The sequence below is a fragment of the Pseudorhodoferax sp. LjRoot39 genome (assembly GCF_964253035.1).
GTDB lineage: Bacteria > Pseudomonadota > Gammaproteobacteria > Burkholderiales > Burkholderiaceae_C > Pseudorhodoferax.
On sequence record NZ_CAXUQL020000001.1, the window covers coordinates 5,059,471 to 5,169,809 of the forward strand.

Annotated in this window: 103 protein-coding genes and 1 riboswitch (2 of these 104 only partly in view); of the genes, 50 read left to right on the forward strand and 53 right to left on the reverse strand. The window is 71.4% G+C overall.

Annotated elements, in window-relative coordinates; all coding sequences use genetic code 11:
• Both ACSQ4M_RS23550 and gloA read left to right on the forward strand, forming a co-directional pair.
• Positions 1-74, forward strand: partial view of a PaaI family thioesterase gene (locus ACSQ4M_RS23550; RefSeq protein WP_436191831.1) — the 3' portion only. Its footprint begins 472 nt before the window's first position; only the last 74 of its 546 coding nucleotides appear in the window; the start codon falls outside the window, past its left edge; its stop codon occupies positions 72-74.
• 23 nt (positions 75-97) lie between these two features.
• On the forward strand, positions 98-508 hold the full coding sequence (gene gloA / locus ACSQ4M_RS23555; RefSeq protein ID WP_436191832.1) for a lactoylglutathione lyase: 411 nt from the start codon (positions 98-100) through the stop codon (positions 506-508).
• A gap of 24 nt (positions 509-532) precedes the next feature.
• Here gloA and ACSQ4M_RS23560 read toward each other — a convergent pair whose 3' ends face one another.
• The 5 genes from ACSQ4M_RS23560 to edd all read right to left on the reverse strand — a co-directional run bounded on the left by ACSQ4M_RS23560 (position 533) and on the right by edd (position 6,350).
• Positions 533-1,528: a tripartite tricarboxylate transporter substrate-binding protein gene (locus tag ACSQ4M_RS23560; protein ID WP_436191833.1), complete on the reverse strand. Its 996-nt coding sequence runs from the start codon at positions 1,526-1,528 to the stop codon at positions 533-535.
• 43 nt (positions 1,529-1,571) lie between these two features.
• Entirely contained in the window at positions 1,572-2,753 is a 1,182-nt protein-coding gene (locus ACSQ4M_RS23565) for a CaiB/BaiF CoA transferase family protein (protein WP_436191834.1), read from the reverse strand.
• 31 nt (positions 2,754-2,784) lie between these two features.
• Entirely contained in the window at positions 2,785-3,762 is a 978-nt protein-coding gene (locus ACSQ4M_RS23570; RefSeq protein ID WP_436191835.1) for a tripartite tricarboxylate transporter substrate binding protein, read from the reverse strand.
• A gap of 108 nt (positions 3,763-3,870) precedes the next feature.
• Positions 3,871-4,515, reverse strand: a complete 645-nt coding sequence (gene eda / locus ACSQ4M_RS23575) for a bifunctional 4-hydroxy-2-oxoglutarate aldolase/2-dehydro-3-deoxy-phosphogluconate aldolase (protein WP_436191836.1) — start codon at positions 4,513-4,515, stop codon at positions 3,871-3,873.
• On the reverse strand, positions 4,506-6,350 hold the full coding sequence (gene edd, locus ACSQ4M_RS23580) for a phosphogluconate dehydratase (protein ID WP_436191837.1): 1,845 nt from the start codon (positions 6,348-6,350) through the stop codon (positions 4,506-4,508). The genes eda and edd overlap by 10 nt, the downstream gene beginning before the upstream one ends.
• A gap of 148 nt (positions 6,351-6,498) precedes the next feature.
• On the opposite strand from edd, the gene ACSQ4M_RS23585 reads away from it, so the two are divergent.
• Positions 6,499-7,089 (forward strand): gamma-glutamylcyclotransferase, encoded by a 591-nt coding sequence (locus tag ACSQ4M_RS23585; protein ID WP_436191838.1) that lies wholly within the window; start codon positions 6,499-6,501, stop codon positions 7,087-7,089.
• On the opposite strand, the gene ACSQ4M_RS23590 is transcribed toward ACSQ4M_RS23585, so the two are convergent.
• From ACSQ4M_RS23590 to ACSQ4M_RS23610, 5 genes are all read right to left on the reverse strand, one after another.
• The gene (locus ACSQ4M_RS23590; protein ID WP_436191839.1) at positions 7,073-7,624 is read right to left on the reverse strand and encodes a nucleotidyltransferase family protein; all 552 of its coding nucleotides are present in this window, start codon (positions 7,622-7,624) and stop codon (positions 7,073-7,075) included. The genes ACSQ4M_RS23585 and ACSQ4M_RS23590 overlap by 17 nt on opposite strands.
• A gap of 5 nt (positions 7,625-7,629) precedes the next feature.
• The gene (locus ACSQ4M_RS23595; RefSeq protein WP_436194059.1) at positions 7,630-9,846 is read right to left on the reverse strand and encodes a molybdopterin cofactor-binding domain-containing protein; all 2,217 of its coding nucleotides are present in this window, start codon (positions 9,844-9,846) and stop codon (positions 7,630-7,632) included.
• 53 nt (positions 9,847-9,899) lie between these two features.
• The gene (locus tag ACSQ4M_RS23600) at positions 9,900-10,358 is read right to left on the reverse strand and encodes a (2Fe-2S)-binding protein (RefSeq protein ID WP_436191840.1); all 459 of its coding nucleotides are present in this window, start codon (positions 10,356-10,358) and stop codon (positions 9,900-9,902) included.
• A gap of 86 nt (positions 10,359-10,444) precedes the next feature.
• The gene (locus tag ACSQ4M_RS23605; RefSeq protein WP_436191841.1) at positions 10,445-11,017 is read right to left on the reverse strand and encodes a TetR/AcrR family transcriptional regulator; all 573 of its coding nucleotides are present in this window, start codon (positions 11,015-11,017) and stop codon (positions 10,445-10,447) included.
• A 48-nt stretch (positions 11,018-11,065) separates the two neighbouring features.
• On the reverse strand, positions 11,066-11,977 hold the full coding sequence (locus ACSQ4M_RS23610; protein ID WP_436191842.1) for a bestrophin family protein: 912 nt from the start codon (positions 11,975-11,977) through the stop codon (positions 11,066-11,068).
• Between the two features lie 64 nt (positions 11,978-12,041).
• Between ACSQ4M_RS23610 and pdxH the strand changes: the two genes are divergently transcribed.
• The 3 genes from pdxH to ACSQ4M_RS23625 all read left to right on the forward strand — a co-directional run bounded on the left by pdxH (position 12,042) and on the right by ACSQ4M_RS23625 (position 14,900).
• Positions 12,042-12,689 (forward strand): pyridoxamine 5'-phosphate oxidase, encoded by a 648-nt coding sequence (gene pdxH, locus ACSQ4M_RS23615; RefSeq protein ID WP_436191843.1) that lies wholly within the window; start codon positions 12,042-12,044, stop codon positions 12,687-12,689.
• A gap of 124 nt (positions 12,690-12,813) precedes the next feature.
• A complete protein-coding gene (locus ACSQ4M_RS23620) occupies positions 12,814-13,761 on the forward strand; it encodes a sugar ABC transporter substrate-binding protein (RefSeq protein ID WP_436191844.1) in 948 nt (315 codons plus the stop codon).
• A gap of 11 nt (positions 13,762-13,772) precedes the next feature.
• On the forward strand, positions 13,773-14,900 hold the full coding sequence (locus ACSQ4M_RS23625; RefSeq protein ID WP_436191845.1) for a nucleoside hydrolase: 1,128 nt from the start codon (positions 13,773-13,775) through the stop codon (positions 14,898-14,900).
• A gap of 33 nt (positions 14,901-14,933) precedes the next feature.
• Here the strand turns inward: ACSQ4M_RS23625 and rbsD are convergent, their stop codons facing one another.
• From rbsD to ACSQ4M_RS23655, 6 genes are read right to left on the reverse strand one after another with little or no spacing between them, the layout of a single operon-like run.
• The gene (gene rbsD / locus ACSQ4M_RS23630) at positions 14,934-15,326 is read right to left on the reverse strand and encodes a D-ribose pyranase (RefSeq protein ID WP_436191846.1); all 393 of its coding nucleotides are present in this window, start codon (positions 15,324-15,326) and stop codon (positions 14,934-14,936) included.
• Positions 15,323-16,264, reverse strand: a complete 942-nt coding sequence (gene rbsK, locus ACSQ4M_RS23635) for a ribokinase (protein ID WP_436191847.1) — start codon at positions 16,262-16,264, stop codon at positions 15,323-15,325. Before rbsK ends, rbsD begins: the two co-directional genes overlap by 4 nt.
• Positions 16,261-17,271: a LacI family DNA-binding transcriptional regulator gene (locus ACSQ4M_RS23640; protein WP_436191848.1), complete on the reverse strand. Its 1,011-nt coding sequence runs from the start codon at positions 17,269-17,271 to the stop codon at positions 16,261-16,263. The genes rbsK and ACSQ4M_RS23640 overlap by 4 nt, the downstream gene beginning before the upstream one ends.
• A 3-nt stretch (positions 17,272-17,274) precedes the next feature.
• On the reverse strand, positions 17,275-18,255 hold the full coding sequence (locus ACSQ4M_RS23645; protein WP_436191849.1) for an ABC transporter permease: 981 nt from the start codon (positions 18,253-18,255) through the stop codon (positions 17,275-17,277).
• A complete protein-coding gene (locus tag ACSQ4M_RS23650; protein WP_436191850.1) occupies positions 18,252-19,787 on the reverse strand; it encodes a sugar ABC transporter ATP-binding protein in 1,536 nt (511 codons plus the stop codon). The genes ACSQ4M_RS23645 and ACSQ4M_RS23650 overlap by 4 nt, the downstream gene beginning before the upstream one ends.
• A 2-nt stretch (positions 19,788-19,789) precedes the next feature.
• Positions 19,790-20,737, reverse strand: a complete 948-nt coding sequence (locus ACSQ4M_RS23655) for a sugar ABC transporter substrate-binding protein (protein WP_436191851.1) — start codon at positions 20,735-20,737, stop codon at positions 19,790-19,792.
• Positions 20,738-20,957: 220 nt separating this feature from the next.
• Here ACSQ4M_RS23655 and ACSQ4M_RS23660 point away from each other — a divergent pair, with 220 nt between their 5' ends.
• Positions 20,958-23,312 (forward strand): putative bifunctional diguanylate cyclase/phosphodiesterase, encoded by a 2,355-nt coding sequence (locus ACSQ4M_RS23660; protein WP_436191852.1) that lies wholly within the window; start codon positions 20,958-20,960, stop codon positions 23,310-23,312.
• Between the two features lie 26 nt (positions 23,313-23,338).
• Here the strand turns inward: ACSQ4M_RS23660 and fahA are convergent, their stop codons facing one another.
• Genes fahA through ACSQ4M_RS23690 form a run of 6 tightly spaced genes read right to left on the reverse strand, consistent with a single transcriptional unit; the run spans position 23,339 to position 29,739 of the window.
• Positions 23,339-24,607: a fumarylacetoacetase gene (gene fahA, locus ACSQ4M_RS23665; RefSeq protein ID WP_436191853.1), complete on the reverse strand. Its 1,269-nt coding sequence runs from the start codon at positions 24,605-24,607 to the stop codon at positions 23,339-23,341.
• On the reverse strand, positions 24,604-25,899 hold the full coding sequence (hmgA, locus tag ACSQ4M_RS23670; RefSeq protein ID WP_436191854.1) for a homogentisate 1,2-dioxygenase: 1,296 nt from the start codon (positions 25,897-25,899) through the stop codon (positions 24,604-24,606). Before hmgA ends, fahA begins: the two co-directional genes overlap by 4 nt.
• 10 nt (positions 25,900-25,909) lie before the next feature.
• The gene (locus ACSQ4M_RS23675) at positions 25,910-26,866 is read right to left on the reverse strand and encodes a Bug family tripartite tricarboxylate transporter substrate binding protein (protein ID WP_436191855.1); all 957 of its coding nucleotides are present in this window, start codon (positions 26,864-26,866) and stop codon (positions 25,910-25,912) included.
• A gap of 28 nt (positions 26,867-26,894) precedes the next feature.
• Positions 26,895-27,098, reverse strand: coding sequence for a DUF2783 domain-containing protein (locus ACSQ4M_RS23680; RefSeq protein WP_436191856.1), 204 nt, complete (start codon positions 27,096-27,098; stop codon positions 26,895-26,897).
• 11 nt (positions 27,099-27,109) lie between these two features.
• A complete protein-coding gene (locus ACSQ4M_RS23685; RefSeq protein WP_436191857.1) occupies positions 27,110-28,759 on the reverse strand; it encodes an FAD-dependent oxidoreductase in 1,650 nt (549 codons plus the stop codon).
• 20 nt (positions 28,760-28,779) lie between these two features.
• Complete coding sequence (locus tag ACSQ4M_RS23690) at positions 28,780-29,739, reverse strand: MBL fold metallo-hydrolase (protein ID WP_436191858.1); 960 nt, start codon at positions 29,737-29,739, stop codon at positions 28,780-28,782.
• Positions 29,740-29,844: 105 nt separating this feature from the next.
• Between ACSQ4M_RS23690 and ACSQ4M_RS23695 the strand changes: the two genes are divergently transcribed.
• The 5 genes from ACSQ4M_RS23695 (at position 29,845) to ACSQ4M_RS23715 (ending at position 33,928) form a co-directional block, all read left to right on the forward strand.
• Positions 29,845-30,633 (forward strand): IclR family transcriptional regulator, encoded by a 789-nt coding sequence (locus ACSQ4M_RS23695; RefSeq protein WP_436191859.1) that lies wholly within the window; start codon positions 29,845-29,847, stop codon positions 30,631-30,633.
• Positions 30,634-30,719: 86 nt separating this feature from the next.
• On the forward strand, positions 30,720-31,484 hold the full coding sequence (locus tag ACSQ4M_RS23700) for a helix-turn-helix domain-containing protein (RefSeq protein WP_436191860.1): 765 nt from the start codon (positions 30,720-30,722) through the stop codon (positions 31,482-31,484).
• A 97-nt stretch (positions 31,485-31,581) separates the two neighbouring features.
• Positions 31,582-32,559 (forward strand): Bug family tripartite tricarboxylate transporter substrate binding protein, encoded by a 978-nt coding sequence (locus tag ACSQ4M_RS23705; RefSeq protein ID WP_436191861.1) that lies wholly within the window; start codon positions 31,582-31,584, stop codon positions 32,557-32,559.
• Positions 32,556-33,449 (forward strand): PhzF family phenazine biosynthesis protein, encoded by an 894-nt coding sequence (locus ACSQ4M_RS23710; protein WP_436191862.1) that lies wholly within the window; start codon positions 32,556-32,558, stop codon positions 33,447-33,449. The genes ACSQ4M_RS23705 and ACSQ4M_RS23710 overlap by 4 nt, the downstream gene beginning before the upstream one ends.
• The gene (locus tag ACSQ4M_RS23715; protein ID WP_436191863.1) at positions 33,446-33,928 is read left to right on the forward strand and encodes a RidA family protein; all 483 of its coding nucleotides are present in this window, start codon (positions 33,446-33,448) and stop codon (positions 33,926-33,928) included. Before ACSQ4M_RS23710 ends, ACSQ4M_RS23715 begins: the two co-directional genes overlap by 4 nt.
• Before the next feature lie 7 nt (positions 33,929-33,935).
• Here the strand turns inward: ACSQ4M_RS23715 and ACSQ4M_RS23720 are convergent, their stop codons facing one another.
• Positions 33,936-34,556, reverse strand: a complete 621-nt coding sequence (locus ACSQ4M_RS23720) for a glutathione S-transferase family protein (RefSeq protein WP_436194060.1) — start codon at positions 34,554-34,556, stop codon at positions 33,936-33,938.
• A gap of 115 nt (positions 34,557-34,671) precedes the next feature.
• On the opposite strand from ACSQ4M_RS23720, the gene ACSQ4M_RS23725 reads away from it, so the two are divergent.
• The gene (locus ACSQ4M_RS23725; protein ID WP_436191864.1) at positions 34,672-35,574 is read left to right on the forward strand and encodes a LysR substrate-binding domain-containing protein; all 903 of its coding nucleotides are present in this window, start codon (positions 34,672-34,674) and stop codon (positions 35,572-35,574) included.
• 30 nt (positions 35,575-35,604) lie between these two features.
• Positions 35,605-35,958: a hydroxyisourate hydrolase gene (locus ACSQ4M_RS23730; protein WP_436191865.1), complete on the forward strand. Its 354-nt coding sequence runs from the start codon at positions 35,605-35,607 to the stop codon at positions 35,956-35,958.
• Between the two features lie 259 nt (positions 35,959-36,217).
• On the opposite strand, the gene ACSQ4M_RS23735 is transcribed toward ACSQ4M_RS23730, so the two are convergent.
• The 3 genes from ACSQ4M_RS23735 to msrA form a co-directional block, all read right to left on the reverse strand.
• Positions 36,218-38,296, reverse strand: coding sequence for a TonB-dependent receptor (locus tag ACSQ4M_RS23735; RefSeq protein ID WP_436191866.1), 2,079 nt, complete (start codon positions 38,294-38,296; stop codon positions 36,218-36,220).
• Positions 38,297-38,378: 82 nt separating this feature from the next.
• Positions 38,379-38,699, reverse strand: a complete 321-nt coding sequence (locus ACSQ4M_RS23740; protein WP_436191867.1) for a hypothetical protein — start codon at positions 38,697-38,699, stop codon at positions 38,379-38,381.
• 7 nt (positions 38,700-38,706) lie between these two features.
• A complete protein-coding gene (gene msrA / locus ACSQ4M_RS23745) occupies positions 38,707-39,237 on the reverse strand; it encodes a peptide-methionine (S)-S-oxide reductase MsrA (RefSeq protein ID WP_436191868.1) in 531 nt (176 codons plus the stop codon).
• A 97-nt stretch (positions 39,238-39,334) separates the two neighbouring features.
• Here msrA and ACSQ4M_RS23750 point away from each other — a divergent pair, with 97 nt between their 5' ends.
• The 6 genes from ACSQ4M_RS23750 to ACSQ4M_RS23775 all read left to right on the forward strand — a co-directional run bounded on the left by ACSQ4M_RS23750 (position 39,335) and on the right by ACSQ4M_RS23775 (position 44,596).
• Positions 39,335-40,114: a YdcF family protein gene (locus ACSQ4M_RS23750; RefSeq protein WP_436191869.1), complete on the forward strand. Its 780-nt coding sequence runs from the start codon at positions 39,335-39,337 to the stop codon at positions 40,112-40,114.
• Positions 40,115-40,190: 76 nt separating this feature from the next.
• Positions 40,191-40,892, forward strand: coding sequence for a TetR family transcriptional regulator (locus tag ACSQ4M_RS23755; protein ID WP_436191870.1), 702 nt, complete (start codon positions 40,191-40,193; stop codon positions 40,890-40,892).
• Between the two features lie 32 nt (positions 40,893-40,924).
• Positions 40,925-41,611 carry a protein-L-isoaspartate O-methyltransferase family protein gene (locus tag ACSQ4M_RS23760; RefSeq protein ID WP_436191871.1) on the forward strand — a complete coding sequence of 229 codons (687 nt, stop codon included), beginning with the start codon at positions 40,925-40,927 and terminating at the stop codon, positions 41,609-41,611.
• A gap of 4 nt (positions 41,612-41,615) precedes the next feature.
• Positions 41,616-41,942, forward strand: coding sequence for a rhodanese-like domain-containing protein (locus ACSQ4M_RS23765; RefSeq protein ID WP_436191872.1), 327 nt, complete (start codon positions 41,616-41,618; stop codon positions 41,940-41,942).
• Between the two features lie 14 nt (positions 41,943-41,956).
• Entirely contained in the window at positions 41,957-43,306 is a 1,350-nt protein-coding gene (locus ACSQ4M_RS23770) for a TolC family outer membrane protein (RefSeq protein WP_436191873.1), read from the forward strand.
• 72 nt (positions 43,307-43,378) lie between these two features.
• The gene (locus tag ACSQ4M_RS23775) at positions 43,379-44,596 is read left to right on the forward strand and encodes a Fic family protein (protein WP_436191874.1); all 1,218 of its coding nucleotides are present in this window, start codon (positions 43,379-43,381) and stop codon (positions 44,594-44,596) included.
• Here ACSQ4M_RS23775 and ACSQ4M_RS23780 read toward each other — a convergent pair.
• The 4 genes from ACSQ4M_RS23780 to ACSQ4M_RS23795 form a co-directional block, all read right to left on the reverse strand.
• Positions 44,570-45,841 carry a 3-deoxy-D-manno-octulosonic acid transferase gene (locus ACSQ4M_RS23780; RefSeq protein WP_436191875.1) on the reverse strand — a complete coding sequence of 424 codons (1,272 nt, stop codon included), beginning with the start codon at positions 45,839-45,841 and terminating at the stop codon, positions 44,570-44,572. The two genes, ACSQ4M_RS23775 and ACSQ4M_RS23780, sit on opposite strands and share 27 nt — an antisense overlap.
• Positions 45,841-46,824: a lipopolysaccharide heptosyltransferase I gene (waaC, locus tag ACSQ4M_RS23785; RefSeq protein ID WP_436191876.1), complete on the reverse strand. Its 984-nt coding sequence runs from the start codon at positions 46,822-46,824 to the stop codon at positions 45,841-45,843. The genes ACSQ4M_RS23780 and waaC overlap by 1 nt, the downstream gene beginning before the upstream one ends.
• A gap of 22 nt (positions 46,825-46,846) precedes the next feature.
• Complete coding sequence (locus ACSQ4M_RS23790) at positions 46,847-48,244, reverse strand: phosphomannomutase/phosphoglucomutase (RefSeq protein ID WP_436191877.1); 1,398 nt, start codon at positions 48,242-48,244, stop codon at positions 46,847-46,849.
• Between the two features lie 166 nt (positions 48,245-48,410).
• Positions 48,411-49,163 (reverse strand): SDR family oxidoreductase, encoded by a 753-nt coding sequence (locus tag ACSQ4M_RS23795; protein WP_436191878.1) that lies wholly within the window; start codon positions 49,161-49,163, stop codon positions 48,411-48,413.
• A gap of 121 nt (positions 49,164-49,284) precedes the next feature.
• On the opposite strand from ACSQ4M_RS23795, the gene ACSQ4M_RS23800 reads away from it, so the two are divergent.
• On the forward strand, positions 49,285-50,211 hold the full coding sequence (locus tag ACSQ4M_RS23800; RefSeq protein WP_436191879.1) for a LysR family transcriptional regulator: 927 nt from the start codon (positions 49,285-49,287) through the stop codon (positions 50,209-50,211).
• A 3-nt stretch (positions 50,212-50,214) separates the two neighbouring features.
• Here the strand turns inward: ACSQ4M_RS23800 and ACSQ4M_RS23805 are convergent, their stop codons facing one another.
• From ACSQ4M_RS23805 to glgC, 3 genes are read right to left on the reverse strand one after another with little or no spacing between them, the layout of a single operon-like run.
• Positions 50,215-51,396: an AAA family ATPase gene (locus ACSQ4M_RS23805; RefSeq protein ID WP_436191880.1), complete on the reverse strand. Its 1,182-nt coding sequence runs from the start codon at positions 51,394-51,396 to the stop codon at positions 50,215-50,217.
• The gene (glgA, locus tag ACSQ4M_RS23810; RefSeq protein WP_436191881.1) at positions 51,393-52,844 is read right to left on the reverse strand and encodes a glycogen synthase GlgA; all 1,452 of its coding nucleotides are present in this window, start codon (positions 52,842-52,844) and stop codon (positions 51,393-51,395) included. The genes ACSQ4M_RS23805 and glgA overlap by 4 nt, the downstream gene beginning before the upstream one ends.
• The gene (gene glgC, locus ACSQ4M_RS23815) at positions 52,841-54,109 is read right to left on the reverse strand and encodes a glucose-1-phosphate adenylyltransferase (RefSeq protein WP_436191882.1); all 1,269 of its coding nucleotides are present in this window, start codon (positions 54,107-54,109) and stop codon (positions 52,841-52,843) included. Before glgC ends, glgA begins: the two co-directional genes overlap by 4 nt.
• Before the next feature lie 181 nt (positions 54,110-54,290).
• On the opposite strand from glgC, the gene ACSQ4M_RS23820 reads away from it, so the two are divergent.
• The 3 genes from ACSQ4M_RS23820 to glgX are packed head-to-tail and all read left to right on the forward strand — an operon-like array spanning position 54,291 to position 60,741.
• Positions 54,291-56,726 (forward strand): glycogen/starch/alpha-glucan phosphorylase, encoded by a 2,436-nt coding sequence (locus ACSQ4M_RS23820; RefSeq protein ID WP_436191883.1) that lies wholly within the window; start codon positions 54,291-54,293, stop codon positions 56,724-56,726.
• On the forward strand, positions 56,723-58,642 hold the full coding sequence (gene glgB / locus ACSQ4M_RS23825) for a 1,4-alpha-glucan branching protein GlgB (RefSeq protein ID WP_436191884.1): 1,920 nt from the start codon (positions 56,723-56,725) through the stop codon (positions 58,640-58,642). Before ACSQ4M_RS23820 ends, glgB begins: the two co-directional genes overlap by 4 nt.
• The gene (gene glgX, locus ACSQ4M_RS23830; protein ID WP_436191885.1) at positions 58,639-60,741 is read left to right on the forward strand and encodes a glycogen debranching protein GlgX; all 2,103 of its coding nucleotides are present in this window, start codon (positions 58,639-58,641) and stop codon (positions 60,739-60,741) included. Before glgB ends, glgX begins: the two co-directional genes overlap by 4 nt.
• A 161-nt stretch (positions 60,742-60,902) precedes the next feature.
• Here glgX and ACSQ4M_RS23835 read toward each other — a convergent pair whose 3' ends face one another.
• The gene (locus ACSQ4M_RS23835) at positions 60,903-61,928 is read right to left on the reverse strand and encodes a hypothetical protein (RefSeq protein WP_436191886.1); all 1,026 of its coding nucleotides are present in this window, start codon (positions 61,926-61,928) and stop codon (positions 60,903-60,905) included.
• 190 nt (positions 61,929-62,118) lie between these two features.
• Here ACSQ4M_RS23835 and malQ point away from each other — a divergent pair, with 190 nt between their 5' ends.
• Positions 62,119-63,621: a 4-alpha-glucanotransferase gene (gene malQ, locus ACSQ4M_RS23840; RefSeq protein WP_436191887.1), complete on the forward strand. Its 1,503-nt coding sequence runs from the start codon at positions 62,119-62,121 to the stop codon at positions 63,619-63,621.
• A 98-nt stretch (positions 63,622-63,719) separates the two neighbouring features.
• Here the strand turns inward: malQ and ACSQ4M_RS23845 are convergent, their stop codons facing one another.
• A complete protein-coding gene (locus ACSQ4M_RS23845) occupies positions 63,720-64,802 on the reverse strand; it encodes a helix-turn-helix transcriptional regulator (protein ID WP_436191888.1) in 1,083 nt (360 codons plus the stop codon).
• A 238-nt stretch (positions 64,803-65,040) separates the two neighbouring features.
• Here ACSQ4M_RS23845 and ACSQ4M_RS23850 point away from each other — a divergent pair, with 238 nt between their 5' ends.
• From ACSQ4M_RS23850 to ACSQ4M_RS23860, 3 genes are all read left to right on the forward strand, one after another.
• A complete protein-coding gene (locus tag ACSQ4M_RS23850; protein WP_436191889.1) occupies positions 65,041-65,376 on the forward strand; it encodes a hypothetical protein in 336 nt (111 codons plus the stop codon).
• A gap of 108 nt (positions 65,377-65,484) precedes the next feature.
• On the forward strand, positions 65,485-65,643 hold the full coding sequence (locus tag ACSQ4M_RS23855) for a hypothetical protein (RefSeq protein WP_436191890.1): 159 nt from the start codon (positions 65,485-65,487) through the stop codon (positions 65,641-65,643).
• Positions 65,631-66,392 (forward strand): DNA/RNA non-specific endonuclease, encoded by a 762-nt coding sequence (locus tag ACSQ4M_RS23860; RefSeq protein WP_436191891.1) that lies wholly within the window; start codon positions 65,631-65,633, stop codon positions 66,390-66,392. Before ACSQ4M_RS23855 ends, ACSQ4M_RS23860 begins: the two co-directional genes overlap by 13 nt.
• A gap of 49 nt (positions 66,393-66,441) precedes the next feature.
• Here the strand turns inward: ACSQ4M_RS23860 and ACSQ4M_RS23865 are convergent, their stop codons facing one another.
• The 4 genes from ACSQ4M_RS23865 to ACSQ4M_RS23880 are packed head-to-tail and all read right to left on the reverse strand — an operon-like array spanning position 66,442 to position 69,538.
• Positions 66,442-67,185, reverse strand: a complete 744-nt coding sequence (locus ACSQ4M_RS23865; protein ID WP_436191892.1) for a 2OG-Fe dioxygenase family protein — start codon at positions 67,183-67,185, stop codon at positions 66,442-66,444.
• A 55-nt stretch (positions 67,186-67,240) separates the two neighbouring features.
• Entirely contained in the window at positions 67,241-67,555 is a 315-nt protein-coding gene (locus ACSQ4M_RS23870) for a DUF3325 domain-containing protein (protein WP_436191893.1), read from the reverse strand.
• Complete coding sequence (locus ACSQ4M_RS23875; RefSeq protein WP_436191894.1) at positions 67,548-69,227, reverse strand: PepSY-associated TM helix domain-containing protein; 1,680 nt, start codon at positions 69,225-69,227, stop codon at positions 67,548-67,550. The genes ACSQ4M_RS23870 and ACSQ4M_RS23875 overlap by 8 nt, the downstream gene beginning before the upstream one ends.
• A gap of 11 nt (positions 69,228-69,238) precedes the next feature.
• Positions 69,239-69,538 (reverse strand): iron uptake protein, encoded by a 300-nt coding sequence (locus tag ACSQ4M_RS23880; protein ID WP_436191895.1) that lies wholly within the window; start codon positions 69,536-69,538, stop codon positions 69,239-69,241.
• A 74-nt stretch (positions 69,539-69,612) separates the two neighbouring features.
• On the opposite strand from ACSQ4M_RS23880, the gene ACSQ4M_RS23885 reads away from it, so the two are divergent.
• Entirely contained in the window at positions 69,613-70,404 is a 792-nt protein-coding gene (locus tag ACSQ4M_RS23885; protein WP_436191896.1) for an SDR family NAD(P)-dependent oxidoreductase, read from the forward strand.
• A 7-nt stretch (positions 70,405-70,411) separates the two neighbouring features.
• Here the strand turns inward: ACSQ4M_RS23885 and ACSQ4M_RS23890 are convergent, their stop codons facing one another.
• The 6 genes from ACSQ4M_RS23890 to egtB all read right to left on the reverse strand — a co-directional run bounded on the left by ACSQ4M_RS23890 (position 70,412) and on the right by egtB (position 81,319).
• Positions 70,412-72,148 carry a prealbumin-like fold domain-containing protein gene (locus ACSQ4M_RS23890; protein ID WP_436191897.1) on the reverse strand — a complete coding sequence of 579 codons (1,737 nt, stop codon included), beginning with the start codon at positions 72,146-72,148 and terminating at the stop codon, positions 70,412-70,414.
• A gap of 86 nt (positions 72,149-72,234) precedes the next feature.
• The gene (locus ACSQ4M_RS23895) at positions 72,235-75,867 is read right to left on the reverse strand and encodes a hypothetical protein (RefSeq protein ID WP_436191898.1); all 3,633 of its coding nucleotides are present in this window, start codon (positions 75,865-75,867) and stop codon (positions 72,235-72,237) included.
• Positions 75,864-78,536, reverse strand: coding sequence for a hypothetical protein (locus ACSQ4M_RS23900; protein WP_436191899.1), 2,673 nt, complete (start codon positions 78,534-78,536; stop codon positions 75,864-75,866). The genes ACSQ4M_RS23895 and ACSQ4M_RS23900 overlap by 4 nt, the downstream gene beginning before the upstream one ends.
• 221 nt (positions 78,537-78,757) lie before the next feature.
• On the reverse strand, positions 78,758-79,039 hold the full coding sequence (locus tag ACSQ4M_RS23905; RefSeq protein WP_436191900.1) for a DUF427 domain-containing protein: 282 nt from the start codon (positions 79,037-79,039) through the stop codon (positions 78,758-78,760).
• A gap of 22 nt (positions 79,040-79,061) precedes the next feature.
• On the reverse strand, positions 79,062-79,964 hold the full coding sequence (egtD, locus tag ACSQ4M_RS23910; protein ID WP_436194061.1) for an L-histidine N(alpha)-methyltransferase: 903 nt from the start codon (positions 79,962-79,964) through the stop codon (positions 79,062-79,064).
• A 65-nt stretch (positions 79,965-80,029) separates the two neighbouring features.
• Entirely contained in the window at positions 80,030-81,319 is a 1,290-nt protein-coding gene (gene egtB / locus ACSQ4M_RS23915) for an ergothioneine biosynthesis protein EgtB (RefSeq protein WP_436191901.1), read from the reverse strand.
• Positions 81,320-81,549: 230 nt separating this feature from the next.
• Between egtB and ACSQ4M_RS23920 the strand changes: the two genes are divergently transcribed.
• The 6 genes from ACSQ4M_RS23920 to ACSQ4M_RS23945 all read left to right on the forward strand — a co-directional run bounded on the left by ACSQ4M_RS23920 (position 81,550) and on the right by ACSQ4M_RS23945 (position 91,880).
• A complete protein-coding gene (locus ACSQ4M_RS23920; protein ID WP_436191902.1) occupies positions 81,550-81,987 on the forward strand; it encodes a universal stress protein in 438 nt (145 codons plus the stop codon).
• A 178-nt stretch (positions 81,988-82,165) separates the two neighbouring features.
• Positions 82,166-83,401, forward strand: coding sequence for an efflux RND transporter periplasmic adaptor subunit (locus ACSQ4M_RS23925; protein WP_436191903.1), 1,236 nt, complete (start codon positions 82,166-82,168; stop codon positions 83,399-83,401).
• Between the two features lie 70 nt (positions 83,402-83,471).
• Positions 83,472-86,525 (forward strand): efflux RND transporter permease subunit, encoded by a 3,054-nt coding sequence (locus ACSQ4M_RS23930; protein WP_436194062.1) that lies wholly within the window; start codon positions 83,472-83,474, stop codon positions 86,523-86,525.
• Entirely contained in the window at positions 86,522-89,647 is a 3,126-nt protein-coding gene (locus ACSQ4M_RS23935) for an efflux RND transporter permease subunit (RefSeq protein WP_436191904.1), read from the forward strand. Before ACSQ4M_RS23930 ends, ACSQ4M_RS23935 begins: the two co-directional genes overlap by 4 nt.
• Positions 89,648-89,651: 4 nt before the next feature.
• Positions 89,652-91,049 carry an efflux transporter outer membrane subunit gene (locus tag ACSQ4M_RS23940; RefSeq protein ID WP_436191905.1) on the forward strand — a complete coding sequence of 466 codons (1,398 nt, stop codon included), beginning with the start codon at positions 89,652-89,654 and terminating at the stop codon, positions 91,047-91,049.
• A gap of 117 nt (positions 91,050-91,166) precedes the next feature.
• The gene (locus ACSQ4M_RS23945) at positions 91,167-91,880 is read left to right on the forward strand and encodes an aspartate/glutamate racemase family protein (RefSeq protein ID WP_436191906.1); all 714 of its coding nucleotides are present in this window, start codon (positions 91,167-91,169) and stop codon (positions 91,878-91,880) included.
• A 13-nt stretch (positions 91,881-91,893) separates the two neighbouring features.
• On the opposite strand, the gene ACSQ4M_RS23950 is transcribed toward ACSQ4M_RS23945, so the two are convergent.
• From ACSQ4M_RS23950 to ACSQ4M_RS23960, 3 genes are all read right to left on the reverse strand, one after another.
• Complete coding sequence (locus tag ACSQ4M_RS23950) at positions 91,894-92,178, reverse strand: hypothetical protein (RefSeq protein WP_436191907.1); 285 nt, start codon at positions 92,176-92,178, stop codon at positions 91,894-91,896.
• Between the two features lie 144 nt (positions 92,179-92,322).
• Positions 92,323-94,173 carry a PAS domain-containing protein gene (locus tag ACSQ4M_RS23955; protein ID WP_436191908.1) on the reverse strand — a complete coding sequence of 617 codons (1,851 nt, stop codon included), beginning with the start codon at positions 94,171-94,173 and terminating at the stop codon, positions 92,323-92,325.
• Between the two features lie 178 nt (positions 94,174-94,351).
• Positions 94,352-95,233 carry a hypothetical protein gene (locus ACSQ4M_RS23960; protein WP_436191909.1) on the reverse strand — a complete coding sequence of 294 codons (882 nt, stop codon included), beginning with the start codon at positions 95,231-95,233 and terminating at the stop codon, positions 94,352-94,354.
• An 89-nt stretch (positions 95,234-95,322) separates the two neighbouring features.
• Here ACSQ4M_RS23960 and ACSQ4M_RS23965 point away from each other — a divergent pair, with 89 nt between their 5' ends.
• A complete protein-coding gene (locus tag ACSQ4M_RS23965; RefSeq protein ID WP_436191910.1) occupies positions 95,323-95,565 on the forward strand; it encodes an EAL domain-containing protein in 243 nt (80 codons plus the stop codon).
• A 93-nt stretch (positions 95,566-95,658) separates the two neighbouring features.
• Complete coding sequence (locus tag ACSQ4M_RS23970; RefSeq protein ID WP_436191911.1) at positions 95,659-95,916, forward strand: DUF4339 domain-containing protein; 258 nt, start codon at positions 95,659-95,661, stop codon at positions 95,914-95,916.
• A gap of 7 nt (positions 95,917-95,923) precedes the next feature.
• Here ACSQ4M_RS23970 and ACSQ4M_RS23975 read toward each other — a convergent pair whose 3' ends face one another.
• Positions 95,924-97,462, reverse strand: coding sequence for an MFS transporter (locus ACSQ4M_RS23975; protein WP_436191912.1), 1,539 nt, complete (start codon positions 97,460-97,462; stop codon positions 95,924-95,926).
• Positions 97,463-97,569: 107 nt separating this feature from the next.
• Between ACSQ4M_RS23975 and ACSQ4M_RS23980 the strand changes: the two genes are divergently transcribed.
• The gene (locus ACSQ4M_RS23980) at positions 97,570-98,481 is read left to right on the forward strand and encodes a LysR substrate-binding domain-containing protein (protein ID WP_436191913.1); all 912 of its coding nucleotides are present in this window, start codon (positions 97,570-97,572) and stop codon (positions 98,479-98,481) included.
• A 30-nt stretch (positions 98,482-98,511) separates the two neighbouring features.
• On the opposite strand, the gene ACSQ4M_RS23985 is transcribed toward ACSQ4M_RS23980, so the two are convergent.
• Positions 98,512-99,840, reverse strand: coding sequence for a chloride channel protein (locus ACSQ4M_RS23985; RefSeq protein ID WP_436191914.1), 1,329 nt, complete (start codon positions 99,838-99,840; stop codon positions 98,512-98,514).
• Positions 99,841-100,106: 266 nt separating this feature from the next.
• Here ACSQ4M_RS23985 and ACSQ4M_RS23990 point away from each other — a divergent pair, with 266 nt between their 5' ends.
• The 5 genes from ACSQ4M_RS23990 (at position 100,107) to cobJ (ending at position 104,003) form a co-directional block, all read left to right on the forward strand.
• A complete protein-coding gene (locus ACSQ4M_RS23990; protein ID WP_436191915.1) occupies positions 100,107-100,349 on the forward strand; it encodes a hypothetical protein in 243 nt (80 codons plus the stop codon).
• 15 nt (positions 100,350-100,364) lie between these two features.
• Positions 100,365-100,603: riboswitch (cobalamin riboswitch) on the forward strand.
• Positions 100,604-100,719: 116 nt separating this feature from the next.
• Positions 100,720-101,922, forward strand: a complete 1,203-nt coding sequence (locus ACSQ4M_RS23995) for a precorrin-3B synthase (RefSeq protein ID WP_436191916.1) — start codon at positions 100,720-100,722, stop codon at positions 101,920-101,922.
• Positions 101,894-102,538: a precorrin-8X methylmutase gene (locus tag ACSQ4M_RS24000; protein ID WP_436191917.1), complete on the forward strand. Its 645-nt coding sequence runs from the start codon at positions 101,894-101,896 to the stop codon at positions 102,536-102,538. Before ACSQ4M_RS23995 ends, ACSQ4M_RS24000 begins: the two co-directional genes overlap by 29 nt.
• Positions 102,538-103,269: a precorrin-2 C(20)-methyltransferase gene (locus tag ACSQ4M_RS24005; RefSeq protein WP_436191918.1), complete on the forward strand. Its 732-nt coding sequence runs from the start codon at positions 102,538-102,540 to the stop codon at positions 103,267-103,269. The genes ACSQ4M_RS24000 and ACSQ4M_RS24005 overlap by 1 nt, the downstream gene beginning before the upstream one ends.
• Positions 103,266-104,003, forward strand: a complete 738-nt coding sequence (gene cobJ, locus ACSQ4M_RS24010; RefSeq protein ID WP_436191919.1) for a precorrin-3B C(17)-methyltransferase — start codon at positions 103,266-103,268, stop codon at positions 104,001-104,003. Before ACSQ4M_RS24005 ends, cobJ begins: the two co-directional genes overlap by 4 nt.
• On the opposite strand, the gene ACSQ4M_RS24015 is transcribed toward cobJ, so the two are convergent.
• On the reverse strand, positions 103,979-104,761 hold the full coding sequence (locus ACSQ4M_RS24015; RefSeq protein ID WP_436191920.1) for a cobalt-precorrin-6A reductase: 783 nt from the start codon (positions 104,759-104,761) through the stop codon (positions 103,979-103,981). The genes cobJ and ACSQ4M_RS24015 overlap by 25 nt on opposite strands.
• Between ACSQ4M_RS24015 and cbiE the strand changes: the two genes are divergently transcribed.
• The 7 genes from cbiE to ACSQ4M_RS24050 all read left to right on the forward strand — a co-directional run bounded on the left by cbiE (position 104,730) and on the right by ACSQ4M_RS24050 (position 109,468).
• Positions 104,730-105,908, forward strand: coding sequence for a precorrin-6y C5,15-methyltransferase (decarboxylating) subunit CbiE (gene cbiE / locus ACSQ4M_RS24020; RefSeq protein ID WP_436191921.1), 1,179 nt, complete (start codon positions 104,730-104,732; stop codon positions 105,906-105,908). The two genes, ACSQ4M_RS24015 and cbiE, sit on opposite strands and share 32 nt — an antisense overlap.
• Positions 105,905-106,303 (forward strand): cobalamin biosynthesis protein, encoded by a 399-nt coding sequence (locus ACSQ4M_RS24025; protein ID WP_436191922.1) that lies wholly within the window; start codon positions 105,905-105,907, stop codon positions 106,301-106,303. Before cbiE ends, ACSQ4M_RS24025 begins: the two co-directional genes overlap by 4 nt.
• Complete coding sequence (gene cobM / locus ACSQ4M_RS24030; RefSeq protein ID WP_436191923.1) at positions 106,300-107,088, forward strand: precorrin-4 C(11)-methyltransferase; 789 nt, start codon at positions 106,300-106,302, stop codon at positions 107,086-107,088. The genes ACSQ4M_RS24025 and cobM overlap by 4 nt, the downstream gene beginning before the upstream one ends.
• A gap of 236 nt (positions 107,089-107,324) precedes the next feature.
• A complete protein-coding gene (gene cobF / locus ACSQ4M_RS24035; RefSeq protein WP_436191924.1) occupies positions 107,325-108,086 on the forward strand; it encodes a precorrin-6A synthase (deacetylating) in 762 nt (253 codons plus the stop codon).
• Between the two features lie 139 nt (positions 108,087-108,225).
• Complete coding sequence (locus ACSQ4M_RS24040) at positions 108,226-108,480, forward strand: hypothetical protein (protein ID WP_436191925.1); 255 nt, start codon at positions 108,226-108,228, stop codon at positions 108,478-108,480.
• 147 nt (positions 108,481-108,627) lie between these two features.
• Positions 108,628-108,834 carry a hypothetical protein gene (locus ACSQ4M_RS24045; RefSeq protein WP_436191926.1) on the forward strand — a complete coding sequence of 69 codons (207 nt, stop codon included), beginning with the start codon at positions 108,628-108,630 and terminating at the stop codon, positions 108,832-108,834.
• Between the two features lie 157 nt (positions 108,835-108,991).
• Positions 108,992-109,468, forward strand: coding sequence for a hypothetical protein (locus ACSQ4M_RS24050; protein WP_436191927.1), 477 nt, complete (start codon positions 108,992-108,994; stop codon positions 109,466-109,468).
• 190 nt (positions 109,469-109,658) lie between these two features.
• Here the strand turns inward: ACSQ4M_RS24050 and ACSQ4M_RS24055 are convergent, their stop codons facing one another.
• Positions 109,659-109,883 (reverse strand): hypothetical protein, encoded by a 225-nt coding sequence (locus ACSQ4M_RS24055; RefSeq protein ID WP_436191928.1) that lies wholly within the window; start codon positions 109,881-109,883, stop codon positions 109,659-109,661.
• Positions 109,884-110,047: 164 nt separating this feature from the next.
• Positions 110,048-110,339, reverse strand: the end of a protein-coding gene (locus tag ACSQ4M_RS24060; protein ID WP_436191929.1) for a Ku protein. The gene runs 590 nt beyond the window's last position; only the last 292 of its 882 coding nucleotides appear in the window; its start codon lies off the right edge, out of view; the stop codon is at positions 110,048-110,050.

Consider the following 110,339-nt stretch of genomic DNA (forward strand, 5'->3'; position numbering starts at 1 on the left):
GCATCGTGGGACCGGACGACAAGCTCTACGCCCACGCCACCACCACCTGCCTGGTGTTCGAAGCACGCGGATGAAGGTGCCGCGGCACAATGGCCGCATGCGATTACTCCACACGATGCTGCGCGTTGGCAACCTCCAGCGCTCGATTGACTTCTACACCCAGGTGCTCGGCATGAAGCTGCTGCGCACCTCCGAGAACCCCGAGTACAAGTACTCGCTGGCCTTCGTCGGCTACGGCAACAACCCGGACCACGCCGAGCTGGAGCTGACCTACAACTGGGGCGTGGACAGCTATGAGATGGGCACGGCCTACGGCCACATCGCGCTGGGCGTGGCCGATGCCTACGCGGCCTGCGAACGGATCAAGGCGGCTGGCGGCCAGGTCACGCGCGAGGCCGGCCCCGTGAAGGGCGGCACCACCGTGATCGCCTTCGTCACCGACCCGGACGGCTACAAGGTTGAGTTGATCCAGCGCGCAGACGAGGCCGGCGGCGGCGGCCTGCGCTGACCGCCGGGCGGGCGGCCACTGCGCCTATTCGGCGCTGACGCCCGCCGCCTTGATCACCTTGCCCCACTTCTCGGTCTCGGCCACGAGGTGGCTGCGCAGCCCCTCGGGCGTGACCTTGTCCATGGGCACGATCTCCGAACTCAGGTCCGCCAGGCGCTGCTTGACCATGTCGTCCTGCAGCGCGCTGCGCAGGGCCTGGTTGATCTTGGCGAGCACCTCGGGCGGCGTGCCCTTGGGCGCGTACACGCCGTGCCAGACCTTCACGTCGAAGCCCTTGAGGCCCTGCTCGTCCAGCGTCTTCACGTCGGGCAGGCTGGCCAGGCGCCTGGGCGTGGTCACGCCGAACACCTTCACGCGCTGGCCGTCCTTGATGACGGGCACGGTCTGCGTGGTCTGGTCGCAGATCAGGTCGACCTGGCCGCTCATGATGTCGGCCAACGCGGGGCCGGCGCCCTTGTAGGGCACGGTGGTCAGGTCCACGCCGATCTGATGGGCCAGCAGCATGCCGCACAGCTGCGAAACCGCGCCGATGCCGGCATTGGCCAGCGTGACCTTGTCCTTGTGCTGCTTCACATAGGCCAGCAGCTCGGGGAAGGTGTTGGCCGGGAAGTCCTTGCGCGAGAGCAGTGTCATGGGCACGTCCATGACCTGGCCGATGTACTCGAAGTCCTTCAGGGGGTCGTAGGGCAGCTTCTTGTACAGCGCGGGCGCGGTCGCCATGCCCATGTGGTGGATCAGGATGGTGTAGCCGTTGGGCTGGGCCTTGGCCACGCGCGCCGGGCCGATGGTGCCGCCCGCGCCCACGGTGTTCTCGACGACCAGCGGTTGCCCCAGCGTCTTGGCCATGGGAATGGCCAGCATGCGCGCCACCACGTCCGTCGGCCCACCGGCCGAGTACGGCACGACCATCGTCACGGGCCGCTCGGGCCAGGCGGACTGGGCCCAGGCCGCGCCCTGCAGCAGCAAGGCGGCGGCGACGGCCACGGAGCGGCGGATACCGGTGGGGGAACACAAGCGCATGGAGTCTCCTGTCTTGGGGGAAAGGGGGGTGGCCGGCCGGGCTTCAGACCGCCCCGGCTGCACGCAGCGCGGCGATGGCGGCGTCGTCCAGGCCGACTTCGCGCAGCAGCGCGTCCGTATGCTCACCGACGGCCGGCACCGCGTCCATCCGGGCTTGCCAGCGGTTGCTGCGGCCCGGCGGCAGCAGCGCCGGCAGGTCGCCGGCCGGCGAACCGACCGTCTGCCAGCGCGCACGCGCCTTGAGCTGCGGGTGCGCCCACAGGCCGGCCATGTCGTTCATGCGGGCGTTGGCGATCTGCGCCTCGTCGAGCCTTGCCAGCACCTGGTCGGTCGACAGCGCCATGAAGGTCTCGTCGATGCGCGCGGCCAGTGCGGCGCGGTTGGCGTTGCGCTGGGCGTTGCTGGCAAAGCGCGGTTCGGTCGCCAGCGGCGTGTCGCGCAGCACGACATCGCAAAAGACCTTCCACTCGCGCTCGTTCTGCAGGCCCAGCATCACCGTCCCGCCATCGCCGGCCTGGAATGGGCCGTAGGGGTAGATGGTGGCGTGCGCGGCCGCGTTGCGCGGCGGCGGCGTGGCGCCGTCGAACGCGTAGTACATCGGAAAGCCCATCCACTCGGCCAGCGACTCCAGCATGGACACGTCGATGTGCGCGCCCTCGCCCGTGCTGGCGCGGCGCAGCAGCGCGGCCAGGATGTTGGTGTAGGCGTACATGCCTGCGGCGATGTCGGCGATGGAGTTGCCGGCCTTGCTCGGCTGTTCCGGCGTGCCCGTCACCGACAGGAAGCCGGCCTCGCTCTGGATCAGCAGGTCGTAGGCCTTCTTGTCGCGGTAGGGGCCATCCTCGCCGTAGCCGGAGATGTCGCAGACCACCAGGCGCGGGTTCACCTGGCTCAGCGTCGCGTAGTCCAGCCCCATGCGCGCGGCGGCGCCGGGCGCGAGGTTCTGCACCAGCACGTCGGCTCCCGCCAGCAGCTTTTTCAGCGCGGCCATGGCGTCGGGATGCTTCAGGTCCAGCGTGAGGCTTTCTTTGGAGCGGTTGGTCCAGACGAAGTGGGACGACAGGCCCCGGGCGCGCTGGTCGTAGGCGCGCGCGAAGTCGCCCACCTCGGGCCGTTCGACCTTGATCACGCGCGCACCCAGGTCGGCCAGCTGGCGGGTGCAGAACGGGGCGGCGATGGCGTGCTCGAGCGAGACGACGGTGATGCCTTGGAGCGGGAGGGTCATGGTGGGAGCAGACGAAATGAAGCGGAGGAAATCAGTCGACGGAAGCGCCGGAGGACTTGACGATGCGGGCCCACTTGGCCAGGTCGTCTTGCAGCAGGGCGGCGAACTGCGCAGGCGTGGTCGGCGGTGCGATCTCCACGCCCTGCTGCTCCAGCTTGTCGCGCAGGTCCTTGGCGGCCATGGTCTTGCGCATGCCCTCCTCCAGCTGAGCCTGCACGGGCGCCGGCAGCCCGGTGGGTGCGAACAGACCGATCCAGAGCTGGCCGTCGTAGCCGGGCACGGCCTCGGCGATGGCCGGCACGTTGGGCAGGGTCGGCGAGCGCTTGGCGCCGCTGACGGCGATGGCCCGCAGCTTGCCGGCCTGGATGTGCGAGAGCGCCGAGGGCAGGCTTGCGAAGAGCATGGGCAGCTGGCCGCCCAGCACGTCGTTCAAGGCTGGCGCCACGCCCTTGTACGGCACGTGCTGCAGCTTGAGGCCGGCCATGCTGTTGAGCATCTCGCCCAGCAGGTGGTTCAACGTGCCGTTGCCGGCCGACGCGTACTGCAAGGCGTCGCCGCTCTTGCGCGCCAGCGCCAGGAACTCGGTGAGGTTCTGGGTCGGAAACGCCGGGTTGACCAGCAGCACGTTGGGCACGGCGCCGACCAGGCCCAACGGCACGAAGTCGCGCGCGGGGTCGAAGCCCGGGTTCCTGTACAGCGAGGGGTTGATGGCCTGGCTGCTGCTGATGGTCATCAGCAGCGTATGGCCGTCCTTGGGGCCGCGCGCCACATACTGCGTGCCGATGTTGCCGCCTGCGCCGGGCCGGTTCTCCACCACCGCGCTGCCGCCCAGCACCTCGCCGAGCTTCTGGCCGACCAGGCGGCCCACGATGTCGTTGGTGCCCCCGGCGGCCTGGGGCACGACCAGCACGATGGGGCGCGACGGGAAGCCGGATTGGGCAGCAGCCGGCAGCGCGCAAGCGGCGGCCAGGGCCAGCAGCGCGCGGCGGCTCGCGGAAATGGAAGGCATGGGCGGCGTCTCCTGGTCAGAAGCCGCGGATCATCCCGCGCGCCGGCCGCCCCGGCAATCAGCGATTGCGAAAGCCGGTGTTCCGCTGTGCCGAAGGCGCAGCAGCGCTCAGCCGCGTGGCAGGGCGGCCGCCTCGCGGGCCAACTGCTCGATGCGGCCCCAGTCGCCCGCGGCGATCGCGTCGTTCGGCACGATCCACGAGCCGCCCACGCAGGCCACGTTGGACAGCGCCAGGAACTCGCCCGCATTCGCCGCGCTCACGCCGCCCGTGGGGCAGAACTTGACCTCGCCGAACGGCCCCTGCCAGGCCTTGAGCATGGGGATGCCGCCGGCTTGCAGGGCCGGGAAGAACTTGAGCTCGGTGAAGCCGTCTTCCTGCGCCATCATGATCTCGCTGCCCGTGGCCACGCCGGGCAAGAGCGGCAGGCCGGCGTCGCGGCAGGCCTGGCCGACCTTGGAGGTATAGCCCGGGCTCACGCCGAAGCGCGCACCGGCCTGCACCGAGGCCGCCACGTCGGCCGGCGTGCGGATGGTGCCGGCGCCGACCACGGCCTCGGGCACGTCCCGGGCGATGGCCTCCATGCAGGCCAGCGCCTGCGGCGTGCGCAGCGTGACCTCCAGCATGCGGATGCCGCCGGCCAGCAGGGCGCGCGCCATCGGCACGGCATGGGCCACGTCGTGCAGCACGATGACCGGGATGACCGGCGCGTCCAGCATCACGTCGCGGGCGGTGAGGGGTGTGTTCAAAGCCATGTCGGCGCTCCTTCTTCTGCGGTGGCGGCATTGCGGCGCATGCCGGCGAACAAATCACGGCCCAGGCCCAGGCCATTGGCGTGGCGCAGGGCTTCGGGCATGGTGGCGAGCGGGCGGGCCGCCCACTCGGCCTCGGGGACCAGCACCTCCAGCCGGCCGGCCGGCGCATCGAGCCGCACCACGTCGCCGTCGCGCAGCCTGGCCAGCGGCCCGCCGGCTGCAGCCTCGGGCGAGACGTGGATGGCGGCCGGCACCTTGCCCGAGGCACCGCTCATGCGGCCATCGGTGACCAGCGCCACCTTGAAGCCCTTGCCCTGCAGCACCGCCAGCGGCGGCGTGAGCTTGTGCAGCTCGGGCATGCCGTTGGCCTGCGGGCCCTGCCAGCGCACCACGCAGACCAGGTCGCGTTCGAGCTCGCCGGCCGCGAAGGCCTTCTGCAGCGCTTCCTGCGAATCGAAGATGCGGGCCGGCGCCTCGACCACATGGCGGTCGTCGGGCACCGAAGACACCTTGATCACGCTGCGGCCCAGCGGCCCCTGCAGCAGCTTGAGCCCGCCGGTGGCGCTGAACGGCGCGGTGGCGGGCCGCACGATGGTGTCGTCCTTGCTGGGGCCGGTGGCATGCCAGGTGAGCGCTGCATCGGCCAGGGCGGGCTCGTGGGTGTAGGCGCGGATGCCTTCGCTGCGCACCGTCAGCACATCGGCGTGCATGAGGCCGGCGTCCAGCAGTTCGCGGATCACGTAGCCCGTGCCGCCTGCCGCCTGGAACTGGTTCACGTCGGCACTGCCGTTGGGGTAGACGCGCGCCAGCAGCGGCACCACTTCGGACAGCGCGGCGAAGTCGTCCCAGTCGATGGTGATGCCGGCCGAGCGCGCCACGGCCACCCAGTGGATCAGGTGGTTGGTGGAGCCACCCGTGGCCAGCAGCGCCACCATGGCGTTGACGATGGCGCGCTCGTCGACCAGCTGGCCGATGGGCGGCACCACGCTGCGCACGCTGGCGGCCTGGCCGTTCAGCGCCGTGCCATAGCCCAGCACCGTGCGCGCCGCCTCGCGCGTGAGCGCATCGCGCAGCGCGCCGCCGGGTGCCACGAAGGCCGTGCTGGGCACGTGCAGGCCCATGGCTTCGAGCAGCATCTGGTTGCTGTTGGCCGTGCCGTAGAAGGTGCAGGTGCCGGCCGCGTGGTAGGCAGCGGACTCGGCCTCCAGCAGTTCCTTTCGGCCGACCAGGCCCTGCGCGGCCTGCTCGCGCACCTTGGCCTTGGCGTTGTTCGACAGGCCCGAGGGCATGGGCCCGGCCGGCACGAACACCGTGGGCAGATGGCCGAAGTGCAGCGCGCCGATCAAGAGGCCGGGCACGATCTTGTCGCACACGCCCAGCATCAGCGCGGCATCGAACATGTCGTGCGTGAGCGCCACCGCCGTGGCCATGGCGATCACGTCGCGGCTGAACAGCGACAGCTCCATGCCCGGCAGGCCCTGCGTCACGCCGTCGCACATGGCCGGCACGCCGCCAGCCACCTGGGCGGTCGCGCCGAGCCGGCGGGCCTCGTCCTTGACCAGATCGGGGTAGTGCTGCAGCGGCTGGTGCGCCGACAGCATGTCGTTGTAGGCGTTCACGATGCCGATGTTGGGTGCGCGCTCGGCCACCACCTTGAACTTGTCGTTGCTGGGCATGGCCGCAAAGGCGTGCGCCACGTTGGCGCAGCCCATGCGGTCGGAGCCGCGCGTGCGCGTGGCCATGGCGGCCAGCTGTTCGAGATAGGCGGTGCGGGCGGGCGCACTGCGCGAGCGGATGCGTTCGGTGACGGCGGCGACGGTGGTGTGGGTGTTCATCGTTCTGGGCCGCAGGCGACACGGCGGGCTGGAGAGGGGCGCGGTGATCCTACTCCCGATGCACACCGCAACAGCGCCCGGGGGTAACCAGTGGGTTACCAAACCGCAGGGCCGGCACGGCGCACCGCGGCTTGCTAGAGTGGCGGCCGTGACATCGCATCCCCACCCTGCTCCACTGCGCGACCCTCTGCCCATGCTGGAGCGCGCGCGGCGCGAATGGGGCGGCCAGCAGGACTACTGGGTGTTCGGCTACGGCTCGCTGATCTGGCGGCCCGAGTTCGAGCACGTGGAGCACCGGCTGGCGCGCGTGCACGGCTGGCACCGCGCGCTCAAGATGTGGAGCCGCATCAACCGCGGCACGCCCGAGTGCCCGGGCCTGGTGTTCGCGCTGCTGACCGGCGGCAGCTGCCAGGGCGTGGTGTTCCGCATCCCGCAGCGCGACGGCGATGCGGTGCTCGACCGCTTGTGGGCGCGCGAGATGCTGATGGGCGTGTACGACCCGCGCTGGCTGCACTGCATGACGCCCGAGGGGCCGGTCAAGGCGCTGGCCTTCACGTTGTCGCGCCAGAGCCCGAGCTTCACGCGCACTTTGAGCGACGAGGACTACCGGCGCGTGTTCTCGCAGTCCTGCGGGCGTTTCGGCACCACGCTGGACTATGCGCGCGAGACCTTCGAGAGCCTCAAGAAGCACCAGATCCGCGACAAGGCGCTGGAGAAGCTGCTCAGGCTGGCGGGCTGAGCAGCAGGCGCTCGGCCCGCGCGAGATCGTCCAGCGTGTCGATGTCGGTCACGCAGCCGGGGCCGTCGAGCACCTGGTCCAGCACCTGCCCAGCCCGCTTGCGCGCCTGCACGATGGCGGCCGCACCGGCCTCGCCCGACAGGGCGAGCAGTTCGGCACGGCATTCCGCCGCGAAGCCGACCGGATGGCCGCGCACGCCGCCATGCTGCGGCAGCACCACCGCGGCCCGGGCCAGCGCGGCGGCCACGCGCTGCAGCGCGGCCGGCTCGACCAGCGGCAGATCGCCCGGCAGCACGAGCCAGCCCCCTGCCCCCTGCGTGGCGCGCACGGCCGCGGCGATGGAGTCGCCCATGCCGGGATGGCCGGCGTCCTCCAGGTGCCAGGCCAGACCACTGGCGCGCACGGCGTCCAGCGTGTGCTGCAGCACGGGCTTGCCGGCCAGCAGCGCCTGCAGCTTGTGCACCTGCCCGCCCGAGGCGCGAAAGCGCTCGCCCCGCCCCGAGGCCAGCACCAGCACGACGGGCGTACCTTGCACCGCGCTCAGGCCAGCTTGAACGGCAGCTCGCGCAGCGGCTTGCCAGTCAGCCGCGCGATGGCATTGGCGAAGGCCGGCGCCAGCGGCGGGAGACCCGGCTCGCCCATGCCGGTCGGCGCGTCGGCGCTGGGCACGATGTGCACATTGACCACCGGCATGTCGGTGATGCGTGGCACCACGAAGTCGCCGAAGTTGCTCTGCTCGACCACGCCGTCCTTGAGCGTGATGGCCGCGCCGGGCAGGCACATGGACAGGCCCATGAGCGCCCCGCCCTGCACCTGCGCTTCCACACTCTTGGGGTTCACCGCCAGGTTGCAGTGCACGCCGGCCGTCGCCTGGTGCAGCTTGGGCGTGCCGTTCTCCACCGAGGCTTCGACCACGTAGGCCACGACCGAGTCGAAGGACTCGTGCACGGCCACGCCCCAGGCCCGGCCGGCCGGCAGCTGGCGCTTGCCGTAGCCCGAGCGGTCCACGGCCAGCTGCAGCGCGGCGCGGTGGCGCGCGCTCTTCTCGCCCATGAGGCCCAGGCGGTAGGCCACCGGGTCCTGGCCCGTGGTGCGCGCGATCTCGTCGATCAGCGTCTCCATCACATAGGCCGTGTGCGTGGAACCCACGCTGCGCCACCACAGCACGGGCACGTTGAGCTTGGGGTGGTGCACCGACAGGCGCATGGGCAGCGTGTAGGGCTCGCGCATGCCCTCGACCATGGTGGTGTCCACACCGTCCTTGACCATGGCCGACTCGAAGAAGGTGCCGGAAATGATGGACTGGCCCACGATCACATGGTCCCAGGCCAGCACCTTGCCCTTGGCGTCGAAGCCGATCTCGGCGCGGTGCACGTGCATGGGGCGGTAGTAACCGCCACGCATGTCGTCCTCGCGGCTCCACAGCGTGCGGATCGGTGCGGCGATGCCAGCGGCCTGCGCTGCCTTGGCAATGGTGCAGGCCTCGACCACGAAGTCGCTGGTGGGCAGGCCGCGCCGGCCGAAACCGCCGCCGGCCATCTGCACCTGCAGCGTCAGATTCTCCGGCTTGATGCCCAGCACACGCACGGCGGCCGCGGCGTCCAGGCCGGGCATCTGCGTGCCGGTCCAGACCGTGGCCTTGGCATCGGCACCGCTGCCATGGAGCTGCACCGTGCAGTTCAGCGGCTCCATGGCCGCGTGCGCCAGGTAGGGGAACTGGAACTCGGCGCTGATGCGGTGCGGCGCGCCGGCCAGCGGCGCCATGTCGGCCTGGTACTTCACGCTGCCGGGCTTGGCGGCCAGCGCGCGGTAGCTGGCGAGCTGGGCCGCGCTGTCGACCTTCTCGCGACCGGCATCGTTCCATTGCAGCTTGAGCGCGTCTCGGCCCTGCTTGGCGGCCCAATAACCCTCGGCCACCACGGCCACGCCTTCGCCGCCGTCGTGCAGCGGCACGCGCAGCACGGCCTTCACCCCGGGCACGGCACGCGCGGCGGCATCGTCGACCGATGCCAGCCTGGCGCCGAACACGGGCGGGCGCTGGCACACGGCCGTCAGCATGCCGGGCACGCGCACGTCGATGCCGAAGGACTGCTGGCCGCTGGACTTGGCCGGCGCGTCGAGCCGGCCGGTGGGCTGGCCGATCAGCCTGAAGTTCTTCGGGTCCTTGAGCGTGACCTGGGTCGGCACGGGCAGCTGCATCGCGGCCTCGGCCAGCGCGCCGTACTCCAGGCGCTTGCCCCCCGGGCCAATGACGATGCCGCGCTCGGTTGCCAGCGATGCCGCCGGCACGCCCCACTGCGTGGCCGCGGCCTGCACCAGCATGGCCCGCGTGCGGGCACCGAGTTCGCGGTACTGCACATAGGAGTTCTTGATGGCCGTGGAGCCGCCCGTCAGGTGCATGCCGTAGGCCGGGTCGGCGTAGGCCACGGCGGCATTGCCGTGCACGGCGCGCACGCGGCTCCAGTCGGCGTCGAGCTCCTCGGCCAGCACCATGGCCAGGCCGGTGTGCGTGCCCTGACCGAACTCCAGCCGGTTGACGGTCACGGTGACGGTGCCGTCGCGCGCGATGCTCACGAACGCGGCGGGCTGCTGGCCTGGCTTGAGCGCGGGCGCAGCTGCCCCTTGGGCTTCGGCCAGCATGGGAAACAGCCCCAGTGCGAAGCCGCCGGCGGAGACCAGCTTGAGGAAGCTGCGCCGCGGCAGGCCTTCGGCATGGGCCTCATCGCCGAGGCGGCGGGCCAGTTGGGGTGGCAGCATGGCGCGGATCTGGTCGGCCGGGATGTCTTGCAACAGCATGGTGGTCTCCGGGTTCAGGCCAGCGCGGTGGCGGCTTCGTGGATGGCGGCGCGCACGCGCGCATAGGTGCCACAGCGGCAGATGTTGCCGGCCATGGCGGCGTCGATGTCGGCGTCGGAAGGCTTGGGGTTGGCCTGCAGCAGCGCGGTGGCGCTCATGATCTGCCCGCTCTGGCAGTAGCCGCATTGCGCCACGTCGATCTTGACCCAGGCGGCCGACACGGCCTTGCCGACACGGTCCGCCGGGATGGCCTCGATGGTGGTGATCTTCTGGCCGGCGGCCGCCGCGATCGGCGTGACGCAGGAGCGGATCGCCGCGCCGTTCATGTGCACGGTGCAGGCGCCACACATGGCCATGCCGCAGCCGAACTTGGTGCCGGTCATGCCGAGCGTGTCGCGCAGGGCCCAGAGGATGGGGGTGGAGTCGTCGACGTCGACGCGGACGTCCTTGCCATTGATGTTCAGCGTGGCCATGGGGACCTTTCGTGGGTGGGGAAGTTAGACGAATGAATGTTCATTCTTTTATGTGTTGTTTTTCTCGGGGCTAAAAAAGACGGCACTCAGGCCTTGATGCCGTCCCAGAAGATCGCGAACGCCTGGGCCAGACCGGCCTCGGTGTCGGGCAGGTCACCGCTGCGCAGCAGGTTGGCGGTCTCGCGGACCGAGCCGAAGAAACTGGCGGCCAGCAGCATGGTGGGCACGTCCTTGACGATCTGCTGGGCCCGCGCCTCGTCGAAGAAGCCCAGGCACTCGCCCGTGAACCGGGCCGAGAACTGGCGCGAGGCCTCGCTGAACCAGGGCGAGTTGTAGTACTGCTCCATGAATACCGTCTCGGCGTAATGGGCCTGGCGGTGGCGCAGCAGCAGTAGCCAGTTGCGCAGGAAGCGCGCACGGAACGGCATGGCCACGCCCGCGTCCTCGGTGATCAGCCGCGCCAGCGCGCCCTTGACCTGCTCGTACAGCGCGTTGAGCAGTTCTTCCTTGGACTTGTAGTAGACGTACAGCGTGCCCGTGGCAATGCCGGCCTGGCGCGCAATGGCCGCCATGGTCAGGCCCGACAGGCCGACCTGCGCCACGAGCGCGAAGGTCGCGCCCGCGATGGCCTGCTGCTTGTCTTCGTCCTTGGGTTTCACGTCGGCGATCTTAGGCGAATAATTATTCGGCCGTCAATCCAGAACGCTTCAGGTCAGCTGGAAATTGCGCGGCTGCGGCTGCGCCGGCCCATCGCTGCGGCCCAGGCTTTCGAGCACGGCGGTCTCGATGGTCCAGCACAGGGTGTCCAGGGCCAGGTCATTGGCAGCCATGCCGAAAGGCTCCTCGATCTCCGAACCGAGCGCCTCCAGCGCGAAGAAGGTGTAGGCGATGAAGGCCACGATCACGGGCGTCATGGGACCGATCGCGTCGACCAGTCCGAACGGCAGCAGCAGCACGTAGCTGTAGATGGTGCGGTGGATGATCACGCTGTAGGTGAACGGGATCGGCGTGCCGGCGATGCGCTCGCAACCACCCAGCGCATTGCCCAACTGGGCCAGCGGCTGCTCCAGCACGGGCACCAGCGGCGCAGCCACCCTGCCCTGCGCACGCATGTCGCCCAGCCACTCGCCGGCCATCTGCAGCAGCATGGCGGCCGGAAAGCGCGCCGCCGCCACACGCGCGACCTCTTCGGGCGGCAGCAAACGCGCCAGGTCGGCCGTCGCGTCGCTGCGGCGCAGCTGGTGGCGCAGCGCATGGGCCAGCGCGATGAGCCGGCGTGCCAGCACCGGCACGTGTTCGGGGCCGTCGACCAGGGTCAGCGCGTGGCGCATGGCGGCGCGGCACTCGACCAGCAGCGTGCCCCACAGCACGCGCGCCTCCCACCAGCGGCTGTAGCTGGTGCCGTTGCGAAAGCCCAGGAAGATGGCCAGCGTGAGCCCGATCAGCGAGAACGGCACGAAGTTCAGCGGGATCTTCCACTGCAGCACCTGGCCGTGCAGCACGGTCACGCCGATGGCAAAGGCCAGCGCGCACAGCAACTGCGGCAGGATCAGGTGGAGGATGGAGCCATGCCGCACGAACAGCAGGTGCAGCCAATGGGGACGGGGGCGGACGATCATCGCAGGGCAAACGGAAGGCGCAGGGCCGGCATGGTACGCGCCGGGCGCTGCACAATCCGGGCCCATGAGCGAACTCCAGACCTCCATCGCCGCACTGCGCAAGAGCTACGAACGGGCCGAACTCGACGAATCGGCTTCGCATGCCGACCCGTTGCAGCAGTTCGACCAGTGGCTCAGCGAAGCCATCGCGGCCCAGGTGCCCGAACCCAACGCCATGACGCTGGCCACGGTGGGCAGCGACCTGCGCCCGTCCACGCGCATCGTGCTCATCAAGGGCTACGACGCACGCGGCCTGGTCTTCTACACCAACTACGAGAGCCGCAAGGGCCAGGAGCTGGCCGGCAACCCGTATGCGGCGCTGCAGTTCCACTGGGTCGAGCTCGAACGCGTGGTGCGCATCGAGGGCGTGGTCGAGAAGACCAGCGCGGCCGAGAGCGATGCCTATTACGACAGCCGCCCGCTGGACTCGCGCATCGGCGCCTGGGCCAGCCCACAGAGCCAGGTGATCTCCGGCCGCGGCGTGCTGGTGGCCAACGCCGCCAGGTACGGTGCGCAGTTCCTGCTCAAGCCGCCGCGCCCGCCGCACTGGGGCGGCTACCGCCTGGTGCCCACCGCATGGCAGTTCTGGCAGGGCCGCAAGAGCCGGCTGCACGACCGCCTGAACTACCGGCAGGACGGCGGCGGCTGGGTGCGCGAGCGGCTCGCCCCCTGAAGGCCACGCCCTAACCTCTTGTAACCATCTCGCGGGAAACCACCGATCGCAAACGTTTGCGCAAACGTTTTGGTGTTCCTATATTGGCGGCCTCCCTCAACGCATCACAACAGGAGTCCACCCCATGCGTTCGACCCGCCGCACCCTTTCCACCGCGCTGGCCCTGGCCGGCCTGCTGGTTGCCGCGCCCTCGTGGGCCCAGAGCCCGCCCAAGGTGGCCCTGGTCATGAAGTCGCTGGCCAACGAGTTCTTCCTGACCATGGAGGAAGGCGCCAAGGCCCACCAGAAGGCCAACGCCAAGCAGTACACGCTGTTGGCCAACGGCATCAAGGACGAGACCGACGCGGCCGCCCAGATCCGCATCGTCGAGCAGATGGTGGCCCAGAAGGTCGATGCCTTGGTCATCGCCCCGGCCGACTCCAAGGCCCTGGTGCCGGCCATCAAGGCGGCCGCCGACAAGGGCGTGCTGGTCGTCAACATCGACAACCGGCTGGACGAGGCGGCGCTCAAGGAGAAGGGCCTGCAAGTGCCCTTCGTGGGTCCGGATAACCGCGCAGGCGCCAAGCTGGTGGGCGATGCGCTGGCCAAGACGCTCAAGGCGGGCGACAAGGTGGGCATCATCGAAGGCGTGTCCACCACCTTCAATGCGCAGCAGCGCACGCTGGGCTACCAGGACGCGATGAAGGCCGCCGGCATCACGGTGGTGGGCGTGCAATCGGGCCAGTGGGAGATCGACAAGGGCAACCAGGTGGCCTCCAGCATGCTGCGCGAGCACCCGGACCTCAAAGCCCTGCTGGCGGGCAACGACTCGATGGCGCTGGGCGCCGTCGCCGCCGTAAAGGCCGCCGGCAAGACCGGCAAGGTGGCCGTGGTGGGCTACGACAACATCAGCGCCATCAAGCCCATGCTGAAAGACGGGCGCGTGCTGGCCACGGCCGACCAGTTCGCCGCCAAGCAGGCGGTGTTCGGCATCGAGACTGCTCTCAAGGCCCTGGCCGCCAAGACGCCGCAAGCGGGCATGCCGGCGGAGATCAAGACCGACGTGGTGCTCGTGACCAAGGATTCCAAATGAAGGGGCCGAACATGCAACGGCGTACCTTCGGGGCCCTGCTGGCCGGCATGGCGCTGGCGCTGCAAGGCTGTGGCGGTGGTGACGACGATGGCGACAAGCCGCGCAAGATCATCATCGACAGCGACTACAACACCATGAGCGACGATGGCCAGTTGGGCGTGATGGCCGCGCAGCTGCAGGCCCAGGGCAAGCTGCAGGTGCTGGGCATCAGCGTGGTGTCGGGCAACAAGTGGCTGGACCAGGGCGTGGTGGAAGCGCTGAAATCCATGGAGCGCCTGGGCATGGGCCAGCGCATCCCCGTCTACGCGGGCGAGAACTACGCGCTCTCGCACGACTGGGCCACCATCGAGCAGGAAATCGCGGCCGGCGCCGAGAACGACGGCTACTACGGCGCCTGGAGCGTGCAGAAGACGGCACCGACCGCAGCCGAACTGGTCGCGCCGTCGGATGGTTTCGCGACCAGCACGCAGCTGCAATCCAAGCACGCGGTGGACTTCCTGATCGACACCATCAAGGCCAACCCGCGCGAGGTCACCATACTGGCCATCGGCCCGCTGACCAACATCGCCAAGGCCATGCGCAAGGCGCCCGAGATCGTGCCGCTGATCCAGCAGATCATCTACATGGGCGGGGCCGTGCACGTGCCGGGCAACACCACCAAGACGGCCGAGTTCAACTGGTGGTTCGACCCCGAGGCCGCGCAGTACGTGGTGCGCCAGCCGGTGCCGCAGGTGGTGGTGCCACTGGACGTGACCGACACCGTGCAGCTGACCACGCCCATCTACAACCGCATCGCGCACGCCGCGCGGGAGACCGCCGTCACCAAGCAGTTCAAGGAAGTCATGGGCCCGGGCTTCAACGGCATCGGCTTCGAAGGCGACCCAAACTACGAGCTGGACGTCTGGGACACGCTGACCATCGCCTACCTGCTCGATCCCACCTACGCCACCGAGGTCAGCGAGGAGTACGTGGACGTGGTCAACGCCCCCGGCCAGGCCAACAATGGCCAGTCCATCGGCTATGCCACGCAACCGGCCGGCGCCACGCTGCAGAAGATGAAGGTGGTGAAGAAGTTCGACAACGCCCGCTTCTTCGAGTTGTATGTGGACCTGCTGACGCGGCCGGTGCCGATTCCCTGAAGCCGCAGGCGCCGCGCGCTGGCGCGGTGCCCCTCAAAACGCCACGCCCGCGTACAGCAGCACGTTGGCGTACGGCGTGCACTCGCCGGTGCGCACCATGGCCTTGGCGGCCCGGCACAGCTGCTTGAACTGCGCATGCGACACCTGTTCGGGCGCCAGCGGCAGCGCCGCGCTCCAGGCCGGGCGTTGCAGGCCATCCACACCGCAGGCCTCCCGCGCAATGACGGCCCGCTCGACCTGCAGTTCGCTGAGCACGGCGTCCAGCACCTCGGTGAAGCGCGGCACGCCGCGCGCGACCGCCAGGTCGATGCGCAGCGGCCCGGCCGGGATCGGCAGGCCGGCATCGCCGATCACGAGCAGGTCGCCATGGCCCATGCCAGCGATGACCTGCGAGAGTTCTGCGTGCAGCAAGGCGCTTCGTTTCATGGCAACTCCTTCGCCGCGGGCGGCATGGCCTGGGCATCGACCTCGCGCGCCATCGGGATCGCCACCTGCGCGCCCACGCGCGTCACGCAGACGGCGGCCGCGCGCACGCCGCGCGCCACAGCCTCGGCCAGGCCCTGGCCGCGGGCCAGCGCCACGGCCAGCGCGCCGGCAAAGGTGTCGCCCGCCGCCGTAGTGTCGACGGCCTGCACATGTGGCGCGGGCTGCCAGCGGCAGCCGACCTGCTCCACCGTGACGGCGCCCTGCGCTCCCAGCGTCACGACCACGCGCGCGACGCCGCGCGCACGCAGCAGCTGGCCGGCGGCGGCGGCCTCTTGGGGTGTCGTCACCGCGCAGCCGGCATAGGCTGCGGCCTCGAGCTCGTTGACCACCAGCGTGTCCAGCTGCGGCCACAGGCTGTCGGGCAGCGGCTGCATGGGCGAGGGATTGAGCAGCACCGGGCAGCCGGCGCGGTACGCCGCGGCCACGGCCGCCAGCACCACGGCCAGCGGCGATTCGAGCTGCGTGACGAAGAACTGCGCACCGCGCAGCTGCTGCGCCAGCACGGCCGCGTCCGCCTGCAGCGCGGCATTGGCGCCGGGCAGCACGACGATGCGGTTCTGCGCCGAATCCTCCAGCATCACGAGCGCGCGGCCGGTCGGCTCCTGCGGATCGACCTGCAGCGCGTCGAGCGCGATGCCGTCCTGCACCAGCGCGTCGCGCAGCGCCCGGCCGTCGGCATCGTCGCCGATGCGCGCCAGCAGCCGCACGCTGGCACCCTGCCGCGCACAGCTGACGGCCTGGTTGCCGCCCTTGCCACCGGGCAGCAGCACCAGCGAATGGCCGATCAGCGTCTCGCCGGCCTGCGGCGCGCGCGGCACGCGCAGCAGCAGGTCCATGTTGAGGCTGCCCAACACCAGGATCTGAGGTGCGCTCCTCATGCCACGGTTCCCCGGTACGGCGCGGTCGAGGCGCGCACGCGCAGCTCGGGCTGCAGCACGACCTTGCGCACGTCCTGCCGGCGCCCCTCGATGCGCTCGAGCAGCATGTCCACCGCCATCGCGGCGATGCGCTGCTTGGGCTGGGCCACGGTGGTCAATGGCGGGCAGGCGAAGCGGGCCAGCTCGATGTCGTCGAAGCCGACCAGCGAAAGCTCGTCGGGCACGGCCACGCCGCACTCGTGCGCGGCGCACAGCGCGCCGATGGCCATCAGGTCGTTGGCGACGAAGACGGCGCTGGGCCGCGGCGTGCGCCGCAGGATGGCGTGCATGGCGGCATAGCCGCCCTCGCTCGTGAAGTCGCCCGGCTGCAGCAGCCCGGCACTCGGCAGGCCCAGGCCGGCCAGCGCCAGGCGCCAGCCCTCGGCGCGCTGCTCGGCCGTGGCCACGCCGGCCGGCCCGCCGATGCAGGCGATGCGCCGGTGGCCCAGCGCCGTGAGGTGCTGCACCGCCAGCAGCGCGCCCTGCATGTGGGCCGTCTCCACCAGGTCGCAGGGCAAGGTATCGATCTCGCGGTCGACCATGACGGTGGGCATGCGCAGGCCGGCCAGCAGCGCGGGCAGGGCCGGGTCTTCGCCGGAGGACACCACGATGAGGCCGTCCACGCGCCGCTCGGCCAGCACCTGCAGCACCATGCCCTGGCGGCGCGGCTCGTCGTCGGTGTTGCACAGCACCAGGTTGTAGCCGGCGCCGAAGCAGCGGTCCTCGATGCCGCGCACGATCTCGGCGAAGTACGGGTTCGAGCTGTTCGGGATCAGCATGCCCAGCGTGTTGGTGGCGCTGCGCTGCAGGCTGCGCGCCACCGCGCTGGGCACGTAGCCCAGCTCGCGGATGGCCTGCTCCACGCGATTGCGGCCCTGCTCGCTGACGAAGCGGGTCTTGTTGACCACGTGCGAGACGGTGGTCACCGACACGTTGGCGTGGCGCGCCACGTCCTTGATGGTGGCCACGCCTCAGGCCCTCGCGGCGCGCCGCTGGCGCAGCGTGTCGACGATCACCGCCACCACGATCACGCAGCCCGTGATGATGCGTTTGCTGGGCTCGCTGGCGCCGACCTGGGCCAGGCCGGCCTCCAGCACCGCGATGATCAGCACGCCGATGAAGGTGGTCACCACCGAGCCGCGCCCGCCCATCAGGCTGGTGCCGCCGATGACCACGGCGGCGATCACGCGCAGCTCCATGCCCTGGCCGGCGTTCGGGTCGGCCGCCTCCATGCGCGCGGCCTGCATGAGGCCGGCCAGGCCAGCCAGCAGGCCGGTCAGCGTGAACACGGCGATGCGCACCGGCCGCGGGTCCACGCCGGCCAGGCGCATGGCCTCCTCGTTGGTGCCGATGCCCACCACGCTGCGGCCGAACACGGTGCGCGTGAGCACCAGCTGGCCGACGACCACCAACAGCACCGCGATCAGGAAGGCCACCGACACGCCGCCGAGCAGCGGCGCGGCCAGGCCGGCGATGCGATCGCCCACGTACTGCGTGCGCGAGCCGGTGACCAGGTAGGCCGAGCCGCGCACCACCTCCAGCATGCCCAGCGAGACGATGAAGGACGGCAGCCGCCAGGCCACCGACACCGAGCCCAGCACCAGGCCGCACAGCGCACCTGCGGCCAGGCCCAGCAGCGCCGCGGCCAGCGGCGTCCAGCCCCACTGCAGCACGGCCATCGCGCTGAGTGCCGCACTCAGTGCCAGCACGGAGCCGACCGACAGGTCGATGCCCGCGATGATCAGCACGAAGGTCATGCCGACCGCCATCACCGCCAGCGCCGGGATCTCGTTGACGATGGCGACGAAGGTGTCGGTGGTGAAGAAGTATTCGCTGAGGCTGCTGAACAGCGCCACCATGCCGACCAGAACGACGGCCAGCCCGAGGTAGGTGCCGAGCTGGGCGCTCAGGCCGCTGCGCGGTGCGGAGTTGGGGGAGATGGTGGCACTCATGCGCGGGCCTCTTCGGAGCGTTGTTCGCTGACACCGCTGAACGCGGCGGCCAGCAGGGATTGTTCGGTCCAGGCGCCGCGCTCGAACACCTGCACCAGGCGGCCGCCGCTCATCACGCCGATGCGGTCGCACATGGCCATCAGTTCGCGCAGGTCGCTGGAGACCATCAGCAGCGCACGGCCGTCGGCGGCCATGCGTTCGAGCTCGGCATACAGGTCGGCGCGCGCGCCGACGTCGACGCCGCGCGTGGGCTCGTCCAGCAGCAGCACCCCGCAGTCGCGGTGCAGCCAGCGCGCGAACACCACCTTCTGCTGGTTGCCGCCGGACAGCGCGGCCACCGGCTGCTCTTCGTCGCGGCAGCGCACGCGCAGCTTGCGCACCAACGCCTGCACGATGCCGCGCTCGCGGCCGCGCTGCAGCCAGCCGCCGCGCGCCACGGCGGCCAGGTCGCTCACCGTGGTGTTGACGCGGATCGGCTGCGGCAGCAGCAGGCCTTCGGACTTGCGGTCCTCGCTGACCAGGCCGATGCGCCGACGCACCGCCTGGACCGGGCTGGACCAGCGCGGCGCGGCATGGCCGTCGGCGTCCAGCAGCTCGACGCTGCCGCGCTCGGACTGGTCGGCGCCGTAGACCAGGCGCAGCAGTTCGGTACGGCCGGAACCGACCAGGCCGGCCAGGCCGAACACCTCGCCCGCGTGCAGGTCCAGGCTCACATCGCGCACGGCATGGCCACGGCCGAGGCCGCGCACGCGCAGCTTCACCGGGCCGGCCGGGCGGCGCGGGCGCTCGGCATCGTCGTCCAGTGCGCGGCCGATCATGCGTTGCACCAGATCGGCCTCGCTGACGCCGGCCATGGGCCGTTCGTCGACCAGCCGGCCGTCGCGCAGCACGGCCACGCGGTCGCAGATGCGGCGCAGCTCCTCCAGTCGGTGCGAGACGTAGACCAGCGCGACGCCCGCCGCCGCCAGCTGGGCGATCTGCGCGAACAGGCGCTCGGACTCGCGCGCGGTCAGCATCGCGGTGGGCTCGTCCAGGATCAGCACGCGCGTGTCGTCCTGCAGGTTGCGCGCGATCTCCACCATCTGCTGGTGGCCGATGCCCAGGCGCGCGACGGGCGTGTCGGGGTCGATGTCGGTCAGGCCGATGCGGGCCAGCTGGCGTTCGGCCAGCGCGCGCAGGCGCGCGCGCTGCACGAACCCAGCGCGCTGCGGCAGCCGGCCCAGCAGCAGGTTCTCGGCCACCGTCAAGGTGGACACCAGGCCCAGCTCCTGCATGACCATGCGCACGCCCGCTGCCTCGGCCTCGCGGCGCGAACGCGGCGCGAAGGGCTGGCCGCCCAGCTGCATGCTGCCGCGCGTGGGCGCGACCAGGCCGCAGACGATCTTGGACAGCGTGCTCTTGCCCGCGCCGTTCTCGCCCGTCAGCGCCAGCACCTGGCCGGCGCGCAGGTCCAGGCTCACGCCGTCCAGCACGGTGGCGGCGTAGTCCTTGCCGATGCCTTGCAGCGACAGGACGGGCGGCTCGCCGGCCATGCCTACTTGCTGTCCTTGGTCACGAGCACCACGTCGGTCTTGATCTCCGCCGGCATGCCCGCTTGCGGCGTCTTGGCGGCCAGGGCCTTGAGAGCAGTCTCGATGCCGAACACCGCCTGCTTGGCGGCGAACTGGTCGGCCGTGGCCAGCACGCGCCCGTCTTTCAGCATGGGCTTGATGGCGCTGATGTTGTCGTAGCCCACCACGGCCACCTTGCCGGTCTTGCCGGCGGCCTTTACGGCGGCGACGGCGCCCAGCGCCATCGAGTCGTTGCCCGCCAGCAGGGCTTTGAGGTCCGGGTGCTCGCGCAGCATGCTGGAGGCCACCTGGTTGCCCTTGTCGATCTCCCACTGGCCCGATTGCACGCCCACCACCGTGATGCCGGCGGCCTTCATCGCGTCCTGGTAGCCCAGCGTGCGCTGCTGCGCATTGAAGGTGGTGGACACGCCTTCGATGATGCCCACCTTGTCGCCCGCCTTGAGCGTCTTGGCCAGCGCATCGCCCACCAGCTTGGCGCCTGCGCGGTTATCCGGACCCACGAAGGGCACTTGCAGGCCCTTCTCCTTGAGCGCCGCCTCGTCCAGCCGGTTGTCGATGTTGACGACCAGCACGCCCTTGTCGGCGGCCGCCTTGATGGCCGGCACCAGGGCCTTGGAGTCGGCCGGGGCGATGACCAGGGCGTCGACCTTCTGGGCCACCATCTGCTCGACGATGCGGATCTGGGCGGCCGCGTCGGTCTCGTCCTTGATGCCGTTGGCCAACAGCGTGTACTGCTTGGCGTTGGCCTTCTGGTGGGCCTTGGCGCCTTCTTCCATGGTCAGGAAGAACTCGTTGGCCAGCGACTTCATGACCAGGGCCACCTTGGGCGGGCTCTGGGCCCACGAGGGCGCGGCGGCCAGCAGGCCGGCCAGGGCCAGCGCGGTGGAAAGGGTGCGGCGGGTCGAACGCATCGGTGTCTCCTGTTCTTGCTGCGTTGCAGAGCAGCCAATATAAAGACCGAAAAGCGCCTGCGCAAACGTTTGCGATCAGTGATTTCCCGCGCGAAAGTTACAAGAAGTTAAAGCACTGCAGCGCGCACCCTATGATGGCGCCGGCGGTATGCACCCGGTTTCTTGCCCGAAGATGGGAGTGGGATCCATGCGATGGTGGCCAGGTATGCAATGGAGGCGCATGCGCAGTTGCTGGTCGCTGCCCGACGCCACCGCGCATGTGCAGGCAGTCCTGCTGCATGGACAGTTGCGCAACCTGATGCGCGTGGTGCCCTGGTATGCCGCATCCAATGTCTACACCGCCGGCATGGTGTTCCATGCCCTGTGGCCCTTCGTGCAGGACCAGCCGTGGCGGGCCTGGCTGTTCGGCTTCCTGCTGGCCCACTTGGCCTGGGCCGGCCATGCCGTGCTGGCGTTGCGCCGCGCCGAGGCCGCGGGCGGACGCCTGCTGGACCTGCGCGACATGCACCTGTCCGCGCTGTGTTGCGCATCGAGTGCCGTCATGTGCGCCATGGGCATCTACTTCGGTGCCATGCGGGCCGAAGACGACGCCAGCCGCCTGCTGCTCAGCGCCTACACGCCGGGACTGATCGCCACCGGCGTGCTGGTGGGCATCACCACGCCGCTGCTGTCGTTCATCTGGCTGCTGGTGCTGACGGTGGTGGCCTGCCTCATGGTGGCGCAACTCGGCTACCTGGCCCAGGGCGTGACCATTGCCTTGCTGTGCTGCTATGCCTTCATCCTGTCGGTGGCGCTGCTGTTCGCGTCACGCCTGTTCGTCAAGCGCATCGAGGCCGAGCAGGCCGCCGAGCAGGAACGCCAGATCGTCGGACTGCTGCTGCGCGACTTCGAGGCCGATGCCCGCGACTGGCTGTGGGAGAGCGACCGCAGCGGCGCGCTGACGCGCGTGGGACTGCGGCTGTGCGAGGTGCTCGGGCGCGGCCAGAACGAGCTGCTCGGCCTGCCGCTGGACGGCCTGTTCACCCCCCAGCGCCTGCTGCAGGTGCGCAGCGACGCCGCCGTCGGGCCGGCTGCCCTGTGCCGATTGCTGGCGGCCGGCCAGCCGTTCAGCGGTGTGGTGCTGGAGGCGCCGGTGAACGGCGAAATGCGCAGCTGGACGCTGAGCGCCAAGCCGCTGTACGCCGCCGACGGCGCCTGGACCGGCTGGCGCGGCGTGGGCGTCGATGTATCCGACGCACGTGCCCGCGAGGCCGAGAGCAGCGTGCGCGAACAGCACCTGCATTACCTGGCGCACCACGATGCGCTCACCGGCCTGCCCAACCGGCGCGCGTTCATGGAGGAAGCAGAGCGCCAGCATGCGGACGGTGGCCGCTGGGCCGTGGCCTTGCTGGACCTGGACCATTTCAAGACCGTCAATGACAGCCTGGGCCATGCCGCTGGCGACGAGCTGCTGTGTTCGGTGGCGCGCCGGCTGCGCCAGGCCACCGGCCAAGGCGATGCGCTGGCACGCCTGGGCGGCGACGAGTTCGCGATGCTGCTGCGCGCCCTGCCCGCGCAAGGCTGCGAAAACGAGATCGAACGACGCCTGCAGGGCGTGCTGGACAGGCTGCGGGTGCAGGAGCGCATCGGCGCCTACCGCGTGGACGTGCGCGCCAGCATCGGCGCGTCCTGGACCGATGGCGCGCTGGCCGCCGGCGAGCTGCTGCGCCAGGCCGACACCGCGCTCTACGTGGCCAAGAGCCAGGGCCGCAACACCGTGCGCCTGCACGCACCGAGCATGGGCGAGCGTCTGCACGAACGCCTGGCCATGGTCAGCGATCTCTCCAGGGCCGTCGAGCGCGGCGAGTTCGACATCGAATACATGTCGCTGCGCGATGCCGGCACCTTGCGCGTGCAGGGCTACGAAGCCCTGGTGCGCTGGCGCCATCCACGCCATGGCCGCCTGTTGCCGGCCTGCTTCATCCCGGTGGCCGAGGAGTCCGGCATCGTGGTGCAGATCGGCATGTGGGTGCTGGAGCGGGCCTGCAAGGACGCCATGGCCTGGCCGTCGCACCTGCACGTCGCCGTCAACGTCTCGGCCGTACAACTGGCCTGCGCGGACTTCGTCGAAGGCGTCATGGCGGTGCTGCGCCGGCTGGGGCTGCCGCCGTCCCGGCTGGAACTGGAGGTCACCGAAACCGCGCTGACGCGCGATCCGGGCCGGGCCCGCGCGGCGCTGCAACGCCTGCGGGCCTTGGGTGTGCGCACCGCCATCGACGACTTCGGCATCGGCTATTCATCGATGGCCCAGCTGCGCGAACTGCCGTTCGACCGCATCAAGCTGGACCAGTCCTTCATCGCCGCCTTGTCACACGAACCGGCCGGCGGCATGACGCATTCCATCATTGCAGCGCTCGTGCTGCTGGCCAACACCATGCACCTGGACATCACGGCCGAAGGGGTGGAGCAGGAAGGGCAGCTCCAGCGGCTGCGTGCGCTCGGCTGCCCTTCGGTGCAAGGTTATCTGTTCGGACCGCCCGCGGGCGCCGCCAGCGTCGGCGACCGCCAGCAGGCGCTGGTCCGCACGCCGGTGTAGCGCCGGCCGCGCGCTACCGGGCCTACTCAGCCGATCACCGTGCCGCGCGCTTCGCCCAGCCCGATGCGCACCGCGCCGGCGCGCTCGCACCAGCCGCGCAGGACCAGCGTGTCGCCGTCCTCGAGGAAGCTGCGCGTCTCACCGTTGGGCAGGGTCACGGGCTGCTTGCCGCCCTGCGACAGCTCCAACAAGGAGCCCGCCTCGCCCGGTGTCGGGCCGGACAGCGTGCCCGAGCCCAGCAGGTCGCCCGGGTTCAGGTTGCAGCCGTTCACGGTGTGGTGCGCGACGAGTTGCGCGGCCGTCCAGTAGGCGGCCCGCGTGGTGTTGCCGCGCGTGAGGCGCACACCTTCCTCGCCGGCCGCACGCATCTTCGCGGTCTGCAGCCAGACTTCCAGCGTGATGTCGAGCGCACCCTCGGCGCGGTTGGCCGCGCTGTCCAGATAGGGCAAGGGCTGCGGGTCGTCCGCCGGCCGCGTGAACGGAGCGCGGAACGGCGCCAGCGCTTCCATGGTCACGATCCAGGGCGAGACCGTGGAGGCGAAGTTCTTCGACAGGAACGGGCCCAGCGGCTGGTACTCCCAGGCCTGCAGGTCGCGCGCCGACCAGTCGTTGAACAGGCCCACGCCGAACAGATGGTCCTCGGCCGCCTCGATGCCGACCGGCTCGCCCAGCGCATTGCCCTGCCCCACGAAGTAGGCCAGCTCCAGCTCGTAGTCCAGCCGCTTGCAGGGGCCGAAGCTGGGCACGGTGGCGTCCGCCGCCTTGGTCTGGCCCTGCGGTCGCTTGAAGGATGTGCCGCTGACCACGATGGAGCTGGCACGGCCGTGGTAGCCGATCGGCACCCACTTGTAGTTGGGCAGCAGCGGGTTGTCGGGGCGGAACTGCTTGCCCACCGTGGTGGCGTGGTGCACGCTGGTGTAGAAGTCCGTGTAGTCGCGCACCTCGCAGGGCACGGTGTACTCGGCCTGGGCCTGCGGCAGCAGCGCCGCGCTCCAGGCCGCCTGCTGCGCGCTGCCTTCGCGCAGGCCTTCGGACAGCTGGGCACGCAGGGCCTGGCGCGCGGCAGGCGTGGCTGCCATCAGCGCGTTCATGTCGGCGTGGTCGATGACGCCGACGGCCTTGAGGTCCAGCACCTGGTCGCCGATGGCCACGCCGATGCGGAAGGCCTGGTCGCTACCGGCACGGCGGAAGCGGCCGAACGGCAGGTTCTGGATCGGGAAGTCGCAGCCCGCCGCATTGGCGGATGCTACCCAGCTGCGCAGTGTCGGATCGTGGGTGGCGTTCAAGGAGGTCATGGTTGGAAGTGGTCTTTCAGGCCGGCCCAGCAGTCGGCGTAGGCGTGGTCCAGCGGCGCGGTGTTCAGCGCCCAGGCTGTCGGGATGAAGCGGTAGCGGCTCTCGAACATGAAGGCCAGCGTGTTGTCCAGCTTCTGCGGTTTCAGGTCCGCCGAGGAGGCCTTCTCGAAGGCTTCCTCGTCCGGCCCGTGCGGCACCATGGCATTGTGCAGGCTCGCGCCGCCGGGCTTGAAGCCGCCGGGCTTCGCGTCGTACTCGCCATAGACCAGGCCCATGAATTCGCTCATGAGGTTGCGGTGGTACCAGGGCGGGCGGAAGGTGTCCTCCATGACCAGCCAGCGCGGCGGGAAGATCACGAAGTCGCAGTTGGCCGTGCCCGGCGTGTCGCTGGGCGAGGTCAGCACCGTGAAGATCGACGGGTCCGGGTGGTCGAAGCTGATCGAGCCGATGGTCATAAAGTTCTTGGTGTCGTACTTCACGGGCGCCAGATTGCCGTGCCAGGCCACGACGTTGAACGGCGTGCCCTTGGCCGGCGCGCGCCAGAAGCGGCCGCCGAATTTCTTGATGAGCTCGTAGGGGCCGGCGGCGTCCTCGTAGGCCGCCACGGGCGCCAGGAAATCGCGCGCATTGGCCAAGCCGTTGGAGCCGATCGGACCCAGTTCGGGCAGGCGGAACTGCGCGCCGTAGTTCTCGCAGACGTAGCCGCGCGACAGACCGTCGGGCAAGGCCACCTTGAAGGCCAGGCCGCGCGGCAGCAGCGCGATCTCGCCGGGCGCGACTTCGAGCACGCCGAGTTCGGTCGTGATCCGCAGCCGCCCCTGCTGCGGCACGAGCAGCAGCTCGCCGTCGGCATTGACGAAGGAGCGCCGGCCCATGGACTTGCCGGCCACATAGACGAGCGAGCCCACGCCGGTCTGCGCATCGGCGTCGCCGTTGGCGGCCAGCGTGCGCATGCCGTCGACGAAGTCGAACTCGGCGCCGTCCAGCGGCGTCGGGTGCCAGCGCAGCGGCTCGGGTGCCAGCGCCGTGCCGGGGTCGCCGCCCGTGGTCCACAGCGGCTGCGCATAGGGCTGGTAGCGGCCGGCGACCACCGAGGGCTGGCGCCGGTACATCCAGCTGCGCCGCTGTTCATGCCGCGGCGCCGTGAACGCCGTGCCCGAGATCAGCTCGGGGTACAGGTCGCGCGGTGCGCGCTGCGGGCTGTTGCGCCCTTGCGGCAGGCTGCCGGACACGGCCTCGGTGGCGTACTCGTTGCCGAAGCCGCTCTGGTAGCGCAGCGGGTCCTGGGCCATGGTGTTCCTTTCAGTCGATCTTGATGTTGTTGGCGCGGATCACGCGGCCCCAGCGCTCGCGCTCCTGCCTGGCGTAGGCGGCCATCTGCTCGGGCGTGCCGGGCAGGCCTTCCACGCCCAGGGCCTCGAAGCGCGCCTTCACGGTCGGCGAGGCCAGCGCCTCCTGCAAGGCTTTGCTGTAGCGGGCCACGGTGGCATCGGTCGCGCCGGCGGGCACGGTCAGGCCCTGCCAGGCGTATGCCTCATACCCCGACAAGCCCTGCTCCGTCAGCGTGGGCACGTTGGGCAGGCTGGCGATGCGCTGCGCGCTGGCCACGCCGATGGCCTTGAGCTTGCCCGACAGCACGAACTGGTTGCCGCTGGCGGTGTCTACGAACATGAACGGCACCTGGCCGCCCAGCACGTCGGCGACCGCGGGCGCCGCGCCCTTGTAGGCCACGTGCGTGAGCTTCAGACCGCTCTGCTCACCGAGCAGCTCGGTGGCCAGATGGTGCGGGCTGCCGACACCGGCCGAGGCGTAGTTGACGGCGCCGTTCTGCGCCTTGGCCCAGGCCACGAATTCCTTCCAGTTGCTGGCCGGCACCTGCGGGCCGACCACCAGCACGAGCGGAAAGCGCGCCAGCAGGCCGACCGGCTTCAGATCCTTCTCGGCGCTGTAGGGCAGCTTGGGGAACAGGAAGGGGTTGACGGCCAGCGTGGCGAAGTCGGCCGTGAACAGCGTGTTCTCCAGGTCCTTGGCGCGCACCGCGTACTCGGCTGCGATGTTGGTGGCCGCGCCGGGCTTGTTGTTGACGATCACGGGCGCGCCGAGCGTCTTGGTCATGGCCTCCGCCGTGGCGCGCGCCACGGCGTCGGAGCCACCGCCGGCGGCGTAGCCGACCACCCATTCGATGGGTTTGCCCGATTGTGCGAACGCCGTGAACGAGAGGGTGGCGGCCACCAGGCCAGTGGTCAGAAAGCGCTTCATGGGTGTGTCTCCAGTGGTTGTGAAATCTTCAGGCTTCGCGTGCCGCGGCCAGGGCCTCGCGCAGCACCGGCAAGCGGCCGACCTGGTTGGCCAGCAGCAGCACCAGGCGCGCGTTGAGCGCATGGCTCTCGTCGGTCGACAGGCCCTGGTGGGCGTCGATCAGGGCTTCGTAGAAATCGTCGGGCGCGGCGAGCCGGGCGCTGGTGTCCAGGTGTTCCGTGTTGGCTTGCATGCTTGTCTCCTTCAGGCCTTGGCCAGGGCGCGGTCGTGGGCGGCGCGCAGCGCGGCGGCCGTGGGCTGGCGCCAGCGCGCGCAGACATGCTGGTCCGGGCGCAGCAGGTAGGTGGTGCCGTCCTGCGCGTCGTAGCGCGCGGCCGCCAGCGCGTGGGCTGCGTCCAGCGGCAGGCGCTCGACCTGCAGCGGCAGATCGGCCGCGGCCAACGCGCGCAGGCTGGCCTGGGCGCCCTCGCCTTCCCCGAACACCAGCGCGGCAAAGCGCGTGCTGCCGAGCCGGCGCAGCAGCCAGCCATCGCGCACGGGCGCATCGGCCGCCACGGCGCCGGGCACCATGCGGCCCGCGAAGCCTTCGGCGTCCTCGGTGTTGAGCGCCGAACCGTGCAGCGTGGCCGGCACCGAGAGCCGCCCGCTGTTGACCATGCGCCGCGCGAAGTCGTGCCGGCGCGCGAGCTGCAGCACGGCATCGCGGAACAGCCGGCTGATCTCGCTCTTGGGCGTGATGAAGTCGGTGGCGCGCGTGGAATTCAGGATGTTCTCGTCGGCCGCCATCTCGCGTTCGCGGGCATAGCTGTCAAGCAGCGCGTCGGGCGCCTGCTGGCGCAGCACGGCCGCCAGCTTCCAGGCCAGGTTCTCGGCGTCCTGCAGGCCGGAGTTGGCACCGCGCGCGCCGAAGGGCGACACGCCATGCGCGGAGTCGCCCGCGAACAGCACGCGGCCATGGCGGAAAGCGTCCATGCGCTGGCAGGCGAAGGTGTAGACACTGGCCCATTCGAGTTCCACCTCGGTGCCCTTGAAGGGCGAGGCATCCAGCAGCGCGCGCACGCGCGGCATGATGTTCTCGGGCCGCTTCTCGACCTCCGGGTCGGCGTCCCAGCCGAGCTGGAAGTCGATGCGCCAGACGCCGTCGGGCTGCATGTGCAGCAACACGCTCTGGTTGCGGTGGAAGTCCGGGTCGAACCAGAACCAGCGCTCGGCCGGGAAGTCGACCTTCATCTTCACGTCGGCGATCAGGAAGCGGTCGCGGAACACGCGGCCGTGGCTCTCCTGGCCCAGCAGTTGGCGCACGGCCGAGCGCGAGCCGTCGCAGGCGGCCACCCAGTCGGCCCGCAGCTGGTAGGGACCGTCCGGCGTCTCGATGGTCAGCAGCGCATGGTCGTCCTTCTGCGCGACGCCCGTGACCTTGTTCTGCCAGCGCACGTCGATCCCCGGCAGCGCGGCGGCGCGTTCGGCCAGGAAGCCCTCGACGTAGTACTGCTGCAGGTTCACGAAGGCCGGGCGGGCATGGCCGTCCTCGGGCAGCAGGTCGAAGCTGTAGACCTCCTCGCCGCGCAGGAACACGCGGCCGACCTTCCAGGACACGCCCTTGGCGGCCATGGCCTCGCCGCAGCCCAGGCGGTCGAAGATCTCCAGCGAGCGCTTGGAAAAGCAGATCGCGCGCGAGCCGGTGGAGAGCTTGTGGTCGTTGTCCAGCAGCACCACGGGCACCTGCTGTTGCGCCAGGTCGATGGCCAGGGCCAGGCCGACCGGGCCGGCGCCGACGATGACGACCGGATGCCGCGCGGGCGTGGCGGCGTCCTGGTCGGCGTGGCGGGCGTAGTCGAACACCAGCTTCTGAAAGTCGTGCGGGCGGTGGTCCGCCAGTTCTCGGATGTGCATGTCTCCTCTCCCTGGGCCGATCAGCCTTCGAGCGTCTTCCACATCTGCACGTCGCGCTCGGCCGTCCAGATGCGCGGGTCGGCGTATTGCGTGGCCTCGTCGAAGCAGCGCGTCACGTCAAAGGGCATGCAGTGGTCGAAGATGACCCAGTGGCCATATTTGGGCTTGAGCGCGGCGAAGGTGTCCTTGTAGACCGCGTTCAGGTCCTTGCCGGCGGCCACGCCCTTTTGCACGTTGGCGTAGACGTCGGCGATGAAGTCGCGCGTTTCCTGCAAGCCCTTGGCCACATCGGCGGGCGTCGTCAGCGCCGCGCCCCGGCCCGGCACCAGCGCCTTGGGCTGCAGCGCGGCGATGTTGTCCAGCGTCTGCGGCCAGTCCTTGAAGTAGGCATCGCCCGCGTACGGCGTGGCGCCGAACTCGACCAGGTCACCCGACAGCAGTGCCTTCTCGCCCGGCAGCCAGACCACGGTGTCGCCCTTGGTGTGGCCACGGCCCAGCTGCAGCAGCTGCACCTCGAGCTTGCCCAGCCAGACGGTCATCTTGCCGGTGAAGGTCATGGTCGGCCAGGTCATGCCGGCCGGCACCGTCTCCACGTTCTGGAACAGCCGCGGGAAACGGCCGATCTCGCTGGCCTTGTCCTGCTCGCCGCGCTCGACGATGAGGTCGTAGGTGTCCTGGCTGGCCAGGATCTGCTGGGGCTGGTAGGCGCTGGCACCCAGCACGCGCACTGCGTGGTAGTGCGTCAGCACCACGTACTTGATCGGCTTGTCAGTGACTTCGCGGATGCGGCGGATCACGTCGGCCGCCATGGCCGGCGTGGCCTGGGTGTCGGCTACCAGCACGGCGTCGTCGCCAATGATGATGCCGGTATTGGGGTCGCCCTCGGCCGTGTAAGCCCAGGCGTGCTCGGAAATCTGGCTGAAAGTGACCTTCTTCTCTTCCAGATCGGCCTGGGACGCGAACTTCTTTTCCGTGCTCATCGGGGTGTCTCCTACAGGTTGATATTTGTCATTGACAAACTGATTTGCATTATTGCCTGCGATTTGTATTTGTCAAACTCATTTGCATCCTGCAAACTCCAAGACATGGACAAGACACAGGACAAGGGCCAGCGCGCGGTGCAGTCGGCCGAGGTGGGAGCCCGCCTGCTGCTGGCCCTGGCGGCCCAACCCGGGCCCATGTCGCTCAAGGACCTGGCCGCCGCGGCCGACATGCCGCCTTCGCGGGCCCACCCCTACCTCGTGAGCTTCGCCCGGCTGGGCCTGATCGCGCAGGACGCCGGCACGGGCCACTATGCGCTGGGGCCCGCGGCGCTGCAATTGGGGCTGACGTACCTGCACCAGCTCGACCCAGTGAAGGCCGCCATGCCCGTGGCCGAGGATCTGGCGCAGCGCACGGGCTATGCCGTGGCGCTGGCGGTCTGGGGCAACTTCGGCGCCACCATCGTGCGCATGATCGATGCGCGCCAGCCGCTGCATGTGTCGATGCGCGCGGGCACCGTGATGTCGCTGCTGGGCACCGCCACGGGCCGGGCCTTCGCGGCCGTGCTGCCGGTCGAGCGCATCGAACGCACCCTGGCCGGCCCGCTGGGCGATCCGGACCAGGCCGGCCGGCCGCTTTCGCCCGCGCAGCGCGCCGAGCTGGAGACGGCCGTGGCCGAGCAGCGTGCCCACGGCGTGGCACGCGCCAACGGCCGGCCCATGCCAGGTGTCAACGCCTTCAGCGCCGCGGCGCTGGACCACGAGGGCCAGCCCGCCATCGTCATCACGGCGCTGGGCCACCAGGACCATTTCCCGGCGGACTGGGATTCGGCCGCGGCACAGGCGGTGCGCGCGGCCGCGGCCGCAATCTCGCGGCAGCTCGGCTGGCGCTGAGCGCAGTCCCCTGCCGTCCTGGAGCGCGCGGGCCATCGGCTCGATACTTGCGTGCCCGGCGGTCCATCCGTCGACCACCACGCACCGTGACTGCCACCGTCCACCTGTCGCCCAAGCTGGCGCTGACCGCGCCCAGCGGCTTCGCGCTGCACCGCAGCGGCCAGACGCACTACACGCGCGACTGGCATGCGCACGACTGCGTCATGCTGCTGTGGCCGCTGGCCGGCGGTCTGCACGCGACCTGGCAGGCAGCGGACGCGGCCACGCCGGCCGCCGCGCGCCTTGCGCGGGCCAGCGCCCTGCTGCTGCCTGCCGCCACGGCGCACCACACGCGTGCGAGCACGCCGAGCCTGCAGCATGGCGAGCTGTACCTGGCGCCGGAGTTGCTGGGCCGGCAGGCGCGCTTCGGCGCGCTGCAGCTCGACGGCGCGCTGCAGGCCTTGCTGGACGCGCTGCTGGCCCCGGCGCTGGACGCGCGCAGCGCCGCACCGCTGGTCGAGGCCATCGCGCGGCAGATCCGCTTCGGCCCGAGCCGCGCGCTGGCCGCGGAGCCGGCCCCGGCCGGGCTGGCCGAGCGCATGCTGCAGCGTTTCGCGCAGGCATTGGAGCGTGAGCAAACCTTGCTGCAGATCGATGCCATGGCCCAGAGCCTGGGCGTCTCGGTGCGCCAGCTGCAGCGCGCCTGCGAACAGGCCTTCGGCGCCTCGCCCGTGGCGCTGCGGCGGCGCCTGCTCGCGGCGCGGGCCCGCGCGCTGATGGCGCAGGGCTGCACGCTGGCCCAGGCCAGCCAGGCGCTGGGTTTCGCCTCCAGCGGCCACCTGGGCCGTCTGCTGCGCGCCATCGCGCCCTGAACGCCTGTCGCATGGCGGATCGACCGGCGTCGCCTGCCGGTTCGCGCCAGCGGGCCGCCGTTCCTAGCATGCAGCCCTCCCCCATCGGAGTTGCACCATGCCCGGATTTCCCTCCCCCCGCCAGCGCCGCCGCGTGCTGCTGGCCGCCCTGCTCGCACCGCTGCTGCCCGCCATGGCGCAGGACTGGCCGAGCCGGCCCATCACCGTGGTCGTGCCCTTCCCGGCCGGCGGCGGCACGGACGTGGCCGTGCGCGCGCTGCAGCCGGCGCTGCAGGCCGCGCTCGGCCAGCCGCTGGTCATCGACAACCGCGGCGGTGCCGGCGGCACCATCGGCACGGGCGCCGTGGCCAAGGCCGCACCGGACGGCTACACCGTGGGCGTGGCCACGACCAGCACGCACGCCGTCAGCCCTTCGGTCTACAAGCGCCTGCCCTATGACCCGCTCAAGGACTTCGCCTATGCGGGTTTCATCGGCACTTCCCCCTACGTGCTGGTGGCGCATCCCAGCCTGGACGCCCGCGACCTCAAAAGCTTCCTGGCTGCAGCGAACGCACGGCCGGAGGGCACGAGCTTCGCCTCGGTCGGCGCGGGCACGGTCTCGCACCTGCTGGGCGAGAAGTTCAAGACCGCCCTGCGCGTGGCGCCCGTCCATGTGCCTTACCGCGGTGCCGCGCCGGCCTACACCGACCTGATCGGCGGCCAGGTGCAGTTCCTGTTCGACAACCCCGTAGGGCTGGCGGCCTACATCCGCGGCGGCAAGCTCAACGCCATCGCCAGCACGGCGCCCAATGCGCTGCTGGCCGGCGTGCCGACCTTCGCCGAGGCCGGCATGGCAGGCTTCGACCAGTCGCTGTGGTATGGCTTTGCGTTTCCCAAAGGCACGCCGGCCGCCATCGTCACGCGCTTCAACCTGGTCCTGAACAAGGTGCTGACAGACCGTGCACTCGCGGCCGATCTGGCGGCCAAGGGCATCAACGCGGCACCCGGCACGCCGCAGGCCATGCAGCAGGCCGTGGCACGCGACACGCCGTTCTGGGGAGCGATCGCACGCGACGCCGGAGTGGCTCCGCAATGATGATGCCCGCAACGGGAAAAGTGGTCGGCCTGCGCGTGTTCGTGGACGGCCCGGGCGGCGGCAACCCGGTGCCGCTGGTGCGCCATGCGGCCGGCATGTCGGCACAGGACATGCAGGCGGTGGCCGGTCGGCACGGCCATGAATCGGCCTTCGTGTTCGCGAGCGACACGCCCGAGGCCGACTGGGCGCTGCGCTTCTTCGTGCCGCGCCACGAGATGGAGATGTGCGGCCATGCCACGGTCGGGGCGCTGTGGGCGCTGCGCGCCTGGGGCGAATGGACCACACCGACCGCGCGCGTACAGACCCGCAGCGGCATCGTCGATGCGCTCTGGGATGCCGCGCGCGAGCAGGTCTGGGTGTCGCAGCCGCCGGTGGAACAGTCGGCGCTGGCGCCGGTCCAGGCCGCGCGCGTGCAGGACGTGCTCGATCCGCTGCAGCGGGCGCACTGGCGTGGCGCCGTGGTCAACGCGCGCACCAGCCGCACCAAGACGCTTGCGCGGGTCGGTTCGGTGGCCGAACTGGACGCGCTGGCGCCCCGCCTGGACCAGGTCGAGTCCTGCTGCGCCGCAGCCGACTCGACCGGCCTGTATCCCTATGCCCTGGCGGCCTCGGAGGCCGGCGCGCCGGTGCTCGCCGCGCGCCAGTTTCCACGTGCCTCCGGTTACCCGGAGGACGCGGCCACCGGCATCGCGGCGGCCGCGCTCTGGAGCCATCTGACCAGCACCGGGGCCGTGCCGCTGGGCACGCCGGCCGCCCCGGCCACCACCACCGTGCTGCAGGGCGTGGCCATGGGCCGCCCCTCGGCGATCGCGCTGCGGGCCCGCTTCGGCACCGACGGTGCGCCCATGGGTTGCTGGCTGGGCGGCCGGGTGGTCTGGAGCGCGCTGTGAGCGCCGATGGCGTGCTGGCGCGGCTGCATGCTGCGGGCCACCGCCTGCCAGCGCCGCCGCAGCCGCACGGCCTGTACGCGCCGGCCTGCCGCATGCCCCTGGATGCAGGCCGTGCCTGGGTGCACGTGGCGGGCCAGACCTGCCGGGTCGAGGGCGTGGCCCTGGCCGGCCTGTGCCGCGACGACGCCGACCTGGCGCCAGCCGCGCAGGCGGCCGAAGTCGCCGTGCTGAACGCGCTGGCGGCGCTGCACGCGGCCGCGGGCGGGCTCGCGCAGGTGCGGCAGATCGTGCGGCTGCGCGGCTATGTGCGCGCGGCGCCGGACTTCAGGCGCCACGCGGCCGTGCTCGACGGCGCCTCGCGCGTGCTGGCCCTGGCCTTCCCCGACCAACCGCAGCCCGCGCGCACCGCGGTCGGCGTGGCCAGCCTGCCCGACGCGGCCTGGATCGAGATCGAGCTGGAGGCCATGGTCGCGGTTTGAAGCGTCTTCAGCCGTGCGGCCAGGCGGCGAAGGCCGCCAGCGCCTCGGCCCGCTCCGAGGCCGCGCGCTGCAACGGAAACGGCGCCTCGGGCAGGTGCTGCGGCACGAGCTGGCGCGCGAAATGCCAGACCACTGCCAGCGTGAGTTCGGCCTGGCCCACCGGCTGGCCACCGGCCGGGGCTGGCGGCGGGCCGCGCCGCAGTTCGTCCTCCAGCGCGCCGAAGCCGGCCAGCATCTGGGCATGGACGCGGTCCAGCCAGGGCTGGTGCTGCTTCTCGGGCGGGCGCACCTGCTGCTCGTAGACGATCTGCACGGCCTTCTCGCAGGCGGCCAGCGCGAGGCCGGTCAGGCGCAGCGCGCGCAGGCGCTCGGCCGGTGCGGCCGGCCACAGGCTGCGCGCCGGGCCGGCCAGGTGTTCGGCCCAGTCCAGGATCAGACTGGAGTCCATCAGCACCGTGCCCTCGGCCGTCACCAGCGTGGGCGCCTTGATGACGGGATTGATCGCGCGAAAGGCGTCCATCTGCCGGAACACCGAGATCGGCCGCGATTGAAATGGCAGGCCCAGCAGTTCCAGGCTCACGGCCACACGGCGCACATAGGGCGAGTCGAGCATGCCGACCAGCTGCATCATGTCAGTTCTCCTTCATCGGTCCGCAGCCATGCGCGGGCCAGCCAGAAATCTACCGAAAGAGATCCTCTTCTACCATCGACATCTTGTTGTCGAATCCGTTAGAAAAACTGACATGAACGATCTGCCACCCATGAACGCCCTGCGCTGCTTCGAGGCCGTCGCACGGCTCGGCAGCGTGGGCCGCGCGGCCGAGGAGTTGCATGTCACGCATTCGGCCGTGAGCCAGCAGTTGCGCCAGCTCGAAAGCCTGCTGGGCCTGGCGCTGTTCGAGCGCGAGGGCCGCGGCGTGCGCCTGGCGGAGAACGGCCGGCTCTATGCGCTGCAGGTGCGCGAGGCGCTGCACGGCATCGGCGATGCCACGCGCGCGCTGCGCATCCGGCCGCGCGCGGGTGAGCTCGTGGTGGCGCTGATCCCCTCGTTCGGCCAGCACTGGCTGCTGCCGCGGCTGCCGCGCTACCTGGCGGCGCACCCGGACCGGCGCGTGCGCCTGCAGGCCAGCCTGGACCTGCAGGACCTGCGCCAGGCCGGCGCGCAGCTGGCCATCCGCATGGGCCAGGGCCCCTGGGACGGCATGGTGCAGGAGCAGTTGTTCACCGACGAACTGGTCATGGTGGCCGCACCCGGCCTGAACAGCGGCGCCTTGCCGCGCACGCCGGCCGAGGTGCTGCGATGCCCGCTGGTCCGCTCGGCCGAATCCTGGGCACCCTGGTGCCAGCTGGCCGGGCTGCCCGAGCCCTCGCCCGAGGGCGGGCTCTGGATCAACGACTCCAACCTCTCGCTGCAGGCCGTGCGCCTGGGCCTGGGCGTGGCGCTGGAACGCCTGAGCCTGGTCGATGGCCTGCTGCGCCAGGGCGAACTCGTCGCGCTGACCACCTTGCGCGCGCCCTACGCCTACCCCTACTGGCTGGTCTGGCCGCAGGCCGCCGCGCCGCCGCTGGACTTCATCGACTGGCTGCGCGAGGAGGCGCGGCGCTACGCGGACGGGCTGGGTGAAGCGCTGCCGTCGGCACGGTAGGATGCGGCGCCCTCACTTCCTGCGTGCGCCATGCAAACCATTTCCGTCCACGTCGTCGATGTCGCCAATGGCCTGGTCGCGCGCAACATGCGCGTGGACGTGCTGTTCCACGAAGGCGGGCAATGGCGCGAACTGGTTTCGGGCACGGTGGGCGGCAACGGTCTGGTCGCCGCCATCGAGGGCGTGGCCGAGCCCATGGGGGCCGGCCGGTACGAACTGCGCCTGCACGTGGCCGACTACTACCGCACGCGCGGCACCCAGTTGCCCGAGCCTGCCTTCATGGACGTGCAGGTGTTCCGCTTCGCGGTGGCCGACACGGCGCGCCACTACCACCTGCCCGTGAAGCTGACGCCCTGGGGCATGTCCTGCTTCCGGGGCGCGTGAATTGGGCCACCCCGTTTGGATGTCTCACTGCGTGTAGACATCCAATACCCCTCAAGGGGCCGAGCCCGGACACAAGAGGTCCGGTGGACCTTTTGTGCCTGGCGAGGGGCCGGGCCACTGGCCCGGCGCGGCCTGCAAGGCCTCCCCAGCGGCCTGGCAGAGCCAGTTCCGCGGGTGCACTGGCATGGCCTGCTCCGCGGCCTTCCGCCCAGCGTCGTGCGAGACGATGTCATGCACTGCGCATGGTGTCCTTGGCGCTTCAGAAGTTCAGCCGCACGCCCAGCCGCGCGCTGCGCCCGGGCAAGGGCGCCTTCGGGAAGGCCGTGGTGGTCAGCACCGACACGGCGCTATAGGCCAGCTTGTCGGTGATGTTGTCCACGCGTGCGAACCACAGCAGCTCGGACTGGCCGAGCGGCACGCGCCAGCTCAGCGCGGCGTTCCACAGCGCGTAGCCGTCGGTCGCGCGCTGGCCCTCGGCCGGCACGCGGCGCTGGGCGCTGACCAGGTCCACGCCCAGCTGCGCGCCCCAGGGGCCGCGGGCCCAGGACAGCGTGCCGCCCAGGCGGGCCGGCGCGATGCGCGGCAGCGGCTCGCCGCTGTCCAGGTTGGTCGCGCGCACGAGGTCGGCGCGCCACAGGAAGTCCAGCGTGCCGATCGCGTCCGACCGGCCCAGGCCGCCCGCGCCCAGCAGGCGCACGGTGCCGTTGGCCTCGGCGCCGTACAAGCGCGCGCGCACGCCGGCGTAGCGCAGGTCGGCCAGGGCCTCGTCGCCGTCCGTCGGGTTCAACGCGCCCTCGGGGCTGCGCGTGTTGCCGGTGTCCACGAGGCCGATGTAGTTGGAGAAGCGGCTGGCGTAGACGTTCAGCGCCGCCTTGTGCGGGCCGGACTGCCAGGCCAGGCCCAGGTCCACGCTGTTGGACTTCTCCTTGCGCAAGGAGGCATCGCCGGTCTCCCAGGCTGCCGTGGCCAGGTGCGGCCCGTTGGCGAACAGCTCGTAGTCGCGCGGCGCACGTTCGCTGTGCGCCAGGTTGGCCGTGAACTGCCAGTCTGGCGCGAGCTTGACCAGAGCCCCACCGGCCAGGCTGGATGGCGTGAAGCTGCGCTCGCCGGTCTGAAAGCGCGTCACATCCGGGTCTGTGCTGCCGTCCGAGCGCACCTTGACCCGCTCCACGCGGCCGCCCAGCGTCCACTTGCCCCAGCTGGTGGGCAGTTCCTCGTAGACGAACAGGGCCGACTGGCGCGTGCGGCTCCTGGGCGCGAAGGCCTCCTCGCCTTCGGCGGAGAAGCGGTTGCTGTCCAGCTGCAGGCCGACCACGCCTTCCCATGGGCCGAGCGGCCGGTGGCGGGCCTCCAGCCGCAGGTCGTTGCCCTGGTTGCGAAAGCGCGTGCCCACCTCGTCGCCCTCGAACTCGGTGTGGCGGTAGCGCGTGTGCGCGGCCTGCAGCTTGATGCTGCTGAACCAGCCCGGCAACTGGCGCCATTCGCCGGCCAGCGCGTAGCGGCGCGAGCGCATGCCGATCGTGACCTCGTCCTCGGCCACGGTGCCGTAGTCGCTGCGGTAGTCGGTGATGGAGGCGCCCAGGTAGCCGTGGTCGAAGAACAGCGAGCCGCCGACCGAGCCGCTCTCGGTGTCGCTGGCGGAGTTGCAGATGTGGCGCGACTGCGCCGGGCTGCCGGGCTTGCTGCAGGCCAGGTCGACCGGCACCGAGACGTCGTCGGTGCGGCGCTTGCTGACGTCCACATGCAGCCCGTAGCGGTCGTTGCCGCCTTCGAGCAGCAGCGCGCCGTCGCGGCCCTTGTTGCCGGTGGACAGGCCGGCCTCGGCCGCGCCCGTGATGCCGCCCCTGGCATCGAACTGCGGCGCGCGCGGAATGCGGTTGTCGATCATGTTGACCACGCCGCCCACGGCGCTGCCGCCGTACAGCAGCGCGCCGGGGCCGCGCAGCACCTCGATGCGCTCCACGGTCAGCGGATCGGAGGGCACGGCATGGTCGAAGCTCAGTGACGAGGCGTCCAGCATCGCGCCGCTGTTCTGCAGCACGCGGATGCGGTCACCGTCCAGGCCGCGGATCACGGGCCGGCTCGCGTTGGGGCCGAAGTAGGTGCTGCCCACGCCGGGCAGGCCGTCCAGCGTCTGGCCCAGCGTGCCCTGGCGGCGCAGGGTCAGTTCGTCGCCCTCCAGGCGGGTGGTGGGCGCGACGGTGTCGGCGGCGCCCAGCGGGTTGCCGGTGACGGTGACTTCCTTCAGCGTGGCGGATTCGGACTGCGCCCACACAGGGGACAGGCAGGCCAGCGAAACAGCAGCGGCAATGGCGCCGCGCGAGAAATGAGGAGACATGGAATGGCTTCGTTGAAATCGGTCGTGCATGCAGCCGCGCGCACCTGTCTTGCGACAGGCGTGCGGCCAGGGACGGGGAGATTCAGCGAAGCGTGGGCGGGCCGCGGGCCTGGAATGGAGGCGATGCCGGCGCCCGCGGCGTGGGGCAGGCCGTCGGCAGGGGCGCCGGCTCTGCCATGGCAGGCAGCGCCAGCAGGGGCACGCCGGCCAGCAGGTCGGCCGCGCCGGCATGGTCGTACAGCTGGCAGTCGGCCGCGGCATGGCCGGCGTGGAAATGGTCGCTGGCGCTGCCATGCACCTCGCGGTGCGCAAGCGCCAGCGTCTGCGCGGACAGCCAGACGCCCAGCAGCAGGCCCAGCCACCACAGGGGCCGGCGCTGGAACAGGCGCAGGGGCTGGCTCACGCGCCGCTCAGGGCTTGGCCAGCCGGCTGAAGGTCTTGCGGAACTTGGCGACCTTGGGCGCGGCCACGGCCATGCAGTAGCCCTGGTGCGGGTTCTTCTCGAAGAAGTCCTGGTGGTACTCCTCGGCCGGCCAGTAGTTGGCCAGCGGCAGCACCTCGGTCACGATGGGCGCGCTGCTGTGGCCCGCCAGTTCGGCGATGACCTCGCGCGCGACCGGCTCCTGCGCCGGGTTGTCCAGGTAGATACCGCTGCGGTACTGCGTGCCTACGTCGTTGCCCTGGCGGTTCAGCGTGGTGGGGTCGTGCACGACGAAGAAGATTTCCAGGATCTCGCGCAAGCCGATCTGTTCGGGGTCGAACTGCAGGCGCACCACCTCGTTGTGGCCGGTGCGGCCGGTGCAGACCTGCTCATAGCTGGGCCGCGGCAGCTCGCCGTTGCTGTAGCCGCTCTCCACGTCGAGCACGCCCTGGACCTCCTTGAACACCGACTCCGTGCACCAGAAGCAGCCGCCGCCCAGTGTGATGGTTTCCGTTGCCATGCCATGCCCTCTGCGAAAAATTGCAGCCGGCATTGTGCCGTGGCCATCCACGAGAATGCCGGCCCGCGTCCATCAACCCCCTCCCCCACGGCCTCCCATGAATCCTGCCGAGTGGCGTCCCATCCTCTCCACCCTGGTGCTGCCGCCGGCCGGCCCGCTGCTGCTGATCGCCTTCGGCTGGCTGCTGGCGCGGCGCCGGCGCACGGCCGGACGTGCGCTCGGCCTGGCCGGCCTCGTGCTGTTGTGGCTGCTGTGCAGCAATGCGGTGGCGGTGCGGCTGTCCGACCTCCTGCTGCCGCCCGTGGCGGCGCTGCCGCCCACCGAGGCCGTGGCGCGGCTGCAGGCGCACCAGGTGCAGGCCGTGATCGCACTCGGCGGCGGCCTGTACCCGCGCGTGCCCGAACTCGAAGGCCCGCAACCGTCCAGCCAGACCGGCACGCGGGCACTGTACGGCGCCTGGCTCGCGCGCGAGAGCGGCCTGCCGCTGGGCTTTGCGGGGGGCATCGGCTGGGCCAATGCGGGCGAGGCCGAACATCCCGACGAGGCCGATGCCGTGGCGCGCCTGCTGGCCCGCACCGGCCTGGCACCGCTGCGCTGGTCCGACAGCCAGTCGCGCGACACGATCGAGAACGCCCAGAACATGGCGGCACTGCTGCGCCGCGACCGCATCGAACGCATCGCGCTGGTCACCAGCGCCTGGCACATGCCGCGCGCCGTGCGTGCCTTCGAGGCGACCGGCCTCACGGTGCTGCCCGCCCCCATGGGCTTCGCCGTGCCGTTGCAGCGGCCCGTGCTGGAGTGGCTGCCATCGACCCATGGGCTGGCCAACACCTCGGCCGTGGTGCGCGAGTGGCTGGCGCTGCGCCTGGGACGCTGAGCGCCCGCGCCGGTGGTCTGCCTTGACAGGCCAATTCCGGACTGCCTACATTTACTAACCGGTCAGTCATTAAGGAATGCAGAGTCCCTCCGACACCCCCAGCAGCATGGCCGCCGGCAAGCGGGCCAGGCGCAAGGACGCACGTCCGAGCGAGCTGCTGGACGCGGCGCTGGAACTGTTCGTCGAGAAGGGCTTCGCCGCCACCAAGGTGGAGGCCGTGGCGGCCCGGGCCGGCGTCTCCAAGGGCACGCTGTTCCTGTACTTCCCCAGCAAGGCGGAGTTGTTCCGGGCGGTCGTGCAGGAGAACCTGGCCGCGCGCTTTGCCGACTGGAACGCCGAATACGAGGCCATGGACGGCGGCAGCGACAGTGCCGCCGACATGCTGCGCCACGCCCTGCAGTCCTGGTGGACGCGGGTGGGTGCGACCAAGCTCACCGGCCTCACCAAGCTGGTGATCAGCGAGGCGCAGAACTTTCCCGAGGTGGCGGCCTGCTACCACACCGAGGTGGTGCAACCCTCGCAGCAGTTGCTGCGCCGCGTGATCCAGCGCGGCATCGAGCGCGGGGAGTTCCGCCCGCTGGACGCCGAGTACGCCGTCTACAGCGTGACCAGCGCCATCCTGTACCTGGTCATGCACAAGCATGCGATCGGCCTGCTCGCACCGGCGTCGGGCGAATTGATGCCGGAACGCTACATCGCTTCCCAGCTGGACATCATCCTGCATGGCCTGCTGGGGCCGGCCCAGGCGCCGCCCTCTAGAATCCCGGCTCTGTCGTGACTCCCGCGTCCCCTGCTACGCCGCCTGAACAAATGACCCCCGCCGAAATCGAACTCAGCCGCTTCAACATGATCGAGCAGCAGATCCGCCCCTGGGATGTGCTGGATGCTGCCGTGCTGGAACTCCTGGGCCAGGTGCGGCGCGAGCAGTTCACGCCGGCCGCGTTGCGCGGCCTGGCCTTCATGGACACCGAGGTGCCGCTGCGCACGCCGCACGAGGCGGCCCTGCGCCAGGGCCATTGCATGCTGGCCCCGCGCGTGGAAGCCCGCAGCGTGCAGGATCTGAAGCTGCAAAAGACCGACCGCGTGCTGGAGATCGGCACCGGTTCGGGCTATTCCGCCGCGCTGATGGCCAGCCTGGCCGCCAGCGTGCTGACACTGGAGATCGAGGCCGAACTGGCCGAGACCGCCCGCACCAACCTGCGTGAAGCCGGCATCGCCAACGCCGAGGTCCGCCATGCCGACGGCGCCCACGGCGCCGCGGCCGACGGCCCGTTCGACGCCATCTTGCTGAGCGGCTCGGTGGCGGCCGTGCCGGCGGCGCTGCTGCAGCAACTCAAGCCGGGCGGCCGGCTGTTCGCCATCGTCGGCAGCGAGCCCATGATGCGTGCCCAGGTCGTGACCCGCGTGGGCGAAGGCCGGTTCGAGACCGCCTCGCCCTGGGACGCCATCGTGCCGCGGCTTCAGAACTTTCCGGAACCGTCGCCTTTCCAGTTCTGAGCCGATGATCGACCACGTCACACCCTCCCAACTCGGCGACTGGCAGCCCGGGCAGATCACGGTTCTCGACGTGCGTGAACCCGCTGAGCTGGCCGTGGCCAGCGTGAAGCCCGATGGTTTCACGCTGCTGGCCATTCCCATGGGCGAGATTCCTGCCCGCCTGGCCGAGATCGACCGCGACCAGCCCATCGCCTGCCTGTGCCACCACGGCGCCCGCAGCATGCGGGTGGCGCAGTTCCTGGCCCAGCAGGGCTTCACGCAGGTGGCCAACATCAGCGGCGGCATCGACGCCTGGTCCCAGCAGCGCGATCCATCCATCCCCCGTTACTAGGACCAAGGCAGGCCATGGTGCAGACGAGAAAACACAAGATCGCACTCCGACGCAACACCTCCGGCCTGCTGCTCCTGCTGGCCTTTGGAACGGTGCCGGCCGCGTCGGCCCAGACGCTGGTGCAGCTGTTCGAGGCGGCACGTACCACCGACGCCACCTACCAGGGCGCCCGCGCCCAGTACGAGGCCAACCTGGCCAAGGCCGACCAATCGCGTGCGCTGATCCTGCCCAGCGCCAACCTCACGGCCGGTGCCTCGCGCAACACCTACGACAGCACCACGCCGCCCATCGAAGGCCCGTACACGGCGCTGACGGCCAGCGTGGGCGCCACGCAACCGCTGTACCGCCCCGGCAACTGGGCCGGCTACGAGCAGGGCCTCAAGCTGGCCGATGTGGCCAAGGCCCAGTTGCTGGTGGCCGAGCAGGATCTGGTCATCCGCGTGGCCCAGGCCTATTTCGACGTGCTGGCCGCACAGGACACGCTGGCCTTCGTACAGGCGCAGAAGGCTGCCGTGGCCGAGCAACTGGCCTCGGCCCGGCGCAACTTCGAGGTCGGCACCGCCACCATCACCGACACCCGCGAGGCCCAGGCGCGGCATGACCTGGTGATGGCCCAGGAGATCGCCGCCGCCAACGACCTGCGCGTCAAGAAACTGGCGCTGGACACGGTGGTCAGCCGCACCGATGCCCGCCCCACCCCGCTGGCGCAGCCGGTACCGCTGCCCGCGCTGACCGGCGATGCCGAGACCTGGGTGCAGCAGGCCGAGGGCCATCCCGTCGTGCAGCAGGCCCGCATCGGCGTGGATGTCGCGCGGCTGGAGACCGAGAAGGCGCGTGCCGGCCACAAGCCCACGGTGGACCTGCAGGCCAGCTACGGCATCAACCGCTATCCGCAGGGCTATCCGAGCAACAGCCTGGCCTTCGGCACGCGCCAGAACCAGGGCTCGCTGGGCGTGCAGGTCACGGTGCCGCTGTTCGCCGGCTACTCGGTGCAGAACCGCGTGCGCGAAACCCTGTCGCTCGAAGAGAAGGCCGCGGCCGACCTGGAAGCGGCCCGCCGCACCGTGGTGCAGAACACGCGCACGGCCTATTTCGGCGTGGTGTCGGGCAAGGGCCAGGTCGAGGCGCTGCAGGCCGCCGAGGCCTCCAGCCAGAGTGCGCTGGACGCCAACAAGCTGGGCTACCAGGTCGGCGTGCGCATCAACATCGACGTGCTGAACGCGCAGAGCCAGCTCTACCAGACCAAGCGCGACCTGGCCCAGGCCCGCTACAACGTGCTGCTGGGCGAGCTGCGTCTGCGCCAGGCCAGCGGCAGCCTGCGGGCCGAAGACCTGCAGGGCATCGAGGCGCTGCTGGTGCGTTGAGCATCTCGCAGAAAATCTCGCAGAAAATCCTGCGCAAAGGCAGGAAAGTCATTTCAATACAATGACTTTCCGATGCCTCCCATCTCGCAGAAATTCGCGCTCTACAGCCGTCCATCGGAGATGGAGCCGCTGCTGCCCGGCGAGCACCGGATGGGGCCTTTGCTGGAGCAGGCGCACGACCTGATGCGCAGCGCCGGCCGTCTGGCGGGCATGTGCCAACCCGAGGCCTTGCGCGGATTGCGCGGCCAGTTGCGGGCCATGCATTCCTACTACAGCAACAAGATCGAAGGCCAGCACACCTTGCCCGCCGAGATCGAGCAGGCACTGCGCAACAACTATGCCCGCGATGCGGACAAGGCGCGGCGCCAGCGCCTGGCCCTGGCGCACATGGCCACCGAAGCCAGCATGGAAATGCACCAGCCACAATGGGACTGGACGACCGTCTGGTCGCCCCGCATGCTGCAGGACATCCACCAGGATCTGTTCGCACGCTTGCCGGCGGACGATCGGCGCCTGTCGGCGCAGGAAGAGCCGCTGCATCCAGGCCAGTTGCGCAGCCAGCAGGTCAGCGTGGGCCGGCATGCTGCGCCCGATGCCGACAAGCTGCCGGAGTTCCTGCAGCGCTGGAGCCGGTTCTACGCAAGCACACGCCGCGGCGAACTGCAGGTGCTTGCTGCAGCGGCGTCGCACCAGCGCCTGGCCTGGATCCATCCCTTTCGCGATGGCAATGGCCGTGTCGCACGGCTGCACACGCATCTGGTGCTGTCCCATCTGGGCCTGACCAATGGAACCTGGTCGCTGCTGCGCGGCTTTGCCCGTAGCCACGATGCCTACTGCGCGCATCTGGCGGCAGCCGACGAAGCACGTGCCGGCGACCTCGATGGCCGCGGCAGCCGTACCGAGCGCGGACTGGAGAACTGGATCGCCTATGTACTGGGCCTGTGCCTGGACCAGGTCCAGTTCATGACCGAACTGCTCGCACTGGAAAGCATGCGCGAGCGCATTGCCGCTTGCCTGGCTTATGAGGAGCAGGTCGTTCGCCAGGGTGTGCGGCGTGAAGCCCTGCGCGCGCTGCACTACCTGTTTGCCACCCAGGGCGAGTTGGAGCGCGTGGACTTCAAGGCCATGCTGGGCCTGGGCGAGCGTCTGGCCACGGCCCAGATCAGCGCCTTGCTCAAGCGCGGCCTGCTCGAGAGCGATTCGCCCTATGGCCGCCTGCGCTTTGGCGTGCCGCAGCACGCGCTGCGCTTTTACTTTCCCCGGCTATGGCCGGAGGCCGAGATCCAATAGCGCGGCGATGGCCGCCGCCGTGCGCGCCGCCGCGCCACGGTGGGCCGCGGCGAAGGCCAGGCTCGCGTCACTGGCCTGCTGGCGCGCCGCAGGGTCCGCCACCAGCCGCCGCACAGTCTGCACGGCCTGTGCCAGATCCTCCGCGCGCAGCGCTGCACCGGCCTGCCCGGCCAGTTCCGCCGCCTCGGCGAAGTTGAAGGTGTGTGGCCCCATGAGCACCGGACAGCCGCAGGCCGCGGCCTCGATCAGGTTCTGCCCGCCCAGGGGTTCGAAGCTGCCGCCCAGCAAGGCCAGGTCGGCGAAGCCGTAGTACAGCGCCATTTCACCCAGTGAATCGCCGAGCCAGACCGCGTCCGCGCCGGCCGGCGGTGCATCGCTCCAGCTGCTGCGGCGCGCCACGGCAAAACCATGCGCACGCACCATCTCGGCCACGGCATCGAAACGCTGCGGATGGCGTGGCACGATCAGCCACTGCACAGCGGTGGCAGCGGCCGGATCGGCCTGCAGCAGCGCCAGCAAGGCGGCCTCCTCGCCCTCGCGCGAGCTGGCGAACAGCACCACCGGCTTGCCCGCCGCGGCCCGCCATTGGCGGCCGCGCGCCAGCTGCGCCGCATCAGGCGCGGCATCGAACTTGAGATTGCCGAAGACGCCGGCCACCGGCGCACCGGCGCTGCGCAGCCGCGCCGCATCGCCCTCGGTCTGCGCATAGGCGGCCGCGAGCGCGGCATAGGCCGGTGGCAGCAGCGGCACGCGCTGCGCGCCCTGCAGCGATTTTTCGGACAGGCGCGCATTGGCCAGCACCAGCGGCACGCCGGTCCGGCGGCAGCTTTCGATGAGCCAGGGCCAGATCTCGGTTTCCATGAGGATGCCGACACGGGGTTGGAACTGCGCCAGGAAGCGCCCGGTCGCGCCCGGCGTGTCCCAGGGCTGCCAGACCTGCAGGTCGCCTTCGCGCAGCAGCCGCGCGCCCTCGGCCCGGCCCGTGGCCGTGCCGTGCGTGAGCAGCAGCCGCATGCCGGGCAGGCGTTCGCGCAGCGCGGCGATGAGCACGGCAGCCGCGCGCGTCTCGCCCAGCGAGACCGCATGCACCCAGACCCAGCCGCTCGACGGCGGCTGTGTGTAGTGGCCGAAGCGCTCGGGCACGTGCGCGCCGTAGCCGGGCTCGGCCACGGCCCGGCGCGCGAGCTTGCGCCGCAGCAGCGGTTGCGCCAGCCAGGTCAGCCAGCCGTACAGGCGCAGCAGCATCAAGCGGGCACCGGTCGGGGCGTGGCGGCCAGCACGCCCTGCCAGGCGGCCCAGACCTCGTCCACGCTGGGTGCGCGTTCGCCGCCGACCGGCACCTGGTGCGCATGGCCCACGGGGCCGGCGCGCCAGGCGCGCGGATAGCTGAAGATCTGCACGTGCAGCAGGTCCAGCGCCACGGCCATGTGGCTGAGGCCCGAGTCCACGCCGATCACGCCGGTGGCGGCCGCCATCTCCCGCAGCACGCCGGCCAGCGACAGCCGCGGCCAGACGCGGGCCTTCGGGCCGATGGCCGTGGCCAGCGCGGTGGCCAGGCGCAGCTCGGTGTCCGAGGCATGCGGCAGCCAGACTTGGAAGCCGTCGGCCGCGAGCCGCTGGCCGATGGCGGCCCAGTGCGCCTGCGGCCATTCGTTGTCGGGCCGCGTCGTGCCATGGGCCAGCACGACCGCGCGCACCGGTGCCGGGCGCTCCACGCGCAGCTGGTAGACGGGCGGCGTCTTGAGCTCATAGCCCAGCGCGCCGGCCGCCAGCACGCGGTAGCGCTGCACCGCGTGCACGCGCCGCGGCATGGGCACCAGGCGGTTGGCGAAGAAACGCGTGGGCCACTCGTAGCCGCACTCCTCGCTGCGGTTGCCGTAGGTCGCGCGAAAACCCTGGGCCGAGATGCGGGCCTTGCGCGCCACCATGCCCGATTTGATGAGGCCCTGGATGTCGAGCACGGCGTCGTACTCCACGGCCCGCAGCGCCGTGTAGAAGGCCGTGCGCTCGGCGCGTGTCGCGGCATCCAGCCAGGACTTGCGCCAGCGGCGCCCGGCAAAGCGGAGCACGCGCTCCACGCCGACCACGCATTCCACGAGCGGCGCGAACGACTCCTCGACGACCCAGTCGATCCTCGCCTGCGGCAGCGCCGCACGCAGGTCGCTCACGACCGGCATGGCCTGCACCACATCGCCCAGCGACGAGAGCTTGACGACCAGGATCCTCATGCAGTGCGGCCGCCGCCTGCGCTCAATGGGCGGCCGCCTGGATCTGGGCGTCGGGCTTGACCGAGCGCAGCAAGGCCATCATCTGCGTCTGGATGCGCTCCAGCGCGGCCTCGGTGTGGCCTTCGAAGCGCAGCACCAGCACCGGCGTGGTGTTGGAGGCGCGGATCAGGCCGAAGCCGTCCGGCCAATCCACGCGCAGGCCGTCGATGGTGTTGACGGTCGCCGGTGCGTCGAACTTCGCGGCGGCCACGAGCTGGGCCACCAGCGCGTGGGGCTCGCCCTCGGCACAGCCGACGTTGAGTTCGGGCGTGGAAAAGCTGGTGGGCAGCGCGTCGAGCACGGCGCTCGCGTCGGGCGACTTGCTGAGAATCTCGAGCAGCCGTGCGCCGGCATAGGTGCCGTCGTCGAAACCGAACCAGCGTTCCTTGAAGAAGATGTGGCCGCTCATCTCGCCGCCCAGCGGCGCCTGGCCGCCCTCGGCTTCGATGGCCTTCATCTTGGCCTTGATCAGCGAGTGGCCGGTCTTGAACATCAGCGCCTTGCCGCCGGCCGCCTCGATGGCCGGGGCCAGCCGCTGCGAGCACTTGACGTCGAACAGGATGGTGCCGCCCGGCACGCGCGAGAGCACGTCCTGCGCGAACAAGGCCATCTGGCGGTCCGGGAAGATGTTGTTGCCTTCGCGCGTGACGATGCCCAGGCGGTCGCCGTCGCCGTCGAAGGCCAGGCCCAGTTCGGCGCCGGTGGTCTTGAGCGCCGCGATCAGATCGTGCAGGTTCTCGGGCTTGCTCGGGTCCGGGTGGTGGTTGGGGAAGTTGCCGTCGACCTCGCTGAACAGTTCGGTGACCTCGCAGCCCAGCGCGCGGAAGATCTCGGGCGACGAAGCACCGGCGATGCCGTTGCCCGAGTCGATCACGATCTTGAGCGGGCGCGCCAGCTTCACGTCGCCCACGATGCGTTCGCGGTAGGCCGGCAGCACGTCGGCCTGACGCACGCTGCCGCCGGGCACGTCCACCCAGTCCTCGGCCTCGATCATGCTGCGCAGGGCCTGGATCTCGTCGCCGTAGATGGCACGGCCACCCATGATCATCTTGAAGCCGTTGTAGTCCTTGGGGTTGTGGCTGCCCGTGATCTGGATGCCGCTTCGGGCCAGCGTGTGCGCGGCGAAGTACAGGATGGGCGTGGTGACCATGCCCACGTCGACGACCTGCACGCCGGCGGCCACGAGGCCCCGGATGAGCGCAGCCGACAGGCTGGGGCCCGACAGACGGCCATCACGGCCCACGGCTACGGTGGTCTCGCCCTCGCGCCGGGCGATGGTGCCGAACGCGCGTCCCAGGCCTTCGGCCACGGCCTCGTTCAAGCTGGACGGCACGATGCCGCGGATGTCATAGGCCTTGAAGATGGACGCGGAAACTTGCATGGAACTCCTGGACGGGGTGCTGGCGGTGCGGGCGATTATGGGGGAAACCCCAGGCCCGCCCGCCCACTGCTGCACCCTCTTGGACGCGGGTCCCGGCCAAGCACTGCGCGAGGCCTTGCGTCGGCGCCGCCACGTCACGCAGCCGCAGCACGCCTTCCTCGCCGTTTCACACCTGCGCCATGCCACCGTCCACGAACAGTTCGATGCCGTTGACGAAGCTCGCCGCATCCGAGGCCAGGAAGGCCACGGCCTTGCCGATCTCGCCTGGCTCGCCCAGTCGGCCCAGCGGCACCTGCGAAGCCAGAAAGTCGAACAGCCCCTTGCGCGTCGCCTCGTCGGCCGCCAGGCCGCCCAGGCCAGGCGTGCGGACCGGACCGGGGCTGACCGCGTTGACGCGGATCTTGCGGTCCTTCAGGTCCAGTGCCCAGGAGCGCGCGAAGTTGCGCACCGCGGCCTTGCTCGCGCTGTAGACGCTGAAATTGGCCGTGCCCTGGATCGAGACGGTGGACGAAGTCAGGATCACCGAGGCACCGTCGCTGAGCAGCGGCAAGGCCTTCTGCACCGTGAACAGCACGCCGCGCACATTGGTGCCGAAGATGCGGTCGAAGTGCTCTTCGGTGATGGCGCCCAGCGGCAGCATGTCGCCGCCACCGGCATTGGCGAACAGGATGTCGAGGCGGCCCACCTTCCTGGCGATCTGGGCGTAGACCGCGTCCAGGTCGGACAGCACCGAGGCGTCGGCGCGGATGCCGGTCGCCTGCGGTCCGAGTTCAGCGACCGCCGCGTCGAGTTCGGCCTGGCGGCGACCCGTGATGAAGACCTGCGCGCCCTGCGCGATGAGTTCCTTCGCGGCGCCCAGGCCGATGCCGCTGCTGCCGCCCGTGACGAGAGCGATCTTGTTGTGGAGAGGGGTGTTCATGCTGCGTTCCTTTCAGGGTTTGCGGTTGGGATGGACGCAATTCTGGGCCGCCGTCTTTCTCCGAAAAAGAGAGATCAATGGAATTACTATCCACCGTCGTAGAAAATCAGGAAGCACAGGAATGGACCAGTTGCTGGCGATGCGCGCCTTCGTGCGCGTGGTGGAAGCGGGCAGCTTCACGCGGGCGGCCGACTCGCTGGACATGCCGATCGCCACGGTCAGCAAGCAGGTGCAGGAGCTGGAAGCCCACCTGGGTGTGCGCCTGTTGCAACGCACCACGCGCCGCCTCACGGTCACGCCCGAGGGCCAGGACTACCACGCCAAGAGCACGCGGGTCCTGCGCGACCTGGAGGACATCGACGCCTCCTTCAAGCTCGCGCAGGGCAAGCCGCGCGGCCAGCTGCGCGTGGATGTGGGCGGGTCCACCGCGCGCGACGTGCTGATCCCGCTGCTGCCCGACTTCATGGCGCGCTACCCCGAGATCCGCGTCGACCTGGGCGTCTCCGACCGCGCGGTGGACCTGGTCGGCGACAACGTGGACTGCGTCATCCGCGGCGGCCCGCTCGACTCCTCGTCCCTGGTCGCACGCCGCCTGGGCGAAGCCGTGCTGATCACCTGCGCCGCCCCGGCCTACCTGCGGCAGTACGGCACGCCGGCCTATCCGGATGAGCTCAAGAACGGCCACCGGCTGGTGAGCTATGTGTCCAGCCAGAACGGCCGGGCCATGCCGTTCCGCTTCGCGCGTGCGGGGGAGAAGAGCGAGATCAAGGTCGAGCACCGCGTCGGTGTCAACGAGAGCAACGCGCACCTGGCGGCCGGCGTCGCCGGCCTGGGCATCGTGCAGACCTTCGGCTATGCCGCCGAGGCGGCCCTGCGCGCGGGTGCCCTGGTCGAGATCCTGCGGCCCTGGCGGCCTGCGCCCTACCCCTTCCACCTGGTCTACCCGCAGAGCCGGCATGTGACGCACCGGCTGCGCGTGTTCATGGACTGGCTGCTGGAGGACTTTCCCGCACACGTGGCGCGGGACGGGGGCACGGCCGCCGGCTGACCGTCAGCGCGCGAGCCACTCCCAGCGCGGGATCCGGTCCATCTCCAGCCCGGCCAGCTGGGTTTCGCCGAGCGGCTTGTGCAGCTCCAGCCGCTGCGTGTCCGGCGCCGCGCCGTCCAGCGCGGCCAGCAGCCGTGGCGCGTGCGTGACCACGATGACCTGCGAGGCGCGCGCGGCCTGCGCGATGAGCCGGCCCAGCGCGGGCAGCAGGTCCGGGTGCAGGCTGGTCTCGGGTTCGTTGAGCACCAGCAGGGCCGGCGGCCGCGGCGTCAGCAGCGCGGCGATCCAGAGCAGGTAGCGCAGCGTGCCGTCGGACAGCTCGGCCGCGTCCAGCGGCCGCAGCAGGCCATGCTGGTGCATGCGCAGCGCGAAGCGCTCGCCCAAGACCTCGACCTGCACGCCCGCACCCGGGAAGGCATCCTCGACAGCCGCGTCCAGCGACGCGTGGTCGCCGATCTCGCGGATGGTCTGCCAGGCTGCGGCCAGGTCGCTGCCGTCGTCGCCAAGCACGGGCGTGGTGGTGCCCAGTTGCGGCATGCGCGCGGGCGCGTCGGCATCGCTGCGGAAGTGATCGTAGAAGCGCCATCCGCGGATCTGCTCGCGCAGGCTCAGCATCTCGGGCGCGGCACGCGGCTCGGCGTACTCGGTCATCATGCTCGCGAAGGCCGGGATGGGCCGCGCCACGCCCGCCCAGCCGCCGTCGCCGCGGATGCGCAGCGCCGCCCCGCGGCGTTCGACCAGCAGAGAAGCCGGGCGCATGAACGGCCCGTTCCAGACCGCTTCGCGCTTGATCTCGGGGTCGTGGTTGAACACCGAGGTACTGCGCGGAATCGGCAGGCCGATGTCGATCGCGTAGCCGTAGCCATCCGCCACATCGGAGCCAAAGCCCAGTTGCAGGGACACCGGGCCATTGCGCTGCGTGCCCTGCACGGGCGCTTCGCCACGCCGCATCGCAGCCGAGAACTGCTCCGGCCCGGCCCACAGCGTGGACGCGAGGCCCCCCTCGCGCGCCAGCGCCCGCACCACCCCGCCCTGGGCCACGGCCGCGAGCAGGCGCAAGGCACGGTAGACGCTGGACTTGCCGCTGCCGTTGGCGCCGGTGACCAGCGTCAACTGCCCCAGCGGCAGCACCAGCCGGCGCAGCGAGCGGTAGTTGGCGATGGCCAGCGCCGACAGCACGGTCACAGCGCGGCGATGGCTTCCCGGTACAGCGCCAGATACTGCTGCGCCACGGGCTCCCACGAGAAGTTCTGCGCCATGCCGCGCCGCACCAGCTGCCGCCACTGGCCGGGCTGGCGGTAGGCCAGCACGGCGCGCTGCAAGGTGCGGCCCAGCGCATCGGCCGTGGCCGGGCCGAACTGGAAGCCCGTGGCCACGTCGCGGGCCAGCGTGTCCTCGTTGACGTCGACCACGGTGTCGGCCAGGCCGCCCACGCGGCGCACGATGGGCACCGTGCCGTAGCGCAGCGCGTAGAGCTGTGTCAGGCCGCAGGGCTCGAAGCGCGAGGGCACCAGCATGGCGTCGGCCCCCGCGATGAGCTGGTGCGCGAAGGCCTCGTCGTAGCCCAGCCGCACGGCCACGCGGCCCGGGTGCTGGGCCATGGCCTGGCGGAACGCGCCTTCCAGCGCGGCGTCGCCCGTGCCCTGCACGGCGAACTGCGCGCCCTGCGCCAACAGGTCGGGCAAGGCTTCCAGCACGAGGTCCAGACCCTTTTGCGAGGTCAGCCGGCTGACCACGCCGAACAGCGGCGCATCGGCCTCTGGCGCCAACCCCAGGACTTGCTGCAGCTGGGCCTTGCACAGGGCCTTGCCGGCCAGATCGACTGGGTCGTAACACGCGGGCAGCTCGGCGTCAAAGGCAGGGTTCCAGACCGCCGGGTCGACGCCGTTCAGGATGCCGGAGACCTCGTTGCCGCGCGCGCGGATCACGCCGTCCAGCCCGCTGCCGTACTCGGGCGTGCGGATCTCGCGCGCATAGGTGGGGCTCACGGTGGTCACGCGCGTGGCGAACTTGAGGCCGGCCTTGATGAACGAGAAATGCCCGTGGAACTCGAGCGCCGACGGCGCCATGAAGCGCCCCGGCAAGCCGAGCAGGAAGAAGTCGGTCGGCTCGAACAGGCCGTGGAACGCCAGGTTGTGCACGGTGAAGACCGTGGCCACGTCGCGCACCGGCCGCGCGGCCAGGTAGGCGCAGGACATGGCGGCGTGCCAGTCGTGCGCATGCATGACCTGCGGCTGCCAGTCCGGGTCGAGTTCGCCGGCGGCAACATGCGCGGCCACCCAGCCCAGCAAGGCGAAGCGCTGCAGGTTGTCGGCCCACTCCAGGCCGTCCGGCCCCAGGTAGGGGTTGCCGGGCCGGTCGTACAGATACGGCGCGTCGACCACATAGGCCGCCTGCACGCCGGCCAGTTGCCCGCGCAGCAGGCGCACGCGGCCGGCGCCGAACATCGGCCCCAGCGACACCACCTCGGACAGGCCCTCGATGCCGCGCAGCACGGCCGGCAGGCCGGGCAGCAGCAAACGCACCTCGGCACCCTGTGCCGCGAGCGCCTGCGGCAAGGCGCCGACCACGTCGGCCAGACCACCCGTCTTGACCAGCGGATAGACCTCCGCCGCAACCTGCAGGACCTTCATGAACCGAGCTTGTCCAGCATGGGTTGGGTCACCAGCACGATGCCGTTGGGGCTGCGGTAAAAGCGCGCAGCATCCGCCTGGGCATCCTCGCCGATGACCATGCCGTCGGGAATGGACACGCCGCGGTCGATGATGGCGCGTGTGATGCGGGCATGCCGGCCGATCTGCACGCCCGGCAGCAGCACCGACCAGGCAACGCTGGAATAGGAGTTCACGCGCACGCTGGAGAACAGCACCGAGCGCAGCACGCTGCCCGAGACGATGCAGCCGCCCGAGACCAGCGACTCCACCGCCATGCCGCGCCGGTCATCGGCGTTGTGCACGAACTTGGCCGGCGGCAGCTGCGACTGGTAGGTCCAGATCGGCCAGCGCGTGTCGTACATGTTGAGCTGCGGGTCGGTGGCCGTGAGGTCGATGTTGGCGTCCCAGTATGCATCGATCGTGCCGACGTCGCGCCAGTAGGCCTCCTCGCCCACGCGCATGTTCACGCACGAGAGCTCGAACGGGTGCGCCGCGGCCTGGGCGTTCTTCACGGCACGCGGGATGATGTCCTTGCCGAAGTCGTGGCTGGAGTTCGGGTCGTTCATGTCGCGCTCGAGCTCCTTGTAGAGGAAGCGCGCGTTGAACACGTAGATGCCCATGCTGGCCAGCGCCATGTCGGGCCGGCCGGGCATCGGCGGCGGATCGGCCGGCTTCTCCAGGAAGTCCGTGATCATGCTGTTCTCGTCCACCGCCATCACGCCGAAGGCGGAGGCCTCGGCGCGCGGCACCGCAATGCAGCCCACCGTGCAGTCGCGGCCCTTGGCCACGTGGTCGGCCAGCATGATGGCGTAGTTCATCTTGTAGATGTGGTCACCGGCCAGCACCACGATGTAGTCGGGCCGGTAGCTCGCCAGGATGTCCTGGTTCTGGTAGACGGCGTCGGCCGTGCCGCGGTACCAGCTTTCCTCGTCCACGCGCTGCTGGGCGGGCATCAGGTCGACGAACTCGTTCATCTCGGTCTTGAGGAACCCCCAGCCGCGCTGCACGTGGCGCAGCAGGCTGTGGCTCTTGTACTGCGTGATCACGCCGATGCGGCGGATGCCGGAGTTCAGGCAGTTCGACAGCGCGAAGTCGACGATGCGGAACTTGCCGCCGAAGTAGACAGCCGGCTTGGCGCGCCGGTCGGTGAGGTTCATGAGGCGGCTGCCGCGCCCACCCGCGAGGACCAGGGCGATGGCCCGCTTGGGCAGGTCGAGCTGCTGGGCCAGGTCGTTCGAATTCATGGGGTCTCCTGCCGTTGTCACGGCCGCTCACAATAAGGTCATGGACGGGCGCTTAGGATAGCCGCAGTCGCGGCGTATACCGTGCGCCATGCGAGAAATCCACACCCACCTGGCATGGACCCTGCTAGAGCGGGCATGCCCATCCGCCCCGCGCCACGGGGCCCCAACAACAAGGAACGCCATGAGCCCAACCCCCTCCAGCCACAGCTTTGCCGCCCGCACCGAGGAGCATCTGCTGCACACCGTGGGCGTGGCCCCGGCTGCCGCCAGCTCCACCGAACTCATGCACGCGGTCTCGCAGGCCGCGCGGGCCGAGCTGTCGCAACGCTGGGTGCAGACCCAGGCCGCCGACCGCGGCGCGCGGGCGCGGCGGGTGTACTACCTGTCGATGGAGTTCCTGATCGGCCGCACGCTGTCCAACGCGCTCGCCGCGCTGGGGCAGAACGACGGCGCCGCCGAGGCCCTGGGCGCCCACGCCAAGGCCATGGAAGAGGTCGCTGACCACGAGCCCGATGCCGCGCTCGGCAACGGCGGCCTGGGCCGGCTGGCGGCCTGCTTCCTCGATTCGATGGCTTCGCTGGGCCTGCCATCGTTCGGCTACGGCATCCGCTACGAATACGGCATGTTCGCGCAGGAGATCCAGAACGGCGCCCAGGTCGAGCACCCCGACCCCTGGCTCAAGGACGGCACGCCCTGGGAGTTTCCGCGCTGGGAACTGAGCTACCCGGTGCGCTTCGGCGGCTGGGTCGAGCATGTGGACGGCAAGGCCATCTGGCGCCCGGCTGCCGAGGTCGCGGCCAAGGCCTACGACATGGTGATCCCGGGCCACGGCACCAAGAAGGTCAGCACGCTCAGGCTGTGGAAGGCCACGGCGCCGGCGCACATCGACCTCAACGCCTTCAACACCGGCGACTACCAGCGCGCTGCCACGGCCAAGAACGAATACGAGAACATTTCCTGGGTGCTCTACCCCAACGACAGCACGCCGGCCGGCCGCGAGCTGCGCCTGAAGCAGGAGTACTTCTTCGTCGCCGCCTCCATCCAGGACATGGTCAAGCGCCACCTGGACGAGCACGGCACCTTGAGCAACCTGGCCGACCAGGTGGCCATCCACCTCAACGACACGCACCCGGCCATCGGCGTGGCCGAGCTCATGCGCGTGCTGGTGGACGAACATGGCATGGACTGGACGCCGGCCTGGGCCCTGTGCAAGCGCACCTTCAGCTACACCAACCACACGCTGATGCCCGAGGCGCTGGAGACCTGGCCGGTGGGCCTCATGCAGCACGTGCTGCCGCGGCACCTGGAGATCATCTTCCGCATCAACAAGGAGTTCCTGGACTTCGCGGCCCAGCACCGGCCCGGCGACAACGGCTTCCTGTCGCGGCTGTCGCTGATCGACGAGGCCGGCGAGCGCCGCGTGCGCATGGCCAACCTGTCCATCGTCGGCAGCCACAAGGTCAACGGCGTGTCCAAGCTGCACTCCGACCTGCTGGTGCAGACCATCTTCGCGGACTTCGCCGCCATCTGGCCCGAGCGCTTCACCAACATGACCAACGGCGTCACGCCGCGGCGCTGGCTGTCGCAGGCCAACCCGGGGCTGTCCAGCCTGCTGGACCGCCACATCGGCCATGGCTGGCGCCGCGACCTGGACGAGCTGCACAAGCTGGCCGCGCTGGCCGGCAACCCGGAGGTGCGGGCCGAGTTCATGGACGTCAAGCGCGCCAACAAGGCGCGGCTCGCCGCGCTGATCGCGCGCACCACCGGCGTGCAGGTCAACCCCGACGCGCTGTTCGACGTGCAGGTCAAGCGCATCCACGAGTACAAGCGCCAGCTGCTCAACGTGCTGCACGTGATCGGCCGCTACCAGGCCATCCTGGCCAACCCCAAGGGCCTGGACGGCCAGGGCTGGGTGCCGCGCGTGGTGCTGTTCGCGGGCAAGGCCGCGTCCAGCTACCACATGGCCAAGAACATCATCCGGCTGATCCACGAGGCCGGCCGCGTGATCAACAACGACCCGCGCGTGGGCGACCTGCTCAAGCTGGTGTTCATCCCCAACTACGGCGTCTCGGTGGCCGAGACCATCATGCCGGGCGCCGACCTCTCCGAGCAGATCTCCACGGCCGGCACCGAGGCCTCGGGCACCGGCAACATGAAGCTGGCACTCAACGGCGCGCTGACCATCGGCACCGACGATGGCGCCAACATCGAGATCCGCGAAGCCGTGGGCGACGCCAACATCTTCATCTTCGGCCTGAAGACGCCCGAGGTGCAGGCCCTGCGCGCGAGCGGCTACCAGCCCATGCGCCACTACGAGGGCCAGCCGGACCTGAAGGCCGTGCTGGACGCGATCACGGGCGGCCAGTTCTCGCCCGAGGAGCCGGGCCGCTACCGCGGCCTGGTCGATGCGCTGCTGTGGGGCGGCGACCACTACATGCTGCTGGCCGACTACGCCAGTTACGTGGCCACGCAGGGCAAGGTCGACGCGCTGTACCGCGAGCCGGCGGCCTGGTGCCAGCGCGCCATCGCCAACGTGGCCGGCATGGGGGTGTTCTCGTCTGACCGTACGATCAGGGAGTACGCCCGCCAGATCTGGCGCATCGAACCGAAACCATGACCCCATCCGCCCCCAGCCCAGCACAGAGCGACTTCCTGATCTCCGACACCGACCTGTGGCTGCTGGCCGAGGGCACACACCTGCGGCCCTACGAGGTGCTGGGCGCGCATGCGTTCACGCACCGGGGCGCGGCGGGCACGCGCTTCGCGGTCTGGGCGCCGAACGCGCGGCGCGTGAGCGTGGTCGGCGACTTCAACGCCTGGGACGGCCGCGCGCACCCCATGCAGGCGCGGCCCAGCGCCGGCCTGTGGGAAGCCTTCGTGCCGGGCGTGGGCCCCGGCGCGCTCTACAAGTACGAGCTGGAGGACGCCCACGGCCAACTGCTGCCGCTCAAGTCCGACCCCTACGCACTGGCCGCGCAACTGCGCCCCGAGACCGCCAGCCAGGTCGCAACGCTGCCGGCCCTGGTGCCGGCCAGCGCCGAGCGCCAGGCCGCCAACGCCGTGGATGCGCCCATCAGCATCTACGAGGTGCACCTGGCCAGCTGGCGCCGCAAGCCCGAAGACGGCAACCGCTGGCTCGATTGGGACGAACTGGCGGCCGAGCTGATCCCCTACGCGCTGGACATGGGTTTCACGCACCTGGAGCTGCTGCCCATCAGCGAGCATCCGTTCGACGGCTCCTGGGGCTACCAGCCGATCGGCCTGTACGCGCCGACCGCGCGCTTCGGCGATGCGGCCGGCTTCACGCGCTTCGTCGCCCGGGCCCATGCCCAGGGCCTGGGCGTGCTGCTGGACTGGGTGCCCGCGCACTTCCCCAGCGATGCGCACGGCCTGGCCCGCTTCGACGGCACGCCGCTGTACGAGCATGCCGACCCGCGCGAAGGCTTCCACCAGGACTGGAACACGCTGATCTACAACTTCGGCCGCACCGAGGTGCGCAACTTCCTGGTCGGCAACGCGCTGTACTGGCTGGAGCGCCATGGCGTGGACGGCCTGCGCGTGGACGCCGTCGCCTCCATGCTCTACCGCGACTACAGCCGCAAGGATGGCGAGTGGATCCCGAACCGCCACGGCGGCCGTGAGAACCTGGAAGCCATCGACTTCCTCAAGCGCATGAACGAGGTGGTCGGCGCCGAGCGGCCCGAGGCCACCACCGTGGCCGAGGAGTCGACCTCGTTCCTCGGCGTCTCGCGCCCGACCTTCGCGGGCGGCCTGGGCTTTCACTACAAGTGGAACATGGGCTGGATGCACGACACGCTGCGTTACTTCGGCCGCGAACCCGTGCACCGGCGCCACCACCACCACGAGCTGACCTTCAGCATGGTCTACGCCTACAGCGAGCAGTTCGTGCTGCCCTTCTCGCACGACGAGGTGGTGCACGGCAAGGGCTCGCTGCTCACGCGCATGCCGGGCGACCGCTGGCAGCAGTTCGCCAACCTGCGCGCGCTGTACGGCTACATGTGGGCGCACCCGGGCAAGAAGCTGCTGTTCATGGGCTGCGAATTCGGCCAGGCGCGCGAATGGAACCACGAGGCCAGCCTGGACTGGCACCTGCTCGGCGACGGCCTGCATGCCGGCGTGCAGACCCTGGTGCGCGACCTCAACCGCGTGCTGCGCCACCACCCGGCCCTGCACACACAGGACAGCGTTCCCGCCGGCTTCGAATGGATCGAGGCGGACGATTCGCAGCACAGCATCTTCGCCTTCGCGCGCCATGGCCGCGAGGAGGGCCAGACCATGCTGGTGGTGTGCAACCTCACGCCCGTGGTGCGGCGCGACTGGCGCCTGGGCGTGCCGCGGCCGGGGCGCTGGCACGAACGGCTCAACACCGATTCCGTGCACTACGGCGGCAGCAATGCGGGCACGCCCTGGGGCGTGGCGGGCACCGAACCGATCCCGTCGCATGGGAGGACGCATTCGGTGTTGCTGACCTTGCCGCCGCTGTCCACGGTGTTCCTCGAATGGACTCCATGAGGAAGCCTGACGTCCACGCCCTGCAACCCGGCCAGCCCTGGCCGCTGGGTGCGCATTTCGACGGCAAGGGCGTCAACTTCGCGATCGTCTCCGAGCACGCCCAGGCCATGGAGCTGTGCCTGTATGACGCGACCGGACAGAAGGAGACCGCACGCATCGCCCTGCCCGGCCACAGCAACGACGTCTGGCACGGCTACCTGCCGGGCGCCCTGCCCGGCCTGGTCTACGGGCTGCGCGCGCACGGTCCCTGGCGCCCCGAGCGCGGCCATCGCTTCAACCCGTTCAAGCTGCTGCTGGACCCGTATGCGCGCGAGATCGTCGGCCACTTCGCCTGGCGCGACGAGCACTTCGGCGCCGACCTGCGCCATCCGCTGCACATGGACCAGGCCGACAACGCGGCATGCGCGCTCAAGGCCCGCGTGGTGCACGACGACCACGACTGGGCTGGCGACGAGCCGCCGCGCACGCCGCTCGTGGACAGCGTGCTCTACGAGGTCCACGTCAAGGGCTTCTCGGCCCGCAACGCGGCCGTGCCCGAGGCGCTGCGCGGCAGCTATGCCGGCCTGGCGCATCCGGCCTCGATCGCGCACTTGAGGCGACTCGGCATCACGGCCGTGAGCCTGCTGCCCGTGCACTACGCGCTCGACGAGCAGCGGCTCGTGAACATGGGCCTCACGAACTACTGGGGCTACAACACGCTGGGCTTCTTCTGCCCTTCTGCGCGCCTGGCCAGCAGCCAGGGCGGCGCCGCCCAGCGCGCCGAGTTCCGCGCCATGGTGGCGGCCTTGCACGCGGCCGGCATCGAGGTGCTGCTGGATGTGGTCTACAACCACACGGCCGAGACCGACGAGACCGGGCCCACGCTGTCCTTCCGCGGCCTGGACAACGCGCTGTACTACCGCCTGCCGCCCGAGCAGAAGGCGCTGTACGAGAACCACACGGGCTGCGGCAACACACTGGACATCCGCCAGCCGCGCGTGCTGCAGCTGGTGATGGACAGCCTGCGCTACTGGGTCACGCAGATGCATGTAGATGGCTTTCGCTTCGACCTCGCGCCCGTGCTTGGCCGCGGCGACAACGGCTTCGAACGCAGCGGCCCCTTCTTCACGGCCGTCGCGCAAGACCCGGTGCTCTCGCGCGTCAAGATGATCGCCGAGCCCTGGGACATCGGCCCGGGTGGCTACCAGGTCGGCAACTTCCCGCGCGGCTGGATCGAGTGGAACGACAAGTTCCGCGACAGCATGCGCGGCTTCTGGGCCCAGGCCGCCGCGGGCCGCCCGGCCGCCCACCGCGGCGAGTTCGCGCTGCGCCTGTGCGGCTCCTCCGACCTCTACCAGCCGCGCAACCGCGTGCCCGGCGAATCGGTCAACTACGTGGTCTCGCACGACGGCTTCACGCTGGCCGACCTGTTGACCTATGAGCAACGCCGCAACGAAGCCAACGGCGAGAACAACCGCGACGGCCACGGCCACAACCTGGGCTTCAACTGCGGTGCAGAAGGGCCGAGCAGCGATCCGCAGGCGCTGGCGCTGCGCGCCAAGCTGCAGCGGGTGCTGCTGGCCACAGCGCTGCTGGCCCAGGGCACGCCCATGCTGGCGGCCGGCGACGAACTGGGCCACAGCCAGGGCGGCAACAACAACCCTTACTGCCAGGACAACGCCACGACCTGGATCGATTGGTCCCAGGCCGATGCCGACCTCACCGCCTTCACCGCCCGCGTGCTGGCCCTGCGCCGCCAGGCCCTGCCCTTCGGCAGCCACTGGTACAGCGGCCTGTCGGACCCGCTGGGCCTGCACGACCTGACCTGGCTGCAGGCCGACGGCAGCCTGCTGACCGGCGACGCCTGGCAGGACGCCAGCCAACGCGTGCTGGGCTGCCTGATCGGCAAGCCGGGCCGCGCCAGGGCGCCACTGCTGCTGCTGGTCAACGGCGGCACAGCGGACGCGGAGTTCCTGCTGCCGGCCGGTGTCTGGCGCTGCTGGCTAGACAGCACCCATCCCCAGGGCCGTTCGCGCTGGTATGACCAGGGTGAGCAGGCCTATGCTTTGCCGGCGTTGAGCCTGTCCCTGCTCGCGGCCGAGGGCTCCGGCCTGTCATGATGCGCCCGCCTACCCCCGTGCCACGCACGTGCTTGGCGCCATGGCGTGCACCGCCAGTCTGATGCGGTTTATAGTGCGCCCATGCCCTCGCTCCACTGCGCCATGATCCAGCCCCGCCCCCTGGGCTGATCCGAGCCCGCCCCGACCCCGCCTGCACGGGCTCACGGTGTCGCGTTGGTGCGCGCCTTGAGCGCCTGCAGCCGTACGGGGTAAAGCACGAAGAACGCCTGCAGGTCCGGTTCCCGGATCAGGGCGTCCGCTTGCGTCGGCGTGACCGCAGCCTCCAGCAGGGACAGTGCCCGCTCCGCGTTTCCAAGGGCGGCTGCGCTCCCAAACAGCTGGAAGACCTTGAACGCCATGCAGGCAAGGTTCTGGTAGCGGTCCAGGAAGCGGTAGTCGCCAGGCTCCACGCCTTCGCAGGCCAGCACCTGGTGGGCATGCGCCAGCTCGAAGTCGTGCACCAGGTAGCACAGCACCGCACGCTCGGTGTGGGTCCAGTTCGTCACCCGGTCTGCCGTGGTGGCGCTGGCCTCCGATGCAATGGTGTCCAGGCGCATCAGCAGGCCCGCAATGCGGTCGCGCGCAAGCGGCTGCTGTGGCGCGGCGCGCCAGTCGCGCACCACGGGCTCCTTGTCCTGCAGATACTGGATGATCCCCAGGGAGATGGCGCCGATCCGCGAAATCGTCTCCATCATGCGGGCTTCGGCCTGCGCCTTGAGGTCGCGCTCGGCGAGCTCCATGCGCTGCTTCAACGCGCCCAGGCCGGCATCCATGTCCCGCTGCACGTCGCCCATACGCTGCTCGATGCCCGTCAGCGCGGTGCTGATCGCGGTGGCGACCTGCGCCTGCGCGCTGCGCTCCAGCCGTCGGCGCAGCATGACGAAGCCGCCCCACCCCACGGCGCCAGCCAGCGCGACCAGGGCGCCCAGCGCCCAGGCGAACGCGGTCGCCAGGCCATGCACGTGCGCGCTCGTCGATTCGGCCGACGCCAGCGTCTGCGAGGCGATCTTCTCCACCGTCTCCAGCACCTGCTTGTGCTGCGCAGCCGCCGGCTCTGCCGCCTTGGCGATGGCGTCCACCAGACGCAGTTGCAGCGCGATGGCGTCCTCGTCGGTGCCGGCCGCCGCCGCGCCGAAGACCCAGGCCGCCAGAAGCAGCGCAACCCACCGCTGCAAAGAACCCAGCATGTCAGTCTTCCTTTGTGCCACGGGCAAGGTGCGGCACCCCGCATGGCCAAGCCGACCGTTCGCGCTGGGTGCGCCCATTCCACCGCTTGCGCAGAGAATACCCAAGCCTAACCCAAGCCATTCGTACGCCCGCTCGGCGTGGCCCGCCGCTTGCATCGCCAATGACGATCCATCCCTAGCACGAGACCCCATGCGACTCCCCCGCGCCAGCGGCATCCTGCTGCACCCCACCTCCCTGCCCGGCCCGCACGGCGCCGGCGACCTCGGCCCGGCCGCCTACCACTTCGTCGACTGGCTGGCCACGGCCGGCCAGAAGCTCTGGCAGATCCTGCCGCTCGGCGGCGTGGGGCCCGGCAACTCGCCCTACATGAGCCCCTCGGCCTTCGCCGGCAACGTGCTGCTGGTCGACCTGGCGGCGCTGGCCGACCAGGGCTGGCTGCCCGCCACGGCGCTGGCACGGCCGCCCGCCTTCGACGCACTGCGCATCGACTTCGCCACCATGGTGCCCTGGCGCATGGAACTGCTGGCCCAGGCTGCGCAGGCTTTCGCCAGCGACGCCCTGCCCGCCCAGCGCGCCGCACACGAGGCCTTCTGCGCCGAGCACGCGGCCTGGCTGGAGGACTACGCGCTGTTCATGGCGCTCAGTGAAGCCTACCCCGGCCGCGACTGGGCCGACTGGCCCGCGCCGCTGGCACGCCGCCAGCCCGCCGCGCTGGCCGAGGCCGCTGCCCAGCGCACCGGCCGCATCGCGTTCTGGCGCTTCGTGCAATGGCAGTTCTTCGTGCAATGGCGCAGCCTCAAGACCTACGCCAACGCCAAGGGCGTGTCCATCGTCGGCGACGCGCCCATCTTCATCGCGCCGCAGAGCGCCGAGGTCTGGGCCCGGCAGGACCTGTTCGAACTCGATCCCGACGGCCGCCTGAGCGTGGTGGCCGGCGTGCCGCCCGACTACTTCAGCGCCACCGGCCAGCGCTGGGGCAACCCACTGTACCGCTGGAGCGCGCACGCGGCCGAGGGCTACGCCTGGTGGACGGCGCGCATCCGCCACACCTTCTCGCTCGTGGACGTGGTGCGCATCGACCACTTCCGCGGCTTCGCCGCCCATTGGGAGATCCCGGCCAGCGAACCCACGGCCATCCATGGCCGCTGGGTCACGGGCCCCGGCGCGGCGCTGTTCGAGGCCATCGCCACCGCGCTGGGCCCGCTGCCCATCATCGCGGAGGACCTCGGCATCATCACGCCCGACGTGGACGCGCTGCGCCGCGGCGCCGACCTGCCCGGCATGCGCGTGCTGCAGTTCGCCTTCGACGGCAAGGCCGAGAACCCCTACCTGCCCCACCACTACGAGGCCGCGACCGTGGTCTACACCGGCACGCACGACAACGACACCACGCGCGGCTGGTGGGCCACGGCCAGCGCGGCCGAGCGCGTCCAGGCCGCGGCCTACATGGGCCAGGATCCGGAGCAGCTCACGCCCGGCATCCACTGGGCCCTGATGCGCCTGGCCTGGGCCAGCGTGGCCGACACGGCCATCGCGCCGCTGCAGGACGTGCTGGGCCTCGGAACGGAGCACCGCATGAACCTGCCCGGCGAGGGCGAGGGCCACTGGGCCTGGCGCTTCGGCTGGGACATGGTGCAGCCCGCGCATGCCGAGCAGCTCGCCACGCTGACACGGCTGTACGGGCGCGGCTGAACCGTTGCCCGGCAGCGCCCATCCAGCGGCTGCCGCTGGGCATGCAAGCGCGGGCCGTGCGCGACGACGGCGCCGCGCCACGCGAAGACCACTGACGCCTAGGCCAGCGCGCAGGCCTTGCGCACGAGGTCGACCTGGCGCGAGCAGCCCATCTTGGCCATGAGCACCGCGATCTGCGTGCGCACGGTGCTGATCGCCACACCCTGGCGCGCCGCATGCTCGGCCGGCGTGAGGCCATCGGCCAGTGAAGCCAGCACACCGGCCTCGGCCGCCGTGAGCCCGAAGGCCAGGCGCAACACCTCGGTCTGCAGCGGTTTGCGCTGACGGTCCGGCGCGATGCGCACGAGCACCAGGGCCTCGCTGCCGCACAGCGGCGCCGGCGCGGCGGCCAGCGCGAGCCGGTGCGCGGCGCCATGCCCGGCCGGCAGTGCCAACGTCTGGGTGTGGCCGGCGGCGGCCTGGCGCAGCGCTGCCAGCCAGTTGGCCTGCACCGCGGGATCGCGGTGCTGCAAACGCCCGGCGCGCGGCACCAGGGCACCGGGCCTGCCGAACCAGGCCAGCGCCGCAGGACCCGGCGAATGGGCTGGCGCGCCGCTTGGCGTGACCAGCAGCACGGCCTCCCCGAACGAGGCCAGCGCCGCTTCCACGGCGGCGATGGCCTGACTGGCGCACGCACGCTGGCGCGCGAGCGCCTGCGCCACCGTCTGCGTCAGCGCGCGCACGGGTGCGGAGCGCAGCACCTCGTCCATGCACCCGTCCACCCGGCTGCGTTGCACGCTGATGGCGCTGAGCCGCGTCGCCGATGTCTCCGTCATGAACGCCAGGATCTGGCGCAGGCGGTGCTTGCACATGAAGTCGGCATAGAAGACGTTGCGCTCCAGGCTCGCCGACGGGTAGCACTGCGCGCTGTCGAGCCAGACGCCGGCCGCGGCCCCGCGGGCCGGCGGCTTCATGATGTCGTGTGCGTGGTAGTGCTCGGCATAGTCGCGCCGCGCCGCGACATCGCCACCCCGGAATTCGAAGGCCTGCAGCCCCAGTGTGCTGTCAAAGGCGAGGTAGGCGGCCGAGTCTCCGCCCAGCAACTCGCCCAGACCCTCCAGCACCTCCGCCCAGGGCGGCGTGGCACCGTCCAGGTGCTGCGCCGCATCCAGCGCGCGGCGCACGACCGTTCCGACCTGCATGGCATTCCTCCCTCGCCGTACAAGGGCCCCCACCCAGCCGACGGCGCGCCCCTTGTAACCCGGCTTGCCCGCGCGTGGTGTCGGCGCGCGCGGCGACGCGTCCTCCATTTGGAGGATGTTCCAGGGGAATTGGGGGAACCGGTTGCCGCTGCGCCTACCATCGCGCCCGCCATGTGCCACCGGAGTTCCTGATCCTGCTGCCGCCTTCGCACCGTCGATCCTGGCTGGCCGCCTGCGCATGAACGCCGCGCGCACCACGCTGGGGCTGTGGCTGCTGTTGCAGCTGCTGTTCGCGGGCCTGCACCACGCCGAAGCGCCCGTGACGCAGGATGAACGCGCGCCGGCCGAGTGGCACGACGGCAGCGCACGGCACGACCGCGCCGACGCCTTGGTCGAACACCAGCGCCTGCAGCGCACGACCACTCCGTCTGCCGACGACATGCTGGCCGGCCCCGGCGCGCCCACCCCGCATCCGACAAGCCCGCAGGCCCGGCCGTCCCCGGCCGCGCCTGGCACCACCGCCACGCTGGTCCTTGCGACCTACCGCGCCCGCGCGCCGCCACCGGCCGCGTGATGCGCCGCGCGCCGGCCGGTGGGCCATGGCGCGCAACCTTCCCACCAACCCTCCCGGGCACCGGGCCGCCCGCGGGCGCGCCCTGGCCCCTGCTTTTCTCCGATCGCCATGAACGCCTACACCGCCCTGCTCGGGCTCGTCGCCCTCTTCCTGATGCACGCCGCCTGGCGCGAGCGCACGCTCGGCAGCCACCGCGATGCCAAGGCCTTGGCCGCCTGCAGCGCCGGCCTCGGCGCACTGGCCGCCACCTTCGGATGCGTGCTTTGAGGCAGCTGCTGCGCGCCGGCTTCGCGGCCGCCTGGCTGGCCATGGCCAGCCTGCCGGCCGAGGCCGCCTTCGAGGGCTGCCTGGCCCTGTTTCCGCAACGCCATGTGCCGCAACTGCCGCAGGGCCAAGCGCATGCGACGCGGCCCCTGTGCTTCGACGGCTTCGCCATCCTCTACTCGGCCACGAGCAAGACACCGGTCTATGCCGTGGAACGGCTCAACCGCCACGATTTCGAGGACGCCACCAGGCGCAAGCGCGGCCGCAACCCCTTCTACGAGGAGGCCCGGCTGCCGCGCGCCGAACGGGCCACCCTGGACGACTACCGCGCCACGCTGCCCGACGGCCAGCGCATGGACCGCGGCCATGTGGTGCCGGCCGGCGACATGACCGGTGCGCAAGGCTTCGCGCAGAGCTTCTCGCTGGCCAACATGGTGCCGCAGGTGCCGGCCGCCAACCAGGGCCCCTGGAACCGCATCGAGCAGGACACGCGCCGGTATGTCCGCCGCGCCCGCGGCGATGTCTACGTCATCACGGGCCCGGTGTTCGGCCCGCGGCCCGCGCGGCTCGGGCCGGGCCGGGTCTGGGTGCCCGAGGCCATGTTCAAGCTGGTCTACGACGCGGGCAGCAACCGGGCCTGGGCGCACTGGCTGCCCAACAGCGCCGCAGCGCAGGTGCAGCCGCCGATCTCCTATGAGGAACTGACGCGCCGCATCGGCCTGCGCCTGTTGCCGGGCGCGCCGCAGGACTGACAAACGCCGCTGCGCGGCGCTGCACCCGGGGCGCACTCGCCCCCGGTTCTCAAGCGTCCTGGAAGCCCTTGGCGCGGAAGGTCAGCACCAGCGTGTCGCGGTGCCCGCCCGCCTCCACCGGCTGGATCGGCGTGGACTCGTGGATCACGCGCGCATCGTCCAGGAACAGCAGCGACCAGGGCTCGGTCAGCGTGAAGCGCTGGCCGTTGGGGCCTTCGGCCTCGAACACGCGCGTCTCGCCGCCCTTGATGCCCTGGCGGCCCACCAGCACCACGGCCACGAAGTCCACGCCGTCGCGGTGCGCACCCTCGGGCGTGGGCCGGCCGATGCCGTCGGTGGTGTCGATGCGGAACTGGTGCGCCTCCACGTACCAGCGCGCCTGTGCGTCGCCGCGCAGCCGGCTGCACAGGCCGGCCAGGCCCAGCACCAGTTGCTGCCAGGCCGGCTGTGCGAGGTCGGCCGCCAGCATGGGCTCGAACCAGCGCTCCATGCCGCCGTGCAATGCGTTGTAGGCCACCGGCTGCCAGTGCGCGCGGTGCGGCACGGCCTGCAACTGGCCGGCCTCGGCGATGCAGCTGGCGTGGCGGCGACGCCGGTAGCGTCCGCCGTCCTTGAGGTAGGCATCGGGCGGCAGGTCGGACCAGGACGGTTCGAGCACGCGTAGCGCCGCGGGCGCGCAGCCGGCCAGTTCGGCCACGGTGGTGGCGGCCAGCACGGCGTAGCCCTGGCGCTGCACGGTGGCGAGCACCTGGTCGGGCGGGGTCAGCGGAGGAACGAAGGAAGGCGTGGTCATGCGGAAATCCAGAGCGGGCCCGCGCCGGGCCCAGGTGCGTATGGTGCCACCAGCTTCAGGCCCTGGCCGCACCCGGCACCAGCAGGCGCAGCCAGTGCGGCCGCCAGCTCAGCGCCATGGCCACGGCGAGCGCGGCCGCGGCCAGCGCCATGACCCAGACCAGCGCGGCCATCGAGGCATGGTCCACCGCCAGGCACAGCCAGAGCGAGCCTGCCAGCGCCAGGGTGCCCAGCACGCGCAGCAGCCGTGCGGGCGCCTGCATGGCGGCGCCGCCGGCCTGCTCCCAGTGCACATCCATGGCCAGGGCCAGCCAGCCCATGCCGGCCAGGGCAGCCAGCAAGGCGGCGCCCAGCATCCAGGCATCACGCATGGACAGTCTCCCGCGCCAGGCCCGGCATCGCCACCTGCGCGGCGGCGCGGCGGCGCAGCTTGCCCGCAGCGAGCGCCGCCAGGCCCGCGCTGGCCAGCAGGAACAGGTCCACGCCGGCCACGGGCCAATAGCCCGCGCCCAGCGTCTTCCAGAGGTGGTCGCCCGTCGTCAGCCAGTTCAGCGCCACGGCCAGCGGCGCGAGCACGGCCACGGCCAGGCATTGCTCGCGCCAGGCCGGGTTGCTGCGGCCCTGGGCGACGGGCGCGCTGCGCCACAGCGCATGCGCGAGCGCCAGCACCCAGCTGGCCCAGAAGACGTAGCGCTCCAGGTCGCCACGGCCGGGCCAGCCGGCCGGCAGCCTGTCGGGCAGCAGGCGGTTGGCGATCAGCATGCCGAGCGCGGCCACCAGCATGCCCGTCACCGTGGTCACGGCCAGCGCATCGACCAGGCGCACGCCCTGGATGCCCTGCCTGGCATGCTGCTTCTTGCGCTTCTCGACGAAGAACACGAAGCCGGTGGCGATGCAGACGCAGCCGGCCAGCCCGCCCAGCACGTAGAACCAGCGCAGCAGCCAGTGGCGGAAGTGCTGCAGGTGCAGGCCGGTCAGGAACTCGTTGACGCTGTCCACCGCGCTTTGCGGCGGGTCCTCGCGCAGCAGTTCGCCCGTCGATGCCTTGAAGTGGATGCCTTCGCCGACCAGCGCGATGCGGTCGGTGCCGGCGCGGTAGACGCTGACGTAGCCGTTGGCGTCGCCCACGTGCTGCAGCGCGAGGAAGCCGACCTCGCCGGCCATGCCCTTGTCGTGCCAGCGGCGCTGGGCCTCGCCCACCATGGCGTCGACCGAGGCCAGCGGCGCGGCCACGCCCGCGCGCTTGTGCGGCAGGCCGGTCTCCTCGGCTTCCAGCTGCTCGTGCAGCTCGTGCAGCGGGTTCAGCTGCGTGTGGCCGACCGGGAAGTACACGCCCGCGAAGATCACCAGGCCCGTGAACGCGAAGAAGAAGTGGAAGGGCAAGGCCACCACGCCCGTCATGTTGTGCAGGTCCAGCGCGCTGCGCTGCGTGGCCTTCTTCGGCCGGAAGGTGAAGAACTCTCGGAAGATCTTCCTGTGCATCACCACGCCGCTGACCAGTGCGGCCAGCATCATGAGCGCGGCGAAGCCGACGATCCAGGTGCCCAGGCTCATCCAGTTCAGGGTCAGGCTGTAGTGCAGCGGGTAGAAGAACTGGCTGCCGATCTTGAGCCGGTCGTCCGGCAGCGCGGCGCCGCTGCGTGGGTCGATGGTGCGCAGGGCCCAGATCAGCTCCTCCGGGTCCTTGGCATTGGGCACTTCGAAGCCCGCGAAGATGCCCAGCACCGGGTCGCGGTGCGTGGTGTAGGCGCCCAGGCGCTGCACGGTGTCGAAGCGCGCGGGCATGGGGCCGTTCACGCGGTCACGCATCAACTCCACGCTCTCCGCGGTCGGCTGCATGGCGTCGAAGATCGGGCGCAGCAGGCGGTCGTAGGACGGCATGGGCTGCGGCGCGAAGCGCGAGGACGGGATGGCCCAGCGGTCGATCTCGCGGTCGAACACCGACAGCGCGCCGAAGAAGAAGACAACCATCAGCACGAAGCCCAGCACCAGGCCGAACCAGGTGTGCAGCCAGGCCATGGCGAGGCGGAAATTGGGGAACATCGTCGGTCCTCTCAGCGCAGCAGCGCGGTTTGCAGCAGCGTGGCCGCGCCCGCCATCAGCGCTCCACCCCCGGCCAGCACCCCCCACACGCGCGGCAGGCTGCGCGCCGCGAAGGCCCACAGGAAGGCCACGAGATAGACCAGCATGGCCAGCATGGCCGTCAGGTGTTCGGCGTCGTGGAACGGCATGCCCAGCGCGAACAGGCCGGCCATGCCCAGCGCCACCAGGCCCCAGGAGAAGGCGTAGCCGCCCAGGACGGCGGCGGCGATGCGCGCCAGCAGATGGGAACGGGGGACGGCAGGTGCGTGCATGGTGGGTTGTTGCGATTTGTTCTCATTCTATTGGCATCGGGGTATAAGCGCGGCCAACACCACACGAGACAACCATGAGCCCCTCCCCCTCTCCCACCCCCGTCGCCGTCGTCACGGGCGGCGCCCGCGGCATCGGCCTGGCCGTGGCGCGCTGGTTTCTCGGGCGCGGCCAGCGCGTGGCCTTGCTGGACGTCGAGGCCGAGGCGCTGCGGCGCACGGTCGCGGAGCTCGGGGTTCCCGACGCGGTGCTGGGCCTGCCCTGCGACGTGTCCGATCCGGCCCAGGTGCAGGCCGCGATCGACCGCGTGGCCCAGGCCTTCGGCCGCATCGACACGCTCGTCAACAACGCCGGCATCGCCATCTTCAAGCCCATCGCCGAGACCGGCTTCGACGACTGGCGCCGCGTGCTGGCCGTGAACCTGGACGGCCCCTTCCTGTGCAGCCAGGCCTGCGTGCCGCACATGCGGGCGGCCGGTGGCGGCGCCATCGTCAACATCGCCTCGATCTCGGGCCTGCGCGCCAGCACGCTGCGCGTGGCCTACGGCACCAGCAAGGCCGCGCTGATCCATCTGACGAAGCAGCAGGCCACCGAACTGGGCACGCAAGGCATCCGCGTGAACTGCGTGGCGCCGGGCCCGGTGGACACCGAGATGGCCAAGCAGGTGCACAGCCCGGCCATCCGCAAGGACTACCACGACGTGATTCCGCTGGAGCGCTACGGCACGCCCGAGGAGATCGCCGAGACCGTGGGCTTCCTGTGCAGCCCGGCGGCCAGCTACGTCAACGGCCAGTTGCTGGCCGTGGACGGCGGCTTCGACGCGGCCGGCATCGGCCTGGCCACGCTGCGGCAGGGCGCGGCGGGCTGAGGGCCTCTCAAGGCGTGCCGGTCGCCGTGACCGTGCACTGCAGCGTCAGCGTGACCTGCCCGCCGACCGGAAAGCTCGCGATGGCCACGCCCGTGCCCAGCAGGCTGGCCACCGGCACCGTGGGCGCCGCGCAGGCCGCGCCGCCCGTGCCCGTGCAGCTGGCCGTGCTGCTGGGGGCGCTGCAGTTCAGGCCCGCGCCAGGTGCGTCGCGCAGCAGCGCGCCGTTGGCCGGGTCCGGCCCCAGGTTGTCCGCCACGATGGTGTAGGTCAGCACCTCGCCGGGGCGGCCGCCGCTGGCCGGCAGCACGCTCTTGCGCACGCGCAGGTCGGCGGCCGGACGCACGCTGTTGGTGAAGCTGCAGCTGAGGTTGTCGCCGGCCACCAGCGTCACCGAGAAGCTGGTGCCGTCGCCGAACGGCGTCTGCCCGCCGGCAAGCGTGTTGGTGCAGGCCCAGCCGCTCGCGTATTCGGACAGGTTGGCGCCGCCTGCCGCCGTCTCGGTCAAGGTGTAGCTGCTGCCCACCGTGGCCGCCGCCACGGCCACGCTGCCGCCGGCTGCGCTGCCGCTGCCCGTGGTCGTGACGGGTGCCGGCGCGCCGGGCCCGGCGATGGCCAGGCCGAACTGGTCGCCCGCGTTGCGGCGGCCGTAGGGCACGCGCTTGGCCAGGCTCAGCGCGGCGCGCCCTGCATTGCTGAAGCTACAGGCCACGCCGGTGTCGGTCGGCATGGTGAAGCTGCCGGTCTCGCCGGTGCCGCTGGCCAGCACGGCGTTGTCGCTGAGCCGGCGGCAGGACCAGCCGATGTCGTAGTTGGCGGCCAGGCCGCGCGTGAAGGTCTCGCGGATGGTCACAGGCTGGCCCGGCAGGCCATTGGCGCTGGCCGGCGTGCTGCCGGACGGGGCCACCGCGCTGCCGGCCGTGGCCGTCTCGGCACCCGCGCCCGAGATGGCCACCGCCACGGCGTCGGCCGCCGTCGCGTTGGTCCAGCCTGCCTGCAGCGTGAGCGGCAATTGGGGCCGGTTGGCCGACCCGATGCCCAGGGCCATGGTGTCGAAGGCCTCGCCGTCGGCGGTGAGCACCAGGCGGTCGAAGGTGGTGTTCTGGGTGTCGATGAGCACCAACGTGTCGGGGAAGTTGTAGTCGGTGAAGCCAGGATCGGAAGCGGCCGAGGGGTACTGCGACAGCCGGTAAGTTCCCGTGGGCGCATCCCAGGTCCAGAAGGCCGGGGTGCGTGCGGGCAAATACGGGTCGACCACGGTCACGGTCCAGTTGCTGGTGTCCACGGGCACGCCGCGGTAGAAGGCCGTGAAGCGGTAGCTGGCCGGGCCGCAGACCTCGCAGGCGCCAGGGTCGAACAGGGACAGAATCGTGTTGCGCGGCGCGCTCACGGTGCCATCGAAGCGGAAATCGATGATGGTCGTGGACACGGCGCTGGCGGGCACGTCATCTACCGCGCGGGGTGACTCCCCTTCGGAGCCGAAATGTGTGATGCCAGACGCACCGCCCAGCGACATGGCATAGGGGCTGTTGTTGTATTCGCCATAGCTAGGGTTGTAGATCTGCGTCGTGGCCAACTGGCTCTCTGCGAAGACATAGTGCACGCCCGCCCCCGTGCGCGTGATGTCCACAGTGCCGCTGATGGATGCGCCGCCGGGTGTCCACACCCAGGTCAGCGTGCGTGTCTGGCCGTCGTTGGTCAGTCCAGCCGTTCCGCCGGCCAGGTCCACCCAGGTGGTCTGGGCCATCGCGGGCCGGCTCAGGGCGAGGAGCAAAAGCGCAAGGAAGAGCAGCCCGCGTCGTGCCAGGGATGTGCAGATCTTGTCCATGTCGCTCAGTAGCTTCCCACCAGGTTGATGTACCAGCCGCGCCAGCGGTAGCCGAAGCGCGTCAGGTCGTCGCTGAAGTCGGTGAAGTTGTAGCCCACGCCCAGGCGCAGGTTCTTGGTGATGTCGCGGTCGATGCCGACCAGCCAGCCCTGGCGCGTGCCGCCGTCCTTGACGTCCAGCCAGCGGTACTCGGCCAGCGCATGCCACTGCTCCGGCAGCGTGTAGCGCGCCTGCACCGCGGCAAAGCGCGTGCTGGAATCGAACCAGGGGCCGGCGCCGCGGCCGGCACGCGCAGCACCTTCCCGGTTGGCCAGCTTGGCGGCGAACTCCCACTGGTGGTCGTATTTGTAGATGCCTTCCAGCGAGACGACGTGCGAGCGCTGGTCGTAGTCGGTGTTGCCGATCTGGCCCAGCGACAGCAGGTCGTAGAGGTAGGTGTAGCGGCCCAGCAGCGCGTAGCGCGCATCGTCGTGCGGCCGCCAGGCGAAGCCCGCGCCGGCCTCGACGAACCTGGCGCCCGCCGTGGCGTCGATCTGGTCGCGCGTGCGCGAGTAGTTGAGCCGGCCCGACACGCGCCAATCCTCGTCCAGCTTGTGGTTCAGCCGGTTGGTGCTGACCCATTGGCGGCGGCGCTCGGCACCGGTGTCCTCGCGCCATTCGAGCTTGCTGGACCATTCGGTGATGGCCGAGACGCGGCCCGCGCTGACGCTCACGGCGCGCCGGTGCACGGTGCCGGCGCTGGTGTCCAGGTCACCCTTCTGCAGCGTGAAGCCCGTGCTCCAGCCCACGGCCGGGTAGAAGTCCATGCCGAAGGTGTGGACCAGGCCGCGGCCCTCGCGCTCCTTCAAGAACTGGCTTTCGTTGTAGAGGTTGCTGCGCTCGCCCAGGCGCCAGCGCTGACCCAGCGTCCAGCCGCTCTGCAGGCGCTGGTTGAACAGTGAGTCGTAGTCGCTGGTGTCGGTGCTGTGCGTGAGCGTGCCGTACAACGTGTGGTCGGGGTTGAGCCGGTACTCACCGTTGACCTGGGCCGCGTTGCCGCGGTCGCCGCGCGTGAGCTCCGCGCCCAGCACGGAGAGGTTCTGGAAGCGGTAGCGCGCGCCTACCGTGGCAGCGTCGTTGTCGGGGTAGCGGCCGCTGTCGTCGTCCAGCGTCTTCTGGCCGATGCCGTAGAGCTCCAGCTGCGGCGTCACGCGGCGCGCGACCTTGACCGCGCCCAGCGTTCCCTCTGCCGTGCCGCCCAGTCGCTCCTGCGTGATGCGGCGCAGCTCGCCAGTGACGGTGTCGTCCTCGGTCGGGCGCCACTGCGCGGTCAGGCGGGTCTGCTCCAGCGCCTCGGCACCGCGCGTGGCGCGGCTGTGCTGGGCCAGGATCTCCACGGTGTCGCTGACCTGGCCGCGCACCTCCACGCCGACCTCGAGCCGGTCCACGCCGTAGTCCTCGCGCGCGACGGAAAAGCCCGCGTCCACACGCCGCCACCAGGCGCCCACCGTCCAGTTGCGCGCGGTCCAGCCCAGTTCCTGCAGGCTGGCCTGGGCCTCGGCCAGCGTGGCATGACCACTGCGCGGGCCCACGTCGGGATTGCGCTGCGCGAAGCTCAGGCCGCCGTTGCTGGAGACGAACACCGGCGCGCTGCTGGCGCGGCTGCTGCTGCGCTCCACCCGCAGCGTGGTGCCGCGGCCGGCCTGCAGCGTCAGGTCCACGCCCTTCAGGCTGTAGTCCTCGCCGGCGCGGCCCTCGTCCACATAGGTCGCACCCACGGCCACGTGGTCGTTCACCCACTGCTTGCCGCGGATGCCGGCCGCCAGGTTGCCGCTGTCGAAGCCGGTGGGAATCCACTCGTAGTCGGCCAGCAAATACTGCTCCAGGCCCGCAAGCGGGGTGTCGCGTGTGATGCCCTGCAGGCCGTCGTCGGCGAACTGCAGCAGCGGGCGCAGCAGCACGATGCGGCCCTGCAGGTCGCTGATCTCGTAGTCGGTGCCGCGCAGCAGCTGGCGCCGGCTCTCCACGCGGCCGGTGCTGCGGTTGCGCTGCTCCACCACCACGACCTCCGAGCCCGGCAGGATGTCGGTGTGGCGCAGGTAGTACAGGCTGCCGCCCGTGCCCAGGAACTCGCTGTGGCCCGGCGCGGTCTGCGCCTCCGAGGCGAAGGCGCGCAGCTGGGTGTTGGCCTCGCCCCAGGGGTTGGTCGCGGTGGACCGCCACTTGGCGGCCGCACCGTACAGCGAGCGGATGTACTGCCCGTAGGCCGTGCCCGTGAAACCGGTCTGGTAGTTGCCCCACAGGGCCTGGTTCTTGTCCCAGTCCACACGCAGGTAGAGCCGGCCCTGGGTGTCCACGTCGCGCACCGTCGTGGAGTCGTCGCCGTAGGTCGGGTAGTACAGGTCGGGATCGAGCCGGCGGAAGATGTCCTGCGGATCGGCCTTCGTGAAGCCCGAGAACAGCCGGCGCACGTCGCGCTCCTGCGTGTCGGCATGGCCGGTCACGAGGTAGGTGCCGGCTATCTTGGCCTTGCCGTAGAAGGCCAGCCGGCCGTTGCTCAGCACGCTGCGCTCGCGGCCGTTCAGGGCCAGTTCGCGGCCCGGGCCGCTGGCCTGGTTCTGGAACACCGTGAGGTCGGCGATGCCCACGCCAAACAGGTACTTGCCCGTGACGTCCACCTCCAGCACGTGCTGCAGCGGCGCCTGGCCCGGCGCGCGCACCGTGAGGTCGAAGCGGTGCAGGCCCACGGGCGAGAGGAACTCGGCCACGAACTTGCGCTGCAGGTCGGTCGGGTAGGCCTGGCCGTTGATCTCCAGCGCTGCGCCCTCGGGCAGGTTGCGGCCCTGGATGCGGATGCGCGAGCCGTAGATCGGAATGTTCTGCTGGCGCAGGTCGTTGCTGGCGAACACGCTGTCCACCAGCCGCTGGGCCTGGGCCTGCTGCAGGCTCAGCGCCGCGCCCAGGCTGCGTTCGGTCGCGTCGCGCAGTTGGCCGTCGAGGCGCTCCACGTCCTCGGGGCGGGCCAGGCGCAGGCTGCGTGGCAGGGTCTCGTCGACGGCGCCCTCTGCGCCATAGGCGCGCAGCACGTAGACCAGTTCGTCGCCCGCGCGCAGCGGGAAGCGCGATGCCGGCACGCCGCTCCACTCCACGCGGCCCACGGCCGCCACCGGCATGGGCAGCACGACCAGCGGCTCGGTGTACGCCGTGTCGCTGGCGCGGTAGAGCGTGAGCTCGAAGCGCCGCACGAAGGCCGGGTAGTTGCTGCGCAGGTAGAACGGCACCGGGCGCGTGAGGCGGCCGTTCTCGAACGCCACCTCGGCCGGGCCCGACACGCTCAGTTCGGGCTGGCCCAGCGCCGGGTCTTCGGTGGCCCAGACGATGCCGCCACCCGGCAGCAGCAGCGACAGGCCGGTGCCGGCGGCCGTGCGGCCGGCCGGCGCCGGTGCGGGCGCCTGGGCGTCCGGTGCATTGCGCGGCTGCAGCTGGAACAGCGGCAGGCCCTCGGCCGTGCTGCAGCCCTGGGCGCCGCAGCCGGGACTGGCACCAGCGGCAGGGCCTGCGGTGGCGGGGGCAGGCGGCGCCGCGATCTGGCCGTACGCATCCGGCGTGCCGGCCGAGGCCAGCGAGAACAGGGCGCAGCCCAGCAAGCGGCGCTTCATGGCTGGCCTCCGGTGGGCGTGGTCGGCATCTCGGGTGCCACTTGCACACGCAGGCGAACGGCTTCGGGCGCATCGGCCAGCAGGGGCTGCAGGGCCGCGTGCACGGACTGGGCACGCGCCATGGCCAGTGCTGCGCCCGCTTCCCGGGCCACCACGACGCGGCCACCACCGTCCTGCTGCAACTGCTGCGCCAGCTGGCGCAGCAGTGGGCCGGCGATCGGCCGCAGCGCGGCCTGGCCCGGCGCGAACCAGGCACTGCCCAGCAGCACGCCGCCCTGCAGCTGCGTGGCCAGCGGCGCGCCGGTGGCATCGCGCAGCACCACGCGCAGCACGCGGGCGCTGGCTGTCTGCAGACGCGGCAGCAGCGCGCTGCGCACGGCATGGGCACGGGCCAGTGCGAGCGTGGGGTCGCTGCCCGCGGCCAGCACCAGTTCGCCACCCGCGCCCTCGCCTTGCAGTTGCCCGGCCAGCGCGTCCAGCGCACCGGCATGGGCCGGGTTCAGCGTGGCCTGGCCCGGCTGGAACAAGGCCTCGCCGAGCACGATGTCGGCCGGCTGCGCTGCACCGCCCACGCGCTGCACGGGCAGCCGCACGCCGAAGTCGAAGCGCACCGGCAGGCCCGGTGTGATGCGGCGCACCAGCGGGTTCGGCGTGCTGGGTTCGGCGCCGGCCGGAAGGGTGGCCGGATCGACCTTGAGCACGAAGTTGCGGCCGAAGCCCTGCGTGCCGCCACTGATGCCGATCAGGTGGTAGCGGCCGTAAGGATCGGTCTCGATCAGCAGGCCCTCGGCCGAGGCGATGCGCACGCCTGGGATGCCGCGCTCGTCCACGCCCAGGTTGCGCAGCACGTAGTCGACCACGTAACCGCCCTCGCCCAGCGCGACCTCGCGCCGCACCGAGGGCAGTGCGCCGTTCAGGCCCTTGGCCGCGTCGCCCTCGCGTTCCAGGCGCGTCTGGCCGGCCGCGTCCATGTGCAGGTGCACGCCCTGCGCGCTGCGCAGCACGAAGCCGTCGACGAAGGCCAGCGTGCGCAGGCGCTGGCGCAGCACCACCTGGTGGTTCTCGGGCGCGTCGGCCTCGGACTGGCGGCCGTCGATGCGGCCCAGGTCCAGGCCGTGCAGCAGCGGCGCACTGGCGTCCTGCAGAGCTTCGGGCACGGGCACGAAGCCCTGGCCGTGGTCGATCTCGGTCGAGCCGGCGATGTAGGCCTCGGGCGCGAAGCCGCCCTGCGCGCGCACGCCGGTCAGGCTGGCCGGGTCCTGCCAGCCGTCGCCGTCGCGGTCGTCGAACACCGTGCCCAGGATCAGCGATTCGTCCAGCAGCGGATCGGCCACCACCGTGACCTGGGCCGTCGCGGTGTTGGAGATCGGCCAGCCGCGCCGGTCCACCGCCTGCGCCTGGTTGCGGTGCACGCCCTGGCGCACGCCGGCACCCACGCGCAGCAGGTAGCTGATCACGGCCTCCCGGCCGGTGGCGATGTCGATGCCGCCGATCTGCAGCGGCGTCTGGGCGCTACCCAGCGTGAAGGCGCCGTCGCGGTCGGCCACGGCCATGGAGCCGGCCACGTAGCTGAAGCCGGGCGGCGGGGTGTCCAGGATGCGGCCATCGACGATGTCGATGGCGCCCGCGTTGGCCACGCGCAGCGTGTAGCGCACGAGGTCGCCGATGCGCACCTCGCGCACGGCCACGCTCTTGACGATGCGCATGGCGGTGGGTTGCTCCAGCGGCGTGGTGACGACGCAGCGCGCGCCGCACTGCGGGGTGTCGACATCGCCGCCGTCGATGCGGTTGACGATCTCGGTCTGCCCGGCCGGCGGTGCGTCGGCGATGCGGAAGCGCACCGCCACCGTGGCCGTGCCGCCCGCCGGCACCTGGGCCACCACCAGCGGCACGGTGGCCGGCCCGGTCACCGTGCCGGCGAAGCCCGCCGCGCCGTCCACGCCGACCAGCGTGGCGCCGGCCGGCACGTTCTCGTTGAAGCGGTAGTTGCTGGCCAGCTGGGCATCGGCGTTGGTGACGGTGACCGTGTAGCCCAGCGTCTCGGCGAATTCCGCCAGGCCGGCCTGCTGGCCGCTCTCGCTCGTGAGCAGCTTGGCCACGGTCACACCGCCGACCGGGTGCGCGGTGCTGCAGCTGCCGGCCGTGCAGCCGGGTGCCGTCACCGTGTTGGACACCGTGCCGCTGGCCGCGGCCACCGTGGCCGTGTAGCGCAGCGCATGCGTGCCCACCGGGGTGCCGGCCGGCAAGGTGAAGCTGCGCGTGTTGCCGCTGCCGGCCAGGGCGAAGGGGCCGGCGCTCAGCACCTGGCCGAACACCAGACCGGCGCTGAGCTGGTCCTGCAGGACGATGGGGGCGGTGGTGGCCGCATTGGCCACGGCCACCGTGAGCATGTAGGTGATGGTCTGGCCGCTCTGCACCGAGGTGCCGCTGGCCGGCTCGGCGCTCTTGGCGACCGCGTCGACCCAGACCGGGGCCGTGACCGTGCTGGTGTTGTCGCCCGCGCAATCGCTCGGGCCGGGCAGGCCGCAGTCGGGCTCGTTGACGCCCGCAGGCGGTGTGATGGTGGCGGTGTTGCCGACCGTGACCTGCGCCTGGACCAGCCCATGCGCCCACAGCGCCAGCAGCAGGGCCGCCCAGGCGAGCCAGCGGCCGAACCGCGTCAACCGCACTGGCTGCCGGCCTTCAGGCCACGTGCAGGATCCCGCCCCGAATGCGCCATGGATGCCCTTTCCACGGGCCCCGCACGGTCGACGCCGGAGCACGCATTTCAAATAGTTTTCAGCAACTGCTGCGAAATCTACTTCGAAATTGCGTGCTGCGCATCATCTTCTCTGCGCAAGGGTGCGAATGCATGACATCGGCGCAACATCACGCCGTGCATGCAACAAACTCAGGGCTCGATCTTCACACCCTTCCAGAACGCCACGCGGTTCTTGATTTCCGCCGCTGCGGGCTTGGGGTCGGCGTAGTACCAGGCGGCGTCCTGGTTCAGTTCGCCGTCGACCAGCAGCGAGTAGTAGCTGGCCTGGCCCTTCCAGGGGCAGGTGCTCTTGTGGTTGCTGTAGGTGACGTGGTCGCGGTTCAGCGACTCCATCGGGAAGTAGTGGTTGCCTTCCACCAACACCAGGTCGTCGCTCTCGGCAAGGACCTTGCCGTTCCAGATTGCTTTCATGCGGCTCTCCTCGAAAGCGCCATCATGCCGGAGCGGCCAGCCAGTGCAGGCTGAACAGCCCGTTGGGGTCGGTCCAGACCGGGCCCGGCAGGAATCCGGCCTCTGCCGCCAGCGCGCGCAGGCTGTCCACACTGAACTTGTGCGAGTTCTCTGTGTGCAGCGTCTCGCCTTGCTCGAACAGGTAGGCCTGCCCGTCGAGCTGCACGCGCTGCCGGCGGCGGCTGACCAGGTGCATCTCGATGCGCCGCTGGGGGCTGTTGTAGAAAGCGCCGTGGGCGAAGCCATCGAGGTCAAAGTCGGTGCCCAGCTCGCGATTGGCGCGCGCCAGCAGGTTCAGGTTGAAGGCGGCCGTGACGCCGGCCCCGTCGTTGTAGGCGGCGTGCAGCACGGCCGGGTCCTTGACCAGATCGGCCCCCAGCAGCAGTGCACCGCCGCGCAGCACGCGCGCGGCCATGCGCAGGAAGCGCAGGGCCTGCTCGGGGTCGAAGTTGCCGATGGTCGAGCCCGGGAAGAAGCCCAGGCGCATGCCGGTCTTGCGTGCGCCGGCGGGCAGCTGCAGCGGCTGCGTGTAGTCGGCCGCCACGGGCTGCACCGACAGCGCCGGATAGTCTCGGCGCAACTGGGCGGCGGCCTGCGCCAGGTGCTCGCCCGAGATGTCGATGGGCACGTAGCCGGCCGGGCTGTCCAGCGCGTCCAGCAGCAGCCGCACCTTGCGCAGGGAACCGGCGCCGAACTCCACCACCTCCGCCTGCGGCCCGGCCAGCGCCGCGATCTCGCCGGCATGCGCGCGCAGCAACGCCAGCTCGGTGCGCGTGGGGTAGTACTCGCGCAACTCGCAGATCGCGTCGAACAGCTGCGAGCCGCGCGCGTCGTAGAAGTACTTGGGCGAGATGCTGCGCTCGGGCGCACCGAGGGCGGCGTGCATGTCGGCGCGGAAGTCGCGCTCGGGCGCACTGTCCACCACACGCAGATGGGGTTGCATGACAAAGCTCATTCGAAGGCCTCCTGGCTGGCTGTCGTGGCAGGTCGCGGATCGCGCGCCAGCCGCAGTCCCGAGAACTGCCAGCGCGCGTGCGGTGGAAAGAAGTTGCGGTAGGTAGGGCGCGCATGGCCCGCCGGCGTCGCCAGGCTGGCGCCGCGCAGCACGATCTGGCCGACCATGAACTTGCCGTTGTATTCGCCGACGGCGCCGGCCAGCGGCTTGAAGCCCGGATAGGGTTCGTAGGACGAGCGCGTCCATTGCCAGACCTTGCCTGCCATGTCGCGCAGACCGTCCGCGCCATGGGCCGCCTCCCATTCGAACTCGGTCGGCAGCCGCGCACCGGCCCATTCGGCATAGGCCGCGGCCTCGTAGAAGCTCAGCTGCATCACGGGCGCCGCCGGGTCCAGCGCCTGCACGCCGGCCAGACCGAACACCTGCCAGTCGTCGGACGGCACACGCAGGTCGCCGGGGGCCAGCCAGTACGCCGGCGCCTGCCAGCCCAGCGCCTGCACCTGGGCCCAGCCGTCGGACAGCCACAGGCCGGCCCGGCGGTAGCCGCCGTCTTCGATGAAGCGCAGGTAGTCGCCGCAGCTCACGAGCCGCTCGGCGATCTCGTAGGCCGGCAGCAGCCGGCGATGGCGCGGGCCTTCGTTGTCGAACGCGAACCCGGTGCCGTCGTGGCCGACCTCGACGATGGCCTCGGGCCGGCACAGCCAGCGCAGGGGCTCGGGCTGCCCGCGCACCAGCCGCAGCGGCGCCGCTTCGGCGGGCGCATAGGCCGGCAGCAGGGGGTTGCACGACAGCGCGTGCAGCACATCGGTCAGCAGCAACTCCTGGTGCTGCTGCTCGTGCTGCAGGCCCAGCTCCAGCAGCGGCTCTGCCGCCGCCCAGGCCTCTTCACCGGCCTGGGCGATGAAGCGTTCGACAGCCGCGTCCACATGCAGCCGGTAGGCCATGACCTCGTCCACCGACGGCCGCGTGAGCAGGCCACGCTGCGCACGCGGATGGCGCGGGCCCAAGGCTTCGTAGTAGGAGTTGAAGAGATAGAAGAAGCGCTGGTCGAACACGGCGTAGCCCGGCCACTGCGGCTGCAGCACCACCGCCTCGAAGAACCAGGTCGTGTGGGCCAGGTGCCACTTCGTCGGGCTCGCGTCGGGCATGGACTGCACGCACTGGTCTTCTGCCGACAGCGGCGCGGCCAGGGCCAGCGAATGGCCGCGCACCGCGGCGAAGCGCTGCAGCAGCGCTGCACGCACGGGCGGCACGGCCAGGCCGGCCGGGCGGGAGAAAACGGTCATGCAAGGCCTCGTTCTCGTAGGTTCTTGTGCGGCTTCGCACAGCGAAGCGCCCACCATAGGCGGGTGGCCCCCGCCGCTGCGTCGTTGCTGCGCCGCTGCAGCCGTCGGAGCCCATCGGCGCGCCGTGCAGGACCAAGCCTACACCGGCACGGCGACAAGGGCATTCCCCGATTCGACGCCGGCACGGCCCTTGCCTAGACTGCGCCCACCACAACCCAGGGAGTTCCACCATGTACAAACGCATCCTGCTCGCCTACGACGGTTCCGAAGCCGGCCAGAAGGCCCTGCTCGACTGCGGCGACCTGGCCCACCTGAGCGGTGCGGCCCTGACGCTGATCGCCGTGATGCCTCTGCACGTGGGCTCCATTGGCCTGGAGGTGGGGGTCTACGACCAGGTGGCCGAGGAACGCGAGCGCGGGCGCCACCAGGCCGTGCTCGACGCCGGCCTCGCGCGGCTGCGCGCCGCCGGCCACACCGTGAGCGGCGAGGTGGTGACCGGCGATTCGGTGACCGAGATCACGCGCCGCGCCAAGGAGATCGACGCCGATCTCATCGTGGTCGGCCACAAGCACCTGGAGAACTGGGCCGCGCGCTGGTGGCAGGGCGCCATCTCGGGCGCACTGATCGAGCATGCGCATTGCAGCGTGCTCGTCTCCATCGTGCGCTGAGAACGGTTCTCACCGGCCCGCCGCCTTGGCGGGTCTTTGGTTCGGCGCGCCGTTGAGAGTTGTTATCATTTGAAACGGTGCCGGCCGCGCTTGCGCGAGGTGCCGGAGCCACCGCTGTCCGCCCGTGCCACGCGCACCTCTCCCCGCGGCCACGCAGCCCCACCAACGCCGCCGACCCATGCCCGCCACGGACGATTCTTCCGCGCTGTCTCCTGCGCCTTCCTCTCGCAGCCCCTGGGCCCGTCGCATCCTCTGGCTGGGCCTGCTGGCCGGCGCCGCCGCACTGGTCTGGCATGTCTTGCTGCGCCCGCCCAAGGGCCCGCCGCCCGGGCCCGATCCCTGGTCCGGCGCCGTGCCTGTGCGCGTGGAGCCCGCGCGCAGCGAAGACTTCACCGTGCAGCTGCGCTCCATCGGCACGGTCATGCCCTTCAACACGGTCACGGTGCGCAGCCGCGTCGACGGCCAGCTGGCACGCGTGCTCGTGCGCGAAGGCCAACAGGTCGCGCGCGGCCAGCTGCTGGCCGAGATCGACCCCGCGCCGCTGCGCGTGGCGCTGGCGCAGATGCAGGGCCAGCAACAGCAGAACCTGGCCCAGCTGCGCAATGCCGAGAGCGAGCTGGCGCGCTACGAGCAGCTGTTCCAGCGCGACGCCGTGGCCCGCCAGACGCTGGAGCGCCAGGGCGCCCTGGTGCAGCAGCTGCGCGGCACGCTGCAGATCGACCAGGCCCAGGTCGACAACGCGCGGCTGCAGCTCTCGTACACGCGCATCACGGCGCCGATCGCGGGCCGCGTCGGCCTGCGCCGCGTGGATGCCGGCAACCTGGTCACGGCCAACGACACGAACGGTTTGTTCACGCTCACGCAGACCCAGCCCGTGGCCGTGTTGTTCAACGTGCCCGAGCCGCAGGTGGCCGAGGTGCGCCTCGCGCATGCGGGCAAGAGCACGCCCGTGGCCGAGGCCTGGGACCGCGACAACCGCCAGCGCCTGGCCGCAGGCCGGCTCGACACGCTGGACAACCAGATCGACGCGGCCACCGGCACGCTCAAGCTCAAGGCGCGCTTCGAAAACAGCGACGACGCACTGTTCCCCAACCAGTTCGTGAACCTGCGCCTGGCGCTGCGTGCGCTGCCCGGCGCCGTGACCGTGGCCACCGACGCCGTACAGTTCGGCTCGCGCGGCAGCTATGTCTACGTGGTCGCCGATGGCAAGGCCAAGGTGCGCATGCTGACGCTGGGGCCCGCAGGCGGTGGCCGCACCGTGGTCGAGAAGGGGCTGCAGGCCGGCGAGCCCGTGGTGCTCGAAGGCCTGGACCGGCTGGAGGACGGCCGCGCCGTGACCCTGGTCGAGCAGCCCGATCTGCCGGCCAGCTCGCCGCTGGCCACGACGGAACAGCCTGCCCCGACGGCCCGCTGACGCCGTGGCCGCCTCGCCTTCCTCCCTGTCGCGCCCCTTCATCCTGCGCCCGGTCGCCACGGCGCTGCTGATGCTGGCCGTGCTGATCGCGGGCCTGCTGGCCTGGCGCCAGCTGCCCGTGGCCGCGCTGCCGCAGGTGGACTACCCGGTCATCCAGGTCTTCACCTTCCAGCCCGGCGCCAGCCCCGACGTGACGGCGCGCACCGTCACCGCGCCGCTGGAGCGCCGGCTGGGCCAGATCCCGGGCCTGGCGCAGATGGCCTCCACCAGCTCGGCCGGCGCCTCGGTCATCACGCTCAGGTTCGCGCTGCAGGTCGACCTGGGCGTGGCCGAGCAGGAGGTGCAGGCCGCGATCCAGACCGCCGCGAGCCTCTTGCCCGCCGACCTGCCGACGCCGCCGATCTACCGCAAGGTCAACCCGGCCGACACGCCCATCCTGACGCTGGCCATCACGTCGGACACGCTGGCGCTGCCGCGCGTGGTCGACCTCGTGGACCAGCGCATGGCCGGCCAGCTCTCGCGCCTGCCCGGCGTGGGCCTGGTCAGCCTGGCCGGCGGCCAGCGCCCCGCCATTCGCGTGCAGGCCAACAGCCGCGCGCTGGCCGCCAACGGCCTCACGCTGGAGGAGCTGCGCAGCGCGATTGCCGCGGCCAACAGCAACCAGCCCAAGGGCAGCTTCGACGGCGCGATCCGCAGCACCATGCTGGACGCCAACGACCAGCTGCGCTCGGTGGAGGAGTACCGCCGGCTGGTCGTGGCCTGGAAGGATGGCGCACCGCTGCGCCTGGCCGATGTGGCGGAGGTCGGCGACGGCGCCGAGGACCGCTTCCTCGCCGCCTGGGCCGGCACGGCCTGCGCGCCGGAGCAGGCCTCCAGGTGCGGCCTGGCCCCGGCCGTGCTGCTCAACATCCAGCGCCAGCCCGGCGCGAACGTGATCGCCGTGGCCGAGCAGGTGCGCGCGCTGCTGCCGCAGCTCACGGCCACCTTGCCCGCTGCAGTCAAGGTGCAGATCGTGTCCGACCGCACCGAGAGCATCCGCGCCTCGGTGCGCGATGTGCAGAAGGAGCTGCTGTTCGCCATCGCGCTCGTGGTGCTCGTGACCTTCGTGTTCCTGCGCACGCTGCCCGCCACCATCATCCCCAGCGTGGCCGTGCCGCTGTCGCTGGTCGGCAGCTTCGCGGCCATGCTGCTGCTGGGCTATTCGCTGAACAACCTCACGCTGATGGCGCTGACGATCGCGACCGGCTTCGTCGTCGACGACGCCATCGTGATGCTGGAGAACATCGCGCGCCACCGCGAGGACGGTGCCGGCCCCATGGAGGCCGCGCTCAAGGGCGCGGGCGAGATCGGCTTCACCTTGGTCTCCTTGACGGTGTCGCTCGTGGCCGTGGTGATCCCGCTGCTGTTCATGGGCGATGTGGTGGGCCGGCTGTTCCACGAGTTCGCCGTCACGCTGGCCGTGGCCATCGGCATCTCCCTCGTGGTCTCGCTCACGCTGACGCCCATGATGGCCGCGCGCATGCTGACCAAGCCCGCGAAGCACGCCGAGCGCGACTGGCTCAGCTCGACCATCGCCCACTACGGCCGCGCGCTCGACTGGGTGCTGGCCCGCCAGCCGCTCGCGCTGCTGGCCATGCTCGCCACATTGGTGCTCACCGCCGGGCTCTACCTGGCCGTGTCCAAGGGCTTCTTCCCGGTGCAGGACGCGGGTGCCATCCAGGTCGTGACCGAGGCGCCGCAGAGTGTGTCCTTCACCGCCATGTCCGAGCGCCAGCAGGCCCTGGCCAGCGCGCTCCTGGCCGAACCGCCCGTGGCCAGCATCTCGTCCTTCATCGGCGTGGACGGCAACAACCCCACGCTCAACAGCGGGCGCATGCTGCTCACGCTGGCGCCGCATGCCGAGCGCAGCGTCTCGGCCGACCAGCTCATCGCCCGCCTGCGCACGCGTGCACTGCAGGTGCCTGGCATCCAGGCCTGGTTCCAGCCCGTGCAGGAACTCGGCATGGAAGACCGCGTGAGCCGCACGCAGTACCAGTTCACGTTGAGCTCGCCCGACAGCGCCCTGCTGGCCGACTGGACGCAGCGCATGCAGCAGGCCCTGGCGCAGCGCCCCGAGCTGGCCGATGTGGCGCACAACCTGCAACGCGAGGGCCTGCAGGCCAGCCTGGAGATCGACCGCGACGCCGCCGCACGCTTGGGCCTGCGCATGGCCGACATCGCCTCGGCCCTGCACAGCGCGTTCGGCCAGCGCCAGATCAGCACCATGTTCACGCACGCGAGCCAGTACCGCGTGGTGCTGGAGAGCGATGACGCGGCCGGCGGCGGCCTGCGCGCGCTGGAGGGCATCCATGTGAAGCCGGCCGGCACCGACGCGCGGCCCGTGCCCTTGTCGGCCGTCGCGCGCGTGGTCGAGCGCCGCGCGCCGCTGGCCATCGAGCACCAGGGCCAGTTCCCGGCCGTCACGCTGTCCTTCAACCTCGCGTCCGGCCATTCGCTGGGCGCGGCCGTGGCCGCCATCGCGGCTGTGCAGCAGCAGATCGCGCTGCCCGCCTCCGTGGAACTGCGTTTCCAGGGGGCGGCCGAGGCCTTCCGCAACTCTCTCGCCAACACGCTGTGGCTGGTCCTTGCGGCGGTGGTCGTGATGTACCTGGTGCTGGGCATGCTCTACGAAAGCGCCGTGCACCCGCTGACCATCCTGTCCACGCTGCCCTCGGCCACGGTCGGCGCGCTCGCCGCACTGCTGCTCATGGGCCGGCCGCTGGACCTGATCGCCGTGATCGGCATCGTGCTGTTGATCGGCCTGGTCAAGAAGAACGGCATCATGATGGTGGACTTCGCGCTCGACGCCCAGCGCCGCCTGGGCATGCCTGCGCGCGAGGCCATCCACCGCGCCGCGCTGCTGCGTTTCCGGCCCATCCTCATGACCACGCTGGCCGCGCTGTTCGGCGCCGTGCCGCTCATGCTGGCCAGCGGCTCGGGGGCCGAGCTGCGCCAGCCACTGGGCATCGTGATGGTGGGCGGGCTCATCGTCAGCCAGGTGCTCACGCTGTTCACGACGCCCGTGGTCTACCTGGCCTTCGACCGCCTGGGCAAGCGGCGCGCGCCGCAGGCGCAAGCTGCGTGAAGACCCTCTCGCGCTTCTTCATCCACCGGCCCGTGGCCAGCGCGATGCTGGCCATCGCGGTGCTGCTCGCGGGTGCGTTGGCCCTGCGCCTCTTGCCCGTGGCGCCGCTGCCGCGCGTGGACTTCCCGGTGGTCCAGGTGCGCGCCAACCTGCCCGGCGCCAGCCCCGAGAGCATGGCCGCCACCGTGGCCGGCCCGCTGGAGCGCGCGCTGGGCAGCATCGCGGGCGTGCAGCGCATCCAGTCCAGCAGCAACCAGGGCGCGACCAGCGTGACGCTGGAGTTCGACCTCGACCGCAACGTGGACGAGGCCGCGCGCGAGGTGCAGGCCGCCATCAACGCCGCGCGCAGCCAGCTGCCCTCGGGCATGCGCGAGAACCCGGGCTTTGTGAAGGTCAACCCCTCGCAGTCGCCCATCATGGCGCTGGCCCTGTCCTCGCCCCGGCTGCCGTCATCAAAGCTCTACGACAACGCCTCCACCATCCTGGCGCAGAAGATCGCGCAGATCGTCGGCGTGGGCGAGGTCAGCGTGGACGGCGCCGCGCTGCCGGCCGTGCGCGTGCAGCTCAACCCAGAGGCGGTGGCGCACCGCGGCATGACGCTGGAGGATGTGCGCAGCGCGCTGGCCGACGCCAACGCCTGGCAGCCGCTGGGCCAGGTCGAGCAGGACGCCCGGCGCTGGCAGCTCACGCTGGCCGCGCCGCTGCGCACCGCGGCCGATTTCGCGCAGCTGGTGGTGCGGCACGATGCCAACGCGCTGGTGCGCCTGTCCGATGTGGCCGAGGTCACGGACGCCACCGAGAACCGCTACGCCAGCGGCTACCACAACGACCGCCCGGCCGTGGTGCTGCTGATCAGCCGCCGCGCCGACGCCAACATCGTGCAGACCACGGATGCCATCCGCGCCCAGCTGCCGCAGCTGCGCGCGCTGCTGCCGGCCGACACCGAGCTGCGCGTGGTGATGGACCGCTCGCCCGGCATCCGCGCCACGCTGCGCGAGGCACAGTTCACGCTGCTGCTGTCCTGCGCTCTCGTGGTGGCCGTGGTCTGGGCCTTCCTCGCCAACCTGCGCTCCGCGCTGATCCCCGCGCTGGCCCTGCCGGTCTCGCTGGTCGGCGCCTTCGCCGTGATGTGGTGGCAGGGCTTTTCGCTCAACAACCTCTCGCTGATGGCGCTGATCGTGGCCGCCGGCCTGGTGGTGGACGACGCCATCGTGGTGCTGGAGAACATCCAGCGCCACATCGAGCGTGCGCGCGCCGCCCAGGCCGCGGCTGGCCAGCGCGAGGTCGGCCGGCGCACGGTCTGGCGCGCGGCCCTGCGCGGCGCGGGCGAGGTCGGCTTCACGCTGGTGGCCATGAACCTCGCGCTGGTCGTGGTCTTCGTCTCCACGCTGTTCATGGGCGGCGTGGTCGAGCGGCTGTTCCGCGAGTTCGCCATCACGCTGGTGGCGGCCATGCTGATCTCGCTGGCCGTCTCGGTCACGCTCACGCCGGCACTGTGCGCGCACGGACTGCCGGCCGGCCCGCCGAAGCCACCGGGCCGCGCCGCACGCTGGTTCGCCGGCCTGCTGGCCGACCTGCAGCACGGCTACGCGCGCAGCCTGGGCTTCGCACTGCGCCACCGCATCCTCACGCTGGGCCTGCTGGCCATCACCGTGGCGCTCAACGTCTGGCTCTACCTGGCCATCCCCAAGGGCATGCTGCCCCAGCAGGACACGGGCCAGATCGGCGGTTTCGTGCGCGGCGACGACGCCTTCTCGTTCCAGGTCATGCAGCCCAAGATCGACACCTTCCGCAAGCTGCTGGTGGCCGACCCCGGCGTGGCCGACGTGACCGGCTCCAGCGGGGGGCGCGGCGGCATCAGCAACTCCTTCTTCCGGATTCGGCTCAAGCCGCTCGCGGAGCGCGGCGAGCCGGCCGCCAACGTGGCAGCCCGGCTGCGCGCGGCCGCGCCGGCTGTGGCCGGCGGCATCCTGATCCTGTGGGTGGACCAGGACATCCGCCTGTCCAGCCAGGGCGGCGATGGGGAATACCTGTTCGTGATGCGTTCCGATTCGCTCGAAGACCTGCGTCGCTGGACGCGGCCGGTCGGCGAGGCGCTGCGCCAGCTGCCCGAGCTCGTGGGCGTGGACATCCCGGGCGGCGAGGAGGCGCAGCAGGTGGTGCTGGAGGTCGACCGCGAGGCCGCGCGCCGGCTCGGCGTGCGCATGGAAACCATCGCATCCGCCCTCAACAACGCCTTCTCGCAACGCCAGGTGGCCACCCTCTACGACCCGCTCAACCAGTACCGCGTGGTCATGGAAGCCGATCCGCGCAACGCCAGCGAGCCCGCCGCGCTGGCCCAGGTGCAGCTGCGGGGCGAGGCCGGCCAGCGCGTGCCGCTCAGCGCAGTCGCCAGCTGGCGCTACGGCCTCACGCGCGACCGCGTGTTCCACGACGCGCAGTCCGCTGCCATCGGCATCGGCTACGGCCTGGCACCCGGCATCTCGCTGCAGCAGGCGCAGCAGGCCATCGAACGCGCCGTGGGCGGCGTCATGCTGCCGGCCAGCATCAGCACCGGCGAGAGCGGCGAAGACCCCGGCAGCCTGCAGGCCACGCTCCGGCGCCAGCCGCTCTTGATCCTCGCGGTGCTGGTGACGGTCTACCTGGTGCTGGGCATGCTCTACGAGAGCACGCTGCACCCGCTCACCATCCTGTCCACGCTGCCCTCGGCCGGCGTGGGCGCGCTGCTCGCGCTCAGGCTGTCGGGCACCGAGTTCAGCCTGATCGCGCTGCTGGGCCTGTTCCTGTTGATCGGCGTGGTCATGAAGAACGCCATCCTCATGATCGATTTCGCGCTCGCTGCGCAACGCGGACAGGGCCTGGCGCCCGGGGCCGCCATCCATGCGGCGGCGCTGCGCCGGCTGCGCCCGATCCTGATGACCAACCTCGCCGCGCTGCTGGGCGCCATGCCGCTGGTGCTGGGCCTGGGCGAAGGCTCCGAACTGCGGCGCCCGCTGGGTATCGCCATCGTCGGCGGCCTGGCCGTGAGCCAGCTGCTGACGCTCTACACCACGCCCGTGGTCTACCTTGCCCTGGAACGCCTGCGCCAGCGCCTCAGCGGCCACGCGAGCGCGCCCGCCTGACACCATGCCCGAGCACCACTGCGCCCGCCCTGCCCTTGCCATCCTGACCACGCTGCTGCTGAGCGCCTGTGCCAGCACGCCCGAATACCAGGCACCGCAGATCGCGCTGCCGGCGGCTTTCGTGCATGCCGCACCCGCCGCCACCGCGCCAGACATCGCCACCGACTGGTGGAACGCCTATGCCGACGCCGAGCTCGACCGGTTGCTGCGCCGGGTGAGCCAGGCCAACGCCGAACTCGCGCAGGCCGAGGCCCGCTGGCGCCAGGCGCTGGCCCTGGTCGATGCCGCGCGCGCGCTGGACCGGCCGCAGCTCGGTGCCAGCGCGGCCGCCACGCGCAGCGGCGCGAGCCGCGGCAGCCCTGCCACCGGCGCCGGAACGGCGCTGTCCACCGGCTTCACGCTGGCCTGGACGCCCGACCTCTGGGGCCGCGTGGCACAGCAGCGCAACGCCGCCGAGGCCGGCGTCCAGGCCCAGGCCGCGCTGCTGGATGCCGCGCGGCTGGCGCTGCAGCTGTCGGCCGCGCAGGGCTATGTGCGGCTGCGCGCGCTCGACGCGCAGCTGGCCTTGCAGGCCCGAGCAGAAACGGCCTACGCGCGCTCTTTGGCCCTCACGCGCGCGCAGTACCAGGCCGGCCTGGTGGCGCGCGCCGACGTCATCCAGGCCGAGACCCAGTTGCAGTCGCTGCGCACCCAGGTCTTCTCCATCGGCCGCCAGCGCGCGCTCCAAGCCAATGCCCTGGCGCTGCTGGCCGGCGCCACGCCCGCCGAACTGCGCATTGCCGCGCACGACCAGGCCCTGCCGACCCTGCCGGCCGTGCCCACCGCGCTGCCGGCCGAGCTGTTGCGCCGCCGCCCCGACCTGGCCGCTGCCGAACGGCAACTGGCGGCCGCCCACGCGCAGTGGGGTGTCTCCCAGCGGGCCTGGCTGCCGGACCTCACGCTGTCGGCCAGCGGCGGCCTGCAAGGCGGCAGCCTGGCCAGCCTGCTGGACGCGCCGGTGCGCGTTTGGTCGCTGGGCCCGTCCCTGGCCGCCACCCTGTTCGACGGCGGCACACGCCGCGCCGCCGAGGCCCAGGCCCTGGCCGTCTACGACGCACAGGCCGCGGCCTGGCGCGCCGGCGTGCTGGCCGCCGTGCGCGAGACCGAGGACGCGCTGGCCCAGCTGGCCCTTCTTTCCGAGCAGGAGCGCGAGCAGCAGCGCCTGGTGGCGCTGGCAGCCGAGAACGAACAGGTCATCGGCTACCGCTACGCCGCAGGCGAGATCAGCTTCCTCGAAGTCGCGACGGCGCAGAATCTCGCGCTGACGGCACGCCGCGGGCTGCTGGACGTGCAGGCCGACCGGCTGGCTGCGAGCATGGCGCTGGTGGCGGCACTGGGCGGAGGCTGGCAGCCTGCGCGCTGAGGCCTGCGCATTGGCACGGACGGCCAGCCGCTACAGTGGCCCTTCGCCCTGGCGACGGGCTGCCATGCCCCGTCCGCGGACACCGCGGAACGGCCGATCGATTGCAAGGTGGAACACATGAAGACCATTGGCCTGTTGGGCGGCATGAGCTGGGAATCGACGGTTCCCTACTACCGCCAGATCAACGAGACCGTCAAGGCGCGCCTGGGCGGGCTGCACTCGGCCCGGCTGATCCTGTACAGCGTCGATTTCCACGAGATCGAGCAACTGCGGCACGCGGGCGACTGGGAACAAGCCGGCGCCGTGCTGGCCGAAGCCGCCTGCGCGCTGGAGCGCGCAGGTGCCGATTTCCTGGTCCTGTGCACCAACACCATGCACAAGGTGGCGCCGCGCATCGAATCGGCGGTGGGCATTGCGCTGCTGCACATTGCCGATCCCACGGCGGCGGCGGTCCAGGCCGCCGGCCATTCGACCGTGGGGCTGCTCGGCACCCGGTTCACGATGGAGCAGCCCTTCTACCGCGACCGGCTGGTCGAGCGCCATGGCCTCCAGGTGATCGTTCCGGACGCCGAGGACCGCGCCTGCGTCCACCGCATCATCTACGAAGAGCTGTGCCTGGGCGTCGTGCGGCCGCAGTCGCGCCAGGCGTTCCAGCAGGTGCTGGCCCGGCTCACGGCCCGGGGGGCGCAGGCCGTCATCCTGGGGTGCACGGAGATCTCGCTGCTGATCGGCCCACAGGATGCCGAGGTGCCGCTGTTCGACACCACGGCCATCCATGCCCGCGCGGCGGCGGAGCAGGCCCTGGCCGGTTGTCGTGTGGCGACGGCTTGAGCGGCGGGGCCGGCTACCATTCCAGCGCGCCGCGCGCGGAGTCGCGCGTCAGCGCCAGCCGGGCCCGGCCGAGCGCAGAGATCCTGCGCACCACCGCGATCTTCCCCGCGTCGACCGGCGAACGGCCGACGCCGCCTTCAACCAGGCCGGCGCGCAGCAGTGCCTCGATCTCCGCCACCAGCGCCGGGGTAGCGACGCGGAAAGGAAAGTTCGCCCTCTCGATCCGGCGCAGAACGTCCAGCAACGCGCCATCGCCGTTCGCCGCAGCCCCCTGTTCTTCGCGCTCTTCATCGGCCACGTCGCCTCCCTGTTCATGTCTTCTCCGATCTTAGAGAAGGCGCGTGGCATGCCTGCCCACCTTGGCTGGCAAACCTGACAGGTCGACCGTGGGACATGGCCCCCGATCACCCCTGTGCGCCCCGCGCCATGGGGCGTCGGTCCTTCAGCGGCCCGGCGTGCCGTGCAACAGCGCATCGGCACGGGTCAGCAGCAAGGTCCAGGGCTGGCCCGGCTGCAGGCCCCAGGCCACGCCGACGCGCGCGGCACCTGCCACCTGCAGCGATTCGATCTCGAAAGGGTCCTGTGCCGCAGCGCTGACCTTGTCGGCGACCGCGCCCGCATGCAGGGCGTCCGCGATGCCGGCCAGCACGACGGCGAAGGTGCTGCGACCCAGGCGGGCGACCGCATCCCCGGGCCGCACCAGGCCACCCAGCCGCTGCGCGAACAGCTGCAGCAGCCGGTCGCCCACGGCCGGGCCATCGTGCACCTGGGCCGGGGCCGGCGGCGCGAGTTCGATGCACAGCACCGCCAGCCTGGCGCCGCCGTTCTCGGCCATCTGGCGCTCCATGTAGGCGACGAGCCCGGCGCGGTTCAACAGGCCTGTCAGCGCATCGCGCTGGCTTGCAGGCATCGGCCGGCCTGCCTCGATGCGGTGCTGGCGCACGGCATGGGCGACCTGGACGAAGCCGTCCGTGCGGCCCGGCTCGTTCCACAGCGGGATGCAGGTGACGGCCCAGTGCGCACCGTCGCGGCGGCCGACGCATTCCGTCTCAAAGCTCACGGTCTCGCCAGCGGCCACACGTTCGAGCCACGGCTGGCTGCGCTCGTACTCCACACGGCCCAGCACGTCGGCCAGCGGCCGGCCCAGGATCTCCGCGCGGCTTGCGCCGCACCACTGCTTGAAGCCGCCATTGGCGAACTGCAGGACGCCATGGCGGTCGACGACGGACACATTGGCCGGCACGGCTTCCACCACCGCGCGCAGCGTGGCGCCCTGGCGCGCCACCAGTTGCTCCAGCCCCTTGCGCTCGGTCACGTCCTGGAAGGCGCCCAGCATGCGCACAGGCCGGCCGTCCTCGCACACGACCTCGCCGACTGCCCGCACCCAGATCGTCCGGCCCTTGGCCGTGACCAGGCGCAGCTCCAGGTCCCAGGGGCGCGCGGTGCGCATGCCGGCGTCGATGGCCTCGCGGATGGCCGCCCGCGACTCCGGGGCATAGAAGTCGATCGCGTGGTCGACCGTGGGCACGAAGGCGTCGTCCACCTCGTGGATCCTGCGCGTCTGCTCGGACCAGGTGAGGCGCTCGCTGCGCAGATCCAGCGTCCATCCGCCGATGCCCGCGACAAGACCGGCCTGGGCCTGGAACTGCTGGCTGGTGCGCAAGGCTTCCTCCGCACGCGCGCGCCCGCCCGTGCTGTCGCCGGCGCGGTGCAGCAGCGCATAGGCCAGTTGGTCATCGACCGGCGCATCGGCACACAGACCGCGTTCGGCCAGCGCCTGGGCGCGCGCGGCCACCTGGCGCGGGGCGGCGTCGGCCAGGCGCGCCTGCTCGCGCACCAGCGCACCGCGCATTTCCAGAGCCTGGGTGGCGATGCGCGCCAGCGACCTCAGCGTGTCGAGCTGCCCTCCGTCCAGCGCACGCGGGTGGTGATCGATCACGCACAGCGTGCCGACCCGCGCGCCATCGCCCAGCACGAGGGGCGCACCGGCATAGAAGCGGACATGCGGCGGGCCGCGCACGCTCGGCTTGTCCCGAAAGCGCACATCCCGCGCTGCGTCGGGCACCAGCAGCAGCTGGTCGTCCTCGATGGCGTGGTTGCAGAACGCCGCATCCCTGGCCGTCTCCGTGACCCCGGGCATCCCGACCTGGGCCTTGAACCACTGGCGCTGCACGTCGATCAGGCTCAGCAAGGCGATGGGCGTGCCGCAGGCCCGCGCAGCCATGCGAACGATGGTGTCGAAGACTTCCTCCGGCGCGCTGTCCAGCACGGACAGCCCGTGCAGGGAAGACAAGCGTTGCGTTTCCGACAATGGGGCTGCCGCGCAATGGTGCATTGGCACTGCTTCCTTTCCAGGACGGACGAACGGAATCTGGCCTCAGACAGAGTGTGTCCAGGCAGGCGCGCACCGTGTGCCGGACAAACGAGACACCTGCCGTCGGCCGTCGACCTGCCGACGGCCCGCCACCCCCTCAATGCAGCCAGGAAAGCGACGCCCCCATGCCTGCGCTCCAGCCCCCAGACGCCCATTGGGGCGGCATGGCCCGCGGCAAGGCACTGCAGCCCGGCACATTGGCGCTCCACGCAGCGGCAGGCTTGAGCAGTTCCAGCGCGCACCCGAGCGCGCGCGCAAAGCCTTGCTCTGCCGCATGGTGGACCGCTTGGAGCGGGAACGGCGCAGCGGCATCCCGCGCGCAGCGCGCGATGCCGACCAGAAGGACCACATGGTCCTGCAGGCGCAGCTCGGTCTGCTCGACCAGTGCGATGTGCGCGCGCGTTGCAGCATGCCGCTGCGCCACGGCCGTGGCGAGGGCCTGCATGGCCGCGCCATGACGGCCGGCGCACAGGTGCAGCTTGAGCAGGTGCACCTCGCCCAGGGTCAGGAACATGGCCTCGTGCGCACTGAGCAACCAGGGCAGCACGGCGATCTCGGCATCCGGAGCCAGCTGGTACCGGCCCAGCGCGTGGACGACTGCGGCGAGCTGCTCGCCGGCCAGCGGGGTCGACCGGTGGCGCGGACGCTCCTGTCCGGCGATGGCCATGGGCAGCGCGAACAGATGCGCGCGCCGGCCATCCTGCGCCGCGACATGCTCTTCGCTGCAGCGGACTGCGGCCGCATAAATCTGCGAACGCAGCGCGGCGCTGGCGATGGCGCCCCCGCCCTGCGACGCCGCGAGCGCCACCAGGCTTTGCAGCGCATCGGGCGGCAGACCGTCGACCATGTGGCTCAAGTTCGCCACCATCGCGTCCTCGTCGCACTGCCGGCACAGCACGCGCTCGGCGTGCCGGCGCAACAAGCTTGCGCTCGCCGCCAGCATGCACTGCGTCGCTGGCTGCTTTTCGACTGGCTCCATGCCGTGCCTCCTGCGCTGTTCGATGCCCATGCAAGCTTGCAGCCGGTCCGGACGCAAGACATCCTTCAAATCGAGGAGAGTCCTGAAATTTGTGTGCAAACAAGCGACGGCGGCCCGCCCATGACGAACCGGTCCAGAGGCGGCTGCACGAGCTGGTGGAAGCCACCATCAAGGTCGCCAGGGGCCTGAACTTCCGCGCCGTGGCCGAAGGCATCGAGACCGCGGGTCAGGCGGAGATGCTGCGCGCGATGGCGTGCGACAAGGGCCAGGGCTATCTGTTCGCGCGGCCCCTGCAGGTCGATGCGTTCGAGGCCTGGCTGCGGCAGCGGTAGGCGCAGGCGCACCCACCGCGCAGGCCGCCGCGCCACGGAACTTCCTCTTTCCTGCGGATTCCCAATGCCGTCGTCGTCTGCTACGTTGCCTGCATGAACACCTTTGACGCACCGGACGGATCCTGGTGGTACATGTCCGCGCAGGAAAAGCGCGGCCCCGTCGCCACCGAGCGGCTCCAGCAACTGCATGCGGCGGGGCGCATCGCTGGCGACACCCTGGTCTGGCGCCAGGAGCCTTCGCCCATGGCCGCGGCCTGGCAACCACTGCATGTGGTGCTGGCCCGGCGCCTGCAGCCACCGCTGTTGCGCTCGGGCGCCGAGGCGCGGCCCGTGGAGCGGCAACCGTCGTAGCCGTGGATCAGGCCGTGGCCGCGGCCCCCGCAGCGGGGTGCGGCCGGCGCAGCACCGCCCAGCTGGCCACCGCCGTGAGCCAGACGGCCACCGCGCCGTACAGCATCACCGCGCCGAAGCCCTGCGTGACGGCAGCCTGCAGCGCCGTGCCCGCCGCGTCCGGCCCGGCCAGCGCCGCCAGCGCCTGACGGGCGCCTGCCACATTGCCACCCGCCAACTGCTCGGCGAGTGCGCGCAGCTGCGGTACCGGCACGCCCTGCCCCAGCACCGTGCGCAGCGCCGCCGCGATGCCGGCCACCAGCACCCCGCCCATCGCCGCGATGTTGAGCGCCAAGCTGATGAGCCGTGCACTGGTGTCCATGCCCGAGGCCATGCCCACGCGCTCGGGCGGCACGGCGGAAGTCGTCATGTTGGTCGCCGGTGTGGTCGTCAGGCCCAGGCCGATGCCGGCGAGCAAGGCGCCGGGCAGCACCGTCCAGCCGCCCAGCTCGGCGAAGCGGCTGCCCCATTGCATGCCCACGAAGCCCAGGCCGATCGCGAACAGCCCCGCCGGGATCACGGTGCGCGCCTGGTAGCGCAGCAGCAGCCACTGCGCGATGGGCGGCATCACGAGGAAGGGCACGGTGTAGACCAGCAGCGCCAGCCCCGTGGCCGTGGTGTCCCAGCCCAGGCCGGCGGTGAAGTACAGCGGCAGGTAGACCATGAAGGGCCAGTAGCTGCAGTTCATGCCCACGCAGCCCAGGATGGCACCCGAGAAGTCGCGGATGCGGAACACCGAGAAATCGAACATCGGGTGCGGATGCCGGCGCTCGGCCACGACGAAGCCCGCCAGGCCCGCCAGCGCGGCGGCCAGCAGGCCCAGCGCGGCCGGGCTGGTCCAGCCCAGGCTGGCGCCCTGTGTGATGAGCCAGCTCAGCCCCAGCACGGCCACGGTCAGCGTGGCGATGCCGGCCCAGTCCAGGCGCTGCTGGCGCGCCTGCGGGTCGCTGGACTCGGCCACGCCGGCGCGGACCAGCACCAGGCACACCAGCGCCAGCGGCGCGTGCACGAGGAAGACCCAGTGCCAGCTGGCCAGCGCCACGATGGCACCGCCCACCACCGGTCCGAAGCCCAGGCCGATGCCGGCCACCACGCCCCACACCGCGAAGGCCCGCGCCCGCGCCCTGCCCTCGGGAAACTGGTGCGACAGGATGGCGATGGAGCAGATGAACATGGCGCCGCCGGCCAGGCCCTGGACGAAGCGGGCGGCGATCAGCGCGGGCATGTGCGGCGCCAGGCCGCACAGCAGCGAGGCGATGCCGAAGGCCGCCACGCTCAGCCCGAACACGCGGCGCCGGCCATAGCGGTCGGCCAGGGTGCCCGTGGCCATGAGCACCGTGGTGCAGGCGATGGTGTAGGCGTTCATGGTCCATTGCAGGTCCTGGAAGCCGGCCCGCAGTTGCGCCTCCAGCACCGGCAGGATGATGGGCACGCTGGAGATCTCCAGTCCGAACAGCAGGGCGGCGAGGCAGGTGGCGGACAGCGCGAGGGCGGGATGGGTCGGCATGGGCAGCAGGGAGCAAGCGAGGATGGGCATTCTCAAGACCCCTCACCCATGATGCAAATGATGAATTTTTCTGGGATTCAGTGCCGAGATTCATTAATCTCGCAGCCATGAGCTACGACACCGGCCTGCTGCAGGCCTTCATCGCCGTGCACGCGGCCCAGGGGTTCACGCGCGCGGCCGAGCAGTTGCACCTCACGCAGTCGGCGGTCAGCCACCAGATCCGGCGGCTGGAGGAACTCGTGGGCCGCCCGCTGTTCCTGCGCACCACGCGCAGCCTGCGCCTGACGGCCGACGGCGAGGACTTCCTGCGCCTGGCGCAGCGCATCCTGCAGGCGCAGGAGGCGCTGGCGCGGCATTTCCGCTGCTCGCCGATCGAGGGCACGGTGCGCTTTGGCGTGCCCGAGAGCTTCATGCGCGAAGGCCTGCCGCAGCTGCTGCGCCAGTTCGCGCGCAGCTGCCCCAAGGTGCGGCTGGAGGTCAGCGTGGGCCTCACGCTGGACCTGGCCAGCATGGTGCGCGAGCGCGAGCTCGACCTGGCCGTCGTGGTGGCGCAGCCGGGCGCGGCAGCGGGCCGGCTGCTGCAGCGCGAGCCCATGGTCTGGGCCGCGGCCGAAGGCTTCGCCTGGTCGCGCGCGGACTCGCTGCCGCTGGCCTACTCGCCGCCGCCCTGCGTGTGCCGCCAGATCGCCATGGACGCGCTGAACCAGGCCGGCATCGCCTGGCATGCGGCCTTCAGCTCGCACAGCCTGCACGACCTGCGCGCGGTCGCGCTGAGCGGCCTGGCGGTGGCCCCGTTCACGCGCGACAACCTGCGTCCGGGCATGCGGGTGCTCGACACCAAGGACGGTCTGCCGCCACTGCCCATGCTGGACTTCACGCTGGTCTACAGCGAGGACGCAGCCGGCCAGCACGACCCGGCCGTGCGCGAACTGGGCCGGCTCATCGAGCAGGCCGGCTGGGCCCGGCAGGGCCAGCCGGCCCGGTCGCCGCGCCGCGCGCCGGCCGCCGCTGTGGGCTGAGCGGCACGCCCCGGCGGCCGGGCGCGCGGTTCAAGGCCTGGGCGCGTTCGCGCGGGAAGCCGCTGCCACCATGTGCTCGGCCAGCGTCGCGTACAGGGGCCGGCTGAGCATGCGCGACACCAGGCTCGCGAGCATGGCGGTGGCCATGAGGCTCAGCACCATGGAGTGCCCGTCCACCATCTCCATCACGATGATGAAGGCCGTCAGCGGCGCCTGCGTCACGGCGGCCAGGAAGCCGGTCATGCCCATGGCGATCAGCGCCGGCCCCAGCCCCGGCGCGGCCAGCTGCGCGATGCCGTCGCCGATGCCCGCGCCGATGGACAGCGAGGGCGCGAAGATGCCTCCCGGCACGCCGCACCAGGCCGTGAGCCAGGTGGCGATGAACTTGAGCAGCGTGTACAGCGGCGACAGCTCGTCGTGGCCGGCCAGCATCTGCTTGACGGCGTCCGAACCCGCACCGAAGGTGGCACCGCCGGTGGCCAGGCCGATGGCGGCCACCAGCAGCCCGCCGGCGGCCGCGAAGCGCACCGGCCAGCGTGCGCGCCACCGGTTCAGGCGCTGCGGCGATCCGGTCAGCGAGGCGATCATCAGACGCGCGAACAGGCCGCCCGCCACGCCGCTGGCCAGCGCCACCAGCAGGCCGGGCCCGAACAGGTCCCAGCCCAGCGCCGGCACGCGGATGATGCCGAAGTAGCTGGTGTTGCCGAAGGCCGAGACGCCGACCAGGCCGGCCAGCACGATGCCCGTGATGATGAGGCCGCTGGCACGCGCCTCGAGCCGGCCCGAGAGCTCCTCGATGGCGAACACCACGCCCGCCAGCGGCGCATTGAAGGCCGCCGCGATGCCGGCGGCGCCGCCGGCGATCAGCAGTGCCCGCGTGTCGATCTGGCTGCCGGGCGACAACCAGCGCCGCGCGTGCTGCATGACGCCGGCGGCCACCTGCACCGAGGGGCCTTCGCGCCCGATCGACAGGCCCGCCGCGAAGCCTGCGACGCCCAGCCCGATCTTGGCCAGGGTCAGGCGCAGCGAGGCGAACAGGCCGCGCTGCCCGGGCAGCACGGCGGGGTCGAGCGCGGCCTTGATCTGCGGGATGCCCGAGCCGCCGGCGCCGGGAAACCAGCGCCGCGTGGCCCAGACGATGCCGGCGGTCAGCGCGGGCGTCCACAGCAGCACGGCCCAGGGCTGGGCATGGTGCAGGCGCTCGAACCAGCCGAAGGCCCATTCGGCCGCCACGGTGAAACCCACGACGAAGAGCCCGGCGGCGATTGCATAGCCCAGCACGATCGCGCGGTCGAGCCACAGGCGCCAGCTGGAGAACTCGGCGCGCAGGTTCTGGAAGAAATCGGGCTCTTGGTGCATCGGGGGGATTTTGGCAGCGGCGTCGGCGCCGGCCGGCCGACCCGCGTGGCGGGGCTACAAGCCGCAGGCCTCCATCCACGACGCCGCCCACCAGGCCGAGCGCGCGCGCCTCGGCCGTGCTGAAGATCCAGGCGCTCCGCCACCGGCAGCCCGCGGCGCAGGGTCGGCAGGCGTCCTACCTGCAGGCTGGCTTCTGCGCGACATGCGGGCACCGCGCGCCGGCGCTAGGGTGGCTGCTCCACTTTGCCCCCACAGCGCCATCCACCATGGACCTCATCGACCTCCTCCAGTGGCCCGCCATGGCCGCCTCCCTCGCCGCCGCCTGGCTCGTCGCCTCGGCCTCCGAACAGCGGCGCGCTTATGGCTTCTGGGTGTTCCTGCTCAGCAACGTGCTGTGGGTGGTCTGGGGCGTGCACACCAGTGGCTGGGCGCTGGTCGCGCTGCAGCTGGGCCTGGCGGCCATGAACATCCGCGGGCTGCGCAAGAACGACACCGATGCCCCAGGCTGAGCGGCCGGGCTGCTACCATCCGCCGCTGCAACAGGTGCCCGGCGACACAAGCGCGTCGGGTTAAACGGGAAGCCGGTGTGCGCGCCTTCGGGCCCGCACGATGCCGGCGCTGCCCCCGCAACGGTGTGCGAGAAGCAAGCGGCAAACACAACCACTGGGTCGGTGCACCTGGGAAGGTTGCCGCCAGCGTCGAGCGTCGCGACAGACGCCCGGAACTCGCAAGCCCGGAGACCGGCCTGTTGTTCCGAGCTGGCGTTGCGGTGGGCGATGCAGGTCCCATGGCTGCGCACGACCTGAAGCCATCCGACCGCATCCCCTCTTGCCACGCACGGCAGCCCCGGGCCCCGGCCCGTACCGTTCAAGAGGACAGATGCGCAAGCCTTCGGCCACGCCGGCACCGGCACCTGCCGCTCCCCCACCCACCGTCCATGGCTGGTGCCCCGGCGCGCTGCGGCCCATGGCCTCGGGCGATGGCTGGATCGTGCGCGTGCGGCCGCATGCGGGGCGGCTCACGCGCGCGCAGGCCGCCGGCATCGCGCAGCTCGCCGCGGCGCACGCCCGGGGCCCGCTCGAACTCACGCGCCGCGCCAACCTGCAGCTGCGCGGCGTGGCGCAGGCCAGCCACCCGGAGCTGCTCGCAGGCTTGCAGGCACTGGACCTGGTCGACGCCGATGCCGCAGCGGAGCAGCGCCGCAACATCGTCGTCACGCCCTTCTGGGCGCCGGGCGACGCCACGCTGGCGCTTGCCGAGGCGCTCGCCCGGGCCCTGGCGGCGCCCGGCGCACCGGCGCTGCCGGCCAAGTTCGGCTTCGCGGTGGACTGCGGCACCACGCCCGCGCTGCGCGCCACGCCCGCCCACGTCCGCATCGAGCGCGACGGCCAGGGCCTCGTCGTGCGCGCCGACCGTGTGCCGCTGCTGGCCCGCGCCACGCCGCACGACGCCGTGCCCCTTGCCATGGCACTTGCGCACTGGCTCGCCCGCGGCGCCGCTGCCGCGCCGCCGCCCGGCTTCCAACCCGCCCCTTTGCCGCAACGCACCGGCACCAGGCCGCAACCGGGGCCGGCGCCGGGCGGCTGGCTGGTGGCCGCCGCGTTCGGACAGCTGCAGGCCGACAGCCTGGCCCACCTGGCGGAACAGGGCGACCTGCGCCTCACGCCCTGGCGCATGCTGCTGGTCGAAGGCGCGCGCAGCGCGTCGGCGCTGCCCGGGCTGCTGACCGATCCGGCCGACCCGCTGCTGCGCGTCGTGGCCTGCAGCGGCACCGAGGGCTGCCGCCAGGCGGCGGGCCCGACACGCCCGCTGGCCCGCGCACTGGCCCGCCTCGTGCCCGCGCATGGCCTGCTGCATGTCTCCGGTTGCAGCAAGGGCTGCGCGCATGCCGAGCCCACGGTGACGCTGGTCGCCACGCCCGCGGGCTACGACCTGGTCCGCCATGGCAAGGCCTCGGCGCCACCGGACCGGCGCGCCCTGCGCGCCGACGCACTCGCTTCCCATCTCGCCCATGCATGGGGCACCACCACGACAACACAAGACGCCCCGCCCCATGAGGCCACCGACACCCCACCGCTTTGAGGCCGACGGCGCCGCCATCTACCGCGCCTCGTTCGCCATCATCCGCGCCGAAGCCGCGCTCGCGCGCTTCTCGCCCGCCGAGGAGATGGTGGCCGTGCGCATGGTCCATGCCGCCGGCATGGTCGAGCTCGCGCCCCACATCCGCTTTTCCGCCGGCGCGGCCGAGGCCGCGCGTGCCGCGCTCGAAGCCGGCGCGCCCATCCTGTGCGATGCGCGCATGGTCAGCGAAGGCATCACGCGCACGCGGCTGCCGGCCGGCAACCGCATCGTCTGCACGCTGCACGACCCCGAGGTGCCGGCCATCGCGGCCCGGCTCGGGACGACGCGCAGCGCTGCCGCGGTGGAGCTGTGGCGCCCGCTGCTGGCCGGTGCCGTGGTGGCCATCGGCAACGCGCCGACCGCCCTGTTCCACCTGCTCAACCTGCTGCAGGACCCGCGCTGTCCACGGCCGGCGGCCATCGTGGGTTGCCCGGTCGGCTTCGTCGGCGCGGCCGAATCCAAGGCCGCGCTCATGGACACGCTGCCCGTGCCCGCCATCGTCGTGGACGGGCGCCTGGGCGGCTCGGCCATCACGGTGGCCGCCATCAACGCGCTGGCCAGCCGCGAGGAAATCTGATGGGCCGCATCCTGTGCGCCGGGCTGGGCCCCGGCGACCCCGAACTCATGAGCGTGCGCGCCGACCGCGCCATCCGCACGGCCGGCCATGTCGCCTACTTCCGCAAGCGCGGCCGGCCCGGCCAGGCCCGGCGCATCGTCGAAGGCATGCTGGCGCCCGCGGTGCAGGAGTACGCGATGGAGTACCCGGTCACGACCGAGCTGCCGTTCGACAGCCCCGCCTACAAGGCCTGCCTGGCCGCCTTCTACGACGACTGGGCCGCGCGCCTGGCGGCGCTGGCGCAGCAGCAGGATGTGGTGGTGCTGTGCGAGGGCGACCCCTTCTTCTTCGGCTCCTTCATGCACCTGCACACACGGCTGCAGGGCCGCGCCCAGGTCGAGGTGATCCCGGGCATGCCTGGCATGGTGGGCTGCTGGTCCGCCACCAACGTGCCCATCACCTGGGGCGACGACGTGCTGGTGGTGCTGATGGGCACGCTGCCCGATGCCGAACTGGAGCGCCACATGCGCTCGGCCGATGCGCTGGTGGTCATGAAGACCGGCCGCAACCTGCCGCGCGTGCGGCGCGCGCTGCAGGCCGCCGGCCGGCTCGACGCGGCCTGGCTCGTGGAGCGCGGCACCATGCCCGGCGAGCGCATCGTGCCGCTGGCCCAGGTGGACGGCGCGGACTGCCCCTACTTTGCCATCGTGCTGGTCCATGGCCGGGGCCGCCGCCCCGAGGTGCTGGAGTGAGCGCCGGCTGGCTCTGCATCGCCGGTCTCGGGCCGGGCGACCCCTGCATGCTGACGCCCGAGGTCACGCAGGCGCTGGACCAGGCCACCGACGTGGTCGGCTACATCCCCTACGTGGCCCGTGTCGCGCCGCGCGCGGGGCTGCGCCTGCACCCTTCGGACAACCGCCAGGAGATCGCGCGCGCACAGGCCGCGCTGGCCATGGCCGCGGCCGGGCAGCGCGTGGTGGTGGTGTCCTCGGGCGACCCGGGCGTCTTCGCGATGGCGTCCGCGGTGTTCGAGGCGCTGGAGGCCGCGCCGCAGTGGCAGCAACTGGACATCCGCGTGCTGCCCGGCATCACGGCCATGCTGGCCGCGGCCGCCCGGGCCGGCGCGCCGCTGGGGCACGATTTCTGCGCGATCAACCTCAGCGACAACCTCAAGCCGGCCACGACGATCGACGCGCGCGTGCGCGCCGCCGCCGGCGCGGACTTCGCCATGGCCTTCTACAACCCGCGCTCGGCCAGCCGGCCCGACACCTTCGCGCGCATCCTCGCGCTGCTGCGCGAGACCTGCGAACCCGAGCGCCTGGTCGTCTTCGCGCGCGCCGTCGGCACGCCCGAGGAGCGGCTGCGCACCGTGACGCTGGCCGAGGCGACACCCGAGATGGCCGACATGCGCACCGTGGTGCTGGTGGGCAATGCCGCGACGCGGCGCGTCGGCCGCTTCGTCTACACGCCGAGGGCGGCCCTGTGAGCCGCCAGCCAGGCCATCGCTTCGGCCACCGAGCCCACACGGGTGCGGGGCGGCAGCTGCGGCCGCTGGACCAGGACCACCGGCAGGCCCAGGCTGCGGGCGGCGTCGAGCTTGGCGCGCGCGCCGCTGCCGCCCGCGTTCTTGGCCACCACGTGCGTGCTGCCGTGCGCGCGCATCAGTTGCCGGTCGCCCTCCACCGTGAACGGCCCGCGGTCCAGCACCAGCGTGGCCTGCGGCAGGGGCAGCGGCTGCAGCGGCGCGTCCACCAGCCGCAGCAGGTAATGGTGCTGCGGCGCCTGGGCGAAGGCGTCCAGGGTCTGCCGGCCGATGGCCAGGAACACGCACGTGGGCGCGGCCGGCAAGGCCGCCACGGCGGCGGCGACATCGGGCACCTCGCGCCAGTCGTCACCGGCCTGCGCCACCCAGGCCGGCCGCTCCAGCGCCAGCAGGGGGATGCCCAGCGCGGCGCAGGCCTGGCCCGCGTTGGCGCTGATGCGGGCCGCGAAAGGGTGGGTCGCATCCACCACCTGCGTGATGCGCTGCGCGCGCAGCCACGCGCTGAGCCCGCTCACGCCGCCGAAGCCGCCCACGCGCGTGGGCAGCGGCTGGGCCCGAGGTGCCAGGGTACGGCCGGCGTAGGAGTAGACGGCGTCCACGCCGGCCGCGGCCAGGGCGTCGGCGAGCTGGCGGGCTTCGGTGGTGCCGCCCAGGAGCAGGAGGCGGGGCGTGGCTGAGCGCTGGCTGGACATCATCGGCATCGGAGAAGACGGGTTGGCCGGATTGTCCCGTGCCGGCCGCACGGCGCTGGAACAGGCCACGGTCGTCTTCGGCGGCCCGCGCCACCTCGCGCTGGCGCAGGCTGGCACGCGCGGACAGGCCTGGCCGCAGCCCTTCGACCTCGCACCGGTGCTGGCGCTGCGCGGGCGCCGCGTGGCCGTGCTGGCCTCGGGCGATCCGTTCTGGTTCGGCGCCGGCGGGTCGCTGGCCGCGCAGCTCGCGCCCGACGAGTGGACGGCGCACCTGGCCCCTTCGACCTTCTCGCTGGCCGCCGCGCGGCTGGGCTGGCGGCTCGAAGAAGCCACCTGCCTGGGCCTGCATGCGAGGCCCTTCGCCGTCGCGCGCGCGCACCTGCATCCGGGTGCGCGGCTGCTGTGCCTGCTGGCCTCGGCCGAGGCCGTGGGCGCGTTCGCGCAATGGCTGTGCGCAGAGGGCTTCGGCGGCTCCACGCTGTGGGTGCTGCAGGCCCTGGGCGGCCCGCGCGAGCGCGTGCGCCAGACCACCGCCGCAGGCTTCGACCTGGCCGGCATCGCGGCGCCCGTGGCCGTGGCGCTGGAGCCGGCCGGCGCCGCGGGGCTGGCGCGCACGGCCGGCCTGCCCGATGCAGCCTTCGCGCACGACGGGCAGATCACCAAGTCGCCCATGCGCGCGCTGACGCTGGCGGCGCTGGCACCCCGCCCCGGCGAACTGCTGTGGGATGTCGGCGCCGGTTCGGGCTCCGTCGCGGTCGAGTGGTGCCTGGCGGGCGGGCGTGCCTGTGCCGTGGAGCAGCACGCGGCGCGCGCGGCCAACGTGCAGGCGAATGCCGGGCGCTTCGGCGTGGCCGAGCGCCTGCAGGTGGTCCACGGCCGCGCGCCGCAGGCCCTGGCGGGGCTGGCGCCCGCGCAGGCCATCTTCGTCGGCGGCGGCTTCGACCTCGCCCTGTTCGAGGCGCTGCGCGCCGCCAGCCCCGCGACGCGCCTGGTGGCCAATGCCGTCACGCTGGAGACCGAGGCCCTGCTGCTGCAGCTGCACACGCGCCATGGCGGCACGCTGCTGCGCATCGACATCGCCCAGGCCGCGCCGCTGGGCCGCCTGCGCGGCTGGGCACCGTCACGCCCCATCGTGCAGTGGAGCGTGCAGCTGTGACCGTGCTCGGCGTGGGCCTGCATTCCGGCGCCGGTCTGGCCTCGCTGCGCGATGCGCTGCGTGCCGCCTGCGCCGCGCTGCCGGCCCGCCCCGTGCTGCGCGCCGTGGCCACGGCGCAGGACAAGCTGGACTGCGCCGCACTGGCCCAGTTCGCCGCGGAACTGCGCGTGCCACTGGTCGGCGTGCCGCTGCCCCTGCTGGCCGTGCAGCCCGCCACCCCCAGTGCCTTCGCGCCCGCGCGCTACGGCGGCCGCAGCCTGGCCGAAGCCGCCGCGCTCGCGGCCGCCGGGCCGGGCGCGCGGCTGCTCGCGCCGCGCGCCGTTTCCAGCGACCGGCAGGCCACGGCGGCATTGGCCGCGGCCCTGCCCCACCCCATCGACCCCAGCGAACCATGACCGTCCACTTCATCGGCGCCGGCCCCGGCGCCCCCGACCTGCTGACCCTGCGCGGCCGCGACCTGATCGCCGCCTGCCCGGTCTGCCTCTACGCGGGCTCGCTCGTGCCCGAGGGCGTGCTGGCCTTCTGCCCGCCGGGCGCGCGCCTGGTCAACACCGCGCCGCTGTCGCTCGACGAGATCGTCGAGGCCATCCGCGGCGCACACGCCGCCGGCCAGGACGTGGCACGCCTGCACTCGGGCGACCTGTCGGTCTGGTCGGCCATGGGCGAGCAGTTGCGCCGGCTGCGCGCGCTCGGCATCCCGTTCACGGTCACGCCGGGCGTGCCGTCCTTCGCCGCGGCAGCCGCCACACTGGCGCAGGAGCTGACCCTGCCCGGGCGCGCGCAGTCGGTGGTGCTGACGCGCACCTCCGGGCGTGCCTCGGCCATGCCCGAGGGCGAAGCGCTGGCCCGCTTTGCGGCCACTGGCGCGACGCTGGCGATCCACCTCTCCATCCACGTGCTGGCCCAGGTGGTGGCCGAGCTGCTGCCGTTCTACGGGCCCGACTGCCCGGTGGCCGTGGTCTGGCGCGCGAGCTGGCCCGACGAGCGGGTGCTGCGCGGCACGCTGGCCAGCATCGAGGCCGCCGTGGGCCCCACCATGGACCGCACCGCGCTGATCCTGGTCGGCGCCAACCTCGGCACCGAGGACTTCGGCACCAGCCGGCTCTATGCGGCCGACTACGACCGCCGCTACCGCCCGCTCGGCGCCACGCCGCGCTTTCCGCAGGGCGGCGACGCATGATCCTAGATTCGGCAGTTGACCGCTCGCAGCCCTTTTGGAAAGCCGCATGAACATTGGACTTGGTGTCTTCGATGACCTTTACCTGCTGGGTGAGGCCGCTATGCACCCGCCGGCACCGCGCTCGCCGCGCCATGCGGCGTTGCTCCTCCTTGCGCACAGAAGTGCGCCGCGTCGTCGCGCCTTGCCTGGCTCGCCGATCACGGCACCCCCGGGCGCATCCAACTGCCGAGTCTAGGATGATCGAGCTGGCGCTGGTCGGCATCGGCACCGGCCATCCCGACCACATCACGCGGCAAGGCGAGCGTGCGCTGAACGCGGCCGACCTGATCCTGATCCCGCGCAAGGGCGAGGGCAAGGCCGACCTGGCGGACGTGCGGCTGGCGATCTGCTCGGCCGTCGTCACCGCGGGCACGCGCATCGCTTTCTTCGACATGCCGGTGCGCGAGGGCGCGGCGACCGACTACGCCGGCGCCGTCGAACGCTGGCACGACGCGATCGCCGAGGCCTGGCTGGCCAGCATCGCCGCGCACCTGCCCGGCGGCGGCCGGCTGGCCCTGCTGGTCTGGGGCGACCCCTCGCTGTACGACAGCACGCTGCGCATCGCCGCGCGGCTGGCGCGCCGCATCGCGCTGCGCACCAGCGTCGTGCCCGGCATCACGGCGCTGCAGGCGCTGACGGCCGCGCACGCCATCCCGCTCAACGCCATCAACAGCCCGGTCACCATCACCACCGGAAGGCGGCTGGAGGCGGGCGGCTGGCCGGCCGGTGCCGACACCGTGGCCGTGCTGCTGGACGGGCGCTGCGCCTTCCGCAGCCTGGACCCCGCCGGCCTGTCGATCTGGTGGGGCGCCTACCTCGGGCTGCCGCAGCAGTTGCTGCACCACGGCGCGCTGGCCGATGTGGCCGAGCCCATCGTCCAACTGCGCGAGACGGCACGGCAGGCGCAGGGCTGGATCATGGACACCTACCTGCTGCGGCGCGGCCCCGCGGCAGCGTAGGCGCCGGCACCGCCTGTACGGCCCAGGCATTGCACCTGACCGGACCATGGGCATGGCCATGTTGCACGGAAGTACGCGTACAGTCGCCAGACCGTCTCCCGGGCCCCGGCCCGCGACACGCAGCCCGCGTCCCCGAACCATGCACCGACACGTGACCCGCGAGCAGTTGGAGCAGTGCCGGCGTGCACTCGCCTCGGCCGACACATCGGACGAGATGCGCGCGCTGGCCAGCGACCTGCTCGACACCCTGCTCAGGATGTACGACGGCGGCCGGCTGAGCCGCGAGGTGCTGCTGCTGGTCCTGGATTCGCTGGCCCTGATCCCCGACCTCGTGGTCTGCGTCGACCGGATCCGGGCCCGGCTCGGCAACAGCCCGCCCGAGCCGGGCACCTAGCCTGCGCGCCAGCGGTGGCGGCCCGGTGCCAGGCCACCGGGCGCCTGCAGGTGGCGGCTCTCCTACAAGCGCTTGGGGGCCGGCGTGACAGCGCGGCCACGCCAGCCTGCCTAGGCTGTGGGCACCCCCCAACGGAAAGGACAGCCCATGGCCACCAACCAACCCCGTGACCGCGAACGCGCAGGCACGCTCCCGGACGCAGCCGACGACGGTGCGCGCACCGGCGTGCAGGCCGAGCGCGGCGCACCCGAGGCCGAGCACGGCCAGTACGGCCTGGTGCGCGAAGGCAGCAAGGCAGCCGAAGGCCTCAGCGAGCCGCAGATCCGCGGTGTCGCACCGCGCAAGGGCGCATGACGGCGATTGTGATGTCGCCGACATGAAGAGCGCATGGCCGAACACCTGCGCGGCTGACGCGCACGCAGGAGATGGACGACGTGCGCAGGGCGCCCGTTCCCGCAGCCCACGGGAAGCGCACGCCCTACCTTGGTGGCTCATTCAACAGGAGATCGCGATGGAAGAAAAGAGCAAGGTCGGCACCGGGGCTGCAGTCGGTGCGGTGACGGGTGGTGTGGCCGGTGGCGCTGCGGCGGGCGCGGCCGTCGGCGGCATGACGGGACCGGTCGGTGCGGCCGTGGGCGCCGCTGTCGGTGCCGCCGTCGGCGCCCTGGCGGGCAAGGCGGCGAAGGTCGACCCGGTGGCCGAGGATACCTACTGGCGCGACAACTTCAACTCCCGGCCTTATGCAGCGGGCTCCAACTACGACCAGTACGGCCCGGCCTACATGTACGGCGCCAGCGCGTACGAGAAGTACCCGGGCCGCTCCTTCGACGAGGTCGAGCCCGAGCTGGGCACGGGCTGGTCCGCATCGCGCGGGCGCTCGTCCCTCGAATGGGACAACGCGCGCCATGCCACGCGGGACGCCTGGCAGCGCCTGAGCGACCGGGTCGAGCGTGCCGTGCCCGGCGACTCGGACCGGGACGGCAAGTAGCCGCACCACGACGGGCTGCTAGGCCCGTTGGCGTGTCCAGGGTCCGTGCGCAGCGCTGCGCACGGACGCCTGCCACCTGCGAGCGCTGTGTCCGCTCGGGCGCGGTTCGTCAAGGCCCTGACGGGCCGCGGAAGGCCTTGGCGATGTCCACCCGCGCCTGCGCCAGGGCGGCGAGCCGCTGCTGGATCTGCTATGGCGTGGCCCGGGGATTGCCGATGGACAGCCGGCCCAGGTAATGGTCGCCGGCCACGAGGTCAGCGCGCCCGAACACATAGTCGGGCGTGCGCTGCACCGCGATGCGGATGTCCACGCCCCGGTAGGACATCGCCTGCTCCTGCACCGTGTCGGCGCAGGCGCCCGGAGCCGGCATGCAGGCGGGCTGCTGAGCGGTGGAAACGGGTTGTTGGGTGGCCATGTGCTTCCTCCTTTCAAGCGGACCGTTCAACCAGATCCGAGCGAGATAGGGGCTGCGCACGCGTCTTCAAGTCCGTGCCGGGCCGCAGTGCTGCCGGCGGCGGCCAGCGTGGTTCATGCTGCACAGGGGCGTGCGCACTGGCGCAGGACGGTGCGCCCAGGTGCTCAGGCGGCCTTCTTCTGCGACGCAGACTTGCCGGCGGCCGCCTTCCTGGCCGTGCGCTTCTTCGCGGCGGCCTTGGCGGGGGGCTTGCGTCCGCCCTGGAGGCTGCGCTGCAGCAGCGCGGTGAGGTCGAGCACGTTGGCGGCCTGCGGGGCGGTTTCCTCGGGCTGGACCACCGTCTCGGTGTCGCCGGCCTTGACCTTCTTGGCGACCAGCTGCATGACCTGGTGGCGGAACTCGTCCTTGAAGTCCTCCGGGTCCCAGTCGCCGGACATCTCGGCCACCAGTTGCTTG

What these genes read in the sequence shown, in the direction of transcription:
- ACSQ4M_RS23940 (WP_436191905.1), top strand. Translation starts at nt 89,652, where the DNA reads ATGCCCGAGCACCACTGCGCCCGCCCTGCCCTTGCCATCCTGACCACG.
- ACSQ4M_RS23655 (WP_436191851.1), bottom strand. Translation starts at nt 20,737, where the DNA reads ATGCGTTCGACCCGCCGCACCCTTTCCACCGCGCTGGCCCTGGCCGGC.
- ACSQ4M_RS23870 (WP_436191893.1), bottom strand. Translation starts at nt 67,555, where the DNA reads ATGCGTGATGCCTGGATGCTGGGCGCCGCCTTGCTGGCTGCCCTGGCC.
- ACSQ4M_RS23710 (WP_436191862.1), top strand. Translation starts at nt 32,556, where the DNA reads ATGATGATGCCCGCAACGGGAAAAGTGGTCGGCCTGCGCGTGTTCGTG.
- ACSQ4M_RS23845 (WP_436191888.1), bottom strand. Translation starts at nt 64,802, where the DNA reads ATGCAGGTCGGAACGGTCGTGCGCCGCGCGCTGGATGCGGCGCAGCAC.
- ACSQ4M_RS23765 (WP_436191872.1), top strand. Translation starts at nt 41,616, where the DNA reads ATGATCGACCACGTCACACCCTCCCAACTCGGCGACTGGCAGCCCGGG.
- egtB (WP_436191901.1), bottom strand. Translation starts at nt 81,319, where the DNA reads ATGACCGTTTTCTCCCGCCCGGCCGGCCTGGCCGTGCCGCCCGTGCGT.
- ACSQ4M_RS23610 (WP_436191842.1), bottom strand. Translation starts at nt 11,977, where the DNA reads ATGATCGTCCGCCCCCGTCCCCATTGGCTGCACCTGCTGTTCGTGCGG.
- ACSQ4M_RS23925 (WP_436191903.1), top strand. Translation starts at nt 82,166, where the DNA reads ATGCCCGCCACGGACGATTCTTCCGCGCTGTCTCCTGCGCCTTCCTCT.
- rbsK (WP_436191847.1), bottom strand. Translation starts at nt 16,264, where the DNA reads ATGAGGAGCGCACCTCAGATCCTGGTGTTGGGCAGCCTCAACATGGAC.
- ACSQ4M_RS23760 (WP_436191871.1), top strand. Translation starts at nt 40,925, where the DNA reads ATGACCCCCGCCGAAATCGAACTCAGCCGCTTCAACATGATCGAGCAG.
- ACSQ4M_RS23920 (WP_436191902.1), top strand. Translation starts at nt 81,550, where the DNA reads ATGTACAAACGCATCCTGCTCGCCTACGACGGTTCCGAAGCCGGCCAG.
- ACSQ4M_RS23930 (WP_436194062.1), top strand. Translation starts at nt 83,472, where the DNA reads ATGCTGGCCGTGCTGATCGCGGGCCTGCTGGCCTGGCGCCAGCTGCCC.
- eda (WP_436191836.1), bottom strand. Translation starts at nt 4,515, where the DNA reads ATGGCTTTGAACACACCCCTCACCGCCCGCGACGTGATGCTGGACGCG.
- ACSQ4M_RS23625 (WP_436191845.1), top strand. Translation starts at nt 13,773, where the DNA reads ATGCAACGGCGTACCTTCGGGGCCCTGCTGGCCGGCATGGCGCTGGCG.
- ACSQ4M_RS24040 (WP_436191925.1), top strand. Translation starts at nt 108,226, where the DNA reads ATGCACCGACACGTGACCCGCGAGCAGTTGGAGCAGTGCCGGCGTGCA.
- ACSQ4M_RS23565 (WP_436191834.1), bottom strand. Translation starts at nt 2,753, where the DNA reads ATGACCCTCCCGCTCCAAGGCATCACCGTCGTCTCGCTCGAGCACGCC.
- ACSQ4M_RS23685 (WP_436191857.1), bottom strand. Translation starts at nt 28,759, where the DNA reads ATGCACATCCGAGAACTGGCGGACCACCGCCCGCACGACTTTCAGAAG.
- ACSQ4M_RS23560 (WP_436191833.1), bottom strand. Translation starts at nt 1,528, where the DNA reads ATGCGCTTGTGTTCCCCCACCGGTATCCGCCGCTCCGTGGCCGTCGCC.
- ACSQ4M_RS24055 (WP_436191928.1), bottom strand. Translation starts at nt 109,883, where the DNA reads ATGGCCACCCAACAACCCGTTTCCACCGCTCAGCAGCCCGCCTGCATG.
- ACSQ4M_RS23855 (WP_436191890.1), top strand. Translation starts at nt 65,485, where the DNA reads ATGAACGCCTACACCGCCCTGCTCGGGCTCGTCGCCCTCTTCCTGATG.
- msrA (WP_436191868.1), bottom strand. Translation starts at nt 39,237, where the DNA reads ATGGCAACGGAAACCATCACACTGGGCGGCGGCTGCTTCTGGTGCACG.
- ACSQ4M_RS23795 (WP_436191878.1), bottom strand. Translation starts at nt 49,163, where the DNA reads ATGAACACCCCTCTCCACAACAAGATCGCTCTCGTCACGGGCGGCAGC.
- ACSQ4M_RS23945 (WP_436191906.1), top strand. Translation starts at nt 91,167, where the DNA reads ATGAAGACCATTGGCCTGTTGGGCGGCATGAGCTGGGAATCGACGGTT.
- ACSQ4M_RS23725 (WP_436191864.1), top strand. Translation starts at nt 34,672, where the DNA reads ATGAACGATCTGCCACCCATGAACGCCCTGCGCTGCTTCGAGGCCGTC.
- ACSQ4M_RS23570 (WP_436191835.1), bottom strand. Translation starts at nt 3,762, where the DNA reads ATGCCTTCCATTTCCGCGAGCCGCCGCGCGCTGCTGGCCCTGGCCGCC.
- ACSQ4M_RS24050 (WP_436191927.1), top strand. Translation starts at nt 108,992, where the DNA reads ATGGAAGAAAAGAGCAAGGTCGGCACCGGGGCTGCAGTCGGTGCGGTG.
- ACSQ4M_RS23770 (WP_436191873.1), top strand. Translation starts at nt 41,957, where the DNA reads ATGGTGCAGACGAGAAAACACAAGATCGCACTCCGACGCAACACCTCC.
- ACSQ4M_RS23690 (WP_436191858.1), bottom strand. Translation starts at nt 29,739, where the DNA reads ATGAGCACGGAAAAGAAGTTCGCGTCCCAGGCCGATCTGGAAGAGAAG.
- ACSQ4M_RS23820 (WP_436191883.1), top strand. Translation starts at nt 54,291, where the DNA reads ATGAGCCCAACCCCCTCCAGCCACAGCTTTGCCGCCCGCACCGAGGAG.
- ACSQ4M_RS23620 (WP_436191844.1), top strand. Translation starts at nt 12,814, where the DNA reads ATGCGTTCGACCCGCCGCACCCTTTCCACCGCGCTGGCCCTGGCCGGC.
- ACSQ4M_RS23675 (WP_436191855.1), bottom strand. Translation starts at nt 26,866, where the DNA reads ATGAAGCGCTTTCTGACCACTGGCCTGGTGGCCGCCACCCTCTCGTTC.
- hmgA (WP_436191854.1), bottom strand. Translation starts at nt 25,899, where the DNA reads ATGGCCCAGGACCCGCTGCGCTACCAGAGCGGCTTCGGCAACGAGTAC.
- ACSQ4M_RS24000 (WP_436191917.1), top strand. Translation starts at nt 101,894, where the DNA reads ATGAGGCCACCGACACCCCACCGCTTTGAGGCCGACGGCGCCGCCATC.
- ACSQ4M_RS23880 (WP_436191895.1), bottom strand. Translation starts at nt 69,538, where the DNA reads ATGCACGCACCTGCCGTCCCCCGTTCCCATCTGCTGGCGCGCATCGCC.
- ACSQ4M_RS24015 (WP_436191920.1), bottom strand. Translation starts at nt 104,761, where the DNA reads ATGCCGATGATGTCCAGCCAGCGCTCAGCCACGCCCCGCCTCCTGCTC.
- glgA (WP_436191881.1), bottom strand. Translation starts at nt 52,844, where the DNA reads ATGAAGGTCCTGCAGGTTGCGGCGGAGGTCTATCCGCTGGTCAAGACG.
- glgX (WP_436191885.1), top strand. Translation starts at nt 58,639, where the DNA reads ATGAGGAAGCCTGACGTCCACGCCCTGCAACCCGGCCAGCCCTGGCCG.
- ACSQ4M_RS23750 (WP_436191869.1), top strand. Translation starts at nt 39,335, where the DNA reads ATGAATCCTGCCGAGTGGCGTCCCATCCTCTCCACCCTGGTGCTGCCG.
- ACSQ4M_RS23850 (WP_436191889.1), top strand. Translation starts at nt 65,041, where the DNA reads ATGAACGCCGCGCGCACCACGCTGGGGCTGTGGCTGCTGTTGCAGCTG.
- ACSQ4M_RS23895 (WP_436191898.1), bottom strand. Translation starts at nt 75,867, where the DNA reads ATGAAGCGCCGCTTGCTGGGCTGCGCCCTGTTCTCGCTGGCCTCGGCC.
- fahA (WP_436191853.1), bottom strand. Translation starts at nt 24,607, where the DNA reads ATGACCTCCTTGAACGCCACCCACGATCCGACACTGCGCAGCTGGGTA.
- ACSQ4M_RS23985 (WP_436191914.1), bottom strand. Translation starts at nt 99,840, where the DNA reads ATGCACCAAGAGCCCGATTTCTTCCAGAACCTGCGCGCCGAGTTCTCC.
- ACSQ4M_RS23835 (WP_436191886.1), bottom strand. Translation starts at nt 61,928, where the DNA reads ATGCTGGGTTCTTTGCAGCGGTGGGTTGCGCTGCTTCTGGCGGCCTGG.
- ACSQ4M_RS23885 (WP_436191896.1), top strand. Translation starts at nt 69,613, where the DNA reads ATGAGCCCCTCCCCCTCTCCCACCCCCGTCGCCGTCGTCACGGGCGGC.
- ACSQ4M_RS23705 (WP_436191861.1), top strand. Translation starts at nt 31,582, where the DNA reads ATGCCCGGATTTCCCTCCCCCCGCCAGCGCCGCCGCGTGCTGCTGGCC.
- ACSQ4M_RS23695 (WP_436191859.1), top strand. Translation starts at nt 29,845, where the DNA reads ATGGACAAGACACAGGACAAGGGCCAGCGCGCGGTGCAGTCGGCCGAG.
- pdxH (WP_436191843.1), top strand. Translation starts at nt 12,042, where the DNA reads ATGAGCGAACTCCAGACCTCCATCGCCGCACTGCGCAAGAGCTACGAA.
- ACSQ4M_RS23645 (WP_436191849.1), bottom strand. Translation starts at nt 18,255, where the DNA reads ATGAGTGCCACCATCTCCCCCAACTCCGCACCGCGCAGCGGCCTGAGC.
- ACSQ4M_RS23975 (WP_436191912.1), bottom strand. Translation starts at nt 97,462, where the DNA reads ATGCCGACCCATCCCGCCCTCGCGCTGTCCGCCACCTGCCTCGCCGCC.
- ACSQ4M_RS23600 (WP_436191840.1), bottom strand. Translation starts at nt 10,358, where the DNA reads ATGGCCACGCTGAACATCAATGGCAAGGACGTCCGCGTCGACGTCGAC.
- glgC (WP_436191882.1), bottom strand. Translation starts at nt 54,109, where the DNA reads ATGAATTCGAACGACCTGGCCCAGCAGCTCGACCTGCCCAAGCGGGCC.
- ACSQ4M_RS23890 (WP_436191897.1), bottom strand. Translation starts at nt 72,148, where the DNA reads ATGGCCCAGACCACCTGGGTGGACCTGGCCGGCGGAACGGCTGGACTG.
- ACSQ4M_RS23680 (WP_436191856.1), bottom strand. Translation starts at nt 27,098, where the DNA reads ATGCAAGCCAACACGGAACACCTGGACACCAGCGCCCGGCTCGCCGCG.
- ACSQ4M_RS23875 (WP_436191894.1), bottom strand. Translation starts at nt 69,227, where the DNA reads ATGTTCCCCAATTTCCGCCTCGCCATGGCCTGGCTGCACACCTGGTTC.
- edd (WP_436191837.1), bottom strand. Translation starts at nt 6,350, where the DNA reads ATGAACACCCACACCACCGTCGCCGCCGTCACCGAACGCATCCGCTCG.
- ACSQ4M_RS23730 (WP_436191865.1), top strand. Translation starts at nt 35,605, where the DNA reads ATGCAAACCATTTCCGTCCACGTCGTCGATGTCGCCAATGGCCTGGTC.
- ACSQ4M_RS23660 (WP_436191852.1), top strand. Translation starts at nt 20,958, where the DNA reads ATGCGCAGTTGCTGGTCGCTGCCCGACGCCACCGCGCATGTGCAGGCA.
- ACSQ4M_RS23790 (WP_436191877.1), bottom strand. Translation starts at nt 48,244, where the DNA reads ATGCAAGTTTCCGCGTCCATCTTCAAGGCCTATGACATCCGCGGCATC.
- ACSQ4M_RS23595 (WP_436194059.1), bottom strand. Translation starts at nt 9,846, where the DNA reads ATGCTGCCACCCCAACTGGCCCGCCGCCTCGGCGATGAGGCCCATGCC.
- ACSQ4M_RS24045 (WP_436191926.1), top strand. Translation starts at nt 108,628, where the DNA reads ATGGCCACCAACCAACCCCGTGACCGCGAACGCGCAGGCACGCTCCCG.
- ACSQ4M_RS23990 (WP_436191915.1), top strand. Translation starts at nt 100,107, where the DNA reads ATGGACCTCATCGACCTCCTCCAGTGGCCCGCCATGGCCGCCTCCCTC.
- ACSQ4M_RS23650 (WP_436191850.1), bottom strand. Translation starts at nt 19,787, where the DNA reads ATGGCCGGCGAGCCGCCCGTCCTGTCGCTGCAAGGCATCGGCAAGGAC.
- cobM (WP_436191923.1), top strand. Translation starts at nt 106,300, where the DNA reads ATGACCGTCCACTTCATCGGCGCCGGCCCCGGCGCCCCCGACCTGCTG.
- ACSQ4M_RS23735 (WP_436191866.1), bottom strand. Translation starts at nt 38,296, where the DNA reads ATGTCTCCTCATTTCTCGCGCGGCGCCATTGCCGCTGCTGTTTCGCTG.
- ACSQ4M_RS23860 (WP_436191891.1), top strand. Translation starts at nt 65,631, where the DNA reads ATGCGTGCTTTGAGGCAGCTGCTGCGCGCCGGCTTCGCGGCCGCCTGG.
- glgB (WP_436191884.1), top strand. Translation starts at nt 56,723, where the DNA reads ATGACCCCATCCGCCCCCAGCCCAGCACAGAGCGACTTCCTGATCTCC.
- ACSQ4M_RS23905 (WP_436191900.1), bottom strand. Translation starts at nt 79,039, where the DNA reads ATGAAAGCAATCTGGAACGGCAAGGTCCTTGCCGAGAGCGACGACCTG.
- gloA (WP_436191832.1), top strand. Translation starts at nt 98, where the DNA reads ATGCGATTACTCCACACGATGCTGCGCGTTGGCAACCTCCAGCGCTCG.
- ACSQ4M_RS23720 (WP_436194060.1), bottom strand. Translation starts at nt 34,556, where the DNA reads ATGCAGCTGGTCGGCATGCTCGACTCGCCCTATGTGCGCCGTGTGGCC.
- waaC (WP_436191876.1), bottom strand. Translation starts at nt 46,824, where the DNA reads ATGAGGATCCTGGTCGTCAAGCTCTCGTCGCTGGGCGATGTGGTGCAG.
- ACSQ4M_RS23780 (WP_436191875.1), bottom strand. Translation starts at nt 45,841, where the DNA reads ATGCTGCTGCGCCTGTACGGCTGGCTGACCTGGCTGGCGCAACCGCTG.
- ACSQ4M_RS23980 (WP_436191913.1), top strand. Translation starts at nt 97,570, where the DNA reads ATGAGCTACGACACCGGCCTGCTGCAGGCCTTCATCGCCGTGCACGCG.
- ACSQ4M_RS23995 (WP_436191916.1), top strand. Translation starts at nt 100,720, where the DNA reads ATGCGCAAGCCTTCGGCCACGCCGGCACCGGCACCTGCCGCTCCCCCA.
- ACSQ4M_RS23800 (WP_436191879.1), top strand. Translation starts at nt 49,285, where the DNA reads ATGGACCAGTTGCTGGCGATGCGCGCCTTCGTGCGCGTGGTGGAAGCG.
- ACSQ4M_RS23865 (WP_436191892.1), bottom strand. Translation starts at nt 67,185, where the DNA reads ATGACCACGCCTTCCTTCGTTCCTCCGCTGACCCCGCCCGACCAGGTG.
- rbsD (WP_436191846.1), bottom strand. Translation starts at nt 15,326, where the DNA reads ATGAAACGAAGCGCCTTGCTGCACGCAGAACTCTCGCAGGTCATCGCT.
- malQ (WP_436191887.1), top strand. Translation starts at nt 62,119, where the DNA reads ATGCGACTCCCCCGCGCCAGCGGCATCCTGCTGCACCCCACCTCCCTG.
- egtD (WP_436194061.1), bottom strand. Translation starts at nt 79,964, where the DNA reads ATGCACGCCGCCCTCGGTGCGCCCGAGCGCAGCATCTCGCCCAAGTAC.
- ACSQ4M_RS23775 (WP_436191874.1), top strand. Translation starts at nt 43,379, where the DNA reads ATGCCTCCCATCTCGCAGAAATTCGCGCTCTACAGCCGTCCATCGGAG.
- ACSQ4M_RS23960 (WP_436191909.1), bottom strand. Translation starts at nt 95,233, where the DNA reads ATGGAGCCAGTCGAAAAGCAGCCAGCGACGCAGTGCATGCTGGCGGCG.
- ACSQ4M_RS24005 (WP_436191918.1), top strand. Translation starts at nt 102,538, where the DNA reads ATGGGCCGCATCCTGTGCGCCGGGCTGGGCCCCGGCGACCCCGAACTC.
- ACSQ4M_RS23970 (WP_436191911.1), top strand. Translation starts at nt 95,659, where the DNA reads ATGAACACCTTTGACGCACCGGACGGATCCTGGTGGTACATGTCCGCG.
- cobF (WP_436191924.1), top strand. Translation starts at nt 107,325, where the DNA reads ATGATCGAGCTGGCGCTGGTCGGCATCGGCACCGGCCATCCCGACCAC.
- ACSQ4M_RS23755 (WP_436191870.1), top strand. Translation starts at nt 40,191, where the DNA reads ATGCAGAGTCCCTCCGACACCCCCAGCAGCATGGCCGCCGGCAAGCGG.